Genomic DNA, 112,331 nt, shown 5'->3' with positions numbered 1-112,331 from the left:
CATTTTTGATGAATATCTTCCTAAATGGAATTATAGAGCCATTCCTCAAAATAACTGAAATGCATAAGTTATTTATTTTTCATTCCTTACTGCTTCATCTACTATTGTGTCATACGATCATAGAGGAATACCTATAGCAAAAATGACTGATCCTAGTGATTTTGATGTAAGCCAGCTATGTAAAAGCATGGGTGAAAACTCATGGATTTTGCATCATTTATTTGTTAGGTTGACAGAAAAATATAATGCTAAATCCGAGGATTACTTAGCATTTTTTTATCGCTCTCATCTTTTTGACAAATCTAAGCAGAGTATTATTGAAAAAGGTATTTTAGCTTTTTTTACAGAAGACTATATTACAGCAATTCATTTATTTGTTCCTCAAATTGAAGCCGCTATTCGTACATTAGTAGAGTTAAAGGGTGGACTTCTTGTAGTGGAAAATAACTATGATGGGTTTAAATTTAAAACTTTAGATGCTCTACTTCGTGATGATATAGTCAAGGAATATTTTGGTGAGGATATAGCTTTTTATCTGAGGATTTTACTATCCGATCAGCGCGGTTGGAATATAAGAAATAAAGTATGTCATGGTATAAGTCCAATTGAAGAATTTAATGATTCGAGAGCTGACAGGATAATGCACGTAATGCTATGTTTGGCGATAGTAAAAGAGCGCAATGCATAACATCAAGATCGCGTTGTTTTGGGGTGAGTGGTTGGGCGATCGTGTTTTTTGTGGATGGTTGGGCGATCGTGTTTTGTGAGGGATTGGGCGATCGTGTTTTTTGTGGATGGTTGGGCGATCGTGTTATTGCTTAATTATGCTAAAGTTAGAATAAGCAACGGTTAGAGAAGACATGAAATACCCTTTTTACACCCTATCTAAACCAGTAGTAGGTAGCGAAGCGAAAAAACTAGCCCTAGCAATTAAAACTGGTGGCAGCATATCTAACGAAGCAGCGATCGCTACAGCAAAACGAATTGCCGAACGTCGCAAGAATCGCAAAATAACCCATGCCGCCAACACCTAAGTTTTCTGGCATAGACTTTTCTGAAGCTGAAGTAGAACAGATAAATGCTGACTTAAGATCATTAGGTCAAGGTTTTCGGTGCGTTCGAGGAGAATTTGTCACTTACTGGAAACAGGGACGGATTCAAAGAGAAGTTGATGCACAATTGAGTCAATGTTGGATCATTCGTCATAACGAATCGTTAGCAGGTTATATAACACTCCTAGCTGACAAGTTAGAAGCAGATGAGCAACTACTTGCCGAAGAAGGAGTCCAGTACCGTACATTTCCCGCCGTAAAAATAGGCTTATTAGCTGCCGATCAAAGAGCAAAGGGAGCAGGTCGCCGATTAGTCGAGTGGGCTTTGGAATATGTAGCTACAGAATTAGTCATTACATTAGGCATAAGATTCATGACCGTTGATGCGCTCTATGACACTGATCCAGAAACACCATATGATGCGTCTGGATTTTACGAGCAATTTGGATTTCGATTTGTAAACTCAGAGGAAGAGCTACCTCCTTCTGTTCCATATCGCACTATGTACTTCGATCTCAAATCTTTAATTGATCTAATCAACGAATCTTGAAGATCGCTTTTTTTGTGAGGTGGATGATTGGGCGATCGTGTTTTGTGAGGGATTAGGCGATCGCGTTTTTTGTGAGGGATTAAGCGATCGTGTTTTTTGAGGGATTGGGCGATCGCTTGACATAGTATTAATATTGATACTAATATTCACTATAAACCTAACCTTATGGCACAAGTAGAAAAAATAGTTGCTCAGCTAAAAAGGAATTCTCAAAATGTTAACTTCACTGATTTAGTAAAAGTTTGCAATCATTACTTTGGAGAGCCTCGACAGCAAGGGACGAGTCATTGTGTCTACAAAACCCCTTGGCAAGGCGACCCTCGCGTTAACATTCAAGAAAAGAATGGCAAGGCAAAAGTTTATCAAGTTAAACAAGTATTAGCAGCGATCGAAAAAATTGAGGGAGTGAAAGATGATTAACCATGAACACTACAGCTATAAAATTACTTGGTCAGTTGAAGATCAAGAATTTGCAGGATTATGTGCAGAGTTTCCTAGTTTGTCTTATCTTGATGAAAATCGTTCGGATGCTCTCGAAGGTATTACAAATCTGGTCAAAGATGTAGTAACAGATATGGAAGCAAATGGAGAAAAGATTCCAGAACCAATAGCCGAAAAGGTCTATAGCGGTAAACTTCAAGTTCGTATTCCTCCATCTCTTCATCGCAGATTAGCAATGGAAGCCGCAGAAGAAAACGTTAGCTTAAATCGTTATATGAGTCAAAAACTCGCAGGTTGATATTTGTTACTTTTTTGTGAGTGATTGAGCGATCGCGTTTTTGAGTGGATGATTAGGCGATCGCGTTTTTGGTGAGTGGGTAGGCGATCGTGTTTTGAGTGAGAGGTTGGGCGATCGTGTTTTTGGTGAGTGGGTAGGCGATCGCGCTTTGGGTGAGATAGGTGATTGGGAGATCACCTATCAATATTTGCTAAAATATTAAACGCAGCTAAATATCATAAATTTATGTTTAGAGATTCAAAGTTTATCAGCAGATCTCTCGATGTTATGGGTGGTACGACTGTATTCTCAAATACAAGAGTTCCAGTACAAACACTTTTGGATTATCTCAAAGCAGGAGAGTCCATTGATGATTTTTTGGATGGTTTTCCAACTGTGACTAAAGAACAAGTTATTTACTTTTTGGAAGAGTTAGGAAGAACATTTTTCAGTACGGCGGCATAATATGAGGATTCTTTTGGATGAATGTATTGATCGCCGATTCACTAGAGAAATTGTTGGCTATGTAGTAAAAACAGTTCCGCAAATGGGCTGGGCAGGAGTCAAAAATGGTAAGCTTCTAGCTCTCGCCGTAGAAGAGTTTGATGTCTTTGTAACAGTTGATCGAAATTTATCTTTTCAGCAAAATATACCTCAATTCGATATCGCGGTAGTGGTCTTACAAGCACCATCAAATAGTTTAGCGGCTCTAAAGCCTTTAGCATCAAATCTTTTAGCTGCTCTAGGTTCAGCAATTAAAGGTCAAGTTACTGTTGTTAACAGGATAATGTGGTTGGGCGATCGCGTTTTTTGGATGGATGCTTGGGCGATCGCCTTTAAGGAAAAAACTTGTAAATATCCTTACGGTGCAAAAATCTTACAAAAATTACTTCATTCCCCAAAACTTCTATCCCTACCCTGTAATCACCTAAACGAATGCGATAAAAACTATCATATCCCTGCATCTTTTTTAGATTATTGATTTCCCCCACAGATTCAACTTGCTTACAGGTCAAAATTATCTGCTTCAACCTTGTCAAAAGATTACGATCCTTGACTAACTTCAAGTCCTTTTCAAACCTAGACTCAAACCTAACATTCATGCAACATCACCATCTAGAAGCGCAAAGATATTCTCTTCAGGAACAAACTCATTTTTTCTACCCTCAGCGATTGCATTCCCCAAACCGACCTCTTCTAATGCATCTTGGAATATTTCCGTAAAAAGCTCTTTTCTAGTCTTAATCAAATCAATTAAGATTTCAGTAAGCAGTTCTCTTGTCTTCTCATCGTTAAGGAGTATTTGCATATTCAAACTCTCATTCATAATCCAAGTTTATATAATTCTAACTCAATAACATCAAACAGCTTGTGGCGATCGCATTTTGGGCGAGGCGATGATTGGGCGATCGCGTTTTTTTTGTGAGTAATTGGGCGATCGCGTCAATTGATTCCTGAAAAAATCATCAAGCAGCTAACATCGCAGCAACAGATTCCTTAGACATAAAGCGGCGAAAATCTAGGATCTCAACTACAACCAGCTTGTCGTCTGGTGAATAATGCAGAATTACTTGACCATCCTCTTCAGCATAGGCGATCGCATCATTAGAGATTTCAATCAAGAGCGCATCAACATCTTTGCTATAGCTAATCTTTTTCATGTCTAGATCTCCTACCTGGATAAAGGGTGATGATTAAAATGAATGAGCCAAAATCTCGATAAACAACTCGAAGCACTAAACTTTCATCTAAACGTTTTTGGGCTATCAGTTTGTCTTCTTCTCCAGTTTCTAATTTATCTGGCGATCGCACCGTCTCAAAAACAAAATTGAGATCGATGATTACGCTACGACTGGCTAAAACATCTATTTTTAATTGAGAGTGTTCGCTAAATCGAATTTCTTTCATAAATTATTGATAACATAATCCAATTTTAGCCTTTCAATACGCGATCTTCAAAATTGACTGGCTAACTCATAGACTGGTTGGGCGATCGAGTTATTTGATGGATGATTGGGGCGATCGCCATACATTAGTTCTGTTTAAATACTTCCTCAATATCCCTTGAACCATGAAGCAACCGAATCACATCAATACCGTCCTCAATCTGCCGATAAAACACTACATAATTACCAATAGGAAAGCTCCGTAAATCTGGCAATAACTCAGGTCTTTCCCGCCCCAAGCCCGAATTCTGAGCCAAAGTCAACAACTTACTTTCTATTCGGTCTAAAAAATCATCCGCTCTATCTGGACTATCATCCGCAATATAATCCCAAATATCCAGCAAATCCAACTCAGCAAGCGGACGCTTCAGAATGATTGCCATTATTACACCTGCTTCTGTTGCTTGCGCTGCCGTGCTTTTGCTTTCACTGCCTGTATATCAAGGGGCGTAGCATCACCACTATCTAAACCCGCCTGAATATCTTGACGTAACTCCTGCAAACGCAACTGCTGAAGTTGATCTCGTTCCTGTAACAATCTCAACCCCTCACGCACAACCTCACTAGCAGAATAGTACAAGCCAGTACTAACCTTTCCCTGTATAAAGCTCTCTAGTTCAGGCGTTAGAGACACATTCATAAACCTAGCCCTCTAATAATCTTGACTTTAATATTCTCGCCGCAATAACAGTAAATAGCAATAACTGTTATCAAATTTATTAGTGTTATTTGTTACTGGTTAGCGAGTGAGGAGGCGATCGCGTTGGTGATTTTGTTTTTGCACTAATATTAAGATTATTACTTCTACCTACAATTCATCATGGCTCAGGCGATCGCCGCAAAAGATGTAACGCTAAGGGAATTAAAGCAAAACTTTGGGATTCAGCTATCTCAAGATTCTGCTTTTTTTACTGAATGGTTGGATAGGTTTACAACTTTAAGTGAAGAGGATAAGCGTTTATTAGATCGGGTGAAAGCTAATTTTCTAGAATTGATGGAAGATCCACCAATTCTAGAAAATACAGTGAAGATGGTAGTGCTTGCACCATTGTTAGATCTCGCTGGCTTTTATCACAAGCCATTTCGGATCGAGACAGAAACTGCTATTGCCTTAGAGATGAAAGATGAAGAAGCAATAATTCGGGGTCGGATCGAAGTATTAGTGATCAAAAATCAGCTTTGGTTATTAGTCATTGAATCAAAACGAAGTGATTTTGCAGTAACAAGAGCGATTCCACAAGCTTTAGCTTATATGTTGAGTAATTCGGAAATCGTACAACCAACATTTGGCATGATTACCAATGGAAATGAATTTTTGTTTTTGAAGAATTCACAAAATGAGTACGCTAATTCACGGCTATTTTCTTTGGTAAACCCTAATAATGAGCTTTATGAAGTGTTACAAATACTAAAACAGCTAGGCTCAAAAATATGTACGTAAGCTTTGCGATCACATGTTTTTTTGGTTCAGTTGCTCGAAAACTGTTGTAAATGTGATAGAGCTGTAGTATAGACAAGGACTATATGCGATCGCCAAAGCGAATGAATCGTAAATTTTGGATTATTGCCCTCATTTCTTTTATTAACTCCCTGAGTTTTACGATTCTGATTCCTGTTTTGTACCAATATGGCAGACAGTTCAAATTAGATGATTTTCAGACTAGTTTGCTATTTGCGATTTACGCGATCGCCCAATTTTTTGCCACTCCAATCATCGGGAAACTCTCCGATCGCTTTGGACGAAAGCCATTATTGATTATTAGTTTAGCAGGGACAGTAATTGCAAACCTGATGGCAGGGACAGCAGCGAGTGCCTCAGTCTTGTTTTTTGCCAGATTTCTTGATGGCATAACAGGTGGTAATGCCTCGGTTGCCCAAGCCGTAATTTCTGATGTTACAACTCCTGAAAACCGCGCTAAAGCTTTTGGTATTAATGGAGCTGCCTTTGGTTTAGGTTTTATTCTTGGGCCGGCAATCAGTTTACTTGCCCAGAAGGTTGCATTGAATACGCCTCTAGGTAAATCCTTTGGGGCATCTTTTTTGGTGTCGGGAACAATTGCTGCGATCGCTTTACTACTTACAATATTCCTTCTGCCAGAAACTCTCAAAACTAAGGCAAAAAAAGCACAAAATATTTTCGATATTGGCTTAGACAAACTGATCACAGGCTTGTTTATTCCCAAAATCGGTATCTTATTGGTCATTAATTTTCTAACGGGCATGACATTTACGCTGTTTACCTTTGCGTTTCAGCCCTACTTTCTAATAGTTCTCAAACAGAATAGTGACGCTCTCGCTCTGATGTTTTTTCTGTTTGGGGTGCTAGGAGTAATTATGCAGACTTTAGGCATTTCTCAAATGACAAAACATCTGCAACTAGTTCAGATTCTCTTTTTAGGATTATTCATCCGTAGTCTTTCCTTCGTTTTGATGCCAATTTGGGAAGATGTATATTACTTTGTCGCCGTTTGCGTTCTCTTCTCATTACTAAACTCAGTCGTACAGCCGATGATTAGTGCGTTGATTTCCCTCAATACTAGCCCCGAAGAACAGGGCACAATTTTAGGAATAAACTCCTCATATCTGAGCATATCCAATGCCTTTGGTCCCATAATTGCAGGATTAGTTGTTAACCAAAACAATCCTTCTTCCTATGGTTATCCACTCTATTTAGCAGGAATTTGCACTTTTCTAGTCCTAATTTTTGCAATTATAAAACGTAAAAGCTATGCTGTTAGGAAAGTCAGCGATACTAGTTATAACTGATGTTACGTGGAACTCAGCTGTCTCCCTTACCAGACTCAGATTTCCGCCATCGTAGGAACTCCATCCACGTAACATTAGTTATAAATCATCCATCAAAGGTTTCTTATGCTATCGACAACTCGCCAACAGCTTCTAGACGGCTATATTTGCCAACTGCAAGAAATGATTCTTCTAGACTTTGTGCAACTGTAGGATTAATCCATCCTAATTGTTTTAACAAATGGATAGAAACCGCAGTTTTTGCCATTTTAGATCCATCCATCACTTTGATCGCTAGCCCCAATCCTTCACCAATCCGTCCGATACATTGCACACCTTCCGCACCAGATTTGCTGATGATTTCGCCATTGCTGAGGCGCATTAGCTCCGTGTCAAATTGACCATTTCCAGACACCATATCAGGATGTCTAGTCATTGCTCGGGTAATGCGCTCTAGATGTAATTGGTCATGAGATGAGAGTAGTGCATAGAGTCGGGCAAGTTGACCAATTTCTAATAGATAAGTGGGAACTCCACAATCATCATGGGCGCAGATAAATTCGGCGGCAGGCATATGTAATAAATCTGCCATTGTATTGAGTGCAAGTTGCTGTACAGGATGATGGCGATCCATATAGGAGGAAATCTGCCATCCTTGCTGCTTACATATGGCAATCATGCCTGCGTGCTTGCCAGAGCAATTATGCTGAAGCGGACTTTTTTGACATTCTGGTACTGGACATTGCAATGCACTTGGCTCCACATCGCATCGCCAAAGAATGCTAAAAACTTGTCTGGCTTGAGAGATCGTGCCTTGGTGGGAACCGCAAATAATGGCGAGATCGGTTTCTGAAAGGTTAAATCGATCCTGTGCGCCAGTAATAGAGACTGGTAAAGCCTGAATTGGCTTGAGGCAAGAACGGGCAAAGGTGGTCGTCTGAGGATCCCCTGCTGCCGAAAGAATTCGACCTCTTGTATCAACTACAGCTGCTTGACAAGAGTGCACCGACTCGACAATGCCTTCGCGTAGCAATTGGACGGTAATTTTGTTAGCGGAGAAACGATTGCGCTTGCCAAGGTTCATAAATTAATGCTTTAGGATCGCCATCATTATCTTACGGTAATTCAAAAACTAAAAACTGGACGCGACGCTTTGCGTCGCGTCCAGTTTTTAGTTTTTATACCAATTCACAAGAGTGTGACAACACTTCTGTGAATTAAAAACCAAACCCTGTAAGGGTTTTAAAAATACAAAATGGCTGCGCCACTTTGTATTTTGGTATTACTAAAGATTGTTGTTGAGAGTGTTGCTTTGTAACACTCTCAACAACAATCTTCGAGTTGGGTTACTCGTAATTGCTCGTAATTGTTTTTTAGCAGCGCACTTTGTGTCACCCTTTATCTTTGGGTTTTATAATGCAAATTGCTTGTTTATAGTTATTTTTTAGGAAAAGTTTCTGAAAAAATGTTAGTTTTTTGTAGAGCGATTTTTTTCAATCTGAAATAAATGTCGATGGAGCCAGTCCGATCTCTGATCAAAAATAGTAGCAATGTGGTTACGCCTTTGCTAGAACTGCGTGATATTCACAAAAGTTTTGGCTCTAACGCTGTGCTAAATGGTGTTGATCTAACTTTGCATTCAGGGGAAGCGATCGCCATCATTGGGCCCTCTGGTACAGGTAAATCGACAATCTTAAGGATTATTTGCGGTCTCCTTGCCCCTGAGCAAGGTGAACTCTACATCAATGGCAACCTTGCTTCCTCTGAAGATGATATCCAAGAAGGAGGCTATGGGGTAAGCATCGGTATGGTGTTTCAAAATGCGGCGCTATTTGATTCGCTTACGGTTGCTGAGAATGTGGGTTTTTCACTATTTGAGCATTCTCGTTTGTCACGCCGTGAAATTTATCGACTGGTCGAACATAAACTTGGACTTGTGGGTTTAGAAAATATCTGCGATCGCTATCCTAGCCAACTATCAGGCGGGATGAGGAAACGGGTTAGTTTTGCCCGCGCAATCATGGACGACCCCACTACGAAAACGCAAACAAAAAAAGTGCTGCTTTATGATGAACCCACCGCAGGACTTGATCCTGTGGCTTCGACGATTATCGAAGACTTGATGCGATCGCTCCGAGAGCAACAGGTATGTGATAGTTATATTGTCGTCACTCATCAAGACAGCACGATCCGTCGTACAGCCGATCGCTTGATCGTTCTTTACCGTGGATCGGTGCGCTATGCAGGAAACGTGAGTACAATTGATACTGTTGACAATCCGTATGTCAGACAATTTTTTAGTGGCAGTACTGAAGGTCCAATTCAACTTTTGACTAGGGAGGTATAAGACTCGTGCAGCGAAAAACATTACGCGACGGTGCGCTTGGCTTATTTATCATCGGTGGAGTAGTTGCCTTTGGGGGCGCATTGTTATGGTTGCGCGGGTTGCAACTAAGTAGCTCAAAGTTTACATTTACGATCAAAATAGCCGATGCAAGTGGGCTAAATAGTGGCTCAGTTGTAAGATTTCGCGGTGTGGAAGTAGGTCGCGTCACAGCTTTGATAGCCCAAACAGAGGGCGTTGATGTCCAAGTAAGTATCGAAAACTCAAAATTAATTATTCCGAAGAATTCGATCGCCGAAACCAATCAAAGTGGTTTTCTAGGGAACACCAATATTGATATTTTCCCTCCTCAAGATAAATTAGCGATTGATCCCAAGATGAATCCGATCGCTAAAGATTGCAATGCTGATCTGATTATTTGTCAAGGTGGCGAAATTGAAGGAATTCGCGGTGTGAGCTTCATTGCATTGCTTAAGGATTCGAGTGCGACCTTACGCAAAATCAATGATCAAAATTTAGTTGACAACCTCAATGAAACTTTAATAGCTGCCAAAGCAACTGCGAAAAGCATCCAAAAATTGACGGATTCAGCGAGTCGCGTGGTAGGTACATTTGAAGGTCAAATTGTTAAATTTGGCAATACAGCAGACGCGATTAGTGGTGCTGCAACTAAGGTTGGCAATGTCGCAAATAGTGCCCAAGACTTGATCGAGGTCAATCGCGAAAAGTTAGCGCAAACCCTTGATGGTATTGCTGCTACTTCCAATGAAGCGCGATCGCTGTTAGCTAGTGTCAAGCCTCTATTAAATGATGGCAAGATAATCGCCAATTTGCAGCAACTAGCTGAAAATGCCGCCGAGACATCTGCAAATCTTCGTAAAGTATCGGGCGAGTTAAACAATCCTGCCACTATCGCCTCATTGCGTGAAACCCTTGATTCCGCACGCGCAACTTTTGCCAATACCAAGAAGATTACCGCCGATCTTGATGAAATAACAGGAGATCCAAAGATTCGCAGCAATATTCGTAATTTGATCAATGGTTTAGGTGGTCTACTGTCCAATGCTCCGAATCTGGACTCAATTGTACCAACAGCGACTAATGCAAGTCCTAGCGAACCTGCCACAAGCGATCGCCCTAAATCACCATCAACTGTAGAAGTTGCTCGCAATAAAGTGATTAAATCCACCACAGAGGATGATCGCTTTAAACGAGAAAAATCCCTTGACTCTCAAAAAGTAAAAATCAATAGTCCCAAACCTAGCAGCACAATTGTCAAATCAGAAGTAGTCCCTGCGGCAGCTATTCCCAATTCTGATAAATCAAGCAATCCATGAACTTACTACCTAGTCAAGTTTGGCTTTTGCTCGGTATCGCTCTTTGCGTTGTTGAGCTACTAGTTCCATTGCCAACTTTTCTGATTGCAGGAGCAATGGGAGTGGCTGCGCTGTTAGTAGCCGCGATCGCATTGGTTTTTCCTATACCTGCTTTACAAATCTTGGCGTGGATGTTGATTTCTGCAATGTTAGCTGTGTTTTCTAGGCGATTTATTCCTAAGGATTCACATCAACTTAAAGAAGCGAGTGAAGGGGTGACGCTTACAGAAATACCCGCAGGAGAAACTGGACGAGTCAAGTATGAGGGTGGTTCATGGAAAGCAAGATGTGATAATCCGCAAATTGCGATCGCTGCTCAGCAAAAAGTAATCGTTCTCAGGAGACAAGGTACAACATTGATAGTTGTTCCTGAAAATTGGTTGAGCCATTAACAGCAATTCTCATTTTAAAAACTGTTTTTTTGAAAGCCAGTTTTGGGCTTTCCTGCGTCTGCGGCTTTCAAAAAACCAAAACTGGTTTCATAATTAGAATTGCTGAGTCATTAACGGCAAAAAACGTAAAATGTCGTTTTTTGCTTGTGTAGCGATCACCATAAATATTAAGAAAAAAATTTTTTTCAACTTAAACACCAAAAAGTTTTCCACAGGCTTTTCCACAGATATTGTGTCTTTTTCCACAGATAACCATTGGTTTTCCACAGGTGCTTTTATAGATAAAGATACTTTTGCCTTACTGGTTAAGGATTCGTTAATAGAATGAGCGCCTCACTTGGGAAAACTTTTTAGGGGCTCTTATTGTAAACATATGTAAATTAAAATATCCTAAAACACCGATTCCACCAAACTACTTTCAGGCTTTTGTCATTACAACTTGATATTTCGTTACGTTGACAAGAGCCAAAGTAACGAGCACAATTAAAGCCCGACCGCTGAAAATGGTTGCGTCTTTTCTATCAAACTTGTTTAAAAGTTGAGGTTTCAGCATGAGTACGACCGTCAGTATATTGGCAGAGATTCCTGAAGAACTACACGAAACCCTCAAAAGTTACCTAGAATCACATCCTGACTGGGATCAAGATCGCGTATTTGCTGCCGCTTTATCTTTATTCCTGTTGCAAAATGGTGGTAACGATCGCCACGGCTCATCCCATAATGCATCCAATAGTTATCGCAGTACTGCCAAAGTTTATCTAAACGCTTTATTTCAGCACTCAGTGTAAAAGCTACTTGATAAGCGATTGTTTTTTTAGAACCTGCGGCACTGAAAAAACAATCGCTTTCATAGACTTTTAAAGCCTGTACTAAGCTATAGGAGCTTAGTTGTACTAGACTAAAAATTGCTCAATTGCCCTAAGTCCTTTTAGCTATGACCATCACGCCACCCTCTGAGAACAATCAACCCATAGATGTCCTTGTCGTTGGGGCAGGAATCTCAGGATTAACGATCGCCCATGAACTAGCGATCTCTAAAAAATATAGCGTCTTGGTAGCAGAAGCACAGGATCGTGTGGGTGGAGCCATAACCAGTGCCAAAAATGACGAAGGTTATCAATGGGAAGAGGGCCCAAATAGTTTCCAACCCGCTCCTGAACTATTGCGTCTAGCGGTACAGGTAGGACTCAAGGATGAATTGGTGCTAGCTGATGGCAAATTACCCCGTTTCGTTTTTCTAAATGGGAAGTTAAACGCCTTACCGATGACTCCAGCGAGTGCGATCGCATCTAAAATATTGACTTGGGGCGGCAAGATTCGTCTAGCTCTAGGTGCAATCGGCTTTGCGCGTCCAGCCATGGCTGGAGAAGAATCCGTTGATCAATTCTTTTCACGTTTGCTAGGCAGACAAGCAGTTGAAAGATTAGTTGCACCGTTTATCTCAGGTGTATACGCAGGCGATCCCAAGCGACTCAGTGCCAAGGCTGCCTTTTCTAAGATTGCTCGTCTAGAAACCTATGGTGGGTTAATCGCAGGCGCAATATTATCTAGCAAACAACGGAAAGCCGAAAAGATTAATGATCCGAATATTCCCAAAACTAAAGCTGGTGAACTAGGTTCATTTCGTCAAGGTATAAAAATGCTGCCTGAAGCGATCGCTACCAAGTTAAGAGAGCAAGGTTCAGCCATCAAACAACAATGGACTTTGCGATCGCTGGAAAAACAAGGCGAAGTCTATATTTCTAAGTTCGATACACCCACGGGTGAAGAAACTGTGACATCGCGATCGATTGTTCTCGCTACCCCAGCCTATGTCACGGCAAAATTACTGCAAGATTACTTGCCAGCCGCCAGTCAAGCCTTGAATGAGATTTTCTATCCGACCGTTGCTTGTGTGGTACTTGCTTATCCTAAGAGCGAATTTGCCTATGATATGAAGGGCTTTGGCAATCTGATTCCCCGCACTCAAGGAGTAAGAACTTTAGGCACTATCTGGTCATCGAGCCTATTTACTGGACGTGCTCCAGAAGGTTGGCAACTATTACTAAACTTTATTGGCGGCACGCTTGATCCCGCTCTAGCCAAACTTTCGGAACCAGAAATCATTGCCGCTGTGCATCAAGATTTAAAGAAAACAATTCTTCGACCTGACACGAAAGCCGAACCAAAAGCGATCGCAGTTCATGTATGGGATAAAGCGATCCCCCAATACGAAATCGGACATTTAGAAAGGCTTGCCATTGTGGAAGCAGAATTACAGAAATCTCAAGGACTTTATGTCAGTGCCAATTTTATCGGAGGTGTGGCTCTAGGTGACTGCATCAAGCGTAGTTTGCAAGAAGCCAATAAAATTGATGCATATCTAAAGTAACGTCAGCTCGAAGAAAGCGCAAAATATGAATAATCGCAGAGTGATTCTTGCGGTTTTGCACCATACATCTATGCCGTGCTTCGCACGGCGTATATGTATGGTGCTATTGAACTCCCGTTAAAGTAATAGAAGTTATAGTTATAGGACTTACGCAAAACGACTTGAAAGCCTTATTCATTCGTAGGGGCAATTCATGAATTGCCCCTACGAATCTTGGTTGATGCTTAAGTCCTAAGTTATAGCCAAAAAGCACAAGCCTCGCTGAGCGAGGCTTGTGCTTTTTGGTTATAAGAGCGAGAACATTTTATGTGCTTTTTTGAATTGATTCTAAGCCGCTAATAGATATTCAGAACCTTGATTTTGAGTGTCAAAGCGATTTACGAAATTGCTAACACTAGGGAACACCGCAAATAATTGATCGATTCTTGTAATCTCAAATACAAGACGAACAGAAGGTTGTTGAGAGCAAAGTAGAATATTACTTTTGTGGGATTGCATTAGTCTCAAACAGGCTAAGAGCTTTTCCAAACCTTGACTATCAATAAATTCTACATTTTCCATGTCAACAATCAGAACAGGAACTTCTTTATTGTTCATCATTATGTTAGCTGAAACCCAAGACTCAACTTTACCAAGAAATTCAGCTCCTTCGAGGCTGTCGAACTTGCTATTGGTAAGTTTAATTGTAAATGCGAATTCGCTATTTAAACCTTGGTCGAAGGATAGCTGATTAACTTTAGTAATTGTATCCATTGTTCTTCCTTTTAGATTCTTTAAGAGAGTGATAGTTTACGGTCTAGGGCTTAGCAACTGATGTAGCAATGAATCCAGATTGCTTGACAACGCAAACTTGTTTCTTGCTTCTTGAGTTCTATTATTCCCTTTTTCCTATTTTGTGGAACCATTAATAGATATATAAAGGTTAGTAAAAAGAAGTTGAAAAGTTATATAAAAGTTATTTTTCTCGTCTTGATATAAGTTTTCTAAAAATTATGTAGCTACATATACCAAAACGAGTCCTTAGTCCTTAAGCAGCAATTCTCGCTCATGCGATTCTAGAGACTTACTCCTCCTGTTGCAATGGCAGTGCCGACTTCTAGATTTTTACTATTTACAGCAATTTGCTTTCAACCCCGCCACAGCTAAAAATATAAAACCCATTGCGGGGCTTCGCCCTACAACCCTTTTTGTGGAGGATTTTGATCAACAGCTGCTGGAGGTAATTACTAGACTATTTCACCGAATAGATCATAATGATCGGCGGCGGTAATTTTGACGGAAAACATGGAGCCAAGAGTTGCTTTGCCAAGGGGATCGCGAACATAGACCACACCATCAACATCAGGAGCAAATCTTGCCGATCGCCCAATTAGTTCACCTGTATCAGGATTTTCTTGCTCGATCAGCACATCAACGGTTTTACCGATCTCTAACTGGTTATTCTTTAAAGAAATTTCCTGTTGAGCAGCCATGATGCGATCGCGGCGGTCTTGTTTGACTTCTTCGGGTAATTGGTTGGGCAGATCAAAGGCAGGTGTCCCTTCTTCTGCCGAAAACGTAAATACGCCGACATGATCAAATTCATGGCGCTTCACAAATTCTAGTAAATGCTCAAACTGCTCCTCAGTTTCATCGGGAAATCCGACAATAAAGGTAGTACGGGTCACAGCATTTGGCAGTGCGGCTTTGAGTTGCTCCATAATCTTGTCATTGATCCGCCCTTGCCAAGGACGATTCATCGCTCTTAGCACATCAGGATGTGAATGCTGCAAAGGCAAATCCAGATAAGGAACCACGTTAGGTGTGGACTTCATCGCGTTGATTACTTTTGGAGTCAAACCCGTGGGATAGGCATAATGCATCCTGATCCAAGGTACATCTACTTGCCCAAGAGCGGTTAAAAGTTCAGCGAGTCGTGGCTGTCCATAAATATCTAAGCCATAGTTAGTAGTGATTTGCGAAATCAAAATAATTTCTTTTACGCCTTCGGCGGCTAAGCGATCGCATTCAGTCACAATCGACTCAATTGATCGCGATCGCTGATCGCCGCGCAAATGGGGAATGATGCAAAAGGCACAACGATAGTCACAACCTTCAGCAACGCGGACATAGGCGACAGCTTCATTGGTAGTGCGATAGCGAGGTACAGTATCATCAGCGATATAGGTAGGAACTTGAGTAACTTCTTTGACTCGTTCGCCTTTCTCAGCACGTTCAATTACATCGACAATTTTTTGATAGTCGCCAGTACCAACTAGAGCAACGGCTTCAGGAATTTCATCCAGTAGTTCTTGCTGAAAATGTTGCGCCATACAGCCAGCGATGACGATGCGTTTGCCCATATCGGCAAGCTCAACCAATGTCCGCACGGATTCGCGACGAGCATCTTCGATAAAGCTACAGGTATTGACGATCACATAGTCTGCTAATTCTTCGTTGCTATCAACTTGATAACCAGCTTGCACTAACAAGCCCAGCATGTGTTCAGTATCGACGCGGTTCTTTTCACAACCCAAGTGAGAGAAAGCGATGGTGGGTTTGACGGTTTGAACCAGATTGACCATATTTGTATTAACGCAATTTTTGGCGCGCAAAATTTCAGACACTCTAGCTTAACAAAACTTAAGCACCATGCGATCGTAATGATTAAAATTCATAATTTTCGATCATGGGCTTTACAATGCTTTTTACTCGCTCAGCGCAGCTTTTGGAAGTAGCTTTTACTAGTTTTGCAGTGGGGCCTAAGGTCACATCTTGATAAAGACGATCATATTCCCTTTGATAATGTGCTGCTACAGTCTCATTTTGAATGGCAACTAAAACTTCGTCGTTCGTATGATTTGCGGCATTTGTCCAGTTGTGTGAACCTGTAAGAATTAAATTGCGATCGAGAATCGCAAATTTATGATGCAACGTATCTCCAGATACAAGATTGGGAATGCCAACGGTTTTAATGGGTTGTTTCCATGCGCTGCTTTTGCCTGTTTTGCAATCTTGGGTGGACTGAAATCCCCACATATCAAGAGTTGACGAGTAATCACGATAAGCGAATTGAGGTTCTACTAGTGCCCGAATTTGTACATTCGACCGTTGCCGCTCTTCGAGAATTGTGGATATGAATTGATCGGAATAGACAAAGAGAGCCATATCCACAGAGCTTTTAGTTCCTGCGATCGCTGTAGCGATAAGGCCATTACTCGTCTGCTCTCTTGCTGTATCTTCAGAATCTGGAGAAAACTTAAGGCGAATTTGCGCTCCACCAACGATGAGATAATCAATTTTACGGGAAGGTTTTTTCGTGCCAAACAAACTGTCAGGCTTCCCATTTGGTCCATCTCCCCACATAAGGTTAAATTCTTGCTTAAATCTCGCCGCAAGTTCTTTGCTATCTAAACGAACAAGATTATTAGCATTACCTCTAGTCTGAGGCTTTGTAAAGTCACCATGAATATCGCTCATGGTGAAATTTGCTGAACCCAATAAAACGATCTGATCATCAATCACCATAAATTTATGATGCATTAGTCCACTGCCTTTAGAGCCATCAGCAGTATCATCAATCCAAGGAACATTGGTGAGTTTGATCAGCCGTAAACCATCACGACGATCCAATTCATCTTCACTTAAGCGACCGTCGTTATCGATATCGGCAAACTTTTGAAATTCTTTGTAGCGATCGCGATCACGAGCATTCAGTTTCTCAACTTGCTCAGGGGTAAATTCGCTCCAAGCTCGACTATAGTTATTTTCGAGAATTAGTCGGACATTTACACCGCGCAATTTTGCATCGACAATTGCTTTAGCGATATTAGGTAACCGCAATTCCTGTACAGCAATATCAAGACTGACTTTAGAGTTACTGACGTTATCAATCATTACTCTTTCAAGGTTGTCGCCAAGCCGCTCAATTTTACGGTATGGGTCGGTGTATCGAGCGGCTTGATTTTGATTAAAAAATACTTGAATATTCGGATTCTGCGGTAGAACAGGAATGATCCCAGACTCAGACTTGCAAGCATTCACCGCGATCGCAATCAGTGCAGTTATCCCAAAAAGTATCAATGAATAACCTATCCGACGAGATAGCGATTGATATTTATTATGTAGCTGCGAATAGGTCAAATAACCCATACAAGCAAGACTTCAAATTTTTGCAATTCTAGTCTACATCCTTAGGATTAAAATCAAGTCTAAATAATTGGCGAGCATTAGCCAATTATTAGCTTACTTGCCTGACTTTGCCTTGATCGACGGCTTGCATGAGATATTCTAGGGCTTCGTAGTCAGGATCGGTAATGTAGCCTTGCTCAGAAAGCTCATGATTAATCATGTTCTCTAGTTCAGGAGTAAGACGCTTGACTAGAAGAGCACGGTTGACTAGATTTCTGATGACACTCTTGTTACTCATGATTTTTGTACTAGGCGTATATTGATTTCGAGAAGTAATGAAATTAGAGAAGCAATTGTCGTTAAAGTGATGATGAACCGCGATTGAATTGGTGTATCTTCGCTTCTTTAGGACTATCTCTATAACAATAAGTTTCCTCTGAAATCAAAGATATAGATGTGACTTATACCTAGAGATAGATGTGACTCTCATGTGTACATGCAGGTGATCAGGGTCACAAAAAAACTAAGCCCAAAAAAAGCAAAGTACCCTAGTGGGTACTTTGCTTTTTTTGGGGCTTAAGTTTTTATTTAACTGCTTGCTCGAAACGTATGAGTTCTAGCGATCGCTCTCCATAGATCGACTCAATATTTTCTTCGCAACAGGCGATCGCAAACTCATCTAATTCTTCTGGCTCAACGCCAAACATGTCATAGAAAGTCTCAGGTTCCACTCGACAAAAGCGTGGTCTTTGCTCATAGATTGTACATTTGCGGTTGAGGCGATCGAAGTTGATGCACCAACCGTCGCTACCCACCATACTTAAGTATTTTTGAAGTTCGTCGGCGGTGAGGTAATCTGCAAGGTCAGGGCGATCTTTCGGGTCGAGATTACAGCAAGCGCCACAGTTGCTAATGCATTGCCAAGTTGCCATTGTATATTTTTTGCTCTGTTCGTTCATTCAATATACAGCGCCTTGCGCTGTCACAAAGCCCAATAAACATTTTGAAAGGCTTGCAAAGCAAGCCTTTCAAAATGTTTATTGGTTCCAAAAGATAAGAGCGGCGCTCTTATCTTTTGGTTTTATATGTCATCTATAGAGACAAATACCAATCACGAATTAATCCATTCACGATTTCTGGACTTTCATCATGGGGGCAATGTCCTGCATTAATGTAATGTTCTGTGAGTGATGGATAAAACTCACGAAATTTTACACCCCTAGCATGGGAATTCATCCAAGGATCACCTTCTCCCCAAATCATCAACAATGGGCTACTCATTGCTCCTAGTAACTCATCGACTTTTTTGCCTTGCGGTGTACTAAATACTGACGCAAAAACTTGTGCAGCGCCCTGATCACAGGAAGGACGATAAATATCTTCAACTAATTGATCGGTAACAGCAGATTGATCTAAATAGACTTTTTTTAAAGTGCTACGAATACGGGATTTTTGACGGACGAAGTTAAATAACAATTGATTTGCCCAAGGCTGGCGTAAGACTTTCTGCAAGGCTGGGGTGATCGCTTTTTGGATTGGATTTACTTTCTTAGCCCCAAGAGGATTGGTATCTGTAAATGGCCCCGCACTATTAAGTAAGATCACACCTGCCAATGATTGTGGATAATCAGCAGCTACACATAACGAAGAATAACCACCAAGGGAGTTACCAGCAATTACGGTTGGACGTTGAATTTTTTCGGTAATAAAATCATGGAGCTGATCGCGCCAAAGATTGCCACTATATTGCCATGCAGGTTTTTGCGATCGCCCAAAGCCTAACAAATCAATCGCATATACCTCAAAATCTTGACTAAGTTCTGAGATATTCTTGCGCCAATGATCAGTTGATGCACCAAATCCATGAACTAATAGCAGCGGTGGACGCGAAGAATTGTTTCCCGCTTTGACAAAATAAATTTTTTGTTCACGCCATAGCCAATATTGACCAGCGATCGATTCAGTACTTGTTAAAACCATGAAAATTTAGTAGCCACAAAAAAAAGTAAAAAGAGCGCCACGCACTCTCTTTACTTATCTTAATCTTGATTTTTAGCTTTAGCCAAATCTGCCGCTAATGTATTCCTCAGTAGCTACTTGCTTAGGGCTGCTGAAGATAACCGATGTGCGATCAATTTCTACTAGTTTGCCCATGCGCTTACCGCTATCGCTGAGTTCAGTATTAAAGAAAGCAGTCATGTCAGCCGATCGCGATGCTTGCTGCATGTTGTGTGTAACGATGACCAGCGTAAACTTTTGCTTGAGTTCTTGCATTAGCTCTTCGATCCGCAAAGTTGAGATCGGGTCAAGTGCTGAGCATGGTTCATCCATCAAGATTACCTGTGGCTCCACTGCGATCGCTCTGGCAATACATAGACGTTGTTGTTGACCGCCAGAAAGAGCTAAACCACTTTCTTTCAGCTTATCTTTAACTTCATCCCAAATTGCAGCTGATCTTAATGACTTCTCAACTAAGTCATCCATATCATTTTTAGATCCTTTAAATCCATTAATTCGAGGACCAAAGGCGATGTTTTCGTAAATTGATTTTGGAAATGGATTAGGGCGTTGAAACACCATCCCAATGTGACGACGAACTGCCACAGGATCAATTTTATCATCGTAAAGATTATGTCCGTTAAAGGTAATTGATCCTTTAACTCTTGCGCCCTCAATCAAATCATTGAGACGATTAAAACATCTCAAAATTGTGCTTTTACCACAGCCAGAGGGCCCAATAAAAGCGGTAATTTGATTTTTAAAGATTTCTAAGTTAACTCCCGCAACTGCTGGTGAGTTGGAGCTATAGAAAACGTTAACGTCCTCTACTTTTAAAATTGCCTGATTCCCAGAAGAATTGCTGCTTAAGTTCATTGTAAAACCCCAAATTTGTTGAATTTAGTCTGCGAATAGTTTGAACTACTTTGCCCGACTGCGTAAAAATATGGCAACTAAGTTCATGCCTAAAACTAAGACTAAAAGCACGACGATGCCTGCGGAAGCTAGTGTCTGAAATTCTGGTTTCGGATCTCCAACCCACTCATAAATTTGGTATGGGAGAACGGAAAAGAAGTTATCGTTTGACCATAATGTATCGGTAAATACACCTCCTATATTACCACTGAACAAAGCTCCAAAGTTGATGGGCGAAGCTTTGGGGTCAAATAAAACCGTACCAGCTCCGAGAACAACTATTGGCGCAGTCTCGCCTATACCTCTAGAGGTTGAGATAATCACAGCAGTCAAAATCCCTGGTAAAGCGCTAGGTAAAACGTGATGGCGAATTGTTTGCCACTTGGTTGCGCCGACTCCATAAGAAGCTTGACGGACTGATTGCGGAACAGCGCGGATTGCTTCTCTAGAAATAACAATAACTGGCGGCAAAATTAGTAAGGTAATCGTAAGGATTCCTGTAACTAATACAGCCCGACCGCTATAAATACCACGGACAAAAAGCCCTAATCCCAATAAACCGTAAATAATCGAGGGAATACCAGCTAAGTTATAGATATTTAGCTCAATTAACTCAGACAACCAATTTTTCTTGGCGTATTCTTCCAAATAAATTGCCGAGCAAACTCCAAGGGGAATCACCAACACCAATACATAGGCAAGCATCGCTACCGAACCCAGAATTGCAGCTTTATATCCAGATTCTAAAGGACGGCGCGATGGATATAGCTGAAACAGATCCCAGTTAAGGCGACTAGAACCATCACTAACAACTTGATAAATTAAGTATGCAAGGACAACCAATCCAAGAGATGTTGCAAAAATACAAAATGCGGAAAATATTTTGCCCCATAACTGTCTTGATTCGAGCTTTGGCTCAAATTTTGATTCGCTAGGTTGTCCGTCAATATTTTCTAATATATCGATTCCGTTACTCATAGGTTTCTTGGAAACGTTTGCTAATTTGCTTACTGATAATGTTAAGAAGAAGAGTGATCAGAAATAGCGTCATCCCAACCGCAAAAAGGGCTTGGTACTCTACACTACCAACTCGTGAATCGCCCTTGGCAACTTGAGCAATATAGGCTGTCATTGTGCCAACTGTTTCTCTTGGATCGAGAGTCAAAACTGGTCTTTGACCAGCAGCGATCGCAACAATCATCGTCTCACCCACAGCGCGGGATATGCCCAAAATTATGGCAGCACAAATACCAGATAAAGCCGCTGGAAAAACAATCCCAGTGGCAACTTCTTTTTTGGTTGAACCAAGACCATAGGCGGCTTCTCTCAGGGAGCTTGGTACAGCGATCATTGCATCAGTACTTATTGATGCGATCGTGGGGATAATCATCACGCCCATGATCAACCCTGCGCTAAGAGCATTAAATCCTTGCAGCCCAGGAATCAGCTTGCTTAAAATCGGGGTAACAACTGTTAGTGCAAAGTATCCGTACACAACTGTAGGTACGCCAGCTAGCAACTCAATAACTGGACGTAAAAATTTACTCAATCTTGGTGATGCGTATTCTGACAAATAAACAGCAGTTGCTAGTCCTAGAGGGGTTGCGACTAGCATGGCAATTAGAGCCACCATGATTGTGCCATTAACTGTTGGCCAAACGCAAAAGCCTTTTTCCGCAAACTGGGGTGTCCAACTACAGCTGTAGTTGCCATTTTCCAAAGTTTTGCCAAATAAAAACTCACCAATACTAGCTTTACCGAAAAAGCTAATTGTTTCTGAGGCAAGAACATAAATAATCGCAACTGTAGTCAGTACAGAAACGAAAGCACAAAAAAGCAACGCATAGCCGATCGCACTCTCTTTAATATTGCGATCGCGGCGTTGATAAAGGTCGAGATCTTCAACCTGAGGTGGATTTACTGGACTTGTCATAAAATTTTCTCATCAAGTACATTAAAAGTTAAAGCCCTCTGTAATATTGTTAAGCAAAATTAAATTAAATATCAAACCCTAAAAACTGTACCGCCCGCTGCGCGGGCGGTACAGTTTTTGGTTTGGATTTTTAACTTAGATGCTAGGAGGGCTTAGCTAAAAACTAACTTGAAATTATTTCAAGTCTTTTGCAAGCAATTCAGCTACGGAAACGCCAGCAGGAGCATCCATAAAGGTTGTCCCAGTCTTACCAGCACTCAAACGTTCAAGGATCTTAGGCACAGCGTCGCTAGGAAGCGGAACATAACCAACTTCTTTGACGACCTTAAGATCTTTAAAGTAGTAATCAGCAAAAGCCTTGACTTCAGGTCGTGCTAGAGCTTTCTTGCTCACATAGATAAACAAAGGACGAGACAAGGGAGAATATTTGCCAGAGTTAATATTCTCAGCAGTAGGTGCAACGCAACCCTTGCCACCATCAACTTCGATCGCAGTCAACTTCTTAGCATTTTCTTCAAAGTAAGCAACTCCAAAGAAGCCCACAGCACCTTTTCCGCCTTGAACACCCTTGACGGTGATGTTGTCATCTTCACTAGGCTGATAATCCTTACGGATCACCTTAGATTTTTTATTAACGGCTTCGGTAAAGTAGTCAAATGTGCCAGAGTCAGCACCTGCTCCAAAGAGGGCAATTGGTTCTTTGGGGAAATCAGGACGAACTTGATCCCAAGATGTGATCTTACCTTCTGAATCGGGACTCCACATGGTGTTCAATTCAGCAACAGTAAGACACTTTGCCCAAGTATTTTCCTTGTTAACAACGACAGTCAGACCATCAACAGCAACAGGTAATTCGACAAATTCTACGCCATTCTTCTTGCAATCTTCAGCTTCCTTGGCTTTGATTGGACGAGAAGCATTAGCAATATCAATATCACCAGCACAGAATTTCTTAAAACCACCGCCAGTACCACTTGTACCTACAGGAACTTTTACACCTGGGTTTGATTTTGCGAAGTCTTCAGCAACAGCCTTGCTGATTGGGGCAACGGTGCTAGAACCATCAATGGTGATGTTACCAGATAGATTAGAAGGTGCTGTTGCAGGCTCCTTAACGGGGTCTTTCATAGCCGTTGTTGGTGTCGCTGCGGGGCTAGTTGCACCAGGTGTGGGGGTGGTGCTACCGCTACAGGATGCTAGCGCTGCGGCAAGTGTAACACCAGCTACAAACTTGACTACATTGCGATTGATACTCTTTTTAGACATCATAGAAATCTTACTGCGATTATATCTGTTACGGTTTACTAGGCATTTAAACTAGACAAGATCGATACTAAACTGCATCCGTCAACCAAAGGTTAAGGGACGTTAAAGATGCAGTTAAGTTTAGTTTGCCAAAAAGTTTTTGCATCAAGATTAATTAACAAAACAGACAAGAGAGGGGGTGCTAAGCACCCCCTCTCTTGTCTGTTTTGTCGTCAAGCTATAACCAAGCTTAGCAATGCAAGTTTTGCTCAGAAAATAAAAGACCTGTTGGGCAATAAGCTCAAAAAGCCTCGTAAGCCATTCTAAACAAAGGTTTCAAGGCTTTGGCTCCAAATCCTTGAAACATCTCTGGGTAACGGTTTTAGCGATTTTAGTTGTTATTACCCAACAGGTCTAAAACCCAAATACAAATAACTTTGTGCCGCCATTATTTATATTTGGGTTTTATGTTTCTACATAGTGAATAATTAGTGGTGCTCCGCATTGCGGAGCACCACTAATTATTCACTGGGAAGAGAATAAATAAGTTCTCATGGGTGATGCGTTATTCTTTAAAACTGTGGCTAAATAATTAAGTGACGGTTTTCCGTCTAGCGTCAAAGATTAACACGATAAAAAATTTTTTGTAGAATGTTAGGTATTATTGGTCGCGGAAATAGCTATGAGAGACTCAAATAAAAAATCTCGTTACAAGCAACCTTTGATTTATGCTTCGATGCTGCTATTAGGTGTCATCTTGGGAGCTTGGGCAGTTGTGTCTGGAGTGCGATCGCCAAATACAACAGTAATTACCCCTGTTAGTCAGGTTGCATCGATATCACCTGCGATCGCACAGGATAGTGACAGAGTTAAATCGATCTCAGTCCCCCGTAATTACGTCGTGGAGGCAGTTAATCGCACAGGCCCAGCCGTTGTCAGAATAAACGCCTCACGTACTGTCGCTAGTAACCAACAAATTCCTCAGGAATTTATGGACGATCCCATGTTTCGCCAGTTTTTTGGCGATCAACTACGTCGGATGCCAAAGGAACGTGTTGAACGCGGCACTGGTTCGGGCTTTATCATCAACAAAGAAGGTGACATTATCACCAATGCCCACGTTGTTAGTGGTGCTGACAAAGTGACTGTGATTCTTAAAGATGGTCGCCAAATCGAAGGTAAAGTCTTAGGTAGTGATGAACTTACTGACATTGCTGTTGTTCAAGTTAAGCCTGATAATTTGCCTACTGTGAGCATCGGCAGCTCTCAAAATTTACAACCAGGAGACTGGGCGATCGCGATCGGTAATCCTCTTGGCTTAGACAATACCGTTACCGCAGGAATCATCAGTGCGATCGGTCGTAATAGCGGTCAAATAGGAGTCGATAAGCGAGTTAGCTTTATTCAAACTGATGCCGCAATTAATCCTGGAAACTCAGGTGGCCCATTGCTCAATCAAAATGGTGAGGTAATCGGGGTAAACACTGCAATCATTCAAGGCGCTCAGGGATTAGGTTTTGCAATTCCCATTGAAACTGCTCAGCGAATTGCTAAACAGATAATCGCGAGTGGTAAAGTCAGTCGCGCCTATCTTGGTATTCAGATGGTGACAGTTGATGCAAATGTCAAGAAACAAGTCAATCAAGACACTGAGTTTGGTATTAAAATCGACGAAGATAAAGGTGTTCTAATTACTAGAGTTGTTGATGATTCGCCTGCGGCAAAGGCAGGTGCTAAGCGCGGTGATGTAATCACCAAGTTTAACGACAAGGAAATCTTGACGGCAGACCAAGTCACGCAATTAGTGGAAGATCGAGCTGTTGGAGACAAGATTAATATGGAAGTTAAACGCAATGGTCAGACAGTAGCGTTAAGTGTGGAAACTGCTCAGTTCCCACAAAAATTCCCTAACTAGGATACTCCAATCTCTATAAAGACAAAATACGAAAGGCGGTGCTTTGCGCCGCCTTTCGTATTTTGTAATAATCCAATAGCAGCTATATTCAGGTGAATCCTATGGGTAATTTTATTGGTTGGCTTGGTGCCTTGCTACTGATCTTTCTGGCAGGATTTGGACTGACTCAATGGTTGAATTTACCCTTTGGTAATTTTATTGATTGGGTAATTGGAGCCAGCATTTTTGTGTGGCTGATCATAATCGTCACTGTGCCTTGGAACGTTTATTTTCAGTCCAAGGCAGTGCTCAATCAAGCGACAATTTCTAAGGATAAAGGAATCGTCATTGATGAGAACCAATTACCCTATGTCCGATCGCTTGCCCAAAAATCCCTAGGATTAGCGATTGGGTTACATGTAATTTCGGCGATCGCTCTATATGTTTTAGCATCGAGTGGTGTTGGCACTATCGGCTATGTGGGTGCGATCGCGGCGCTGTTGCTAACAGTATTACGTCCTGCAATAAGTGCCTATGAATATATAGCTCAACGCTTAAGGTTAATCTCACAGCAAATTGATTATCCTCGCGAAGACGTGATGGAGTTACGGCAACGCTTTGTCAATTTAGAAGAGTCAGTCAAACAACTCAAAGAGCAGCTAAGCTCTGAAAACCCTTATTCTTGGGTGACAAAATATGAGCAGTTTGCCGATGAGACGCGGAAAGATTTATCACGGCTAGGTGCAAATGTTGAAGATTTACGCGCAACCAATGATCGCGATCATGATCGCTTAACTCGTGAATCTCGACAAGCGATCGCACAATTGAGTGCCGATAGCCAATTTTTAGAACAAGTTCGAGAAATTATTCGCTTTTTTAAGAGTGCATAAACTTAGACAAATCAAGCAGATGCGACGCTTTGCGTCACATCTGCTTTGATTGAGCCAAATATCTTATGTTGCTTGTTGCAAGTTTGATTTGGGTAAGTTAGTTTTAAATAAGGGTCATAATTTTAAGTTAAGTGTTTAAATATTCTGACTATCTCGCTCTTCGTAATTAGCAATCGCCCCTCTTACTATGACTCCCAGATCCTTTACTCCTCAAGATGCGACCGTAGTTGAAGGCAGTCAATTTGAGCATTATCTGATTTTGAAAGATCCTGAAGGACAGCAACGGATTTTACTAGATAGTAAGAGCTATGTACTTGGGCGATCGCCAGAAAATGATATTGTCTTGCGATCGCAGTCAGTGTCGCGCGAACATGCAACTTTAATAGGAATTCCTGTACAAGCTCCTTTAATTCAATTATTTCGGCTTAGTGATGGTACTCCTGAAAAAGGGAAAAGCACTAATGGCTTGTTGATTAATGGGGAAATACGCGATTCATGGATATTAATGCATGGAGATGAAATTGTTTTTAGTAGCAATACTGTTGCTATTTATCGAATTGAGCCTGAGCCGCCCTATGCTCAAGGGAAGGCTGCCATTTTCCTGGAATGTTTACAAGAGTTATCTCAAAAAGATAGCAAGTCTGGCAAGTATATTGATGCTGAAAACTATCTTGAGCAAATATTAGTTATAAGCCAAAATCTGTATGGAGAATCTGATCCCCATGTTGCTAATTGCTTAATAGATTTAGCAGCTCTTAGTTATTCACAAAACCAATTTGATAAAACCGAAAAACTATTTCTAAAAGCGATCGCCATTCGTAAGCAGGCTCTAGGGGAAGAGCATCCTGATGTCATATCTGCAATGCTCGACTTAGCCGCAATTTATAATTCTCAAGCTTTGTATACAAAAGCAGAATCATTGTTTTTACAAGCTTTAGAAATCAAAAAAAAGGTGTTAGGTATAGAGCATCCAGAAATTGCGGCTAGTTTAGTAGATCTAGCAGCAATTTACTATTCTCAAAATCGCTACCAAGAGGTCAAACATCTTTATGAGCAAGCAATTAAAATCTATAAGAGATATCCTGAAAATAAGTATCCAAATATTTTTTCAGTTCGGAAAAAATTAGCCAGTATCAAGAAGAAATTACGTCCGAAATGGCTATCTTTAAATGTTCTAGTTCCTGCTTCTTTGATATTGCTTTCAGGTGTTATTGCATATACTTTCTTTGTTCCAAAAGCAGATATTACCTGCGTTAAGGTTCTACCAGATGGTAGTACTAAATCTATATCTGGTGATGAATGTCGCCAAATTAGTAAATAGTAAAAAGGGATGCCGAGCATCCCTTTTTACTATTTATTGGCTATGACGATAGCGAAGCTAAGCCAAATCAAAAAACAGATGCGCGTTAGCTTGAGAGCTTGTGAAATTTTAGGTGCAGCGATCGCATCAATCGCATCTCCCAATAACGGCTTTTGTTTAACAAGCCCGCGATAGCGATTTTCTCCACCTAACTGTACTTGCAAAATTGCTGCATAAACACATTCACTCCATCCAGAATTGGGGCTAGAGTCTTGCTTGGCATCGCGATCGCAAATCTGCCAGACATACATGGGCTTTCCTGAAAATAACGCTAAAGTAATCACCGTTAATCGACATGGCAGCCAAGTAAACACATCATCGGTCTTGGCGCTAAACCAGCCGAGATCAGTGTAGGGAGCTTCGCGATAGCCCACCATAGAGTCGAGCGTGCTAGCTGCTTTGTAAGCGATCGCTAAAGCTACGCCACCATAATCAAACAAAGCCGAACCAATCAAGGCATAAAACAATGGCGATGTAACAGCATCGATCGCATTTTCGGTGACAGTTTCCAGCACAGCTCGTAAAATCTCTAATTCTGTCAAATCATCCGTATCACGCCCTACATAGCGACTCAACTCTCGGCGAGCATTTTCGATATTTCCAGTTTGCAATACAGCTAACACTGACTCGGCGGCATCACGGAGACTTCTTCCCGCAAAACAGGCGGCTAATAAAATACTGGAAACAGCGATCGCAAAAAAAGGATGGACTTTTGCCGATGCGATCGCAATCAGCCAGCTTACGACACCACTTCCCAAGATCATGCTAACTCCTAAAATCATGCCTAGCACTTTCATGATTAGTGGCGAAAAACGAGGAATACGATTGCTAGAAGCTGGATCTTCGATCAGCACCAAATCAGTAAATTGCGAGATGAACCAACCCATGACCTGCACTGGATGCAGCCAATTAACAGGATCGCCAATTAAGCGATCAAGACTTGCCGCAAAAATTAAAATCAGAAAGTTAGGAGATAGCTCTAGCACAGGAATTCGATGATAAGTTTAGTAGGGGCGTTGCCCCTACTAAACTTATCATCGATATTATGAAAGCCATATCTGTTTTGGGAACTTCATCTAATGCTGGCAAAAGCTGGATGGTTACAGCATTAGGGGCATGGCTCAGACGAAATGGAGTTAAAGTTGCTCCATTTAAAGCGCAAAATATGTCGAATAATTCCTATGTGACATTGGAAGGTGGAGAAATAGGTCGAGCGCAAGCAGTACAAGCGATCGCCTGTGGGATGCGTCCAATCGTAGAAATGAATCCAATTCTGTTAAAGCCATCGGGAAATGGAACTTCGCAATTAGTTTTATTAGGTGAAGCTCGTCAACATATCGCGGCAATTGATTACTATCAACATATCGAAACGCTCTGGGAGACTGTGCGCGACTCTCTCGAATATTGGCGCGATCGCTGTGATGTTTTGCTGTTAGAAGGGGCTGGCAGCCCTGTAGAACTTAATCTCATGCATCGTGATCTTGTGAATTTACGCCCGATTGTTCATTTGCAAGGACGTTGGATTCTTGTTGGGGATATCGAGAAGGGAGGCGTATTTGCTCAAATAATTGGTACGCATCAGCTTCTACCTGAAACTGCAAGGGATTTGGGATTAGGCTTTATTGTGAACAAGTTTCGTGGCGATTTACGATTGTTTAATGATGCAGAGAAACACTTTCGCGATTATATGCCGCATCTTCCCTATATAGGAGTTCTTCCCTATGCCGCAGATCTACAACCTGAGAGCGAAGATAGTTTATGTAGTGAAGCGGAATCTAAAGGTGAGGGTGCGAAGATCGCGTGGATTAGATTTCCTCATTTGTCTAATTCTCAAGATAGTCAGCCTTGGCAATTAGATCTAGGCATAGAGACCGTTTGGGCGAAAACCATTGCGGATTTAGACAATGCAAAGATCATTATTCTCCCAGGAAGCAAAAACACTCTCAGCGATCTACAATGGTTAAGAACTTCAGGATTAGCAAATGCAATTTTGGCGGCACATCATCGAGGCGTTCCGATCGTTGGTATCTGTGGTGGTTATCAGATGTTGGGGAAATATCTATGCGATCGCGAAGGTGTTGCTGGTTCATCAGGAGATGTCGAAGGACTGGGGCTATTACCAATTAGTACAGAATTTATGGCAACCAAACAGGTGCGTCAGGTACAGGCGCTCTGGCAAAGTTCGCAATCTACCGACAAATGGATGACCTATGAGATTCATATGGGAGTCACCAAATTAATTGAGGCTAGTGAATCTTCGCTAATTCAACCTTTGCTGCAAGTGCAAGGCGATCGCGAGTTTCGTGATGAAGGAATGCAATGCGATCGGGTATGGGGAAGTTATTTGCATGGTTTATTTGAATCTGTTGCTGTACGCCAATCTTTAACCAGATTGGCAAATATTCCCGAACATCAGTCAGCCTCAATCTCTTGGCAAGATCATCAACAAAAGCTTTATAACGATATGGCAGACTTACTAGAAACACATCTAGACCTTACTGCAATTCATCGTTATCTCGATATCTAGCATGTATAGCTTTTGCCTATTTAGTGGAAACAGAGAGTTACGGCGCAAAGCACCGCAACTCTCTGTTATACCAATTCACAAAAGTGTGACAACACTTCTGTGAATTAAAAACCAAACCCTGTAAGGGTTTTAAAAACACAAAATGGCTGCGCCACTTTGTGTTTTGGTATTATTTTTTGACTCAGAAGATCAGAAGATTTTTGTTAAAAGTGTTGCTTTGCAACACTTTTAACAAAAATCTTGGTTGCCCTGTTAGCGCAAAGCACTGTAAGTGTCTTGAAGCATGATATTTTAGCTTGAGATGCTTAGATACTCAGTCCTTAAAAAAACATGCTGCTTGAAGTCGAAAACTTGACTGTTCGTTATGGCAATGCAGAACCTGCGGTCGATCGCGTTACTTTTCATTTACAAGCAGGTGAAGCGCTAGGTTTAATCGGCGAAAGTGGCTGTGGCAAATCAACGATTGGGCGATCGCTAATTAAGCTATTACCCAAGTATGCCAGCATTGAAGGGACAGTCTGTGTCGATGGTGAAGCGATTGCCGAGAAAAAAGATGGCACATGGCGAGGTGAAAAGGTTGGATTAATATTTCAAGATCCGATGACAAGACTCGATCCACTCATGAGCATAGAGGCACATGGTTTAGAAGTATTAGCATCTCATTATCCTAAGCTCTCAGCCAAATCTGCTCAACAACGGCTAAAAGATGCGCTTAAAGCCGTTCGTATTGATCCATCACGAGCTAAACAATATCCCCATGAATTTAGTGGTGGGATGCGTCAGAGAGTAGCGATCGCCCTTTCGTTGCTGCTAAATCCTGTTTTATTGATTGCTGATGAACCAACCACTAGTCTTGATGTCACAGTTGCCACAGATATTCTCAAAGAACTAACTGAACTTCGCAAAAGTCGATCCATGGGCTTACTGCTAGTCACCCACGATCTTGGTATGGTTGCTGAATATTGCGATCGCATTGCCGTCATGTATAACGGTGTGATCGTGGAGACTGGAGCTGTCGAACAAATTTTTCGTTCTCCGCAACATCCCTATACCCAAAGCTTACTGGCTTCTGTTCTCCATTTTCATCCTGAGATATTATCTTCTAGTCAAGATATTTCTGAAGTTCAAGATCAGGAAGTTCTAGAAGATATACCCGAAAATGCTCCAGAGAATACTTTAGAAGACAACCCAGATGGTGAAGAAGTTAAGGTAATTGAAAAAACTCAGATTCCTCCAAAATCATCTCCAAGAGTAATCCTCTATGTAAATCATCTCCAAAAGCATTATGTCACTGGCGGAAATCTGCTAACACGATTAGTTGATCCTTCGATTGGTTTAGTAAAAGCAGTTGATGGCGTTGACTTAGAAATAATCTCAGGAGAAACCTTTGGCATCATCGGTGAAAGTGGCTCTGGCAAAAGTACAACGGGACGAGCAATTCTACAATTGATCAAACCCGATCGCGGTTCCGTGCGGTTTAATAGCGTGGAACTAACTAGACTCAAAGGTGAACAACTACGCCAAATGCGATCGCAGATGCAGATGATTTTCCAAGATCCGCGTGCTTGCTTTAGTCCTTATATGACGGTATTTCATAGCGTCGCCGATCCATTGCTGATTCATAAAATCGAACCCAATCTAGAATCGGCTCGTGAAAAGGTATATGCCATTCTTGAAAAAGTAGGACTGAACTCGCAACTAGCCGAACGTTATCCATCAGATTTGTCAGGTGGACAATTGCAACGAGTAGCGATCGCCCGTGCTTTGATTACTAACCCGAAATTGGTCATCTGCGATGAGCCTGTGAGTATGCTCGATGCTTCGATTCAGAGCCAAGTTTTGCAGTTAATGCGCGATCTCAAACAAGAATTTAAGCTGACTTATATCTTTATTACCCACGATCTCGCTGTTGCTCAGTTTTTCTGCGATCGCATTGCCGTGATGCGTAGCGGTAAAATTGTAGAGCAGGGCAGTACCGCAGAAGTGTTGACTAATCCTCAGCACGAATATACCAAGGCTTTGATTGCTTCAATTCCACGTATTCCTTACATCAATAGCTAAACCAAAAAGATCTTTAAAAGACTTGCATGGCAATGCCTTTAAAGATCTTTTAGAAACTACTTCTTTGAAAACTGCGACAATGCCCGATTCCCAAAAAAATTTCTTCCTTAATTCTCATTTCCTTAATCCCGATCGCTCTAATCTTGAAGATATCCGTAAGTTGGGATATGCCTTTGTCGATTTGATCGTGGATTCAGTTTTGGATACTCAAAATCAGCCCTTTGTGACAGATGAATCTGCTTTTGATATTCTCATTCCTGAACAAGGGCAGGAACTTTTAGAATTATTGGCAGAAGTGCGATCGCAGATTTTGCCACGTACTGTCAACTTTCAGAATCCTCGCTATATGGGACATATGGATAGTGTGCCTAGTGCAATCACGATCTGGGCAGATGCTCTAGTTTCCGCAATTAACAACAATATGCTGAGCTATGAACTCGCTCCCGTATTTACGGAAATGGAAACGCAATTGATGCAATGGTTCGGTAATCTGTTTGGAATGGGAACTGATTGTTTTGGCACACTTACCGCAGGTGGCAGTCTTGCTAATATTTCAGGACTATTATTAGCGAGAAACTGGAAACGACCACAAAGCAAGGCTTTAGGTAATTCCAGCAATTTAATGGCTTTTGTTTCTGATGCCGCACATACTTCCTTTGAGAAGGCAATGAATGTGATTGGCGTTGGCAAAGAGAACTTAGTGAGAGTTCCTACAAATCATCGTGGCGAAATTATTTTAGAAGAATTGGAATCTGCTATTCAAAAAGCAATTAGAGAAGGAAAACATCCTTTTTTTGTAGCTGCGATCGCGGGCACAACAGTAACAGGGGCAATTGATCCGATTCAATCAGTGGGAGAAATTGCTAAACGTTATGATTGTTGGTTTCATATTGATGCAGCCTATGGTGGAGCAGGTATTTTTACCCCAAAATTGCAGCCCCTATTTCAAGGTTGTGAACTTGCGGACTCAATGACTTTTAATCCGCAAAAGTGGCTTTGGGTAGCGCGAACCTGTGCAATGCTAATTGTCAAAGATAAGCAGCATCTCGTTGATGGCTTTGATGGAGAACTTCCCTATATGGATGATCAAGCTCTGAACTTTGGAAATCTTAATTTGCAGGGAACAAGACGGACTGATAGCCTCAAGTTATGGATGGCTCTGAAAGCGATGGGAATTTCGGGTTGTCGTTATCTCGTGGAGCGATCGCTTGATCTATCTGATCATCTGCGTCAATGGGTTGAAGATTCGGCAGAATTAGAACTCGTCTGCGAACCAACTTTAAATATTATTTGCCTCAAATCTAATGACCCGAAACTTAGTAGTTCGGCTCTACGACAACAATGGATTAATGAAGGAAAATTATGGCTATCCTTACCACTATGGAAAGGCGATCGCGTTCTCAAAGCCGTAGTTTTACATCCCTACGCAAGTCAGTAGCTAGACAACATCCAAAAAGGCAAATTACCCGCTATGCAGACGCTTTGCCTTTTGGGATGTTAGGATTGCGTAGCTAGATGCTGGTGCAACGCTTGGCGCATAATCTCAATGGGGACTGGCAGGTCTAACCAAAACTCCAGCCCGATCGCACCCTGATTAATTAGCATCTCCAAACCATCGATTGTTTTGAGTCCTTTGGCGGCGGCAATTTGTAAAAATTTTGTGGGGCGTGGTGTATAAATTAGGTCATATGCGATCGCATGATCAGGCAATAGATCCATTTCCTCTTCAGAGATCGGTGTATTTGGATCGCCTGCCATTCCGATCGGTGTGGCATTAATTACGATTCCCGCAACTTCTAGCAAGTGTGGTATTGATGTCCAAGGATGTACGCGCAGATTGTAATCATGAAGTTGGCTGGTCATTGAGCCGTGAAATTTTTTCATCTTTTTGGGATCTCGTCCCGCCACATGAATGACAGAACAGCCCAATTCTAAGCAAGCCGCAACTACAGCCTGAGCCGCACCACCACCACCAAGGATCAAGGCGGGCGTATTTTCCCATTCGCAGTTAAGCTGTTTGAGTGGATTTAAAAAACCTGCAACGTCAGTATTTGTGCCAATTAAGCGATCTCCAACTCGCTTAACAGTATTGACAGCACCAACGGCTTGAGCGATCGGCAAGACTTCATCAAGCAAGGGCATCACTTCAACTTTATGAGGGATTGTTAGGTTAAAGCCTCGGATCGATTGAATTGTTTTTAAACCAGCGATCGCTGTAGGTAAATCATCCACAGCGATCGGAAATGGTACATACACATAGTCCAGTCCCAAAGCTGCGATCGCGGCATTATGCATCACAGGCGAAAGACTATGACTAACGGGAAACCCCATCACTCCTAAAATTTTAGTTGTCCCAAAGATGCGCCCGCTCATAGTTGCTTACCTCACGTAATTAAAAAACTATGACACAAATGTTTCGCTTAAAGGCTAAGCATTAGTACGAACTTTGAAAAAACTTACGCCTATTCTCAAAATAGCGTTGCCATTTTGAGTGGTTCAAACCCTTGCTGGGCTTTGGTTTTAACCACAGAAAGTATAGTGACGCTTTCTATAGTTGGTATTACACATGTTATACCAATTCACAAAAGTGTTGTTACACTTTTGTGAATTGAAAACCAAACCCTGTAAGGGTTTTAAAAGCACAAAGTGGCGTAGCCATTTTGTGCTTTGGTATTAGAGTAATTTTTGCTCAAAGGAACTACAAGAAATATTTTAAAAGCTTTGCAATGCAAAGCTTTTAAAATATTTCTTGGTTTAGGTTTGAGTCTTAATCTACAGGTTTACCGACAGAGTAATTAAGTGCATAACTCCAACTTAGTAAACGCAACCACAAACGAGGATTCGTCGGTTCTAGCCAAGTTTGACAACTCCGCATGAGTTGTGGTAGCCATCCACCTAATAGAGCATTAGCTAGGGAACTGCGGGTAAAGGCTCCATAACTAGATAACCATTTCAATAAATCTTTTGTACCTGCCATTTCCAAAATCCAGAGAATTAGTTTTGGATTTTTAAATGCGGCAATCAGGGCAAGACGGTTAAACATTAACCAATTGAGTCGATCTTTAATAAAGCGATCGCTAACTGGTTGTGGCTCATCAGCCAGTAACCCAAAGAAAGTGTTCAGCATCGAGTTAACCCGCTCTGGTGGCAAATACATTCCTGTAGGAACCATCATTCCCTTAGAGAATAACCATGTGACGGCAATATTGCTCTGATAGGCATTGATTTGATTGAGATCGTCCACTTTGAGTAAATCATGCTTTAGCGCAGTATCTAATAAAGTTGCTAATCGAGGCAAGTTGCGAACTAGAGAACCAAAGCCTGTAAACACAAGCGGTGATTGTAATGATGCAGCATCACCGATCGCTAAAATTCGATCAAAGGCACATTTTTTAGAATCTTCATTGAGGCTGTAATGTCCTGTGATATAACCAAATGTCGCTTTCTTCCAAGTTAATTTCTCCATGTCACAACGGCGATATTCAGGCAAAATCGTAAAGAAGTCCTCATACATTTCTAAAAGAGAACCTGGATTGTCTGGATGAACTTGGTGATAGTGAAATAGATAAATTGTAAGTTCATCTTTTTCGGCAGGAAAGAGTTCCCAAATTAATTGTCGTCCCCGTGAGATATCGCCATGACTAAAGAGAACATCTCCATATTGGGAATCCCATACATGCTTATCAATACCTTCGAGAACTGCACCCACAGTGGGACAGACGCTATCAAAGGCTTGACCTGCATTTAGTTGTTGCGCGATCGCTGAAGCCGATCCCATAGCATCAATTACTAATCTGGACGTGATCGTTACAGGTGCACCAGTTTCTAAATTCTTAGCAAATATTTTCGCGCCATAATCGCTAATAGTTACTTTCTCAAACTCGGTGCGATCGCAAATCACTGCTCCATACTGATGTAATTTCTCGCTACAAATCTCTAATAAGCGATGGGTGTCGATCGCAATGTTTAGAACTGTGGGTGTATGTAGGACTTTGGCTTTGAGATGCGGTGGATTGTTACTATCAAAGAATTTGTTAAATCCATCCACATACTCCGCCGTAATCATGCTTTCAAATTCTTCTTTGGTGAATAGACCAAAGTCAATCAGATTTTGAAATTCGGCGCGGGAAATATTCCATTCACGATTCATCCTTCCAAAAGGAATCCTTTCCACTAAACAAACGCGATAGCCCAATTTCGCCATCATCGCTGCATGGATTGCCCCCAATGCACCTCCCAAATAGACAATATCATATTGCAAATCTTGCTTTGAAGAACCTGCTTCTGTAAAGATCACATTTTTCGGAGTTTCAGGCGATTTCACACTTTCGCGCCAGCGCTTCTCCCACCAATAGACACGATTGAGGTCATATTCACCATTAGGAATGTGTTGAAAAAATTTGACTGTAAGCGGATACTCCTCTGCTAAGGCTTCAAAAATTGATTGATCAGGTGCGATCGCTGGAGGCTGTTTAAACTCATACGGAAAAGCTTGCCGCGCCGCCTTAGTCAAATGATCGAGAAAATCCTTTTCGCCATCCATCACCTCATCCGACCAGCGAAATACTTTCAGATAAGTAGTGCGTTGTAATGTCCAGATAAATACTGATAACTGTGCGATCGCACCTGAGCTATTTTGGCTATCGAGGATAAAGCCATGCTTTGCAACAGATTTTTTCCCAAAAGACGGCTGGTACTCAGACTGAAGCCATGTTTTCACGGCTGCAACTTGAGGCGTAGGAATCTCGATGTAAAGTAACTGCTGCATGGCTCGATCATTTATCTTCAGGTATTCTCATTTTCGCATATAGGTGATCGCAAGCGGATTGAATGGAGCAAATCCGCAATTTTTCAACTGTCTATCTAATTGCATAATCGCTGGGATTGATGCATGGTTATTTGGGAGAGCTACGGAATAATCCTAAAATTTCTAAAATTTAAGGTTAGGGGCGATCCTTTCTAGAGCCTCACTTGCGACATCGCGCACCAATTCATCAGAATCTTTGAATGCATTGATAAGAGCGGGTACTGCATTTTTCGCATCATTGCCGATATTGCCTAATGCTTCAGCAGCCGAATAACGAACCCATTGATCAGGATCATTGAGCGCAAAAATCAAAGCAGGGACTGCATCTTTACCAATAATCTCCAATGCTTTAGCAGCACTAGAACGGACATCAGCCTCAGGGTCTTTTTTTAGAGCATCAATAACTAGAGGTACGACTTCTTTAGTATCTTTTCCAATGATTGCCAGAGACCTTACAACTTGAGCGCGGACATATTTACTAGGATCTTTGAGAGCCGACACCAGCATTGGTAGGGTGTCTTTACCTATTACTCCCATAGCAATTACTGCGCCAGCACGTACTTTCTCATTAGGCTCTTTAAGAGTAGAAACTAATATAGGCAAAGTGTATTTCCCAATTTGTCCGAGCGCATTGGCTACCTCAAACCTTAATTGAGTATTGGGGTCTTTAAGAATGGCGATCAAGGCAGGCACAGCATCTTTTGCTTCCTCCCCTATCCCTCCAAGAGCATATATAGCCGCACTCCGCAAACCGTGGTTGGGATCTTTAAGAGTTGCAATTAACGCAGTTACCGAACCTTTTGCTTCTTTACCTATGGCTCTTAGCGCGTCTGCTGCCCTGATACTTCCATTTTCGTAAGGAAGCGAATTTTTGTCAGAATCTCTTAAGGCGTTAATAAGGGTAGGTAAAGCGTACTTTGTATATTTGTTTTTTCCTAATGACATGGCAGCACTAACACGCACATTTATATGAGAGTCTTTCAGAGCAGTAATCAACTCAGTCAAAGCATTTGGCGCATTGATGTCTATATTTCCTAAAGCGATCGCTGCACTAGAACGTACATTTGGATTGGGGTCTTTAAGAGCGGTAATTAAGGCAGGGACTGCGTCTCTGGCTTCCTTTCCTATACTTCCTAGGGCATTTGCTGTTTGAGAACGCATGAGCACATCTGCATCAAAGGATTGGAGAGCAGCAATAAGAGCAGGTACTGCATCCTTTGCATCTTTACCGATAAAACCTAACGCCATGGCAGCCCTAACACGTATAAGTTGCTCGGAGTCTTTAACGGCAACAATTAGGGCAGGCACCGCATCCCTAGCCTCTTTTACCCTTATTGATAATACATCGATTGCGAATACAGCACCGAAGCGCACATCTTTATCTTCATCTTTGAGGGCTATAATCAGGGCAGGCAAAGCATTTTTACTAATTCCACTTTTAAATGCTAGGGCAGTTGCAGCGCTACGTCGTACATCCCTATCCGAGTCTTTAAGTAGCATAATAAGTGCAGGTTCAGACTCATTTGCATCCTCACCTATTCCTATTAGTGCCATTGCCGCTTGAGACCGCATATCTTTATCAGGAGATTTGAGTGCAGAAATTAAGGCAGGTACTGCATCTTTACCCATGTATCCCAATGCAGATATAGCCTGATTACGGACATCTTTATCTGGATCTTTGAGAATACCAGTTAAGGCAGGTATTGCATCTTTTGCCTTCTCTCGCATTGCGCCTAACATATTGGCAGCCTGAATGCGAATATCTTTATCAGGAGATTTAAGAGCAGAAATTAAGGCGGGTACGGTTTTAAGTTTGCAACGGATTAAAGACTCTAGAAGTTTGCGATCGGATTTTGATATTTGTCCGATGTAATTGGCAGTTTCAGCGTCAGTACATTTGTCAACAGTTTTTTGAGCAAATACAGGCAGTAAATTTGCGGTACTTCCAAAAAGTTGACTTAATGCCATGCTTAGCAAAATTTTTTTTATTTGCTTTAGATGCTTCATATGCTGCCTGAAAGACCTTTAAGTTAGCCTATGGACAAAATCGTCTCATTTTATGGTTTTACAATTAAAATTCCATAAGCATCAGGATTGAGATATTTGCGAACGGCGGCTTGGATGTCCTCTTTGGTAATTGCTTTAATCAAATCGGGATAATTTAAAGCTGGCTCTAGCGACCCGATAATGCGATCGTAATAGCCATAAATACCAGCACGTTCCTTCGGTGATTCATTACCAAAGATAAAGCGATTGCTAACTTGAGTGCGAATTTTCGCCAACTCCTCATCGGTGACAGGCGTTTCATGCAATTTGAGAATATGTTCACGAATTGCTTGCTCGACGATCGCAACATCTTCTACGTTCAACTTGGCAAATACTTGGAATGTGCCTTGCCAACGCATCGCCGAATTGTTCACTGAAATGCGATCGACAATGCGCCGATTTTCTCTCAGGTCTTGCACTAGGCGCGAAGTACGCCCACTGCCAAGAATATTTGCCAAAATACTCAGGGGATAAGTTTCCGATAAGTCTCGCAAACTGGAGACGCGCCAACTCATACTCAGCCGCGCTTGCTTGAGACTTGGATCGGTCACTTCTCGCCGCACAATAGACTCAAAAGGCTTTTCTGGGGTAAAGGATTGTGGTGTAGGCTTATCGCCGATCATCTTCTCATCATTTTGCTGCTCAAAATAATCTGCAATCACACCGATCATCTCGCTGACAGGTAAATTTCCAACAACGGCGATCGTCATATTTTGCGGCGCATACCATTGACGATGAAACGATCGCATTTGCTCAGAAGTGACATTTTCAATCACATCTACGGGGCCAAGTACAGCACGACGATAGGGTAGCTGCTCATATACCAACTCGGAAATATGCCGATAAATACGGCGATCAGGATTGTCTTCACTGCGACGAATTTCTTCTAACACCACATGACGTTCGCGCTGGAACTCTTCATCAGGAATGCTTGCCTTCAGCACGATATCTAATTGCAATGGCGCAAGCTTGGCAAAGTCCTTGGGCGCAACATTGATATAAAAATGTGTATAGTCCTGACTAGTTGCCGCATTTGTGTTACCACCATGAGACTCGATCGCCTGTTCAAATTCTCCTAGACCAAGGCGCTCGCTACCTTTAAACACCATATGTTCTAGGAAATGCGCCATACCGTTGATGTCATCGCTCTCAACAGCAGAGCCAACATCAACCCAAATGCTAAGGTTGACCGCATCAACAGGAACCTGTTCGGCAATAATCTTGATCCCGTTGGGAAGAATATGTTGAGTAGGCGCAGTGGATACTGGCACTTTTGTAGCTAGATCATTGAGAGAATGATCAGGAGCAGCTACATCTAACCGACGCGGAATGACGATCGCTGGCATGGCAAGTTTAAGGTTTTTACTAAATTTTTAAATAAAAAGCGCTTTTATATTCAATCCGAGGTAGTGCGTTGCACTACCTCGCAAAACTTACAATCTTTCTAGTGTCTGCAATTTGTAATATGCTTCTCGCAGTTGCAAGCTAGAGGTATCTTCTAGCATAGCAGCAAAATCATAGGACTCTTGGTAAGCAGCGCGTGATTTTGGCAGATTTCCAAAAGATAAGTACAAATCACCCAAATATCGCTGCACGATCGCTGCTGTTTCGCGATCGCCCATGACCAAAGCCAAGCTAGAACGATTTTGCAACAATTCCTCAATGCGATAAAAGTTAGGGACTTCGAGATAAGCAGCAATCAAGCGATCGCTAGCTACTGCCATCAGTGGATAATTGCGATATTGCCTTGCGATCGTCAGAGCCATGCCATAGTCTTTGATCGCGGCTTTGTAGTCATCCAACGCCATCAAACTGTCACCGCTATTAACATGGACATAGCCTTCACCGATCGCCTCACGGAGTGGATATTTTTTGATCGATGCGTAATAAAGCTTGATCGCCGCCATATGATCGCCATAGCGGCCTGCAATTAAGCCTTTGTTATTCAAGGCGATCGCCGTATTCAGTCCTTGATCATTTTGAATAGCCAGATCAAGGGTTTCTTTGTTTAGTTTCGCGGCTGATTCCAGTTTGTTTTGAGCAATCTCAAAGCTGACCAAGTTATTTGAGCTTTCTAACTTCGCGCCATTATCCTTCAGGGTATTGGCGTAACGGATTCTTTGACGAGTCATGTCTTGAGCTGCATTAGCTGCCCCCATCATTTCATAGGCATCGCTCACCCGCGCCAAAGTGTAGGAAATCGCAGATTGATCATTGACTCGGCGGTAATAACCGATCGCATAGAGCCAAGTCTTGATTGCTTCGCGATGTTTGCCATCTTTGAGTTGACCATAGCCAAGATCGAGCAAGCGATCGGCTTCATCTCGAACAGAGCGATTTGCGGGGTTGACGGTTGCTTGTTGTGCCTGTGTCGGCATCGGCACGACGATCGCCCCCACAAAAGCAGCTAAGATTGTTGCTCCTAGACTTACAACGGACATTTTCTGACGCTTTCTATACATATCCCTACATCCTCACCAAAAAGGTGCACACATTGTAGCGACATAAAAGCAATTTTCTCTAGAAGTTTTCTGACATTTTCTGACATTTTTACAATTAAAGCCGCAAAGTGCGGTGCGAAACACTACTGCACTTTGCGGCTTTTTTGAACTAGAGAGGCTTTGATAGGGGTTTGATATAATTTAGACTACGCATTTTGAGGAAATCTATGATTACACTCACTCAACCAAAATCTGGCTCAGAACTAGAACAAAAGCTAGATCTAAGTTTTGATAAATTTTTGGAGCAATGTCCTGAAGATGGTCGCTATGAACTTGTGGATGGCAAAATGGTAAAAATTTTAGCAACCAGACTTCACTACGATGTTGCGGGATTAATCATGGATGCAATTAAGGATGAGGTCAAGCGACTTCAGTTAAACTATGTAGTCAATGATGTTGCTGCGGTTTTAACCACAAATAAAAACGGTAAAGAACAGGGCAGACATCCAGATGTAAGTGTAATTAATCGGGATGTTTGGCGGAGCGATCGCCAAAATCATCGAGGTATTCGCGAACCAATTCAGATTGCTGTTGAGGTGGTGTCCACTAATTGGGAAGATGATTACATTGATAAACTCGCAGAATACGAACGTTTAGGGATTCCTGAGTATTGGATTGTTGATTATTTAGCGATTGGTTCTCGCGACTATCTAGGCGAGCCTAAGCTCCCATCTGTTTTCATATTTACCTTAGATACAGAAGGTAAGTACCAACTAACAAGGTTTCAAAATAGCGATCGCCTAGTTTCGCCAACCTTTCCAGAATTAAATCTCACTGTTGCGCAAATTATGGCTGCTTAGATAACGCTCAAAACTAAGCCTTTAAGATACGCGCCTTCTGGATGAAAAATACTCGTAGGATGATCCGCAGGATGCGTTAGATGATGTAAAACTTGAATCGTCCGCCCTGACTCGATTGCTGCTGCTGTCACTGCTCCTGTAAAATTCTCCACATTCACTACCTGAGAACAGGAGAAAGTGAACAACAAACCGCCACTTTTTAATTTAGACATAGCCTGCAAATTCAAACGCCGATAAGCTTGCATTGCTGAATGTCGCGCCGATAAGCTTTTGGCAAAAGCAGGTGGATCAAGCACGATCGCATCGTAATCGCGATCGCATTGCTTCAGAAAATCAAATACATCGCCTGCGAAAGACGTATGAGCCGCCTGACGATCAGCATCAAAATTCGCAGCAATATTGCGATCTGTCCATTCCATCGCCTTCACAGAGCTATCGATCGAATGCACTTCTCGCGCACCCGCCGCCATTGCGTACACCGAAAATCCGCCCGAATAGCAGAAAGTATTTAAAACTTTTTTACCAATGGCATACTTGCCAAACAAACGCCGATTTTCACGTTGATCTAAGAAAAAACCTGTTTTCTGCCCTCTTTCCCAGTCAACAATAAAGCGATGTCCATATTCCAGAACCTCGGCACTATCAGCAGATTTCTCTCCGATCAATAAACCATCTTGAGACTGAGTTTGTGATTTGCGTGAAAGCGTCGCTGAGCTTTTGTCGTAAACGGCAAGTAAGCGATCGCCATAAATTTCTTTCAATATCTCCGCAATATCCTGACGATAGCGATAGGTTCCCAATGAATGACATTGCAAAACCGCCGTGCCACCATAAACATCAATAATTAACCCTGCTAAACCATCCCCTTCAGAATTAATCAACCGATAGCAATTTGTCTCTGGATTATCGACTAAGCCCAGTTGCTTTCTTAAAGTAAACGCTTGCTGTAGGCGATCGCGCAATAAACTCTGCATCGACTCCACAGGCTGAAACGAAAGCACCTTGATCGCAATGCTACCCATTCCCCACAAGCCGATCGCTAAAAACTTGCCATCTTCGCTATAGGCTTCTACCAAGTCACCATCACTGACTTCGCCTTGCATTTTAGCGATCGCGCCCGAAAAAATCCAAGGGTGAAAACGCTGAACCGCATCGACTTTTTTACGATGAATAATCGCACGGGGCAACGATGACATGGCTAATAACTTCTAAGTAGGATAGGGTGCTAAACATAACATAGAAAGGAGTAGGGCGGGCAATGCCCACTCTACTTTCATCAAACCCAATATTGTTGTCAGCGCCGTAGGCGCTGACAACAATATTGGGTTTGATGCGAATTGATGCTCTGCTAATGACATTTATGTTATTCTCAAGAAGCTATCGTTATTGATAATGCTATGACTTCTGCGGAGCCTACCTATTCACCTGAGGCCCTCAAGGCTGAACTAAACTCAAAGGGTTGTCGCATGACACCGCAGCGCGAGGTGATCTTAAGTACATTTCAAACCCTGCCTGAAGGTGAACATCTCAGTGCAGAAGATCTTTATGAACGGTTAAAAGCACAAGGTGAAAATATTAGTCTTTCGACAATTTATCGCACTGTGAAAATGATGGCACGAATGGGGATTTTGCGTGAGTTAGAACTCACAGAAGATCACAAGCATTATGAAATTAATCAACCCAAACCTCACCATCATCACCATTTAGTTTGCGTCAAAACTAACCGTGTTATTGAGTTTAAAAACGATCAGATTCTCACAATTAGTAAAAAAGTTGCTGATAAGTATGGATTCTCAGTCCTAGATTGCCAACTCACCATCATTGGAGTCAGTCCTGAAGGACAGCGATCAATCTTTTAAAATCAAAGAAATGCCAACCACTTCTTAAAAAACAGTTAAAGAAAAAAGAGCGCATTGCGCTCTTTTTTCTTTAACTGTTTTTTAAGAAATCTTCTTGGGCATAAATTCTGAACCTGTCTAAATCAGCCTGCAAAGTTGACTCAACAACTTGCCCCAAAAATAAATTATCCATAATTTGCCCGATCGCAGGAATTGCATAGGCAATGCTTAACTTCACAATCGTCATATTATTAGGGCGACCATAAAACCTTACAGCCCCACGATTTGACAGACCACCAATCGATTCCCACTGAATAATTTGATTGGGAATTTGTTTGAGAATTCGTGACTTCCAAGTAAAAGTTAAACCGTTTGTGCCGAGTTTCCATGCTGATATTTCAGGATCGGCAGTGACTACCACAGAGTCAATCCACTTCATCCAACGTGGCATAGCCTGCAAATCCGACCATAACGACCATGCATATTCTACGGGAATAGCTACTTCAGTTTGGACAGTATGTTCGAGCCAATCACTCATCGGATAATCGTTAATTGTTACAAATATTTTGCCTGACTTAACTATCATAACAAAATGCTCCCTCCAAACCAAAGTCAAAAGCAATGCAAAGCAATGCTTTTGACTTTGGTTTGGAAATACAAGACTTTCGGAGTAGGCAAAAAGACTAGACTAAGTGACAACAATCGTAATAAAATGTTAAGAATGTATAGCTAGTTTGACCACTGGAAGAGTTTTACTGTGGGTTTATTACGCCATTTTACGAAAGACATCGGCATTGACCTCGGTACTGCCAACACACTTATTTATGTGTCTGGTGAAGGTATTGTTCTGCAAGAGCCATCAGTTGTCGCAATCGATCAACGAGACAAGACTGCCTATGCAGTCGGAAATGAAGCTAATAAAATGATCGGTCGCACCCCTGGTGACATCATTGCAGTGCGTCCCCTTAAAGATGGAGTGATTGCTGACTTTGACTCGGCTGAGTTAATGTTGCGTTCATTCATTCAGAAAGTTAAAAAAGGCGTTTTTAATCCTCGCATCGCGATCGGTATTCCAAGTGGGGTAACAGGCGTTGAATGGCGTGCCGTTATGGATGCAGCTCGTCGCGCTGGGGCAAGTGAAGTGTACCCAATTGATGAGCCGATCGCTGCGGCGATCGGGGCTGGACTGCCTGTAACTGAAGCCACTGGCAACATGATCATTGATATTGGTGGTGGTACTACCGAAGTTGCGGTGATGAGTTTACAAGGGATTGTTTTGAGTGAGTCGGTACGTGTTGCTGGAGACGAGCTCAGTGAAGCAATCATGAAATACATGAAGACTGTACATAACCTCGTTGTTGGGGAACGGACTTCAGAAGAGATCAAAATCAAAATTGGTTCAGCTTATCCGATCAAAGAAGAGACTTCGATGGAGGTCAGAGGATTGCACCTGTTATCGGGTTTGCCTCGTACCGTTACTGTTAAATCTTCGGAAATCCGTGAAAGCATGAGTGAACCTCTCTCAGTGATCATTGAAGCTGTAAAGCGCACCCTAGAGAGAACACCTCCCGAACTAGCTGCTGATATTATTGATCGCGGTATTATGCTGGCCGGCGGTGGTGCAATGCTGAATGGCATTGACACCTTGATTAGCCACGAAACAGGAATTATTACTCATATCGCCCCAGCCCCCTTGGACTGTGTGGTGATTGGTGCTGGTCGCGTCTTAGAAGATTATAAGAATCTTGGTCGAGTCCTCACCAGCCGCTTGAAAAGTTTATAGGTAAATTTTTCATGGATTCAATCCGTAGTTGGTGGGAGCGCTATCGCTTTCAGACTGTTGTTGTTACGGCTGGAATTGGTTTGGCTTGGTTAATCCGTCAAACTCAGGGGGTAGCAATTATGGAGGCTTATCAGTTTCTTAGCCGCCCTTTCCAATCAAGCGTATCTAAGCAAGAAATATTGCAAGACGCTCAAGTACGTGAACTCCGCTATCGCCTAACCGAGCTAGAGTCACAAAACCAGCGCCTGAAAGAGCTTTTGAAAGTAAAAGTATCTTTTAATGGTTCTGGCATTTGGGCGGCTGTAATTGGTCGTGGTGCTGACTCTTGGTGGAATCAAATTTTAATAGGAAAGGGGAGTAATGATGGCATTAAGTCTGGGGCATATGTAATTGCACCAGGTGGCTTAGTTGGACGGGTGACCCATGTATCCCCCAATAGCAGTCAAGTTTTGCTAATTAGTGATCCTAACAGTCAAGTTGGCGTTGTGATTAGTCGCAGCCGTATTAGTGGAATGCTCAAAGGGCAAAGCCAAAATATAGCTACCATAGAATTTTTTGAGCGCGATCCAGATGTAAAAGTGGGAGATATTGTTAGTACTTCGCAATTTAGCACCCTATTTCCTGAAAATCTTCCAGTTGGTAGAATTAAATCTATAAATCTAGATAAGCAACCTGCACCTGAGGCAATTGTTGAGTTTTCAACCCCTCTAGGCTTACTCGATTATGTTGAGGTATATCCTTTTTAAGAGTGGCAATAGCCCAGTCAAAAAATAATGCTTGAGCGAAAGGTTCCTTTATCAAAAAAATTTTTAAACTGGGCGGTAACTATTGGTTCACTGCTAATTTGCATTTTATCGATGTATACCAGATTCTCAGGAATGACCTTGATGGGAATTGCTCCTAACTGGTTGCTAATTTGGCTAGTTGCTTGGAGTGTCAATCGTCCTGTAGTTTTATCGGTGATGGTGGGTATCGCGCTGGGATTTATACAGGATGGCATGACTTTTGCAGGCACGAGTATTGCTCCAACTCATGCTTTGGGGCTAGCGATCGCAGGTGGACTTACCTCACTTTTGCAAAAGCAGAGATATGTGCAAGAGGACTTTATTTCGATCGCTTTAATTGTGTTTGGAATGGCAGTAATTGTCGAGACTATGCATGCGGTACAACTGACTGTCATGGGTGCAGGTATGGATAATGTTTGGACATTACAACAACGGATTGCGCTTAGTTCCGCAATTTTGAGTAGTTTGTGGTCGCCTGTAATTTACTTTCCTCTCAGCCGTTGGTGGCGATCGCTAGAAAAACAAGAAGATTGATTTAATTCCTGTGCAAAGCACAAGAATTAAAAAATAGAAACAAATGGAATATCTATTTTTAGGCTTAGCGATCGCCTTAGTCATCGGCTTTGAGTTTGTGAATGGATTTCACGATACGGCTAATGCTGTAGCGACAGTTATTTATACAAATTCTTTAAAACCTACTTATGCAGTCGTCTGGTCAGGAATTTGCAATTTATTGGGCGTGATCACTTCAAGTGGGGTAGTTGCTTTCTCGATCGTGGCTTTATTACCCGTAGAGTTACTTGTTAGCAAAGATTCAAGCCAAAGTTTGATTATGGTTTTGTCTCTACTAACTTCGGCAATCATTTGGAATGTAGGAACTTGGTATTTGGGATTACCTATATCAAGTACACACAGCTTAATTGGCTCAATTTTGGGAATAGGTTTAGCTAATTCTGTCTTGTCCACAGAAAATAATTGGTGGGATGGCATAAATTGGATAAAAATGCAGGAAGTGCTAATTTCTCTATTGATTTCACCATTGATCGGATTTTGTGGAGCTGCATTATTATTTGTAATCGCCAAATCTCTGATTAAGCAAGAAAATCTCTATACTGCGCCAACAGAAGAAGCTCCATCTTTGGGGATTAGGGCAATGTTAATTTTGACCTGTACAGGTGTCAGTTTTGCCCATGGCTCTAATGATGGACAGAAAGGAATGGGCTTAATGATGCTGGTGCTAGTGATTTTATTGCCAAGTATTTTTTCTTTAAATATGCATACTAGTCCTCAAGCGATCGTACAATTAGTTGCGACATCACAAGCGGCTATTCCAGTTTTAGAATCACAGATCCGTGGAAATTCGATTCATCATCAATTTTTTGCTAATAGTCAAAGTGAGCTTACTAATTTCTTGAAACCACAAGGGCAATTAAATGAAAATATTTGGCGATCACTCGCTTTTGAAAGTCATTTAATAGGCAAGAGTTTATCAATAAGTAGTGATTTTGTGGATATGACCGAGAGCGATCGCGCTCAAATTAGAACTGATATTTACCTTGTGGCTAATACTATTACTAAATTAGAAAATCAACAAAAATTAGCTAATCTTGATCAGCAATCTTTACTAATTGACTATCGAAATCAATTAGATAAAACTATCAAATTTATTCCCTATTGGGTGAAAATCACAATTGCTCTCGCTCTTGGCTCGGGCACAATGATTGGATGGAAGCGAGTAGTTGTAACTGTTGGCGAAAAAATTGGTCAAGAGCCTCTTAACTATGCTCAAGGTGCGATCGCGGAGCTAGTCACCATGACCACAATCGTTACAGCCGATTATTTCGGGTTGCCAGTTAGCACCACCCATATACTTTCATCAGGTATTGCTGGATCGATGGTAGCCAATCGGTCTGGGGTACAGAGTGATACTTTACAAAACTTGCTACTAGCTTGGTTGTTAACATTACCAGTTTGTATTCTGCTTGGATTTGGGACATATACTATTAGTCTATTTGCAGTTCAGCAGCAGTTTCTAGGCTTGAGTTAGAGATATCCAAGCATTAGATGATCCAAATAAAAACCAAACTTATTGCGACGGGCTTTGCCCGTCGCAATAAGTTTGGTTTTTATTATTCTATTTATGTCTCTTAAAAGCCAAAAAAAGAAATGACACTAAGTGCCATTTCTTTTTTTGAATTTAATTATGACTCTTTCGATCAAAACTGCTAAATTTAATTAATAATTAAGGTAAGACTGTAGTTAAAACTACCTTTATCTGCCATTTTTTAGATCTTTGTAAAGCTGAGCCCCCCGTAAATCATATGCCTAAAAAGTCCACAGTTATTTCGCCTTCAATCTTGTCTGCTGACTTTAGCCGTTTGGGTGACGACATTCGTGCAGTTGATGCGGCGGGTGCAGATTGGATTCACGTTGATGTTATGGATGGTCACTTTGTTCCAAACATCACTATTGGGCCATTGATCGTTTCCGCGATTCGTCCTGTGACGACCAAAATTTTAGATGTGCATTTGATGATTACTGAGCCAGAAAGATATGTTCCTGACTTTGCAAAAGCTGGTGCAGATATCATCACTGTTCATGCAGAGCATACTGCTTGCCCTCACTTACATCGCAATCTTTGCCAAATCAAGGAACTCGGCAAACTTGCTGGTGTTTCCCTCAATCCTTCGACTCCTTTGAGCTTTATTGAGTATGTTCTCGATCTTTGCGATTTGGTTTTGATCATGAGTGTGAACCCTGGCTTCGGTGGTCAAAGCTTTATTCCTAACGTAATTCCTAAAATTGCCAAGCTGCGTCAAATGTGTGACGATCGCGGACTTGATCCTTGGATCGAGGTTGATGGTGGTCTGAAAGCTAATAACACTTGGCAAGTTTTAGAAGCTGGTGCTAATGCGATCGTTGCTGGTTCAGCTGTATTTAATGCGCCCGACTATGCTGAAGCAATCAAAGGTATTCGCAACAGCAAGCGTCCTGAGCTAGTCACTGCTTAATTAATCAAAAAGAGAGGCGGCGCTAAGCGCCGCCTCTCTTTTTTGGTGGTAATTTAGATGCTCAAGGGAAAGATTTGCGATAAGAGAAATGACAGAAACTAAAGCATTGAAATACGCTTATTACTCAGGATGTGTTGCTAAGGGTGCTTGTAAAGAGCTACATGCATCGACAACAGCGATCGCACAAGCATTAGGAATTGAACTCGTGGAATTGCATAAGGCAACCTGCTGCGGTTCTGGCACGTTCAAGGAAACTGACGAACTAATGGAGGATGTCATCAATGCTCGCAACATTTCTCTTGCCGAAGAATTAAATCTTACTGTGATGACGCAATGCAGCACCTGTCAGGGTGTACTTGGTCGTGTCAACGATAAACTCAAAAGCTCGGATACTACTCGCAAAGACGAAGTAAATGCACTCCTGAATACACAAGGACATGATTTCCAAGGTTCTACCGAAGTTTTACACTTACTCTGGGTTCTAATCCGCGACTATGGTTTAGAAAATATCGCAGCCAAAGTAACTCGCTCTCTAGCTAATCTTAAATGTGCTGCATTCTATGGCTGCTACCTGTTGCGATCGCAAACAGTCACTCGCTTTGACGATCCATTTCGACCAGAATCTCTAGAAAATGTATTTCGCACCGTTGGCGCAACTCCTGTCTATTACGAAGGTCGCGTGCAATGCTGCGGCTGGCCAATTTCCAGCTATGCGCCCAAAGAATCTTTCTCGATGGCGGGACGACACCTCACCGCTGCGATCGCCGCAGGAGCAGATTGTATTGTCACGCCATGTCCTCTTTGTCATCTCAATCTCGATTCGCGCCAACCTGAAGTTGAAAGCGTAATTGGGCAAAAACTTGGCATCCCGATTTTGCACTTACCACAATTGATAGGATTGGCGATCGGCATCGAACCCAAAGTGCTTGGCTTAGATCACCACATTGTTTCCACGAGTTCGGTTTTACAAAAAATTTCCATATAAAAAAGAGTTCTCACAAAATGAGAACTCTTTTTTATTTTATGGGCAAAGAGAGAATCGAACTCTCATGACCGAAGTCGTCAGATTTTGAGTCTGATGCGTCTACCAATTCCGCCACTCGCCCTTTTTTCAAGACTTATATTCTACAACAAGAATGGTGCATCTTGTCAAATATTTTTTTGATGTTTTTGTGGCGATCGCCCGACCTCTATCCTTTTGGTAATTGCGATCGCGATCGCTATGATGCTTAGATTGAGACACTCTGTGAAGTACATCTCATTTAATTATCTCGATATATTTACCAATGGCAAAGTTAGAGCGTTTAATCATGTTGGCGGAAGATGAGTTAGTGCAGTACAGCACCAATGCTCGCAAAATCGAAAAACTTCGCCAAAAAATCGGTCTATCTCTCAACAAAGCCGAACAAAAACAAGCAAAATCTGAGTTAGTCGCAGCAATGCCAACCGACGACATTAGCAAAATAGTAGAAAAGAATCGTCAGACTGTCTCTTTACCTTTTTGGGGTATCGCTGGACTGGGGCTACTTTTAGGGATATCGATGGAGCAACCCTTAGATTTTATTGCCACAATTGTTGGTACAGGGGCTGCGATCGCCTTGCAAAAATGGGGCTGGAAACTCCAAGCCAAGCGTCTAGTTCTACAAACCCTAGAAGACATTGAAGAGCGAGCTAAAGTGTAATAAAAAGAATTACGGCATGAAGTGCCGCAATTCTTTTATATTTAAAGACTGTGTTAACAACGCAGTCTTTAAATATATTCATAGTCAATGCTACAAGTCGCTCTCATCTATCCTGAAATCCCACCTAATACTGGCAACATCGCTCGTACCTGTGCGGCAACGAACACACATTTGCATCTGGTAGAGCCTTTAGGCTTTGAAATTAGCGATCGCCAACTTAAACGCGCAGGTATAGACTATTGGGAATATGTGAACGTAACTGTACATCCCAATATTGAATCTTTGCGCGAAGCCTCAAAAGGAGGACGATGGATTTGCTTTAGTGCGCGAGGTTCACAAAGCTTCCGAGAATTTCAATACCAAGATGGTGACTGGCTCCTATTTGGCAGTGAATCAAGCGGATTACCCGAAGAGATCATTGCCAACAATCCATCTGTCCAGATTCCTATGGAACACCCTAAGGTTCGTAGTCTAAATCTATCGGTGAGTGCGGCTCTTGGTCTATTTGAAGCCAGAAGACAATTAGGAATATAAAAGAAGAGAGGTGCTTTGCACCTCTCTTCTTTTAAGTAACTAGTGCGTCGTAAGTTGCTTTGAATCCTGCTTGCAGTAAAGCTTTAACGGCAGTTTCTTCATCTTGCACCCAGAACTGATTGCCTAAGCGAACTAACTTCGGCATATACTCAATCGATGCAATTACGGGGATTTTGTTAGAAATATCAGGCTCATTTCTACCATAATTGGATTTGCCATAACTGGAATTGCCATTACTGGTATGGCTGCTATAACTGGGGTTAGGATTTAATGCTTTTTTGAGTTGCTCCAAAACCTGCCGATCTCTTGCTTGCTCGCGAGTGAGTTCGACCCGTACCATACGCACTGACTCAATCGGCTGCATATCATCAATAATTAATTGCGTTTGCTCATCGCGGCGATCAATTTTCCCCCAGACCATTAGGCGTTTGTCCTTTTCCATTAGATGCTTGACCTTATCAAAGGTTTTTGGGAAAACAACGGCTTCAGTACTGCCTGTTAAATCTTCAAGCTGTAAAATTGCCATGCGATCGCCTTTTTTTGTGACGACCTCTTTAATTTCCAGAATTAAAGCGATCGCGGTTACTACCTTAGTCTCTAAAGAGTCGGGTATATCACAGAGATTGATCGGAGCCATTAATTTTGCTGAACGACTGACCACACTAAGCGGATGATCGGAAATATAAAAACCTAACAGTTCTTTTTCAAGTCGAAGTTTGTCTTGAGAAGAGTAGTCTTGAACGCGGGATGTAGTTGGGGCAGTATCAAAAGTTTTCGTATTACTACTTTCACCAAAGAAATCGAAAATATTACCTTGTCCAGATGCCTGCTCCTTAGCTCGTCGAGAAGCCCATTCCATCGTGATTTCAAGATCGTTCATCAATTGGTGGCGATTTGGCTCTAGTAAATCTAATGCTCCAGTTTGAATTAATGCTTCTAATGCTTTTTTGTTTAGCGATCGCGAATCGAGACGGCTACATAAATCCGCCAATGATGTAAAAGCCCCTTCTTGACGCGCCTGTAAAATTGAAGCTATAGGTCCTGCACCTAAATTTTTAATTGCAGCTAAGCCAAACAAAACCTGATGTCCACGAGGGGTAAAGTCTTCACCTGAGCTATTTACATCTGGCGGAACAACAGGGATCCCCATACTGCGGCAATTAGCAATATATCGCTGTACCTTTTCTTGGTCACCACTGACCGAAGACAGTAGCGCCGCCATATATTCCACAGGGTAATTTGCTTTAAGATATGCGGTTTGATAAGTCACATACCCATAGGCGACGCTATGAGATTTATTAAAGCAATTTGAAGCTATACAGCCATTATCTAGTAAAAAATTATGATCGCGCTCTAAGCCGATATCGAAAACGCATTGAATGCCCAATGATTTACGACTGATGATTTTCATTTTTATTGCCTATTAAAAATCAATTTAAAAAGCAAATAAAATAGAGGCAGTGCAAAGCACTACCTCTATTTTATTTGCTTTTTATAAAACTTATGGCTCAAATCCTTCGAGCTCAGGCACTTCAGCTACTAAATGTACGCCTTGGATATATAAAGATCGACCATATTTGCCCACATTCTCTAGACGCAACTTTCCACCTTGTTTCTTGGCTTGCACTGCCATATCAATTGCTGCACCTACGCCTCTACTAACGATTTTAGTCACTCCTTCAAAATCCAAAACGATCGCTGATAGTTTGCGATCAATAAATGGTTGTACGGCTTGTCTAAAATATGGAACCGTCGTTACACTCAAAGCACCATTTAGTTTGAGAATAACTTGATCGCCATCAATCTGTTCGACGATCTTGAGTTCATCTTGTAAAAATGAGGAATGAGTCATGATTGGAGAATAGGTTTGGGGATAGACAGGAACTTACTCATACGGACTGTTGTACCTTGATTGGTAGATTCGATCTCGACCTTATCAACCAGTGCTTTGATCATATGTATACCAAATCCACCGTTTTTGACACCAATCTCGGATATCAAATCAAAATCAGGTGGAGGTACACTATCTATATCAAAACCCGATCCACGATCATGGACTTCTACAATTAGGCTGGTATTTGCCGCGAAAACTACAACTTCTACGTCAAGATCAGATGTACTGTAAAGAACCGCATTAACTAATGCTTCCGTAAGAGCTTGTACGATATCTTGCACAGCATCAGGATCAAACCCCATTTTTGTAGCGAGTACTTCGACTGCTGCGATGGGAATGTCCTCGATTCCCTCAACGGGTGGAATTGAGATTCGCAGCTTTAAAGGCTTCTCACTCATGGGGAGTCATTCTGTAGCTTTGATTAGCTTTGCCAAATGTAATATACCACACGTTTTTAACCTATGTTTGTAAAACCAATTAATTTTTGATAAAGCTCTTTAAAAAATGTCGCATTTTACGATTTTCTCATGTCAATTTAAACGGATAAATCTAAATGCTATATATACAATCTGATTGAGATTAATTATTTATCACCGCTATCCAGACCTAATCAAATTTGCCCCAACTTCTGATCGCTTCCGCAATCGCCGCTATTGAAGCTGAAGCAATAATCAATAACACGCTAAGGGCATTCAATTCGGGGGTTACGCCACCACTTCGCAGTGTGGAGAAAATGTACATTGGTAATGTTGTCGAGCCAGCGCCTGCTGAGAAATATGCAATTACAAAGTCATCCATGCTCAAAATAAATGCCAAGAGACATCCAGACAAAATTCCTGGTAAAAGCTGCGGCAATAGCACCCTTAAAAAGGCTTGTACGGGTGTAGCTCCAAGATCAAGGGCGGCTTCTTCGAGTTGGGGATCGATGGTGGCAAGGCGACTGGAAACTACTATAGCAACGTAAGCAAGACAAAAAACAATGTGCGCAATTACAATCGTGACAAGGCTTAGAGGTAGCTGAATAGCGGCAAAAAACACTAGGGTCGCTACAGCGATCGCAATATCAGGAATGATTAAGGGTAAATAGGTAACTCCTCGATATAGACTTTTGCCTGGAAAATAATATCGAGCTAATCCGACGGCGGTAAGAGTCCCGAGAATAGCGGAGACTGAAACAGCTGTGAGTGCGACACCGAGGCTGTTTTGTAGAGCAGCCAGTAATTTCGGATTTTGAAGAAACTTTTCATACCACTTCCAAGTAAATCCTGCCCATTGTGAAGGCAATGGTGAATCATTAAAGCTAAAAAGTGTTAGAACGGCGATCGGCAAGTACATGTAAAAGAATGCAATTACCGTATACCAAGTTTGCCAGCGCTTAACGGTTGGCACATTGATTTGATTAGCCATCACTTACCACCCTGCGATCGCCATATTTAATTAGCAAGGCAATTACAATTGTTACTAACAAAATGAGCACCATACTGAGCGCCGAGCCAAAACCTCGATTGCTACTTGCCCCCAAAAATTGCAACTCAATAACTGAGGCGATCGTGCGACTAGCAGGACCACCTAATAGTTGCGGGTTGATGTAATCACTAAAACTAGTGATCGATACTAGGGCGGCTCCCGCGATAATTCCTGAGGAAACCTGTGGAACTGTAATCTGCCAAAAAGTTTGTTTAGCATTAGCGCCGAGATCAGCTGCTGCCTCAAGTAGACGGAGATCGAGACGTTCGAGCGAAGTATATAAAACTAAAACCATATAGGGCAGATAAGTATAAATCATGCCAATGATCACGCCCTCAGCTTTATTCAATACATTGATCCCTGATAGTCCAATGAAGTTCAGAAAAGTGTTTAGAACTCCAGTCGGTCGCAAAATTGTAATCCATGCATAGGATCTTAATAATGATGAAGTCCATAAAGGCAATACAAATAGAAGTAGCAAAATATTGCGCCAACGCTTGGGAGCAATCACAGCTAGCCAGTAAGCTACAGGAAATCCTAAGATTAAACAAAATCCTGTAGTGATAGCTGCATAAAGCAGCGATCTCCATACGACGACTAGATAGATAAAGTTGCCACCAACGTACTCAAATACTCTCTGGTAGTTGTCTAGTCCAAACTCAGTTTTACCCAGAGGGGCAAGGCTCTGAATTAAAATAAAAACTGTTGGAATAATCAAAAATGAGATCAGCCAAAAGCCACTTGGGAACAATAAAGCTAAAGGCTCTAGCCACTTGAGCCGCCGAACTGTTTTGGGGTTTTGGGTAGGAGGAATATCTGAAGAGCTATTCACAGGCATATTTAGAAGTAAAGAACTCGTGAGTCAACACCTTGCGATCGCAAATAGCGAGATACAGCTTCGGCTGAATCGCGACTTTGATAAGCACCTGAATGAATATAAGTACCACGTCCAGAATTTGCCAAAAAGGCGTTAGGAACATATTGACGCACTCGTGATAGCAAAAACTGATTGCTTGCAGATGCTGGGACGGCTACAACATAACGAAAATTAGAATTCTGGGTGGCTTGCAATAACTGTGGCTCGGTTGCAGTAGTAGTATAACTGCTAGAGCTATAAGCTGTATTAGTTGACTGAGGCTGCAAGGCGAAACTAGTAGCTGTCGAGTTGTCGTAGGTTGTTGGGACTATTGTTGTTGATGTCGTAGGAATAAAACCTGTCTGTGGTTGCACATAACCTGTTGTTTGTGTATAGCCTGTCGCTTGTACAGTTGGCTGTACATAAGTAGTTGGTTGCACTGTCTGTTGTGTATAGCCAGTTTGAACAATTTGAGTTTGAGGAACAACTGTCTGGGTGACAATTTGTCTTGTTTCTGGAACTAGTACTTGTTGCCAACGTGGTACTAGCACCTGCTGAGTTTGTACCTGTGGAACGACAGTATTTGTTGTGATCTGCTGATATTGGTTCTGGTTATAGGCGATCGCTTGTTGAGGCGCAGAGTTAAAAACCTGAGGCTGAGAATCTACCTGAAAGCTTACTGGTTGAGGATTTGAGCTTGATTGAATTATAACTTGTTGCGGGTTAGGTAAAGTAGCAACTGAAGAATTTACTGAAGATGTGGTGGCTTCTGAAAAAGGAACTTGGACATTAGTTTCCTTTCCACCTGAAGCTCGAAAATATTTTTGGGCTGACAGTCCAGACTGTTGCAGTGCGATCGCTAGACTATCAGCGCTAGTTTCAGAGTTAAATGTACCTGCTTGAATTGCAGGCTGATCGTTGATCTTTGTTGCAAAAGCAGTTGGAGAAACAGTGCGAACCCTCTGTAAAGTCGCGGGATCATTGCCAGAAACAAAAATCACAAAACGTGCCGATGCAGATTGAGCAATTGCTAAAGATGCGATCGCTACAGACCCGAGAATACTAAACCTTTTGACCCAATTCACAGCAGTACATCCTCACACTTGAATGTAATAACGGTTAAGTTTAACCCAACTAGATAAAGTCATGATTTTTCTAGTCAAAATTATTGGTTTATTTAAGCACCTAATTCGTCAAATATATGACACTCTTAAATAGATTAGGCTGGGCAGCAATAATCGCCACCCAGCCTAATCTATTTAAGAGTCTAATACCCAATATAAAAATATGGAAAAAATTAAAACTGGTTTAAATATTGCGATTTTTATCTTTTTAGCGGGTTTTATCGGCTTAGAAGTTTGGACTTTAATATCTCATTTAATAAAAACATAAAGTGAATAGTTTTCTAAGTGCCGCATTCACTTTATGTTTTTGGTTCAGCGCTGCGAATTTCCGAATAAAACTTGGAGGATTGGACATGGCGATCGCTAACAGTATCTCTTTGCAACAAAGTTGCTACACGAAATCTTAAGTTAGGATTCCCAAACCAAATCCGCTCCTCAATCACATTTTGTTCAGTAATCGTCTGAATTGTCAGAGCTTCATCTACACCAAGTTCATAAAAACCTTTACCATTGTTGGTCAAAATCAAACCATTCTGGGGTGAATTCAGATCATTAGGCACAGGTATGACTAGAGCATTGCCCTTAGGTTTATTACTGCTTAAAGATTCTTCCTCCCACGACATTTTCATCGGATGGATCGCTGTATTAGGATGAATGTCATACTTTTGGCAAATTGTAAGCAAATCTGGATCATCTAGACTTAGAGGGATAATCTCAATCACAGCGCGAGTATCACCACCATTTCCCTTGCTAAATTGGTGATCGCTGCGTTGCGATCGCCAGCGACCGACAAAGAGTTTGAGAAATTGATGAATATCCATTAGTGAAAAATAAACAACCTAAAAGAGGGCAAGACTTAAGAGAAACAAACGTTAGCTATGACACAAATTTTATAGTAATTTGTAGTCAAAGCAAAGGGGGCGCTATGCGCCCCCTTTGCTTTTTGAGTTTTAAAGAGCAACGTGTTTTGAAACTTACTCTTTAAGTTGAGGTTTAGCGGCGAGGAACTAGACGTTCGTAATCGAGGTTTTGAGCAGACACAGGGGTTGAGTTGGCTGGAGCAGTATTAATGCTGCGAGCCATATTCAAGAACAAAGCTGGATCGCCTGTTTTTGGTGCTCTGTCGGTAACCACATAGCTGCGGACAGTATTCTGCCAGATAAGTTGAGGGAAGCCCAACTTTGCGCGATGGTAAGCATCGTAGCGAGGAGACTTGAGGTTGAAAGGTACTTCGCCAATTCTTTGGCTAGGTAGGACACGACGACGTTGATAAGGAAGGATGTCATCGCCGAATGCTTCAAGATATTCATCGCTGTTGAGCAGCGCATCAATGAAACCTTCAATACCTTTAGTCGCAACTACGATCGACCAAGCAATTTTTTCTCTTTCGCTGTAAACATCACGACCAAGGACGCGCTGTACAGTTTGTTCTACGAAGCGATAGTTGCTGTTTTTGTCATAAAAACTGCTTCTATAGGTGTTAGAGAGAACTAGTCCACGCACAAATTGTCTGACTGATATATTGCCAGAACGTAATTGCGATTCTAGAGTAACTTCGCGATCAGAGGTAAAAGCATGGAAGAAAATTTGACGATAGGCAGCTTCAATCAGTTCGCCTAGATCACCACTAGAGAGTAAGTTTGCAGTGTTATAAATGCGAGGTGTGTTGTCACTACCGACTGTAAAGCCATCAACGCGAGAATTCTGCGATGATGGAGCGTAATTTAATAAAGGAAGAGCCACGTTTAAATCTCCAAAATATTATCGAAAAGTTATAAAAATACCTATTTCCAAACATACAATGAGTTTGGGGCTAAATAAGCTAAATATAATTATGAGAGGCTAACCTCTTGTCAATGATAGGATAGGCGAAATTAGCTAGTTCTACTTACTTAATATAAGTTTACCTTTGCCAGAGATATTTGGCTCTTCGTACGATCTATCTCTAAGTCCTAAAATTAAGTTGTCTCAATGTTTTTTGAATATCGTAGGTTTGCCGATCGCTTCTGGACATGGCGCGATTATGAGATTGGTTATTGTGTTGAAGGATTAGATAAAAATCTAGATAAGCCTGCAATTGTTCTGATCCATGGCTTTGGGGCTTCGGTGGGGCATTGGCGCAAAAACATCCCTGTTCTTGCTCAGAAGTTTAGAGTTTATGCGATCGATTTAATTGGTTTCGGTTCTTCGGCACAGCCTAAACCGAGTGAGCTTGCTTATACGTTTGAGACTTGGGGGCAACAGGTTGCTGATTTTGTGCGCGAGGTGGTGGGTGATCGCAGCATCTTAGTCGGCAATTCGATCGGCGCAGTGGTATCAATGCAAGCAGCGATTTATGCACCTGATCTAGTTGCTAAGACTGTATTGATTAATTGTTCATTACGATTATTACAAGAACAGAATCAATTAGATATGCCTTGGTTTAAGCGTGTTGGCGTAAAGGCTGTCCAAAATATTTTGGGTAATCGGGCGATCGCCAAATTATTTTTTGATCAAGTTCGTAATCGGCGATCAGTCAAGCAGATACTTTCGCAAGCTTATTTTCATAAAGAAGCTGTGACCGATGAATTAGTTGACATATTAATTAAGCCTGCACAAAATCCGAATGCGGTGGATGTATTTATGGCTTTTGTGCGTTACTCTCAGGGGCCAAGACCTGAAGATCTCTTAGCGATTTTGCCCTGTGATGCGATCGTGCTATGGGGCGATCGCGATCCTTGGGAGCCGATAGAATTGGGGCGTAAGTCTTTTACAAAATTTGCCTGTGTCAAGAAATTTATTGACATTCCGAACGCGGGGCATTGCCCTCAGGATGAAGTGCCAGAAGTGGTTAATGATATTTTACTAAAATATCTATAAATTCGAGTTAAAACTTAAAACCCAGTTTTTTGTAGCGCGGCTTCGCCGCGCTACAAAAAACTGGGTTTTTATAAAAGCAGAGTTTACGAACTTCGTTCGGAAACTCTGCTTTTAATTCGCTTGTTGACGATACCAAGCGATCGTCTTATTTAAACCTTCGCGAAAATCTACCTGTGCTGTGAAACCAAAGGCTTGCTTAGCCCTTTCTACATCAAGGCAACGGCGCGGCTGCCCATTCGGCTTGTCAGTTTCCCAGACAATTTCGCCATCGAATCCCATTAATTCACAAATTAAATAGATCAGATCTTTGATGGAAATTTCTAAGCCAGTACCAATATTGACTGGCTCATGCTCATTATAAGTCTCTGCTGCCATGACAATCGCCATAGCAGCATCTTCGGAATAGACGAACTCTCTGGTTGGGGTTCCATCTCCCCATACTGAAATAGAGCGATCGCCTCTTTGCTGAGCTTCATAAACTTTACGGATTAGAGCAGGAATAACGTGAGAGCTACGCGGATCAAAGTTGTCTTCTGGCCCATAGAGATTAACTGGCAGTAGGTAAATGCCATTAAAACCATATTGCTGACGATAAGACTGTAGCTGCACTAGTAAAGCTTTTTTAGCAACACCATAGGGAGCATTAGTAACCTCAGGATAACCATTCCAGAGATCGGTTTCTTTAAAAGGAACAGGGGTAAAGTTGGGATATGCGCAAATTGTGCCAACACATACAAATTTTTGCACATTTGCTTGATAGGCGGCATGAATTAATTGCACACCCATCATTAGGTTGTCATAAAAAAGTTCGGCTGGTTTTTCGCGGTTGAGTCCAATCCCGCCGACATGGGCGGCAAGATGGATAATTAAATCTTGTCCTTGCACAACTCTTTCGCATGTAGCAAGCGATCGCAAATCAAACTCTTTTGATCTAGGGGCTGTGATTAAATCTGGACTAGCTCCAGCTTTGACTAGTTGCGCAATTACTTGCTTACCTAAAAAGCCTGCCCCCCCAGTCACAAGAATCTTTTGATCTTTGAATTGTAATTTTGAGCGATTTTCCAACATAAAAACTTCTCTATTAAAGTCCAATTAATTTAAAATCCAAATTGAACTTAAGAGCCATGTTTTGCATGGCTCTTAAGTTACCAAGTCGAAGCCTGACCAGTATTTCGCAATGTGGCAATATCCTGAGAATGTGTGCCCTTAGGATTAGGTAAACCCAATGCCTCTAGATCAGCATCCACCATTAGCTCAACCAAAGCCTTGAAAGTAACCTTAGGCTCCCAACCCAACTTTTGTTTCGCCTTAGTACAGTCGCCCAATAACAAATCAACTTCAGCGGGACGGAAATAGCGCGGATCGATCTCTACATAATCCTCCCATTTGAGATTGACGTAAGCAAAAGCTTCTTCCAAAAATTCTCTGACTGAATGGGTTTCACCTGTGGAAATCACATAGTCATCAGGTTTTTCCTGTTGCAGCATTAACCACATTGCCTCAACATAGTCTTTGGCATAGCCCCAATCGCGTTTGGAATCGAGATTTCCTAAGTACAGTTTTTTCTGCTGATTAGCGACAATGCGTGCGATCGCTCTGGTGATCTTCCTTGTGACAAATGTCTCACCACGTCGCGGTGACTCATGGTTAAACAAAATGCCATTGCAAGCAAATAGTCCATAGGACTCACGGTAATTAATCGTTTGCCAATGGGCATAGACTTTGGCGCAAGCGTAGGGACTACGAGGATAAAAGGGAGTATCTTCATTTTGTGGTACAGCTTGCACCAATCCATACATCTCCGAAGAGCCAGCCTGATAAAAACGAATTTCGCGATCATTGCGCTGTTGGTAATCGCGTAAAGCTTCTAACAGTCGCAAAGTTCCCATGCCCACAGCATCAACTGTATATTCAGGCGAGTCAAAGCTAACACGCACATGGGACTGAGCACCGAGGTTAAATACTTCATGAGGTCGAACAGCTTCTAAAATTCGCCCCAAAGTAGTGCCGTCGGTGAGATCACCATAATGCAGAAACAATTTAGTTTCTGGTAAGTGAGGATCTTGATACATATGATCAAGGCGATCAGTATTGATTGTCGAAGCGCGCCGAATGATTCCATGCACTTCATACCCTTTTGCTAGCAATAGTTCTGATAGATAAGAACCATCTTGACCTGTGATACCTGTAATTAAGGCGCGTTTAGATTTACTCATGAAGTATGGCTTGGAAGGACTTGATAAGATTTTATAGCAATGACTAGCGCAACCTAGAAAAGAGAAGACGAAGAGCAGAGCTATTTTCTCTCTTATAAGCATTTACTATCTATTAGCATTTGTTCAAACTCAGGAGCAGGTAATGGTGGACTAAAGAAATAGCCTTGAAACTGATCGCAGTCATGCTCCTTTAAAAATTGCATCTGCTCGGCTGTCTCAACACCTTCAGCAATGACTTTCAATGACAAACTATGGGCAAGATCGATGATGGCTAGAGAGATCGTCGCATCATGGCGATCGGTCGTGATGTCTTGGACAAAGCAGCGATCTATTTTAAGTATATTGACTGGAAAATGCTTAAGGTAGCTCAAAGACGAATAGCCTGTACCAAAATCATCGATCGCTACTTTTACTCCTATTTCCTGCAACTGCGATAGTACTTGAATTGTAAACTCTGCATTTTGCATAATGATGCTTTCAGTAAGCTCGATTTCCAGATTGTCTGGTTCAGTGCCAGTTTCTTGTAAAACCTTACTAATTAATTCAATTAGATTGTTGTCTGGACGAAAATGCTGACCAGATAGATTGACGGCAATAAATCCGTAATTTATGCCAGATTCCCGCCACGAGCGCATTTGTTCACAGACCGAATATAGAATTACCTCACTCAAACGCAGGATTAGCCCTGTTTGTTCAGCAACAGGGATAAACTTGGTTGGCATAATCAGCCCTAAGTCGGGATGTTGCCATCTGGCTAGCGCTTCCGCCCCCACGATTTTACCTGACTTGAGACAGACTAAAGGCTGATAAAAAACCCGAATCTCATTGCGATCGATGGCGCGGTGGAGGCTGTTTGCTAACGCCATATATTCTGAAGATTGGACATTCAGATCTGGGCTATAGAGCTTATAGCTATTCCTGTTATGGGTTTTGGCATAGTACATCGCTAATTCAGCATTTTTGATTAATCCTTCCACATCTTGATGATCTTCAGGAAAAATGGTGATGCCAATACTACTAGTAATGAAAACCTCATGCCCATAGAGATGATAAGGACGGCTTAATAGATCGAGAATTTTCTGGGTTTCAAGTTTGATGCTGAGCGTGTCTGTGACACCAGAAATTATCAGCGCGAATTCATCACCTTGGATACGAGCCACCATATCGCATGGAGCCGTGTAGCGCTTTAGTCGCTCGGCGATCGCGATAAACAATTGATCACCAATATCATTACCAAGAGTGTTGTTAATGATATTGAAATTGTCCATATCTAGAAATAACAAGGCGAGAGATTTGTTGTTAATCTTGGCGTGCAATACAGCTTGGGTTAATGATTCGTGAAACAGGATTCGATTTGGTAATTGCGTCAATTCATCATGATGAGATAAGTATTCAAATCTTTCACCTACAGCTTTAATCTCATCATAGTAATGATCTTTAACCGAGTTGTACTTTTGTAGTCTTGAAGCGATCGCCCCCAATAATTCCGCAGAGGTAAATGGCTTGGTCAGGTAGTCATCTGCACCTAGTTGCATAGCTTGACGCATATCTGCTTTTTCCGTCATTGCTGTCAAGAATATAAACGGAATCATTGACGTTTTTGGTTCTTGTCGCAGCGCAACCAAGGTTCCGAAGCCATCCAGTTCTGGCATGGCTATATCGCAGATAATCAAATTCGGCAAATAGGTTTTTGCTATTTGAACGCCAACGACTCCATCCTTTGCGCCCAGCACATCAAAACCCTCATAGGAGAGCGTCTCCATGATCTCTTCGCGTAAAGCTTCTACATCTTCGATGACTAGAATCGTTGTCATAATTTATTTTATTCCTTTATACCTTTAGATACTCCCTTCACATCCAAAGAATGGATGTTATAAGATTAATAATTTAGTGGTGCGGCACACCACTAAATTATTAACTGGGAAGAGTATAAGGAAGTTTTACCTTTATAGTTGTACCTTTATTTTCAACACTAGTAAGTTGAATTGTGCCACCAAGGATGTCAACTGAATTCTTGATAATTGCCATCCCTAACCCAGTCCCTACGATCATACCAACATTGTGGGCGCGATAAAAATGGTCAAAAATCTTTTCTTGATCAATTACAGGAATACCAATCCCCTGATCTTTAACCTCTAATAAAAGTTGCGGGATGCGATCGCAAGTTAGCGAAATCATAAAATTAACTTCACTATTATTTGGAGAATATTTAATAGCATTTGATAATAAGTTAGAAATAATTTGCCTAAAGAATTTAATGTCTATTGATATCTTTACAGGAGCATTGATGTTTTTGAATATAACTTGATGCTTGCCGTCGCCTATTAATTTAGCTTGCTCGATAATTTCCAAACAGAAATTTTCAAGATTAATTTCTTCTGACTGCAAATCAAATTTACCAGATTCAGTTTTGCCAATGATTAATACTTCCTCCAATAGGTTAGTCATTCCTTTAACTTCGCGTTGGATTTTATCAATTCTTTCCAGCTTTTTCTCGTCTGACATTTTATATCCATAGTTTCGTAGCAAATCACTTGCTGTCTGGATTGTTGCTAGTGGCGTGCGAAATTCATGGGAAGCTCTAGAAATAAATTGTGATTTTAGCTCGTTAAGCTCTTTCTCTCTAAGCAAAGCCCTTTCTAGTTGGCTGAGGCTCTGCTCTAGTTGCTGAGTGCGATCTCTAACTTGACGTTCTAAATTTTTGTTAAGATCTTGCACTCGTTCAAATAATTTCACTTGTTGAATTGCGATCGCTACATGATTAGCTAACTGTTTGAGCAAATCAATTTCAAATTCTTCCCACTGACGAGGTGCAAGACATTGATGAGCTATTAACAATCCCCATAATGTATCTCCAAAAGAAATAGCGACTACGATATTAGCCTTCACTTGAAAACATTGTAAAAGATCTTTATGGCAAGGGCTTAAATCTGCAAGTTCAACATCATTAATACTAGATATGGCTTTGTTTTGATATTTTTTTACATAATCCTGATTAAAACATGCATCATCAATTGTTTTTCCAAGAATGGATAACACAGGATTATTAACAGCTTCTACAACAAATGCACCACTCCAATCTTGCTGAAATTGATAAATAACTACTCGATCAATACGCAATAATTCTTGAGCCTCTTTAACAGTAATTGATAAAATTTGATCGAGGTTTAATTCACATTGAATTTTGAGTAAAATAGCATTTAATAAACGTTCTCTCTCACTTTGATAGCGCAATTGAGTTTCGACTTTTTTGCGCTCAGTAATATCGTAATAGCTGCTTAAATACATCCGCCGACCTTTGTAAGTCATTATTCTTGTAGAGACTAGAACATCTTTAAATGTGCCCTCACGATGACAAATGCGGGTCTCGACAGTCATCGCTTTGCCAGTTTCCTGAAGATGTTGCAATCTTTGCAAAGCCTTGTCATGTTCAGAACGATCAGGATATAGAAAGTTTGTAAAATCTTTGCTAGCATTAGCTTCTGATAACGTATATCCTGTAAGGCTTTCCATCCCAGCATTGAAAATAGCAAAATAGCCTTCATCATCACTAAAAGTAATGCCCTCTTTGATTGATGTTAGTACAGTTCGCAAACGTTCTTCACTTTCTAGCAATCTTTGGGTTGACTTTACTTGATCCGTAATGTCAGTTTGAATACCAATATAGTTAGCAAGTTCGCCATGATCATTAAAGACTGGTGCAATATACAAATCATTCCAAAATGGTGTTCCGTCTTTACGATAGTTGAGCAGGACAGAGTGACATTCTCGCCTTTCTGCAATCGCTTTGCGTAAATCTAAAAGCCCAATTTGATTGCGATCGCCGCCTTGCAAAAAGCGGCAATCACGTCCGATTACTTCTGCTGCGCTATAGCCTGTAATCCTCTCAAAGCTGGGATTAACATAAATCATAGGATTATTCGGCTGAGTAGCATCCGTAATCACAATCCCATTTGAGCTTGCTGCGATCGCCCTTTCACGCAATTTCAGAGACTCCTCTACCCGCTTCCGTTCTGAGACATCTCGCAATGAGGCGACCACGTAGACTCTACGATCTTCATCAATTGCTTCTGACACGCGCATTTCCGCCGAGGTTGTACTACCTCGGTTGAGAATATCGACATCAGTGCTTTCCCCCGCTACTACAGGAAGTCCAAAAGTTTCACCGATAATATCTTCAGATTTACACCCAAATAAGTTCTCGGCTGATTGATTAACATATCGCACTACGCCTTCATGATCAACTACCACAAAAGCGTCAGAAACTTCACTCACTAAATGGCTGAATTTATTTTGATTGAGAGCTTGAACTTGGGATTTTGATAGTGATTTGTCAGTAATATCTTGGCAAGTTCCAACGATCCGCGCTGAATTGTTGATACTATCAACCTCTAATGATAATGAAATCGATAGTATCCGATTTGTTACCAAATCAAGCTGTTCTTCAAACACAACAACTTGTCGTATTTGCAAACATTGACTAACATATTTGTTCAATAATTCAGCAAATTCTAAAGACAAACATTCCTTTGGCTGTAAGCCAACTAAATCTACAGTTTGATCGATACTACGTTCCCCAAAAACAAGATGGACAAATGCGGAATTAGCGAGAGAAAACCGCAGAACAAATCCCTGATCATTTAGATCAGATACTTGCGTATTTGCTTCAATCGACAAAACAAAGATTCCGCATTGAACATGATCTAGGATATTTTGCATAATCGCCAAATCCTCTACCAAATGTCGCAGCTATTAACTATAAGTTTTCTAAATTTTTGAGAAAGTGCACCCGAAAGGTGAGCTTTTCACAAAATTCAGGATTTTAATATCCCAATACATACAGATAAAAATAAGCCTCTACTCTGAGTCTTAGGTTTCATGGCTCAACTATAATTGTGATCTCTATGTATTCACATTAATTATTTATGAATTTAACGATCTCAGTTCCTTCCATCGGTTGTTCTAGTTGTATCGAAACTATTACAAAAGCGATCCAATCTGTTGATGCATCGGCAGCGGTTACTGGTGACGCTGCAACTAAGTCTTTAGATATCGAGAGCCAGTTGCCTGAAGTCAAGATCCGTGAACTAATTGCGATCGCAGGTCACAAAGCCGAGTAAGAATTAGATACGGGGAAAATCCGTGCATCTAATTCTTAAATATCGCAATAATCGCCTTTAGGCGCATTAAAATCTCCTGACTTGCCACCACTCTTGTGGATCAACCTTGTATTTGAGATGATCATTGTCTTTTCGAGGGACTTTGCCATATCGTAAAGGGTTAAAGCCGCGATCGTGGCAGCGGTCATAGCTTCCATTTCCACCCCAGTTTCAGATTTGGTTTTTACCTCCGCCTCAATTTGATAGCCTGGGATATTTTCATCTAGAAAAATCTTGACATCGACACTAGTGAGATTAAGCGGATGACACATGGGGATCAAGTTAGCTGTTTGTTTCGCTGCCATAATCCCTGCTAGCCTTGCCGTCCCCAACACATCGCCCTTTGGCACATTTCCTGCTTGGATAGCATCTAGCGTTGTTGTTTTCATAGATATCTCGCAAACAGCGATCGCCCGTCTTATCGTTTGCGGTTTATGAGTCACATCCACCATCTGAGCATTACCACTTTGATCGAGATGAGCGAGTGACTGAAGAATATCCGTATCCATAAAAAACTTTGCCGAAATTAGCTCAATAATATAAAAACAAAACAAGGTTACGAAGTATTTAATCATGGTTAGTCGTTGCTAACCATTCAGCCATGACCAGACTCTTCACCTAGTACAAAAGTTTACCCGAATTATGACTGAGACTGTAAAGATTGAGATTTATGCCGATAATCTTGGTGTGACGCAAGCGATCGCTACCCAACTTGCTCAGTTTGTGACTACAGGTACAATTATCCTGCTCGAAGGCAATCTCGGCAGTGGCAAAACCACTTTTATGCAAGCCTTTGGCAGCGCACTCGGCATTAGCACTACAATTACTAGCCCAACATTTACGCTAATCGATGAATATACCGAAGGTCGCTTGCCACTTTATCACATTGATCTTTACCGCCTAGAGCCGTCTCAAATTCCCAGCTTACATTTAGAAGAATATTGGCGTGGTGAAGATTTTCCTCTCGGTGTGGTGGCGATCGAGTGGGCAAGCAAACTGGTTAAAATTCCGCCCAACCATCTCAAGATTAATCTCTCAGTACCAATGAGCTCAAAAAATAAAGAAGAGACAAAAAATCTTGACTTAAATTTAGAAGATGATCTAGAAGTCTTGTCTGAAGCTCGCCTTATCCATCTAATCGCTCAAGGCGAAACCTATATTGATATTCTGACAGCACTTTGTGCTGAAGACGAAACCAAGACCCTTGTTAAAAGTAATGCCAAGCATTACTTTTAACAAGAAATTCATATTACAGATAAAGTTAGGTAAAGTTAGGACTTTGAACTGATACTTTTTTTAATTTAGCTATCTTTACGTAATTGAGCATGATTAAAAAAATAGACCCAAAATCTATACTGCCCGCTACACGGGCAGTATAGATTTTGGGTTCTTAGCTACTTAGAATCTAATTCATCAGGTTCGCCATTACCCTTTACTTCATCTTGGAAGCCCCGTAGTGCTTGTCCCACACTGCGACCAATTTCAGGGATTCGCTTTGCCCCAAAAATTGCTACACCCACAAGCGAAATCACAATTACTTCTGGCCAGCCAATTCCAAACATTTAACTTCGATCTCCTAAAACGTATCTGAACATGCTTCTATTGTTTCAGCAAGTATAAGCTAACTGAACTTTCTGAGTGTATTCAAAAGCAGTAAGCTATAAAGAATTTACAAGTAAATCTAACAAGTACTAAAAAATAATGGACTCAACCATTACTTGGACACTTGGCAGCACCGAACCCGATGCTGAAGCCAATCTTGCCCGTATCGCCCAATGGTGGACATCTTTAGCGGGGCAAGAAATCATCTGGCAACAACGCCCCTTGACCGAGAATAGCGATCGCAATGCGATCGTCTGGAATAAACAGGCACTCGATGAAACTTTTGCGATTCAAACACCAAGCTTACGCGGCATCACTCTCTATTGGTATAAGCCCAATAGCCCAGACGAACGCAATATCTCCGTCGGATATCTCCAACTCAATCTATTTAATCAACAGCTAGACATTCTGCCATCGTCAGGTCGAAGCTATCAAATCCGCATTACCCTACCCAAGATCGTCTACCAAAAAACTCAAGTCAGCGATCCTCAGTTTGGCTGCATTATTCAGCCAAATGGTGATGCAGTATTACTATTTCGTGACGAAACCCAACGCTTAGAAATTCAAATTGATTTAAGCTCTGTAAATGTTGATTTACTTAAACAAAAGCTAGTCAAGCCATAGAAGCGATGAGGCGGAGCAAAGCTTCGCCTCATCGCTATACAAGCACGTTAAGAAAGCTTAGCTATAAACATTAATAAAGTAAGACATATTTTCATAAAAACTAGCCTATGATTTGTTCATATTTGGCAAATAAACTTGGCTAAGGGTAAATCTATGACACCTCAAGAACTTCCCCCTCCGATTAGTCCTCGTCAGATGGATATGCTTCGTGCTGTAGCTGCAATGGCTTGGGCTGATGGAAAACTTGAGCCTGATGAAATTCGGCTGATGCTTGATGAATTTGCAATGTTATTTGCCAAAACTGAAAAAGAGCGTAGTGATCTAAAAACTAGGCTTAAGGATTACTTAGGGCAAAATATTCCTCTTGAAGAAGTTGTGCCAAACATCAAAAGTGTTGAAGATCGCAAAATGACTCTCAGACTTGGATATCAAGTAATCCAAGCTAGTCGGCGCAATCCTAATGAACCAATGATCAATCTTGATGAAGCCGCAGCTTATCAAAGGTTAGTCAGAATACTAGATTTGCCTCCAGATGTTGTAGCTGATATCGAAGCCTCTATCGTTCCTCACGAAGACTCTTATCCAAACGGAATCATTAAATCTTTGGCATTAAGACTACATAAATTGCTTGGAAATTTAAATTAAGCTATCCGAATGTAGCTTTGTACTGAGATGAAAAACAAAATTTTTGTTAAGGTCTTGCTTCACTGGCTTTTGCAAAAAATTTAGTGGGCTTTTGTCTAAAACTTAGTTGTAAAAGCTTTTCTCCAAATCTTTCAACAAAAATTTTGTAGTTTTCTTAATTGCAAGTTGCTGTAAGCTCGGGCTTGATCAGAAATTGCTATAAGTCATTGTGCTTATGGCAGTACCTATCGCCACAAACTCGGATAGAGTGATTACTTACAACAAATCTTCAAGAAATACGAGCAGCCACTATGCGGGATGGAACTGATCTTCAGCAAAAAATTATGTCTGCCCCATTCTTTTTGGGGTTACCTGATGAAGCCGTAATTAGGGCAACAGCTCACATGGTCACGCGCAGCCATCCAGCCGATCAAGTAATTTTGTTGGAAAACGATTGGGGCAACTCAGTTTATTTCATATTAGAAGGTTGGGCAAAAATTCGCACCTATAACCTCGATGGCAAAGAAATCACTCTAAATATCCTAGGCTTTGGCGAGATGTTCGGCGAAATGGCTCCTCTTGATCAAGTGCCAAGATCCACTGATGTGATTACGCTTACGCCGACAACTATCGGTAGCCTCCCGGCTCCAGATTTTGTTCATCTGATTGAAACAGAGCCTACTGCGGGAATCCATTTAGCAAGGCTGATGGCAAAGCGCTTACGTCAAGTTAATCGGCGGTTACGATTACGAGAGGCTGATAGTACTTCTCGTGTTGCCGATGTCCTGCTGTTTCTAGCCGAGGGACAAGGTACAAAAGTCAGTGGTGGTCTAGAAATCCCTAATTTGCCCCATCGCGAGCTTAGTAGTCTAAGTGGGTTAGCAAGAGAGACTGTCACTCGTGTACTGGGAAAACTAGAGCGCAAAAATTTAATTCAGCGTATTCCCGATCGCGATGTGCTTTGCATACTCAACCCTGAAGGCTTAGAATCTTTGATGGTTTAGATCAAAAGGTGTTGCTTCGCGTCACCTTTTGATCTGTTATTATTAGGCTCGTTATTTGGTAGGTAAGAAGTATAAATGCTGAATCCAGTTGATTTCAGCGGTAGACCGTTTCATTTTGTGGGTATTGGCGGGATCGGGATGTCGGCGATCGCCTATATTTTAGCGAAGCAAGGATTTACGGTATCTGGCTCGGATCTTAGTAGCAATCGCATCACTCAAAAACTACAGGCTCTGGGTGTAAAAATTTTTCAAGGGCATCATGCGGACAACATCAATCTGACAAATGCACCTCAGGTTGTATGTTCCACAGCTATCAATCAACAAAACCCTGAGTTTCAGGTAGCTCAGGCAAACGGCTTACCAATTTTGCATCGTTCGGATTTATTAGCAGCATTGATCGAACAATTTCAGGCGATCTCGGTTGCTGGTACTCACGGCAAAACAACAACTAGTAGCTTAGTCGGCTTTTTATTGCTCAAAGCAGGACTTGACCCCAGTATTATCATTGGCGGGGAAGTAAGCGCTTGGCAGGGAAATGCGCGTTTGGGGCAAGGCAAATATCTAGTTGCTGAAGCCGATGAGTCCGATGGTACTTTAGTGAAATTCTTATCGCATATTGGCATTATTACCAATATTGAACTAGACCACCCTGATCACTATCACAACCTTGAACAGGTAGTTGAAATCTTCCAGACTTTTGCAAAACGTTGTGAAATTGTCGTTGGCTGCATTGATTGTCCAACAGTAAAGGAATTTATTCATTCAGATATTACCTATAGTTTGCATGACCCAACCGCAGACTATATGGTGTCGGAAGTGAATTACACGCCTTCAGACACACAAGCCTTAGTAATCGAACGTGGTAAAACTTTAGGCAGAATTTCAGTGGGTTTGCTTGGTAAGCATAATCTCAGCAATGTTCTCGCTGCGATCGCAGTAGCACGTTATGTTGGTGTTGAGTGGCAAGCGATCGCCGATGCTTTACCTGATTTTGTTGGGGCTAGTCGCCGCTTTGAGATTAAAGGCGTGCAGAACGGGATTACTTTTGTTGATGACTATGCCCATCACCCTAGCGAAATTATTGCGACCCTTGCTTCAGCAAGACAACAAAATACGACTAGTCGTGTAGTTGCGATTTTTCAGCCACACCGATACAGTCGCACCCAAAGATTCTTAGCAGAATTTAGTCATTCCTTCACCGATGCCGACATGGTGATTGTCACTGATATCTACGCTGCTAGTGAACTCAATGATGGCAAGATCACAGGTCTACAAGTTTCTGAAGCGATCGCCTCGGTACAAGATCAAGTGCATTATTTACCAACCCTCAAAGATGTCCAATCATTCTTAGTGAAAAATTTGCAGTCGGGCGATCTAGCTGTATTTCTTGGTGCGGGCAATCTTAATCAGGCGATCGCGCCAACCATCCAAGAATTAACCAATTAAATGCGGCATGGCGGAGCCATGCCACACATTTAATTGGTTAATTGTTAAATTAGAGAACCCACGAAAGAGAACGTGCAAAGCAGTTTTGTCACTTAATTAGCTTTGATTTAAGCCAATGTCACTCGATCTTCAAATCCAAAACTCAATTCGCTCAAATGTATCTCTTGCAGGACTAACTTCAATGCGAGTTGGAGGTGCGGCTGAGTACTTCATTTCGCCTCGCTCATCCGCTGAACTAGCTGAAAGTCTCTCATGGGCAAGTGATCTGCATTTACCAATCACAATTATTGGTGCTGGCAGCAATCTTTTAATCAGTGATCAAGGCTTAGCGGGTTTGGTCGTTTGCACTCGACACCTACGTGGCATTGAATTTGAAGATCTTTCTGGTCAAGTTACTGCTGCGGCAGGAGAACCTGTAGCTCGATTAGCAATGCAAATCGCTAGCCATGGTTGGTCAGGCTTTGAATGGGCAGTTGGTATTCCAGGGACTGTGGGAGGATTGGTTGTAATGAATGCAGGAGCACAGGGCGGCTGTGCGGCTGATTGTGTGGTTTCAGTGCAGACCGTAACCTTAACTGGTAAAACTCATCTAATTTATCCTCAAGATTTAGATTTCAGCTACCGAACCTCGTCTTTACAAAAATCATCAAGCATCGTCACAGGAGCAACCTTTAAATTTCAAGCTGGTGGTAATCCAGTAGCGATCGCAGAGGATACTGAGGCAAAACTTAAAGTAAGGCACCACACACAGCCCTATCATTTGCCAAACTGCGGTAGTGTTTTTCGTAATCCATTGCCTCAATTTGCCGCAAAACTCATTCAAGACGCAGGCTTGAAGGGCTATCAAATCGGCAATGCCCAAGTCTCAGAATTACATGCTAATTTCATAGTTAATCTGGGGAATGCAAAAGCTAGTGATATTTTCAGTCTCATTCAACACATTAAAACTGTAATCAGTGATCGCGATGGCGTGGTACTGGAAACCGAAGTCAAGATGATCGGTCATTTCTAAACAATTGGGACTTGTTAGCGATCGCATTTATCTATAGATAGATTTAAGATTTAAGTATTTACATTACTCAATACTTCAACTAATCTATTGATATAAGCGAAAGCTTACATATAACTTTTTTCATCTTATTCATTCCCAAAAGGATTATTTGCAATTATGACAACAGCAGTACAAAGACGCGAAAGCGCTTCACTGTGGGATCAGTTTTGCAACTGGATCACCAGCACCGACAACCGCCTCTATGTAGGTTGGTTCGGCGTAATCATGATCCCTTGCTTACTATCAGCCACAATTTGTTTCATCATCGCCTTCATTGGTGCTCCTCCAGTAGACATTGACGGAATCCGCGAGCCAGTAGCTGGCAGCTTGTTTTTCGGCAACAACATGATTTCTGGCGCAGTCGTACCATCTTCAAATGCGATTGGCTTGCACTTTTACCCCATTTGGGAAGCAGATAGCCTTGACGAATGGCTATATAACGGTGGTCCTTACCAATTGGTAGTATTCCACTTCCTCATTGGCATTTTCTGCTACATGGGACGTGAATGGGAACTTTCCTATCGCCTCGGTATGCGTCCTTGGATCGCCGTAGCATATTCTGCGCCAGTAGCAGCAGCAACCGCAGTATTCTTGATCTACCCAATCGGACAAGGATCATTCTCTGACGGTATGCCTTTGGGAATCTCTGGTACTTTCAACTTCATGATCGTATTCCAAGCAGAACACAACATCTTGATGCATCCTTTCCACATGTTGGGAGTAGCAGGCGTGTTCGGTGGTTCATTGTTCAGTGCAATGCACGGTTCACTCGTAACCTCCAGCTTGATCCGTGAAACCACCGAAAACGAAAGCCAAAACTCAGGCTACAAATTCGGACAAGAAGAAGAAACCTACAACATCGTTGCAGCTCACGGCTACTTCGGACGTTTGATCTTCCAATATGCATCTTTCAATAACAGCCGTCAATTGCACTTCTTCCTAGCCCTATGGCCAGTAGTTGGCATTTGGTTCACCGCATTGGGCGTAAGCACCATGGCGTTTAACTTGAACGGTTTCAACTTCAACCAATCGATTTCTGATAGCCAAGGTCGTGTAGTACCATCTTGGGCAGACGTAATCAACCGCGCAAACTTGGGTATGGAAGTAATGCACGAGCGTAATGCTCACAACTTCCCTCTCGATTTGGCTGCTGTTGATGTTGCTCCTGTAGCTATGGCTGCTCCTGCTATCAACGGTTAATTCCTATCGATGGTCTAAACCAATAAAAAAGCTCCCCTTTAGGGGAGCTTTTTTATTGCAAGAATGTGATCAGGCGATCGGCATCTGTAGCTTTAGGCACTCTAGTTATACCAAAACACAAAGTGGTGCAGCCATTTTGTGTTTTTAAAACCCTTACAGGGTTTGGTTTTTAATTCACAGAAGTGTTGTCACACTTTTGTGAATTGGTATACAGAGATAGCTAAGACAAATCAAAACCCAAATTAATAAAGGCGGAGCTTCTCTCCGCCTTTATTAATTTGGGTTTATGTCCTAAGCAAAGCTTACATAGCTATAAGAGCTATAAAACCAGTGAAAAGCTTTGAATTTGTTCATTCATCGTTAAATGACTTTAGCTTTTAGCCAATAATACCAAAACACAAAGTGGCTACGCCACTTTGTGTTTTTAAAACCCTTACAGGGTTTGGTTTTTAATTCACAGAAGTGTTGTCACACTTTTGTGAATTGGTATAACTTGAGATCTTGGTGATTGGTAGGCACGCGGTAGTCTTGCAATGGTGATGATCAAGATTTCGAGTTCTCAATTTTTTTTAAGATTCCAGTGCCAAAAAAGCAAAAGCCTCGCTGTGCGAGGCTTTTGCTTTTTGGCTTTTTAATTTTTAGCGCTTAACCCGAACTCACATTAAATAGCAATGGCATTGCTTTAACACTTTAAGCTTCGCTACAAATTTTTAGAATCTATAGCAAAAGATCGGAATTTAAAGTTACGGCTAGGTCAGTATTAGGATTGACAGAAGCAAGAGTGACACTATTACGTCCTAAAAATAGACCGATTAATGCGGCAACACCTGCACCACCGAGTACTTCCTCAGTTGCGATCGCGCGATCACCTGTTACAGCTGAGATCGCAGCAGCGGCAGCAGCACCAAGAGCAGCATTTTGTAGAAGTCCACCAACGTTTACACCCTTGTCAACTTTCTCGGTTGTAGTAACAACTTTAGAAGTTCCATTAATCGACTTTCTTTGACCATTGGCAAAAACAAGTTCGCTGGCAAAAAACTGAGCGCCACCTGAAACAGTTCGCAATTCACCTACAACTTGAGTACCAGCAGGTATCAAAATGGTGCCTTGGGAATTAGCAATATTTTGTGACACATTGAGTACTAAAGGCACTTTTTCATCAGGCCCAAGCAAAATCTTGTCTTTGGAATACTGCACAGCGATTATATTGCCTGCGGGAATTCTGACTTGATTTTGTACAGGAGGAGTCGTAGTTGTCTGTCCCACGATATAAGGAGAAGCGATCGCATTGGCTTGTCCTGAGCGTACCAAAGATTGATAGATAAAGGCTGCAACTTCGGCTCTAGTTGCGGTTTGATTAGGGTTTAAGAACTGGACATTGGGATAATTAACCACCAATCGATTCTCAGTAGCCGCAGCTACACTATTTCTGGCATAGTTAGGGATGCCAGAAGCATCAGCATAGGTTTGTAGAATTGTCTCAGGTGCTTGACTAGCAGAATAATTTAAGCCATTAGCAAGGGAAACTAAAACCTGCACACGAGGAATATTTTGGGTCGGCTCAAAAACATTGCCTGGGTAGCCAGACATAAAACCAGTTGTGTATGAAGTTTGAATAGCTGAAGCTGCCCAATAACTTGAAGCAACATCAACAAAAGTTACACCACCTCGAATTGGTGATTTTGTCACAGCTTTGCTCAGCATCGCTGCAAATTGTGCTCTTGTTACTGGATCATTTGGACGAAATCCCCCATCAGGAAAGCCTTTAATAATGTCTCTTGATGCTAACTCTTGAATAAAAGTCTGCGCCCAATATCCTGTAGGCACATCATTAAACGTAGTCTGAGCAAATGCAGAGGTTGCGCTGAATAAAGGAATAGCAGAGCTACCAATAAAGCTAACCGCAACAAGTAATGCAGTGCTAGAACGTCTAGTTTGATTTGTCATTTTGAGTTTTTCTCCTATACATATTTATGTATATCCCTGAATGACTGTATATCTAAACTAAATGTTCCTAAAATTTTATGGGATGTAGCAATGTCATATTCAAAAATTTTGCACTACTTCTACTTGCAAAACCAATAATTCAAACAAATCAAACATTAGTGGTCGTTAAATTAAGGTTTGATTAATTAAGTTCAATAAATAAATCAAGCAAATCAAACATTTAATTGCTTTCGCAAATCCCTAAAAATATATTAATCTCTTCCCAGTTATACCAAAGCACAAAGTGGCGTAGCCACTTTGTGTTTTTAAAATCCTTGCAGGGTTTGCTTTTTAATTCACACAAGTGTTGTCACACTTTTGTGAATTGGTAAGAATCAATTTTGGTATCTCGATAGAGTCGATAGCTATGTCACCCAATATGCCAACAACATAGTTGGTGTTGCCTCCCTCTTTGTTTTCTGGGTTAAGCAATATAGAGATTGCTATATGATGGATATAAATAGCTTGAATGCCTGACAGTAAGCCTTGACTAAGTTTCAATTTGACTCTATTCCCGATGCTCTTAATGACCTCAAATCTGGTCGTCTCATTGTCGTTGTCGATGATGAAAACCGTGAAAATGAAGGCGATCTGATTGGGGCTGCCCAATTTGCCACACCTGAAATGGTAAATTTTATGGCGGTAAAAGCGCGAGGTCTGATTTGTCTGGCGATGACAGGCGAACGTCTTGACCGCTTAGATCTACCACTGATGGTCGATCGCAATACTGATAGCCAGCAAACAGCCTTCACCGTCAGTATTGATGCGGTAGAAGGTACATCAACAGGAATTTCGGCTGAGGATCGATCTCGCACAATTCAGGCGGCGATTAATCCAAATACGCGCCCGAATGATCTGCGTCGCCCAGGTCACATTTTTCCTCTCAGGGCTAAAGATGGCGGCGTACTTAAAAGAGCTGGGCATACTGAGGCGGCGGTAGATCTGGCTCAAATGTCAGGACTATATCCCGCAGGTGTGATTTGTGAGATCCAAAATGATGACGGCTCAATGGCTCGGCTACCTGAACTGATTGAATATGCAAAGTTGCATAACTTGAAATTAATCAGCATTGCCGATCTAATTAGTTATCGGCTAGCTCATGATCGTTTTGTGCAGAGAGAAGCGATCGCCAACTTGCCATCGCTATTTGGAAACTTTAAGGTTTATGCCTATCGCAATAAACTTGATAATACTGAGCATCTTGCGATCGTCAAAGGGGATCTACAGGAATTTCCTAACAATGAAGTGTTAGTGCGCGTACATTCTGAATGTCTTACAGGTGATGCGCTCGGATCGCTCCGTTGTGATTGTCGTGGACAGTTACAAAGTGCTTTGAAAATGATCGAGTTTGCCAACTGGGGCGTAGTCGTCTACTTACGCCAAGAAGGGCGTGGTATTGGTTTGATTAATAAAATCAAAGCCTATAACCTTCAAGATGGTGGATTAGATACGGTCGAAGCTAACGAAAAGTTAGGATTTGGGGCTGATCTGCGTACCTATGGCGTTGGGGCGCAAATTTTACATGATCTGGGGATTAAGAAAATGCGTTTAATTACCAATAACCCCAGAAAATTAGCTGGACTTAAAGGTTTTGATATTGAAGTTGTTGGGCGATTGCCTTTACTCATCGAAACCAATGAGCATAATTTGCGCTATCTCGAAACCAAAGCGGAAAAGCTAGGACATTTGCTCTTGCAGACTAAACTAATTACCCTTGGGATTCGTTGGACAGCGCATAAACCTGCTGAATGGTTTGATCAGTTACGAGAAGTTTCCTCGGCTAACGATCTATTGCTACAAGAGGAGACCTCTATAGCTTTTGCGAGTTTATTTGCCAATGCTGATACGCAAGCTCCAAACCTATTAGCAAAAGAGTTTTCCAGTAATCTCTCAATTGTCCATTTAGGATTTGATCGCTCCAATGAAATTTCTGATGATTGGTATGAACAGCCAAATCATCCCTATCGTCAGGCGATCGTGCGCATATTAAAACATCTAAAACAATGGGAACAGGTTGCGACCTTTAGATTTTGTGTGGCGATTAATGACGCTGATTTGCCTGAAAATTTTGTGGAAACAATCAACTTAGGTTTAGCGTGGCATACGCCTTGGCTAAAAGATCGGATGTATGAGTGGTTTAACTTTTTCCTCCGCGACGACGACGATCTTGCCATTCCAGATAAGTAAGATAGCCGACACCACTAGTTGCGATCGCCATTAGTACAATGGCAGACCAGAAAAAGGTATTGAGAAGAACGGTTTCCGACATAAAACTTGATTGATTTTTGGCTTTTACTAATTAATTGATCTTAATTTATTTTGTGGGCAAGAGAAAAAAGGAAAAAGCAGAGATTTAGATCTCCGACTTTTTCTACGCAAGCAAAGTCAATCTGTAAATGCACAAAAAAAGTCGGAGATCTAAATCTCTGCTTTTGATAAAAAATTTAGGAGTTCCCCCCTTTGCTCCTGAAGAATATCTTGGGAGAGTCGCTTATAATTACGATAGATTAATTCAAAGGTGCAGTCATGGTTGTTGCTCCCATTATCGATCGCTTTAAGCCGATATCTCCAGATATTGCTGATCAAGATTACCAAGTCTTTGCAACCTTAGACGAATATCGAGCGATATCTGAAACCTCCGAAGAGCGTCTCGAATACCGCAACGGAGAAATTTTTATTATGTCTGGTGGCTCACATCCCCATAGCCGTATTGCTGTAAATATCACAGTTTTTTTAGGTCTTACCCTTCGTGATACTAATTTTGAGATTTGTAACGGCGATATGCGAATCTGGATTCCAGAGTTTCAGTGTGGGACTTATGCAGATGTGCTGGTAATTAATGGTGAGCCAGAGTTTAATGGTACGCGCTCTGACGAAATTCTTAATCCTTTGCTGATTGTGGAAGTCTTATCCCCATCAACACAAAGCTACGATCGAGGCGAGAAATTTCGCAAATATCGCTCGATTCCAAGTCTCGCTGAATATATACTCATCAGTCAATCAGAGCCATATATCGAGCATTATTTTAGGTCTGAGAATAGTGATATCTGGCAATTTCAAATATGCGATCGCATAGAACAAACCATGAAATTACATAGCCTTAATGTCGAAATTCCCCTTTCAGAAATTTATCGACGTATCTCATTTAGCGAACCACAATAAAATTTTTAAAAGTGTTGCAAAGCAACACTTTTAAAAATTTTATTGGTTCGGGTTTGAGCAAATTATATCTATGGCAATTTGGGATACTGGCGAAAATTAGGTTTACGTTTTTCTAGAAATGCTTGCTTGCCCTCTTGCGCTTCCTGCGTCATATAGAACAATAGCGTTGCATTCCCCGCCAACTCTTGAATACCCGCTTGTCCATCACAATCCGCATTAAAAGCAGATTTGAGACAACGAATCGCTAAGGGACTTTTATCTAAAATTTCCTGCGCCCATTGGATACCTTCAGTTTCTAACTGCTCAACTGGTACAACCTTGTTAACTAAGCCCATATCAAGAGCTTCTTGAGCATCATATTGACGACATAGATACCAAATTTCCCTTGCCTTTTTCTGACCAACTAATCGCGCCAAATAGGAAGCCCCAAAACCACCATCAAAACTACCCACCATTGGTCCAGTCTGCCCAAAGATTGCATTATCAGCAGCAATAGTTAGGTCGCAAACAACATGCAGCACATGACCACCGCCGATCGCATATCCAGCAACTAATGCAATTACAGGCTGAGGCATAGTACGAATTAAACGTTGCAAATCAAGGACATTTAAACGCGGTACACCAGACTCGGAGATGTAACCACCATCACCACGAACTTTCTGATCGCCTCCTGAACAAAAGGCATATTTACCATCTGATGCAGGCCCAGCTCCAGTTAGCAAAACTACACCTATTTCGACATCTTCTCGTGCATCAGCAAAGGCAGCGATCATTTCTGTAATCGTTTTAGGGCGAAAAGCATTACGAACTTGGGGACGATTAATTGTGATTTTTGCCATTCCATCTGCTTTGTGATAAAGAATGTCTTCATATTCGGCGGCGCTTTGCCAATCGGTCATAGTTTTGGGATAGAAAAGTACAGATACTCATTTTATCATCGGCTAAAGCTGCCTCATCTTTTTTATCCCTTGTCATAAATTTTCATTGCTAAAAATTGAGTTTGATGCAAGCCTGCTGTTGAAGGAATTGCCGCAAACCCAATTTTGGAATTTTCAACACCTGCGGCGCTGAAAATTCCAAAATTGCGGTCATAATGAAAACTTCTCTCTTTGCGATCGCTATTTTTAGTTTCTTTCCCACTCATGTTTAAGACATCTAGGCAAGAGGAATCGCTGTCTCAAACATGAGTGGTGGGAACAAACTTGTTTGTTTCACCGTCTGAAATTGATTGTTAATTTTTGTCAGCAATCATACATTTACTTTATAAAGTACTAGGCTATATATATTATGTAAATTACGGCTAGAATTCTGCGTTCAGGAGAAAAGCAAAATGACTATTGTTTGGAATAGCTTTTTCTTAGGAGTTATTTCCGCTTTTGCCTGCTCTAGCTTGGCTTTGTGGGTAATGGTTACGCTTTCATTGGGGAAATCCCCTTTACAGTTTAAATAATTGTTGGCTATCGAAATGTCTATAAAGCTAAAGAAGAAGCATCGCGATTATTGCGATGCTTCTTCTTTTTGGGTTTAATTTTTATATTATCGAGAGTGTGACTACATTTTCGATAATTGGTATTAGTGATGCCGATTGCTATAATTGAGTTCGCAAACATTTTCAAAAATTTTAAGTAAGGGCAAATAATGGCGACTCCTCATAGGACAAAACAGGTAAATCTTCGTTTTCCTCTGCCTTTATTGAGCCAAATCAAAACACAAGCTGATGCCAAACAACAGGCGATCGCTGATTGGATTTTAACAGTGGTCAGTCGCGAGTTTGAGCCTGAGACAATTCCAGAGAAATCACTAGAGACAGCTCCGTTCACTTTACATCCTGAAATTTTGACATATGTCGAGAATTGCCTAGCTCCGTTACATGCCCAAATTAGTGAGTTGAGAATGCAACTGGGGGAGTCCAAAGCCTGATAGATAATGGGAAATCTAGTCAGGCAAATGTATCTATCCCCAATCAAGCTAACCATAACCAAGATACAAATATTCATAGCGGCTTTAATTCAACGCCAACCATGAAGCCATTGTTTAATTCGTTAGCAGGATTTGCGTTAGAAGTTGGCGATCGCTTAATAATTAATGGTGAGGAAGTCATCTTTAAAGGATGGGTTGATCAGTCTCAGACGGCGATCGATGTGAAGGCGATCGCGAATGATCAGCCATCGGTTAGACAAATTCGCGCTAAGGAGATTAAAAGCCTATCGCGATCGCAGGATGCCGTCGCAGATTCTGCCACTTCGCAGGATGTTGCTAGCAAATCTCGCGACAATGAAGATAGTCCAAAGCCATCACCTTCTGAATTTGAGGATCGGAGTGAGGCTCGAAGTAATAATCCTGTTGATGATAGCCAAAAATCTTCAGATCATGGCGATCATACGGAAACGGTGTCTGAACCTGAAGAAATCATTGAAACGCCCAAAGAGCCTGAATACAATGCTTGGGAAGTATGGACATATCTAGAGCGACAACGTCTAAAAACGCTCAAATTGATCAACACATTTCAAGCAGAATGGGAAGCTAATCGATTTGTGCGTGAAGCTGAACGCAGTACTCCTGCAAACCTGCGAGTTCATTACGAGATTCGCCCAGTTTGGTTAGACGAAGCTGAAGTTATGGAATCCTATCAAAATGAGCAAAGTTCTCATAAACCTAAGGATAGTCAAGCTAAGAGTGAGCAAGAAGATTATGCCGATGCGATCGATGTAGAGGTCATAATTTAGAAAGATTAGATGACAGCAATTCTAATTACAACAATATCTGATCAAAATCTGATCAAAAAACACAATAAATTTTTTAAAAGTTTTGCTTAGCAGTGCTTTTAAAAAATTTATTGGTTCGGTCTTAAGCACAAAGCGCTGTATAAAAAGGTTTTTGGGGTTTTTAGTATCTGCGGCGCTGAAAACCTCAAAATCGGTTTTGAGTCAAGTCCACCATTCGTGGACTTGCCTCAAAGCCGATTTTTATAATGAGAATTGCTGATTAGGTGATGTGCTCTGCGCATGACCGATCTTTATACGGTAAAATTTCTAAAGCAATATTATTTAATTATTTATAAAGAGAAAATCATGGGAGAAATGGTTAACGCAATGGTCTTATCGATGGTACTAATTCCTGTCGGTATTGCCTTCGGGTTCTTCTTGCTAAAGCTGCAAGGCGAAGAAAAAGAAGAAGCCTAATCTTTACAGAAACTATACTCTGCGCCAAGTTTAGTACAGAAATATTTTTATACTGCAAAGCAGGTGACCCGTAATGTCACCTGCTTTGTTCTTTTCAGTTCGGTAAACCACACTATAGCCATTGCAACCATTTCGGTTAAATTAGCACTCAGTCACCTAGAGTGCTAAACCACTCTAGACAAAGCCAAAAAATGCTAGTCAACCGAGTGAATACAAATGGCAACAACGACATTAAACGTAACTACCGTAAAGCCTTTAGCCGATCGCGTATTTATCAAAGTAAGCGCTAAAGAAGAAAAAACCGCTGGTGGAATTTTCTTGCCTGAGACAGCAAAGGAAAAGCCCCAAGTTGGCGAAATCGCCGCAGTAGGACCTGGCAAACTCGATGACAAAGGCGAGCGCCAAGCCCTCGAAGTCAAAGTTGGAGACAAGGTTCTGTACTCCAAATATGCTGGCACTGATATCAAACTTGGCACAGACGAATATGTGCTGCTAGCAGAAAAAGATATTTTAGCGATCGTTGCATAATCACTGGTAATTGGTAATCGGTAATTGGTAATCGGCAACTGAGATCGAAACCCAATCACCAATCACCAATCACCAAGTCTTCTGTTAACCTACTACTCAATTAAAAAAATCATGTCTAAAAGAATAATTTATAACGAAGATGCTCGTCGCGCCCTTGAGCGTGGTATGGACATCTTGGCTGAAGCAGTCGCCGTAACCCTAGGGCCTAAGGGACGTAACGTAGTTCTTGAGAAGAAATTTGGTTCTCCTCAAATCGTTAATGATGGGGTCACCATCGCTAAAGAAATCGAACTAGAAGATAATGTTGAAAATACTGGCGTAGCTTTAATTCGTCAAGCTGCTTCTAAAACTAATGATGCTGCTGGCGACGGAACTACAACCGCAACTGTTTTGGCTCACGCAATGGTCAAAGAAGGTCTGCGTAATGTTGCAGCTGGGGCTAACTCGATCGCTCTTAAACGCGGTATCGACAAAGCAACTGCTTTCTTGGTTGGCAAGATCAAAGACCATGCTAAGCCCATTGAAGATTCTAAAGCGATCGCTCAAGTTGGAACCATCTCTGCTGGTAACGACGAAGAAGTCGGCGCAATGATTGCCCAAGCGATGGATAAAGTCGGTAAAGAAGGTGTGATTTCCCTCGAAGAAGGTAAATCCATGTTCACCGAATTGGAAATTACTGAAGGTATGCGCTTTGAAAAAGGCTATATCTCTCCTTACTTTGTTACTGATGCAGAACGCATGGAAGCTTCTTTTGAAGAGCCAGTTCTGTTGATTACCGATAAGAAGATTGCTCTAGTTCAAGAGCTCGTTCCAGTTCTAGAGCAAGTTGCTCGTTCTGGTCGTCCTTTGATCATCATCGCTGAAGATATTGAAAAAGAAGCTTTGGCAACCCTCGTTGTAAACCGTCTACGCGGCGTTCTCAACGTTGCAGCGATCAAGTCTCCCGGTTTTGGCGATCGCCGTAAAGCGATGCTCGAAGATTTGGCAACCCTAACAGGCGCTCAAGTGATCACTGAAGATGCAGGTTTGCGTCTTGATGCAGTTAAGCTCGATCAACTCGGTAAAGCACGTCGCGTCATCATCACCAAAGACAGCACTACCATTGTTGCTGACGGTAATGAAGAAGCTGTGAAGACTCGTGTTGAGCAGATCCGTCGTCAAATCGAAGAAACTGAATCTTCCTACGACAAAGAAAAACTACAAGAGCGCTTGGCTAAGCTCTCTGGCGGCGTAGCTGTCATTAAAGTTGGTGCTGCAACTGAAACCGAAATGAAGGATCGTAAGCTTCGTCTCGAAGATGCCATCAACGCAACTAAGGCTGCTGTTGAAGAAGGTATCGTTCCTGGTGGTGGTACAACCTATGTGCACCTTGCTCCAGAATTATTCACTTGGGCAAATGCGAACCTCACTGGTGAAGAACTCACTGGCGCAATCATCGTTTCAAAATCGTTGTCTGCTCCTGTTAAGCGCATTGCTCAAAATGCTGGCTTCAACGGTGCTGTAATCGCTGAGAATGTCCGTGAAAAAGACTTCAACATTGGCTTCAATGCAATGACTGGCGAATTTGAAGATATGTTTTTAGCTGGTATTGTTGATCCTGCTAAGGTTACTCGTTCTGCGTTGCAAAATGCGGCTTCGATCGCTGGCATGATCCTCACCACCGAATGTATCGTTGTTGATAAGCCTGAAGGTGCTAGTGCTGGTGGCGGCGGCGCAATGGGTGCTGGCGGCGACTTCGATTATTAATCATTAATAAAGGTTTGTAGATCAAATCTTTATTAAAAAAAGAAAGGGAGTGCAATGCACTCCCTTTCTTTTTTTAAATTGTTATTACGCAAATGTGTAAGGTGAATGGATGCTCTGGAAATCAGCAGACAATGATCAATTGCGCTTAGAGTGGAACTGGCTGCAAAGCGTTGCTATTTTTATGGTGATTAGCAATATTTTCATGCCAATTTTTATGTCAATACTGGCTTTGAGAGTTTTGGTTTGTTATGGATGGAGAGCGATCGCAGCACCAGTTAATCAAGCCTATTTCGGGTTATCTATATGGATGATTTTTACTACTATCATCGCTTTCAACCCAGCCACTGCCGCAGGTGGACTAGCTAATTTCTTGCCATATTTTCTCTTAGCTGCCACTACTAGCTACATCATCCGTACACCTGCACAATTTATTCATTTTCTTTGGCTACTAGTGCTGAGTTCCATCATGGTAAGTGGATTTGGTCTTTTGCAAGCAGTTCTTGATCGCCCCGATTTAATCTTTCCGAAAGTGATTTTTGATAGCTATCCGATCCCCATGGGATTTAGTCCCGATCGCCGCATTCAGTCATTTTTCGGACATTTTAATGAAACGGCTGCTTACTTGTTAATGATATTACCGATCGCTTTTCATTTTGCCCTTGGGAAAGTTAAAAGCATTTCTAAATCTCAACAAGTGATCGCTGCTATAGCCCTAGCATTAGGAACTTGTGTGCTGATCCTGACTAGTTCACGGAATGCTTGGGGAATTGCCGTAGTCGGCGCTGTTGCCCTAGCTCTCTACTACCGTCAATGGAAACTTGTTTTAGGCTTTGGACTTGTTTTGACAATCATTGCTTGGGGAGTATTTGGGCAAAAATTTGGCTTAGGTGGCGAAGCGGTGCGATCGCTATTACCACAAGGATTTGTCAATCGCTTAGTTAGTAGCATTGATCCGCAATTAGGAGACTACGCATCCACGTCTGATCGCTTGAATGTTTGGCACTTTGCGCTCTCTCTAATCTCTCAACATCCACTTCAAGGATGGGGTTTACGTAATTTCCCACTGGTAGCCCAGTCGATCGGCTATGACTTGAGAGGTCTACCCCATGAGCATAATTTATTTTTAGCGATCGCTGTTGGTTCAGGAATTCCTGCGCTGTTGGCATTTGTCGGCATCATCGGTTGGACAATCTGGACATCTCTCCAATCCGCGATCGCTAAAGATACAGAAGGAATGATGGTCGTAGTTGTGATCAGCGTTATGCTTTTTTTGATGACAGGGTGGTTAGACTTAGTACTCTATGAACCACGTCTAAGTATGTTGTTATGGTTTTTACTCGGCGGGATGTATGGCTTAACCAGACACAACATAAAGCGCTGTAACTCTCTAATTTGAGGCAGTTGCCCCAGCACAACGCCTACTTCATCAGGCTCAAATTCCATTTGCCGAAATTGCAAAGCTGCCATTTGAAAAAAGCATCTAGCCGTTCAAAACATCTTTTTTATGTTGAGGCGCTGCTGCCACTGCTGCTACTGCTGCCAAAAGATCATCGTTCACTCCCATCTCTTTGAGGGTAATCATCAAATCTTCGGTAACAGCATCAAAATGATCGCTGTTTAAACCCTGATTGCTCACCAAATCTTTATGAGCTTGACGCATGTGATGACCGTTATATTTGTCAGTGCCGCCAAAAGCATAGGTGAGAAAAGCTTTTTGGTGCTTTCTTTGCTTCACCATATCTGTATCTGCGAAAAAGTGTTTGATGCGATCGTCCTGTAATACTCTTTCGTAGAATCGATCTACTGCCACATCTACTGCTTCTGCACCGCCGAGTTTTTCAAATAATGTTGTCATTAGATTTCTTTTTTGTTTTGTGAAACCAGCATAGGAGAAGATTAACGAAGAAGCCTTTGACTTAAGTCAAATCCGACTTATATAGCAATGTAAGCTTAAAATCCATTCATAGAATTGCGGCGCAAAGCGCCGCAATTCTATGAATGGATTTTGTTTTTGGCTTAACATAAGTGGCTATAGCTATACATATCAGCCATGCCATAAATTATTGAAGTAAATGTTAAATAAATCAGAATTAAGTAGTTGGCTCCAAATGATTCTCATTTTTCGAGGATTGTCATCGGAGCAACTGATGCCTTTAGCCCAAATCGCGCAACTGCAAAAATTTCAAAAAGGAGAGATAATCTTTATCCAAGATAGTGAGGCGACAGGATTTTTTGCAGTCCAAACAGGGCGGGTCAAGGTTTTTAAAATGGCATCTAATGGCAAAGAGCAAATCTTACATTTACTCAACATATGTGATTACTTTGCTGAGGTTCCTGCCCTTGACGGCAAAGCTTTTCCAGCATCAGCGATCGCATTGGAATACACAGAATTGATCTTCTTTCCTCGGCTTCCATTTTTGGATTTACTTCACCAATATCCTGCGATCGCGATCAATATGTTGATGAGTCTAGCGAACCACGCACGCAAACTAGCGCATATGGTCGAAGAACTATCATGCAAAGATGTACCGCAACGACTAGCATCCTATCTATTAGATTTAAGCGATCGCGAAAATCAGGCTAATGTCATCACTTTAGATGTCACTAAAACCCAACTAGCTGCGACTTTGGGAACAATTCCTGCCACCCTATCTAGAGCATTGTATCGCCTGAGCCATGAAGGATTAATTGCAATTAATGGTTCACAAATTGAATTGTTAGATCGAGATCGCCTACAAAATGCCACCGATTACTGACATGAAGCTTAAGCATCAAAGATAGACCGAACTAGGCTCTTAACTACCCAAACATCAATATCATCAGTTCTTACAGCCTCAGCAATTTGTTGGGCGCGATCTAGATCAGGCGCGATCGCAAATACCGTTGAGCCTGATCCTGACATCATTGCGCCAAGACATTCTTGATCGAGCAATTTATTTTTGAGATCCGCGATCGCAGGATACTCAGGTAATACTACTCGTTCGAGATCGTTATAGAGCAATCGTCCGATCTTATTGGGAGCAGACTCACCCCCAGAGGCGATCGCCGCGACGATTTGGCTAGACAAATTTTGGTTTTTAACTTGACTAGTTGCCAGTAAGCCTTGTTTTCGGAAAGTTTGATATGCCCATGCAGTAGCGATCGCAATTTGGCGTGGCTTACAAATCACTAATACTAAATCTGTGAGATCTGGCAAAGGGGAGAGCACTTCGCCGCGACCTGTCGCTAGAGCAGTGCCCCCAGAAACACAGAAAGGAATATCGGAGCCTAACTGTGCTGCAAAATCACAAAGTTGTGACTGGGTGAGTCCCAAATCCCACAGACGATCAATCCCCACAAAAACTGCGGCAGCATTGGCTGAGCCACCAGCTAAACCAGCTCCCATCGGAATTTGCTTATCGATCGCAATTTCCATCCCCCCAATCTCAGGATAAATATCTTGCATCAAGGCTGCGGCTTTGTAAACCAGATTTGTGCGATCGCAAGGTACTTCAGGGTTAGTACAGCTTACTTGAATCTCATCGGAGCCGATTTTACGAATATCAATGCGATCGCATAGATCGATACTCTGCAAGATCATCACCAAATCGTGATAACCATCAACACGATTCCCCGTAATCTCCAGATAGAGATTAATTTTTGCGGCAGCTTTGAGAGAAATACGCGAGGTCATTGGGAAAAAGTTCGCTTGTATATGTGTTGTAAGTTTTTTTGATCGGTATCAGTGCCCCCACGCCGCAGCGATCGCATTTGGTTTTCGACCATAAGCTTGGCATCTGCTCGCGAGACAGGCTCAAACTGAACACCGTCAGGACTAGTAGTAATTAGGAAAAACAACCTTTGTGCGTAGAGTGTTGTAAACAAACTACGAAACTCATCTACTCTACATAAGCGAGATAGCAAGCCAAAAGTGGGATGATTTAGATAATGTTCGGACATTTGGCGGGCTAGGAAATTTAGTAAGTTTTATGAACTAGGATAGGTGAATTTTTTCTGTATCGTAAACAACATGAGTTTAACGAAACTATCTGGATTGGGAATTTATAAAGAAGCTTAAAAGTCCCCAGAAATTAGACAATACAACCTATTCGGTAATATTACGATTATTATTTTGATATGTTTGGTGCGATTAATCAGGAAATGTTATCAAACCTTAACGACTTTTTCTGCCAATTTCGATTAAATCATGACTAATTTTTTTAATTTTCATATTCTGGCAAGACTAGTTTTAGTTATTGTGACGATTTGCAGTCTTTTCTCAGCGTCACAAGTAGCGATCGCTGCTGAACGCCGTCCTGTGATCCCCGCTAATGGTCAGCCGATTCTCAGTGGCAATATGCATGGATCGGACTGGATGGCTGCTTCAAATGATTCTAAGCAAGCCTATTGCGAAGAAGCCTTTGCAGCTTTTCGGGGCTCTGCGGCTCAAAGCTATATCATTAGTCACAACATTCAAAGCCTTAGTCCAGAGGGCCTATGCGATCGCATGGATCAGTACTATAGCCTCGAAGAATATGCCGATGATCGTCTAGGTTCTGCCGCTGCGATCGCCCCAATTCTATTCGCCGATACGCCTCTCGGAACTAAATACTAAGACTTGCGGCAATTTGCGATCAAATTAATCACAATAAATATCTTAAAAGTCCTGCAAAGCAAGACTTTTAAGATATTTATTGGTTTGTGTTTAGATGCAACGCGCTGTAAAAAACAAAAATTTTACAAAGCCTAGACTTTCATTTTGGAGCTAGGGAACATGTGAATTAATCACGTTGTCTGTGTACTAAGTGACAGTTACAACTAATTCGATCCGTATAATTACTCATTAGATATATTTATGGTACACAAAAATACACATGACATAAGATAGAATCTGAGTTATAAGATATTTTTGTTGTTTTCGTGGTGTGATCGCAACGTTTTCAAACGTTTTAAAGGAAGTATGAGCAAACAAACTGAAGCCCCATCTAAAGAGATTTCTACATTGAACGTAACCGCTAAAAAGTTATATTCCGAAGAAGTTCAGGCTGAACTTGCGGAATTGCAATCAGATATCGATGTTCTTTTCCAGCAATTGCAAAGCTTAAGCCGTCAACGCCTGACCACCGTAGGGAGTGCTCAGTAGTGGTTGCCATACAAAACTCTTCACACACTCTTACCCCTGAGACGACCCTCCGCGACATTATTAAAACTATCCCTTCTGAATACTTTGAGAAAAAACCTCTCAGAGCTTGGTTGAGTGTTTTATTCTCATTAACAACTGCCGCGCTTGGTTATGCCAGCATTGCGTTTTCTCCTTGGTACTTATTGCCCTTTGCTTGGATTTTTACGGGTACGGCTCTAACTGGCTGGTTCGTAATTGGTCATGACTGCGGACATCGATCCTTCTCCAATAAAATTTGGGTTAACGATCTCGTCGGTCATATTGCTTTTTTACCATTGATTTTTCCTTTCCACGGTTGGCGCTTCAAGCATGATTATCATCATCTGCATACCAATAAGATGGGTGAAGATAACGCTTGGTATCCATTTACTGTCGATGAATATGAGGAAGGAAAAGGACTGATTTCCAATGTTTATCGATTGATACGCACCCGTTTTTGGTGGACTGGCTCGATTATTCATTGGGCAAACTTACATTTTAATGCCAGCCTCTATCCTGAGCGCCAGCAGTCTCAAGTCAAGTTTTCCTATCGCTTAGTCATTGCCTTCGCAGCGATCGCATTCCCAACTTTAATTATCACCACAGGATTCTTTGGCTTTATCAGCTTTTTTGTAATGCCTTGGCTTGTATATCACTTTTGGATGAGCACCTTCACGATTGTTCATCACACAATGCCAGATATTCAATTCAAAGATAAGGACAAATGGCACGCAGCTACCGAACAGCTAACAGGAACTGTCCATTGCGACTATCCAGCCTGGGTTGAGTGGCTATGTCACGATATCAATGTGCATGTTCCTCACCATGTTTCGACGGGTATTCCCTCGTATAACTTACGTTTAGCACATAAGTCTCTCGATGAAAATTGGGGACAATATATGTACAAGACTAAGTTCTCTTGGGCTTTGATGAAGGATATTGGCGATCGGTGTCATATCTATGATGCAGAGAAATGCTACAAAACCTTCGATGAAGTTGATGCTAAATCAGTTTAGCTGAAGCTATTGCCGAGGGCATAAAACAAAACCATAAAGAGGGTTGCAGCATTTCACGCCGCAACTCTCTTTTTAGTTTTAGGACAAATCAAAGCAAATATACCAATGTAATACCAAAACACAAAGTGGCTACGCCACTTTGTGTTTTAAAACCCTTACAGGGTTTGATTTTTTAATTCACAGAAGTGTTGTCACACTTTTGTGAATTAAAAAATCAAACCCCAAAATAGCAATGGCGGCGCTAAGCGCCGCCATTGCTATTTTGGGGTTTGATTACCGAAAGTTTAGTCACGCTTTCAGTGATTAAAACCAAAACCCAGCAAGGGTTGTAAACCCTAAAAATGGTAACGCCATTTTTAGGGTTTGGATCAAATATGAATCCCCAAATTTTAGACTGCAAAATGCTATAGATGTGGCGATTTTACGTTATAACCTGAAACTAATACTTTAACTCTGAAGATGCAAAATATGCGTACCATACGAAAATTACCGATCCTATCGCTTGCTCTAGTTTTGGTTGGTTATATTGCCTATGGTTGGCTGCTTTCTATCCACAAGGCAGATTGGCGAATTTGGATTCCCTCTGGGGCGATCGCCTTTGGTGTGGAATGGCTGTTCTCAGTAGGCTGGGCGATCGCAGCGATAATATTTGTGTTTTATCAAAAGTCGCAGTTTGTATTGTCACTAGGGATTAGCGTAGTTTGGGTGCTACTTATGTATGTTGCAAGAAATGAACTTCGCGCTTTCATGAACAATCGTGGCTGGAATTTCTTTGTTCTTGCTTTAATTGCTGGAGCTGGACTGGGGCTAGGCTGGTTTACCGATACATTGCCCACAATTCGTACTTTCGGCGAATCGTTAGTTAAATGAGATAAAAAATGCAGCGCTAAGCGCTGCATTTTTTATCTCAAATCGTTGTATTCAATGTACTTGTTACTAGCGCTACTTTTCCAAAACTCTAGAAGTTGCTTAATGATAATAGACATCACTAAAGCTATCGTTAATTTTTCATGCGTTTGGAACAGTTACAAGCATTTTTGGCAGTTGCAGAAACAGGAAACTTTTTGCAAGCAGCTCAGAGATGTGGAGTTAGCCAGTCAACTATCAGCCGACAGGTGCAGTCTTTAGAAGCAACTGTTGGGATCTCGCTGTTTCATCGTCAGGGAAACTCTAAGCTAACAGTTGGCGGCGATCGCCTGCTAATCCATGCTAAGAAAATTTGTCAGATTTGGTCAGCTGCTGAACAAGAGTTACTCGATTTGCAGGCGGGCAAACAAACAGAGCTATGTGTGGCAGGGATTCCATCAGCCTGTGCCTATCAGCTGCCACCTATATTGCAAAAGTTTTCTAAAGCCTATCCCAATGTCCAGCTCCGAGTAACAACCTTGGGAAGCGATCGCGCTCTTAAAGTTCTTAAAGATGGCTTGATAGACATTGCGATCGTTATGAATAATCCATTTTTAACTGCAAGTTCCGAAATGGTAGTTGAGCAACTCTATGAAGAAAAAATTCAACTTTTGCTGACTATTAATCATCCCCTTTGTCGAAAAGAATCACTTACATGGAAAGACTTACATAATGTCCCCCAAGCTGTATTTAAAGATGGCTATGGGTTACAGCGTCTTGTCCAAGATCAGTTCAATCGCCAAGGACTTCGTTTAAATGCATCTCTTGAACTTAATTCCCTTGAAGCTTTTCGCGGTGTAGTTAAGCAAGGTAGTTTGGTCGCCTTACTTCCAGAGACCTTTTTAGTGGAATTAGCCCATGATCCAGACCTAGTAGTGCGATCGCTAAATGAACCCTGTCTAACTCGCGAAATTGTCCTAGTCACCACTAGCGATCGCATTCAAATTCCTCCAATTCAATATTTTTGCAAGCTTGCTGCCCAGATGATTCAGCAGGAAATTCCTGTGGCTTTATAAAGCGCCATGTAATACCAATTCACAAAAGTGTGACAACACTTCTGTGAATTAAAAACAAAAACCCGTAAGGGTTTTAAAAACACAAAATGGCTACGCCACTTTGTGTTTTGGTATAAGTCTAGAAAGCAGAGACTATCTAATTTCTAGGCTATAATTCAACATCTAACCGACTTTTGCATTAAATTCACCCATAGAGTAATGAGTAAAGAATTTCGCGAATTTTTGCGTAAAGTTGGGAGTGGTCCACATACCAGCAAAAGCTTGACGCGCCAAGAGGCAGAAGCTGCCACGCTCATGATGTTGCAAGGAGTCGCAACTCCTGCTCAGATTGGCGCATTTATGATTGCCCATCGGATTAAACGTCCAACCAGTGAAGAATTAGCAGGGATGCTCGATGCTTATAAGCTTTTGGGGGCGAAGGTTGCGCCAATCGCATCTGACAAACAGGTTTTAGTACTGGGATCGCCCTACGATGGCAGATCGAAGACTGCGCCAGTTAGTCCTGCGACTGCGATCGTCTTGGCGACAGCAGGCGTTCCCGTATTAATGCATGGAGGCGATCGGATGCCCACTAAAGAAGGTTTGCCTTTTATCGAAATATGGCAAGCTTTGGGCTTAAATTGGCAAAATCTTTCCATTGAGCAAGTTCAACATAACTTAGAAACTCAAAATTTTGGGTTTGTCTATTTGCCTAGACATTTTCCCCTTGCTCAAGGACTAGTCGCCTATCGTGAGCAAATCGGTAAGCGCCCACCCTTTGCCACTCTTGAGCTAATGTGGTCGCCCTATCAAGGTAAACAATTTATCGTGTCAGGTTTTGTGCATCCGCCTACAGAAACTAATATCCGCGAAGCTTTCGCTCAACATGGCATTACCGAATTTGCTACGGTTAAAGGCTGGGAAGGAAGTGTGGACTTACCGCGATCGCGTACTGCAATTATCGGCATTAATCACGGCGATCAATTTGAGCGATTAACCCTATCAGCAAGGAATTATGGATTTAGCTCCGAAGATCCTGCGATCGCAGATGCATCAGAAATGTCTGTCAAAATCATTTCTGCGCTCAAAGCGGAACCTTCCGAATATCTCAACTCGGTATTATGGAACTGTGGATTCTATCTCTGGCTCTATGGAATGCATGACGATATTGCTGATGCGATCGTCCATGCTCAAGAGATCATTAGCAGTGGAAAGGCGTTACAGAAGTTAGAAGATTTACGAGCTTAATCTCTCAAAATTAAAAACGATTTGCACTGGTGATGATGAAGATTATGATTTGTATCTATATACAGCAAGGTTGTTATAGGCGATCGCTAACTAATTCTATAGCTCAATCAATCCTAAGCTTATTTGAATTGCGTTATCCACATATCCCATGAGGTGATCTGAGACAATACCCATTTTTTTGACCAAGCGTTGTTTGTCAATGGAACGAATCTGATTAAGAAGAACTACGGATGTCACGGTTAGTCCACCTTCGGGGGGATTGATTAAAACTTCTGTGGGATATGTCTCAGGGTCGAATTGGGATGTGATGGCAGCAACGATGGTAATGGGGCTGTATTGATTGGCAATATCATTTTGGAGAATGAGAGCAGGTCTAGTTTTCTGAATTTCTGAGCCAATGGTAGGGTCAAAGTTAACCAAATAGATTTCGCCTCTCTTGGGAAATTCTATTTTCCGTTTTGCCATGATTCCTCATCGATATTAAACCAGTCTTGAGTAATACCTAAGTCTCGATCTGCGCGACGCAATGCGCCCTGTTTGAGCTTGTCCCGTAGATTCTTCTTGGCTTCGGCGTTGATGTAGTATTTCACGGCTTGGTCAATGAAGTGACTGCGATCGCCTTTGGGTGCAATGCGATCGAGTAGCTGTAGCGTTTCGTTGGGTAATGTGATGTTAATGCGTTGATACATATGTTAATACACATTGTTTGTGTGTATTATACTAATACCATAACAATAAAAAGTGATCAATTCTTTGCAACGTTGTCTTTGCTGGATAGTGAAAATACTCAAAAAGAAACCTTGAAAATCATGAGATTTTTTGGAGGTTTCTGCATTTGAAATACGTCAAGTTGTTATGATATTGTTACATCGGTAAATTGAGAAGGTGCTTGCTTTTTGCCTATTTTTTGTGAAGAGCGATTGCCTAAATCACCAGTTATAAATCTTCTTCTGCTAAAACCTGTAAAACATCCCTTGCAGCATAAATAATCCTAACAATCTCAATACAATCATTCCGATCTAAATAGAAGATGAGATGCTTATTAAAACCCTTCACTGACCACTTCCGTAAACCAACCAGACGCGGATTTTTAACATCGAAAATGCTACCAATGCTAGGTAATTGAGCTAACTGTGAAAAAGTCTGTCTCGCAGCATCGAAAAAATTCAAAGCAGCATCAAAATTATCCTCCGCAATATAAGCAAACTGCTCATCAAGGTCAACACTAGCCTTTGGTCTAATTAAAATCCTTCTAGCCATTACTTTTTGCGAAGTCTATCTAGAAGTTGAATCCGTTTTTGTTGCCACCAATCATCATTAATTTCGATCGCCTCACCACTATCCAACCCCTCTAACAGCAAAGTTTCCAAACGCGCTTGAGCAATCCTCTCCGCCTCTTGACGCAGCAACTGCCGAATATATTCACTCGTAGTGCTATAGCCACCCTTAGAAACCTGCTCATCTATAAAAGCCTTCATAGAATCAGGAACAGAGATATTTACTGTAGTCATAGCTAGTAGTTATGTATATTTCCGACAATTTAATTATGGCAAATATTGGCAATTTTTGTCAAATAGCGATCAAGATTTAGGGAAGAGATGATAAGATATCAGCGATTCTTACTGTTTTTAGCCATTTGCGTCGTGCGAAGCGCGATGCAAATGGCTATATCGAACTCACGTTAATTTACAAAATAATTTTCATAACGCAAGCTCAAAAGGATGCCAACCCGTTTGTACCCAATAACTCTGAACCTCCAGAGCCTCAAAACTTTAAAAACGATTTTCGTATTCGATTGAGATACCTGTGTTGCCATTTGTGCCGTAGTTACCGCGCAATAAAATATTTGGATCAACACGATAACGAACGGAGAAATTAGTTGGTTGGGTGGAATCATTAATAATCCGTTGGAGGGCGATCGAGAAACTGTTACTGACATCGATCGCAGCTTCAGCCGACAGCCCTAATGTTCCTGTACTGCTATTACTTGAAGTGCTAGTAGTAACTGGACTGAGATTAAATTCTGCCAGATTCAACGCATCACCGATCGCATCTTGGAGGAAGTTAAGAACTGTACCACCTGCAAAACTCGCCAGTGCCGCAGCAGGGTCAGATCCACCCTGTTGTTGCAAAATACCACCACCTATTAGGGCAATGATTTCTGCTTGACTGCGAGGTGGGCTACTGGAAAGACGAATATCTGGCGCAAGAGCCGTGCCTGTGACACTAGCTTGGACTCTTAGAGTCTTCTGCGCCCCCAAATTGCTAACAGGAACTTCATTGGGACGAAATAGATCGTCGGGGCGATTAGAATTTATCGGTACGCGGGTGATCTCGGCAACAGCGCCAGAAACACGGACATTTAAAGTTGGATTGAGTCCTTGAGTGGGTTTAAACTCTACAAAGTTTTCGTAAGCACGATCAAGACGGAACCTTGTCGAAATTGCGTTGAACTGTCCGCGTGAAATATTGATTTTACCTTCTGGTTCTGGATTGAGGAGGGTTCCATTTACAATTAGTGTTCCTTCTCCCAAGAAATTAAATAGAGGAAAGCGTGTCACTTGCATGTTTTGCAATTTAACTCCGAGGCGGTCAAAGGCTACATCTGCTAAATTGCTACTGTCATCAGCTAGGGTCGAGCTATTGGGAGCAGCATCATTACCGATAACCAATCGCCCGTCTCCTAGCGCCACTTCACCTGTGATTATGGGTGCTAATAGGGAGCCTCGAACAATGACTCGCGTATTGAAGTTGTCAGAACTAATATCTCGGATATTCAACTTGAGCTTGTCGGCATTGATGGCGAGGGCTTGTTGATATTCTGGACTATCTGTTTGTATCAGATTAGGATTACTAATCGGGAGAATCCCTTTTAAAGCGAGTTTGCCTTCGCTAAAGTTGCTAGTGATATTACTAATTAAGCGATCGCGAGTGAAGTCGATCACACCTTGAACTTCAGTAAAATCTCCTGGTAAGCCTGCAATTTTGACCTTTGCATTCTCAACCGTCATCTTGCCTGCGATTTTCGGATCCCTAAATGTTCCATTTGCAGTGAGATTGATATTGCCTTTCCCATTTACCCAGCGTACAGGCTGATTGAAAATATTGATAAAAGCAATACCTTCATCCTTAACATCAAGCTTAACGTCAAAGATACCAAAAACACCAAAATTACCAGAAGCGACAACAGAATCCTTACCTGCAACCTTCATATTGGCATTGAAATTAATATTTAACTTGTCATAGTTAAACTTCACCGCCACAAAATCAATCGGTTGACGATTAACGGAGCCATCGGTCAGGCTCAATTGTCCTTTAACTCCTAAATCCAATAAATTAGTACCAGAGATGGAGAGATTGCCGTTAACTTTGCCTGTCAAATCAAAGGGAATTGCGCTAAAAAATGGCAATGGTCTCAAAGATTCAATGGGAAAATCTTTTAGTTCAATTTCACCACTTTGTTCACGGAATCGAAATAATGGATTGGATGAAGGAGTAAGTCTAATTCTCGCCTTTGTAATTCGTCCATAGCTCTTATCGGACTGGAAATTTGCTTTAGCAATATTGAAAACACCATAGGCATAACGTCCCTCTATTTGAATATCATCAACAGCAAACTTTCCATACTCAAATTTTTTGCCAGTAAGATTGAACCCGACACGAATACCTCTCCGTTTGTTAAACCCAAAGGTGACCTTGCCCTTGATATCACCACGAAAATCCGTGAGCGGCGGCAGATTGAAATTGCGGGCTGAATTAACAGTTTCCTGCTGTTCTTGTCGCAGTTCAATCTGAGTGAGATATTGTAACTGCTTGTACAGAGGCTCTCCCATCAATCTGATTGATTCTAAGGGCTGTAATTCTGCTGCTCTATTTTTAGCAAAGGTAATACCTTGGGTAACATCGACAATGTTAGCCCATTGGAGCGTGGCGAATACATCTTGAATTCTGCCCTGTGTAATTTCGGCAGCACCTGAGATCGGATCTTCAGCTTGAGGATTGTAAGTCAAATTGAATTTATACTCATTATTAACCTCCCCCTGCCGAATATTTAAGTTGCCATCTTTAACATCCAATACACCATTAGCATAGGAAACCTTGGCGATCGCACGTTCCGCAACTACCCTCCCGAAGCGAGGACGCTCAACGGTAACATCTCCGATCGCAGTGGGATTATTCGTAAAATCAACGATGAGATTACTAGACAGCTTGCCACTCACATCATTTTGCCCAGCCAAAGAAGCAGCTAAGGCAAGTGGAATATTTTTGACTGCAACTTGTAAACGACGAGGGTTATTCTCAAAACGTCTACCTGTCGCTGTAGATTCTCCCAAATTTACCGTAAAATCGATGGGACGAAACGCATTATCTAGTCGGGCAGCAATGCGATCGCGCTTGCCGCGCAAATCAACATTTAAGCCTTGATTACCATCAAAATTGAGCTTCCCTTCTAATCTTGGATCAAAGGCTAATTTATCAACTCTTAGTCCCGCTAGTAGTAGATCTCCAGTTGCTTGAATAACGCTGCCAATTCCATTTAAAGCTCCGTTAAAAGTGAGCTTATCAAGTTCTATTTGATTAACCTTTAAGCTGGCAACACGCAGATTACCGACTAGTCTTGGAGCCGTCAGATCACCATTAATTGAGCCATCAAAATCTAGTGAGCCGCGTGACGGAGCCACAATCCCTTGCTTGGCAAAGCTAGCACCTAAAGAAGCTAGATCAACATTATCCAGTTGTAATGCTCCAGCAATTTTAAGTTGGTCGATCGCCCCTGAAAGATTGCCCCGAAAGTTGAAAATCCCTGAGGCTTGAGCGGGTATTGCGCTAGAGAGAGTTGCTAAGCGATTGATATTAACATTGCGCGAAATCAGATCGAGGTTAATTCCTGCAATGCCTGTGGGAAATTCATTACGTGAATTATTAGGGAATGCTAGATCTACTTTGCCATTGGCGGTTAAATAATTACCAACTTGTAGTGAAGGAATCAGCAGATTCTTTCCATCCCATATCAAATTCGCGGCGATCGCATCGGGGATTTCTGTTAATCCTTGGGGCAAGGTCACAGTGCCATCACCAGTAATATCTGCTAACGAAAAACCACCGCGATCGCTCCGTAGATTGATGAATCCTTCGAGAATGCCTTTTTGATTTAGGAGAAACGCTGATAAAGGAATGCCATTACTATTTAGCTGGGATTTCCACGCACCGCTAGTGATATTGTAGCTACCTGCTATCCCAATCTCACCAATGGGAAACCGCACCCGCGTATTCCGAATCGTAGCTAATCCATCCGCTAAAAAGACTTCTCCCTTTGCAGGATAGGTCGCATTAGGAGCATCAATTTGAGCCAGAATTTGGGGATTTGCTAGAGCGCCAGTAATTTGTAAAGAACTAGTAATTTGACCAATGGTGATCGGTAATTTTGCCCCATAGAGTTTTGTGAACTCTTCGGCAACGCCAACGAGGCTTGAGGTAAATAGGACTTCCGCAGGTTGATCTTTTTGGGGCAAGCGAATTTGCCCTTCGCCTGTGAGCGTTGCACCTGTGGAGGCGGCTTGAACTTTTTTGATTTGGAGTGTATTTAAATCTTTGAGCTCAATGGTGGCTAAAAAGCGATCGACAGTTACCCGATCAAAGCTCACAGGTTTGGGCGTAGTAATGTTTAGCGTCAGGGCGGGTTTTTTAGTTGTTCCCGTAAGTTTACCTGCGAGCTTCACCTCGCCTGCGATCGCTACAGGTGTTTTGATATTAAAACTTTCCAGTCCTTTCGCTAGATCTAGTACGGTACTAGCAAAGTTCAAATTAAAACCCTTTTGCTGATTAAATGTCCCATCGACAGTTGTCACCAACAAACCGTAGTTCGCAGAAAATTCCTTTAAAGTTGCATCAGTACCATCAAAGCTGAGTTGCCCTGAAATTTCAGTGATTGGCTTGGCTAATTGGGGAGATTTGATCACCCCATCAGTAAGTTGAGCAGTTATGGAAATTTTATTTGCCGCTAGCACCGAATCACTAGGAGTCGTCTTTTCTGCATCTACCGAAATTTTTGCCTCGGCATCAAGCTTACCTTGTTGAACCTGAAAGGGCAGGCTAACCGCAAATCCTTGGATTGCCGCAACCTGCAAATCTTTAGACTGAATATCAACAGTGCCTATCCCTCTAGTCAGATCCCAATCAATTGCAAAAGTTACATTGCCCTTGTTGCCTCCTTTTTCTGCATTGGCAGTCTCGATCGCCTTTTTTAACTGTTCAGGATTTGGGGGGACAGCGATCGCAGCAAGATTGGGTAAAGTTACACGACCTTTGCCATTCATCTTTAGGCTCTGATTATTTAGATCAGTGATTTTCCAATTACTATCAATCTGTACTTGACTAAGAGATACCAGCTCACCCTTAGCGATCGTTTGGATAGTTACTTGTGCATCACTAAAAGTGACCGTCCGAAGATCAACAAAGCCTTCTTTGGTAGTTGTTTCTGGTGGGGTGATCTTGGGTAATTGCAGTAAACCTGTAACGTCCTGCTTTAGAAATACCTGTGGCTGCTCCGCGATCGCATCCAAACCAATTTTGCGACTGATCAAATAGCTCCAAAGATCAACCTTAACTTCGAGTGCCTCAACTGCTAAAAAGTTTGACTCCTTATCGGTTGGTGGCACGATCGACTTACCAAACCTAATGCTCGAAAAACTAACTCGTTCAACCTTGCCTAGCTGTAAAGGACGCTTGAGCGATTTGGCAAGCTCGGTCTGTAATAGTGGCGACAGTTGCTCATTTAAAAAATAGCGTCCATACCAAAAAGCACCTAAGCTAGTTGCTGTAAATGCGATCGCTAGTCCGACACCTACACGCCCTAGATTTTTGGCAAATGTAGAGTTAGTCGGTCTCTGCGGCGGTAGTTGAGCCTGTCCCACAATTTTTCACTCCGTTGATGCCCTCACGACACCATTTTACATATGTTCGCCTTAGATCGAGTTTCAATTTTTGAAAGCCTTACTAAGCAAAGCTTTTAAAAAATATCAGGTTTCCTTTATCAAGTAAAGTACGATTACTACAGATTTTTGCAAGGTTCGCGAAACAAACCTTGCAAAGAAAGATCTGATTTTCAGCCAAAGCGATAGCCTTTGCCATACACAGTATTGATCAAAGAAATTTGGCGATCACGATCAATTTTGCGCCGTAATAATTTGATCTGTGCGGCTAGGGCATTACTAGTTGGGGCATCTTCTCCTTCTTTCCAGAGATGTTGTGAGATGAGTTCATGGCTTAGTAATTGGTTTGGATGAAACATAAAATACTCTAAGAGCTGATATTCTCTCTCGGTTAAAGCGATCGCAATCTGATCTCGATATACGACTTGATTATCGCGATCAAGTTCCAAGTCTCCATAACTTAATTTTGCAGGCTCACTTGTTAATGCGAGTGGAGAGGGTGCGCGGCGCAGTAACGCCCTCACTCTGGCAAGTAACTCCCGCAATTCAAAAGGTTTTACTAAATAATCGTCAGCGCCACTATCTAAACCTGCTACGCGATCGTCAAGAGTATCCTTGGCAGTGAGTATGAGTACGGGTGTACTATCTCCTTTCTGTCGCAATGAGCTGCAAATTTCTACCCCCGATTTCTCAGGCATCATCCAATCCAAAATCAGCAAGTCATAATCACCTGTCTGTGCCAATTCCCAGCCGCGATCGCCACTATTAGCGCTATCAACTAAATAACCCTGATTTGCCAAAATTCGTTGTAGTGGTTCGGCAAGCTCTTCTTCGTCATCCACCAATAAGATTCGCATAAGTTTCCCATCAATCTCAACTTCTTTCATTCTCGAATCAACACTTACTCTCTTCCCATTGAATAATTAGGCGTGCGCGACGAAGCCGCGCACGCCTAATTATTCAATGAGTCGATAACAGTATTGCCCAAAAAGCTCTATGTGTATAGATTTTAGTTTAGCAATGCTTTCTGCGCCAAATTATATCGGTTTGCAAATTATTGCTACAGTCCCTTGTCTTAGGACATAAAACCCAAGAATTGATTGGCGGCGCGAAGCGCCGCCAATCAATTCTTGGGTTTTATGAAAGCCGTTATAACTTTGCCCTGATCTCGATACTTTTGGCTACCTCTTAAGTTCAAAAAAATCACTCCTAACCCACTCCCAACCTAATTTACAAGAGATCTAATAGTGATAGGCGATCGCTTTCATTAACCATTCAAGCTTTGCAGAATACTCTCAACTAACTTAAATTATTTAGCATTACACCTAGCGATCACTATAAAATATTGCAGCAAGTAGATATTTAAGATCCTATGGCATTCAAACGGCGGCAGTTATTGATATTTGGTGGATTAGTGCTTGGTGGCGGGATTGGTGGGGCTGCTTTTTCGGGAATTCTGAACCGCAAACCTGATGTCGCACCTACAGAGACCGCATCTCCCATAGCCAACAACCCTAAACCTACCAAATCTCCAACTGTCAAAAGATCATCAAACCCTGCACCAAAAGGACTATATGCACCCGTGAGGGGTGATGTGCGAATTGTGGTGGTTAGCGATCTCAATAGTGCTTATGGTTCTACGGATTATATTGATCAGGTTAAACAGGCGATCGCATTTTTGCCAGATTGGGAACCAGACTTAGTGCTATGTGGTGGCGATATGGTGGCAGGACAAGACAATACCCTCAAACCTTCCGAAATAGAAGCCATGTGGAAAGGATTTGACAAGCATATTGCCGCACCAATTCGCAAAGCCAAACTTCCCTTTGGATTTACGATTGGGAATCATGATGCATCAGGCTCCTCCTTTGGCGGAAAATCCACCTTTGAGAACGATCGCAATGCTGTGCTCAAATACTGGAATGATCCCAAAAACGATCCAAATTTAAACTTTGTTGATCGTGCAGGATTTCCTTTTTACTATACATTTGAGCAAAATGATGTCTTCTTTTTAACTTGGGATGCATCTACATCTGAAATTCCATCAGAACAATTGAAGTGGGTGGAAAAGAGTCTCGCTAGTGAAGCTGCGAAAAAGGCGAAGTTACGAATTGCGATCGGGCACTTGCCACTCTATGCAGTTTCCAAGGGGCGGGAGACTGCTGGCAATTACTTGGAAGATTCTGAGCGTCTTAGAGCCTTATTAGAAAAATATAATGTGCATACCTATATTAGTGGACATCATCACGCTTACTATCCTGCTCATAAAGGCAAATTAGAACTACTCCATGCAGGCGTTTTAGGTGATGGGCCTCGTCGCTTACTAAGTGGTGATCTAGCACCAAATAGAACAGTGTCAGTAATCGATATTAAGTTGGAAACTGCGGAAACGATTTATACAACCTACGATATGGATACGCTAAAAGTTATCGATCAAAGTACATTGCCCCGATATATTGATGCACCTAATGGTCGAATCACGCGCCGCGATATCAAAATCTAAATAAAGAAGCAATTTTTTGTGTCGCGGCTTTGCCGCGACACAAAAAATTGCTTCTTTATTAAAAATGGGAACCTAACTTTTAGACGTTACCGAAAATGTAACCTCGTCGAATCCTATTTAATTCAGGTGATATCTTCAAAACAGTAAAAACAACAATATCGTAAAAGCAAAGGTTCGTAAGGATTTAATCATATGCGTCACTTAACTACATTTGTTCTCAGTCTTGCTTTTTGTGTTCCATCGATCGCGGCGATCGCACCTTCAGCAAAGGCACAAGAATCTTCTGCAAAGTATTCTGAAATCAAAAATGAGCGGGTTCTCACGGTCACAGGACGTGGTGAACGCTCTGTCAAAACCACTAAAGCAAGAATTCAGCTTGGGGTAAATGTGGAAGGAAAAACAGCGATCGCTGTTCAAGAAGAAGTTGCGCGTCAAGCTAATAGCATTGTCTCGCGCTTGCAGCAACTAAACGTTGAGAAATTGCAAACCACCAGTATTCAGCTTAATCCCAAGTATGTCTATGAAAATAATCGCCAACGCCAAGAAGGTTTCACAGGACAGACTAGTGTGAGTTTTGTAGTATCGATCGATCAAGCGGGCTCAGTCCTTGATGCTGCTGTTAACTCAGGTGCAAATCAAATTGAGCAAATCAGCTTTATCGCCACCGATACCGAGTTAAATGCCGCTAAGCAACTCGCTCTTCAAGATGCGATTAAAGATGCTCAAACTCAATCTAATACTGTTTTAAGTGCCTTAGGTTTTACGCCCAAAACCATCAAGACGATTAATATTAGTGATTCAGCGATCGCTTATCCAGTTCCACAACCACGCATGGACACATTTGCAAACAAAGCTGCTTCTATGCCAATTTTGGCTGGCGAGCAGAAAGTCGAGGCTTTAGTGACTTTGCAAATTACTTATTAACTCACCTTACGCAGAAGCCCTGCACTCAAGTGCGGGCTAAAAGCTAAAACCCGTTGAAACGGGTTGCTTAGAAGTATTTTGTAGTCTACTTCAGTGGACTTGATCAAATAAACCAAGAACTTGAGTTCTTGGTTTATTTGCGTAATACTTGAGATCCCCTTTAACCAGTTACATGCTTGACTATATCCGTGATGGCAATGAAATTTATCAAAAGTCCTTTGCCACAATTCGCGCTGAGGCGGATTTATCAATCTTGCCACAGGACTTAGAAGTAGTTGCTGTGCGTTTAATTCATGCCTGTGGGATGACGGATATTATCAAAGATCTTGGCTATTCCGAAGATGTGGTGAAAATTGGTAGGGCAGCGCTGAAAAATGGCGCAAATATTCTCTGTGACGCGCAAATGGTTGCTAATGGAGTCACCCGCAAGCGCCTACCAGCCAATAATCCTGTAATTTGCACCTTAAATGAGCCTGAAGTGCCAGAAATTGCTAAAACAATTGGCAATACTCGATCAGCCGCCGCAATGGAACTATGGCGATCGCATATCGAGGGATCGATCGTAGCGATCGGTAATGCACCAACGGCACTATTTCGATTATTAGAAATGCTAGATCAAGGTTTGCCCAAACCAGCCGTTATACTAGGATTCCCCGTTGGTTTTGTCGGTGCGATCGAATCAAAGGCGGCTTTGGCAGCAAACAGTCGTGGCGTTCCCTTTTTGACTATTCATGGTCGGCGTGGGGGTAGTGCGATGGCTGCCGCAGCCTTGAATGCATTAGCGATGGAGAATGAGCTATAGCAATGTACTTAATTTGTTAGTAAGGGTAATTCATGAATTGCCGCTACTAGTCAAGCTATGCAAGGAAAAGATTCTCTCACACATGATTTAGGATTGTTAGTATGAACCCAGTTGAAGAAGTAATTGCAAAGAAAGGAAATCTGTATGGCTTGGGAATTGGGCCTGGCGATCCAGAGCTATTGACCATCAAAGCGCATCGCATATTGACTTCAGTTCCCGTGATCGCCTATCCAACTATGGAAAGTGGCAAGGTTTTGGCAAGGGCGATCGTTGCTGATTTTATTCGTCCTGAGCAAATTGAAGTGCCGATGCCACTTCCTTTTAGTGTCGAGCGCTCCTCACAACCCTATTACGATATTGCTGCCGAAAAGATCGCCGAACATTTAGAAGGAGGTCGGGATGTGGCGGTATTATGCGAAGGTGATCCGATGCTTTACGGCTCGTTTATGTATATTTTCAATCGTCTATCTGGCAGGTTTCATACAGAAGTCATTCCAGGCATATCTTCGACTTTTGCCAGTGCGGCAATGCTGGGCGCTCCCCTTACATATCGCAATGATGTGCTAAGTATCATGCCTGCAACTTTAGAAGCTAGTGTTTTACGCGATCGCCTAGCGGTTGCCGATGCAGCGATCATCATCAAATTAGGTAGACATTTCGCTAAAGTTAAGTCAGTTTTAGAAGAATTAGGATTATTTTCTCGCGCCCTATATATTGAACGCGCCACGATGCCCAATCAAACGATTAAGGCGATCGCCTCAGTTGTTGCCGATGAAGTTCCCTATTGGGCGATCGTGATGATTCCCAGTCAAACTAATCCTCAATAAAAAAGAGGTAGTATTTTGCACCACCTCATTTTTATTGGGATTGACTAATTATACCAATTCACAAAAGTGTGGCAACACTTTCGTGAATTAAAAACCAAACCCAGTAAGGGTTTTAAAAACATAAAATGGCTACGCCATTTTGTATTTTGGTATTACGACTAATTATTAGGAGAACCTGTAGTTGGTGTTGCAGAGGGAGTTGCAGCTTTTGGTGTTGCTGCTGGTGTTGCGGTCGGTTGGGCTGTTACAGTCACTGCTGGTGCTGGTGCTGGTGCTACAGGCTGAGGCTGCACAGTGATCTCAACTTTGGGAGTTGGCTGCGAAGTTGCAGGACTTACTTCTTTAATAGTTGTGTTATTCCGTTCGATTATTGTTGATTTGTTTTCTCTCACAGTATCCACTGCGCTCGGGACTAAGATCGGTGCTACTGGACGATTGTTTAGATAATATGCAACTGCTCCTGCGCCTACAGCCAAGAAAAGCAAGACGACAATAATCACAGCGTTAGAACTACCATCATCTTTGACTTTAGTAGTGCGTTCTTCAGAAGTATTGTATCTGCTCAAAGGAGTATTAGAGTTAGATGTAACTTTTCTACTTGTGATTTCTTTATCTCTTTCGTCAGACATGATTTTTAATTCAAACTCTTAGTAATTGTTTAAGCCAAGTATTGCGACGTATCGCAAGTAAGAATTACGCTGATTTAATCAGGCGTAGCCCAAATAGGAGGACAACAGCGCCAATCGTGGCAACAATCAAACTACCCAGCAGTCCGCCACCAGTAGATACACCAAAGGTGCTAAATAAGAAACCACCTAGCAATGCACCAATGACACCGACAACGATATCTCCCACTAATCCAAATCCACCACCTCTCATTAGTTGTCCTGCTAGCCAGCCAGCAGCTAAACCGATCAAAATAAACCAAAGAAAATTCATACAATTCCATCCTTATTTATTAGTCATTGAAGTTTTCAACTTATTCCAACATGCCTTTAAGTTTATCTTTGGCATCTTCCATTAAATTGCGAGTCTTCGATTCAATTTGTTTTGCCTTGCCAGTGACTTGATCTCGGCGATCGCCTGTCAAATTACCGAACGCTTCTTGTGTTTTCCCTTCTAGATTTTCGACACTCGCATTTACTCGTTCTGGCAATTTCACACCATCTTTAATATTTTCAGTCGCTTTCCGAGCATCGGCTTCAGCTTGCTTTGCCTTTCCAATGATTTGATTTTTGGCATTACCTGTAACATTGCCGATCGCTTCTTGAGTTTTACCTTCAATATCTTTGGCGGTTGCTTTAATTTTCCCCATTGTGGCGATCGCTGTATGAGGGGGATTAACTAGTTGAGTGAATGATTGTTCTGCCGAACTATTCTGAATAGCAATCCCAAAGACGAAGGTAAATGAAAGAATTGAAATTAATCCAATATTTAATAGTGATCGATAAATTCGCAAAATCATTTTAGTTCTCCTATTACTCTCTAAAAATGTATGGTTTTGGGCTTAATTTATCTAGTTGAAAAAGCAGTCCGTAAGGAATACCTTATATTGCTAGATACTAGAATAAAGATAAATTTTTGATGGTTAAAACACCAAAAATCTTAAATCGTAATTTTTTAGTTAATCAGAATTAATCAATAGCATTTTTGACATCTTTCGCCTTATTCTTTACAGATTCAGCTACATTCTTAGCTTTTTCTTTGACGGTTTCAGCAACATCTTTAGCTCTATCTTTGACATCTTCAGATGCATTGCGAACTTCAGCTTCAACCTGCTTTGCCTGCCCTTCAGCTTGCTTGGAAGAGTCATTAGTGATATTGCCTACAGCTTCTTCAATTTTGCCTTCAATATTTTTGGCTGCGGCTTTAGCTCTTTCTTGTAAACTCATAATTAATGTCCGTTATTTTTTTCTTTCACAAATTTACTTTTGCAGCCTTATGAGTGATTTATTGAGTGAAATGAGTAACTTGATTAAATACAACACAAAACTTAATATAGGTTGTTTCGTCAACATATATGGATATCACCAGCTTTTTCAAAATATTTATTGCTCAATCAGTCTCGTAATTAAGCAATAATTTCTTTATTCCTAGATTTGTTTTTTAACCTTTATATAGAGAATGTCAACTATGTCTGACCAGAATGGCGTGATGATGCAGTACTTTCACTGGTACTTACCAGATGATGGCAGTCTGTGGAATCAAGTAGCCGAGCAAGCCGAGGAATTAGCCAAAATTGGCATTACGTCTCTGTGGTTACCACCTGCTTACAAAGGTACGGGTGGTGGCATGGATGTGGGCTATGGCATTTATGACTTATTTGATCTTGGCGAGTTTGACCAAAAAGGCTCTATCAGAACCAAATATGGGACTAAAGACGAATATATTCGTGCCATTAAAGCCGCGCAGAAAGTGGGAATTAATGTTTATGCTGATGTAGTGTTTAATCACAAACTAGGTGCCGATCGCGAAGAAGAAATGGAAGCGACTCCATTTAGTATGGAAAATCGGAATGAGGCGGTCGGCGAATATCAACACATCAAAGCTTGGACTCACTTTACTTTTGAGGGTCGCAAGGGCAAGTATTCGACGATGGAATGGCATTGGTGGCATTTTGATGCGATCGATTACAACGTTTATAACGAAGGTGAAGACGCTATCTATTTGCTTAAGGGTAAATCCTTTGATCATGACGTTGATCTCGAAAAAGGGAACTTTGATTATTTAATGGGTTGTGACCTTGACATGCAAAACTCAGAGGTTCAAGGGGAACTCAAATATTGGGGAGAATGGATTTATGACACAACCCATGTCGATGGCTTCCGATTTGATGCGGTTAAGCATGTGTCAGCAGGATTCTTTCCAGAATGGTTAGAGCATGTGCGCCATCACGCCAAACGGGATCTATTTGCAGTGGGGGAATATTGGTCTTACGAAGTAGAAGCTTTAAATAATTTCATCGCAATTACTGAGGGTAAGGTCGATCTATTTGATGCACCTTTGCACTTAAATTTCCATCTCGCCAGTCAAGCAGGGCAAGATTATGACCTCAGCCAAATTTTTGAAAATACCTTAGTCAAAGATCAGCCAACCCTCGCGGTTACCTTGGTAGAAAACCATGATTCTCAGCCATTGCAGTCTCTAGAATCAATTGTCGAGGCTTGGTTTAAACCCCTTGCCTACGCTTTGATTTTGCTAAGGCAAGAAGGATATCCTTGTATTTTTTATGGTGATTACTACGGCGCACATTACAAGGATTGGGGTAAAGATGGTAAAGAGTACGAAATTTGGATGGAGAGCCACCAATGGTTACTTGATAAGTTCCTTTTTGCGCGGCAAACCTATTGCTATGGCGATCAGTTAGACTATTTCGACCATCCTAATACGATTGGTTGGACAAGATTGGGAGATGAAGAGCATTCTGGTGGTATGGCGGTAGTACTTAGTAACGGCGAAGACGGACGGAAATGGATGAATGTCGGTCATCCTAATAGTACCTATACTGATATCACGGAGCATGTTGCTGAGACTGTGACCACCAACGACGAAGGCTGGGCAGAGTTTTGTTGCAATGGTGGCTCAGTTTCTGTATGGATCAAAAAGTAGAGCTTATACCAAAACACAAAGTGGCGCAGCCATTTTGTGTTTTTAAAACCCTTACAGGGTTTGGTTTTTAATTCACAGAAGTGTTGTCACACTTTTGTGAATTGGTATTAGTAGCTAGAGCCAAAAGAGAGTAGCAGCGCAAAACGCTGCTACTCTCTTTTGTGTCAATTGTGTGCTGCAAATCATTGGCGATTTTTGGTAGTCTTATATACATTACTTGGCAATGAATAAATCTATGGCTCTCTATCGTTTAATCTATGTTAGTCAGGCGATCGCAGGACTAGAATATCCCGACTTGGTTGAAATTTTGGAGAAGTCCGAACGCAACAACAAAAAAGTAGGAATTACGGGAATGTTGAGTTTTGGCGATTCGATGTTTTTGCAGGTACTAGAGGGCAGTCGGCGTGTGATTAGCCAAACCTATAATCGCATTCTGCTAGATAAGCGTCATGTTAATGCTGAACTGATAGATTTCTCGGAAATTGAGCATCGTGATTTTGCTCTATGGTCTATGAAGGTTGTCCAACTTGGTAATCACGCCGAAGTGCGCGATATTATCTTGAAATACTCAAGTTCGGAGACATTTTCACCAATCTCGATGACTGGCAAGCAGAGTTTGAATTTTTTGCGTGAATTGACTGAACTCTATCAAAAAGGAGTAGTCTCCTAGAATGTCAAAGATATAGAGTCTAGGCAAAGCAGCGATTCTATTATTCACTTCATAAGATGTAGGATGATTTGCTAAAACTCATGCGATCGCAAATACTTCGTTGCGTTGATCAGTGGGTAATTTTTTGATTTTGCGATCGCTATATCTAGAGTAGTCATTTTTTTAGTTCTCGCACTTAAGTCAGTCATAGTTTAGCAAAACTCAGTAAAGATAGCGATCTCATAAATAATCTCTACAAAAGGCGATCGCAAAGTTTTCGTTGGAATAGAATCTAGCTAATGATCGCTTCCTCTTGCTCGTATTGATGAGAGGCGATCGCGAGATCGATTTCTTCTTGATGTGTAGTGTAATAGAATCGGACGTTGCTCAAGTCGTCTGTGGTTAAGGCGGGGAAGTTGCGTAAAAGCTCTGATGTATTGGCTCCTTGTTGTTGGAGTGAGATGATCGTCCAAACGGGGATGCGGGTATTGCGGATTCTTGCATGACCTCCACATACGCCGATGGTTTTCTGGATTGTGCGAAATTTTAGTTTTTCTTGCAATAGGGCATATTCATCTGGTGCAAGAGATTCAATTACTTGGGCTAAGGATTCTACTAGTTTTGTATTCATAGTTTTGAATCTATGCTCTCAGATTGATGTCATGTTTTAGTTTAGCCGATCAGTTCAAAAGTAAGAAATAAGTGATCGCCTTTTGTCATCATCAAGGGAGATCAAGAAATTTCCACTAAGGAATGAAAAATAAATAACTTATGCATTTCAGTTATTTTGAGGAATGGCTCTATAATTCCATTTAGGAAGATATTCATCAAAAATG

The 112,331-nt window shown here is 41.7% G+C and carries 117 protein-coding genes, 1 tRNA gene and 1 pseudogene; 60 read left to right on the top strand and 59 right to left on the bottom strand.

Translation table 11 applies throughout. The features are described 5' to 3' along the window. Positions 1-142 precede the first annotated feature (142 nt). The 3 genes from CQ839_RS16025 (at position 143) to CQ839_RS16020 (ending at position 1,602) form a co-directional block, all read left to right on the top strand. Positions 143-688 carry a DUF4209 domain-containing protein gene (locus tag CQ839_RS16025; protein WP_103669289.1) on the top strand — a complete coding sequence of 182 codons (546 nt, stop codon included), beginning with the start codon at positions 143-145 and terminating at the stop codon, positions 686-688. Between the two features lie 172 nt (positions 689-860). Next, positions 861-1,034 carry a hypothetical protein gene (locus CQ839_RS25180; RefSeq protein WP_181016219.1) on the top strand — a complete coding sequence of 58 codons (174 nt, stop codon included), beginning with the start codon at positions 861-863 and terminating at the stop codon, positions 1,032-1,034. Then, positions 1,018-1,602 carry a GNAT family N-acetyltransferase gene (locus tag CQ839_RS16020; RefSeq protein WP_103669288.1) on the top strand — a complete coding sequence of 195 codons (585 nt, stop codon included), beginning with the start codon at positions 1,018-1,020 and terminating at the stop codon, positions 1,600-1,602. Before CQ839_RS25180 ends, CQ839_RS16020 begins: the two co-directional genes overlap by 17 nt. On the opposite strand, the gene CQ839_RS25175 is transcribed toward CQ839_RS16020, so the two are convergent. Continuing rightward, positions 1,585-1,752 (bottom strand): hypothetical protein, encoded by a 168-nt coding sequence (locus CQ839_RS25175; protein WP_181016218.1) that lies wholly within the window; start codon positions 1,750-1,752, stop codon positions 1,585-1,587. The genes CQ839_RS16020 and CQ839_RS25175 overlap by 18 nt on opposite strands. A gap of 15 nt (positions 1,753-1,767) precedes the next feature. Here CQ839_RS25175 and CQ839_RS16015 point away from each other — a divergent pair, with 15 nt between their 5' ends. Next, complete coding sequence (locus tag CQ839_RS16015) at positions 1,768-2,022, top strand: toxin HicA (RefSeq protein ID WP_103669287.1); 255 nt, start codon at positions 1,768-1,770, stop codon at positions 2,020-2,022. Further along, complete coding sequence (locus CQ839_RS16010) at positions 2,015-2,341, top strand: type II toxin-antitoxin system HicB family antitoxin (RefSeq protein ID WP_103669286.1); 327 nt, start codon at positions 2,015-2,017, stop codon at positions 2,339-2,341. Before CQ839_RS16015 ends, CQ839_RS16010 begins: the two co-directional genes overlap by 8 nt. Positions 2,342-2,393: 52 nt before the next feature. Here CQ839_RS16010 and CQ839_RS25735 read toward each other — a convergent pair whose 3' ends face one another. Beyond that, positions 2,394-2,525, bottom strand: a complete 132-nt coding sequence (locus CQ839_RS25735) for a hypothetical protein (protein ID WP_258040758.1) — start codon at positions 2,523-2,525, stop codon at positions 2,394-2,396. Positions 2,526-2,566: 41 nt separating this feature from the next. Here CQ839_RS25735 and CQ839_RS16005 point away from each other — a divergent pair, with 41 nt between their 5' ends. Continuing rightward, a complete protein-coding gene (locus CQ839_RS16005; protein ID WP_103669285.1) occupies positions 2,567-2,785 on the top strand; it encodes a DUF433 domain-containing protein in 219 nt (72 codons plus the stop codon). Between the two features lies 1 nt (position 2,786). Then, positions 2,787-3,101 (top strand): annotated as a pseudogene (locus CQ839_RS26055) (DUF5615 family PIN-like protein); the annotation flags it as partial. Positions 3,102-3,156: 55 nt separating this feature from the next. Here the strand turns inward: CQ839_RS26055 and CQ839_RS26050 are convergent. From CQ839_RS26050 to CQ839_RS15970, 6 genes are all read right to left on the bottom strand, one after another. Beyond that, positions 3,157-3,423, bottom strand: coding sequence for a type II toxin-antitoxin system RelE/ParE family toxin (locus tag CQ839_RS26050; RefSeq protein WP_103669284.1), 267 nt, complete (start codon positions 3,421-3,423; stop codon positions 3,157-3,159). Continuing rightward, a complete protein-coding gene (locus CQ839_RS15990; RefSeq protein WP_181016217.1) occupies positions 3,420-3,629 on the bottom strand; it encodes a hypothetical protein in 210 nt (69 codons plus the stop codon). Before CQ839_RS15990 ends, CQ839_RS26050 begins: the two co-directional genes overlap by 4 nt. Positions 3,630-3,786: 157 nt before the next feature. After that, positions 3,787-3,981 (bottom strand): DUF2283 domain-containing protein, encoded by a 195-nt coding sequence (locus tag CQ839_RS15985; protein ID WP_103669283.1) that lies wholly within the window; start codon positions 3,979-3,981, stop codon positions 3,787-3,789. Continuing rightward, complete coding sequence (locus CQ839_RS15980) at positions 3,968-4,228, bottom strand: DUF4258 domain-containing protein (protein ID WP_103669282.1); 261 nt, start codon at positions 4,226-4,228, stop codon at positions 3,968-3,970. The genes CQ839_RS15985 and CQ839_RS15980 overlap by 14 nt, the downstream gene beginning before the upstream one ends. A 124-nt stretch (positions 4,229-4,352) precedes the next feature. Continuing rightward, complete coding sequence (locus CQ839_RS15975) at positions 4,353-4,649, bottom strand: type II toxin-antitoxin system RelE/ParE family toxin (RefSeq protein WP_103669281.1); 297 nt, start codon at positions 4,647-4,649, stop codon at positions 4,353-4,355. A gap of 2 nt (positions 4,650-4,651) precedes the next feature. Next, positions 4,652-4,906, bottom strand: coding sequence for a type II toxin-antitoxin system ParD family antitoxin (locus CQ839_RS15970; RefSeq protein ID WP_103669280.1), 255 nt, complete (start codon positions 4,904-4,906; stop codon positions 4,652-4,654). A 180-nt stretch (positions 4,907-5,086) separates the two neighbouring features. Between CQ839_RS15970 and CQ839_RS15965 the strand changes: the two genes are divergently transcribed. Next, the gene (locus tag CQ839_RS15965; protein WP_103669279.1) at positions 5,087-5,707 is read left to right on the top strand and encodes a type I restriction endonuclease; all 621 of its coding nucleotides are present in this window, start codon (positions 5,087-5,089) and stop codon (positions 5,705-5,707) included. Between the two features lie 101 nt (positions 5,708-5,808). Next, positions 5,809-7,032 carry an MFS transporter gene (locus CQ839_RS15960; RefSeq protein WP_103669278.1) on the top strand — a complete coding sequence of 408 codons (1,224 nt, stop codon included), beginning with the start codon at positions 5,809-5,811 and terminating at the stop codon, positions 7,030-7,032. A gap of 103 nt (positions 7,033-7,135) precedes the next feature. Here the strand turns inward: CQ839_RS15960 and CQ839_RS15955 are convergent, their stop codons facing one another. Beyond that, positions 7,136-8,095, bottom strand: coding sequence for an asparaginase (locus CQ839_RS15955; RefSeq protein ID WP_103669277.1), 960 nt, complete (start codon positions 8,093-8,095; stop codon positions 7,136-7,138). Between the two features lie 429 nt (positions 8,096-8,524). On the opposite strand from CQ839_RS15955, the gene CQ839_RS15950 reads away from it, so the two are divergent. The 5 genes from CQ839_RS15950 to hemG all read left to right on the top strand — a co-directional run bounded on the left by CQ839_RS15950 (position 8,525) and on the right by hemG (position 13,494). Continuing rightward, a complete protein-coding gene (locus tag CQ839_RS15950) occupies positions 8,525-9,358 on the top strand; it encodes an ABC transporter ATP-binding protein (RefSeq protein WP_103669276.1) in 834 nt (277 codons plus the stop codon). Between the two features lie 5 nt (positions 9,359-9,363). After that, the gene (locus tag CQ839_RS15945; RefSeq protein WP_103669275.1) at positions 9,364-10,692 is read left to right on the top strand and encodes an MlaD family protein; all 1,329 of its coding nucleotides are present in this window, start codon (positions 9,364-9,366) and stop codon (positions 10,690-10,692) included. Beyond that, positions 10,689-11,123, top strand: a complete 435-nt coding sequence (locus tag CQ839_RS15940) for an NfeD family protein (protein WP_103669274.1) — start codon at positions 10,689-10,691, stop codon at positions 11,121-11,123. The genes CQ839_RS15945 and CQ839_RS15940 overlap by 4 nt, the downstream gene beginning before the upstream one ends. Positions 11,124-11,674: 551 nt before the next feature. Then, positions 11,675-11,911, top strand: coding sequence for a DUF2811 domain-containing protein (locus CQ839_RS15930; protein ID WP_103669272.1), 237 nt, complete (start codon positions 11,675-11,677; stop codon positions 11,909-11,911). 146 nt (positions 11,912-12,057) lie between these two features. After that, positions 12,058-13,494, top strand: a complete 1,437-nt coding sequence (hemG, locus tag CQ839_RS15925; protein ID WP_103669271.1) for a protoporphyrinogen oxidase — start codon at positions 12,058-12,060, stop codon at positions 13,492-13,494. Between the two features lie 327 nt (positions 13,495-13,821). Here the strand turns inward: hemG and CQ839_RS15920 are convergent, their stop codons facing one another. From CQ839_RS15920 to CQ839_RS15875, 10 genes are all read right to left on the bottom strand, one after another. Then, the gene (locus tag CQ839_RS15920; RefSeq protein ID WP_103669270.1) at positions 13,822-14,247 is read right to left on the bottom strand and encodes an STAS domain-containing protein; all 426 of its coding nucleotides are present in this window, start codon (positions 14,245-14,247) and stop codon (positions 13,822-13,824) included. A 473-nt stretch (positions 14,248-14,720) separates the two neighbouring features. Then, on the bottom strand, positions 14,721-16,058 hold the full coding sequence (gene rimO, locus CQ839_RS15915) for a 30S ribosomal protein S12 methylthiotransferase RimO (RefSeq protein WP_103669299.1): 1,338 nt from the start codon (positions 16,056-16,058) through the stop codon (positions 14,721-14,723). A gap of 82 nt (positions 16,059-16,140) precedes the next feature. Further along, positions 16,141-17,625: a phospholipase D-like domain-containing protein gene (locus CQ839_RS15910; protein ID WP_103669269.1), complete on the bottom strand. Its 1,485-nt coding sequence runs from the start codon at positions 17,623-17,625 to the stop codon at positions 16,141-16,143. Positions 17,626-17,713: 88 nt separating this feature from the next. Then, complete coding sequence (locus tag CQ839_RS15905; RefSeq protein WP_103669268.1) at positions 17,714-17,902, bottom strand: hypothetical protein; 189 nt, start codon at positions 17,900-17,902, stop codon at positions 17,714-17,716. Positions 17,903-18,188: 286 nt separating this feature from the next. Then, positions 18,189-18,536: a YkgJ family cysteine cluster protein gene (locus CQ839_RS15900; protein ID WP_103669267.1), complete on the bottom strand. Its 348-nt coding sequence runs from the start codon at positions 18,534-18,536 to the stop codon at positions 18,189-18,191. Positions 18,537-18,696: 160 nt separating this feature from the next. Continuing rightward, positions 18,697-19,584, bottom strand: coding sequence for an alpha/beta fold hydrolase (locus CQ839_RS15895; protein WP_103669266.1), 888 nt, complete (start codon positions 19,582-19,584; stop codon positions 18,697-18,699). Positions 19,585-19,662: 78 nt separating this feature from the next. After that, entirely contained in the window at positions 19,663-20,478 is an 816-nt protein-coding gene (pstB, locus tag CQ839_RS15890; RefSeq protein WP_103669265.1) for a phosphate ABC transporter ATP-binding protein PstB, read from the bottom strand. Positions 20,479-20,523: 45 nt separating this feature from the next. Next, positions 20,524-21,495, bottom strand: coding sequence for a phosphate ABC transporter permease PstA (gene pstA / locus CQ839_RS15885; RefSeq protein WP_103669264.1), 972 nt, complete (start codon positions 21,493-21,495; stop codon positions 20,524-20,526). After that, a complete protein-coding gene (pstC, locus tag CQ839_RS15880; protein ID WP_103669263.1) occupies positions 21,488-22,450 on the bottom strand; it encodes a phosphate ABC transporter permease subunit PstC in 963 nt (320 codons plus the stop codon). The genes pstA and pstC overlap by 8 nt, the downstream gene beginning before the upstream one ends. A gap of 174 nt (positions 22,451-22,624) precedes the next feature. Next, on the bottom strand, positions 22,625-23,719 hold the full coding sequence (locus CQ839_RS15875) for a phosphate ABC transporter substrate-binding protein PstS family protein (RefSeq protein WP_258040756.1): 1,095 nt from the start codon (positions 23,717-23,719) through the stop codon (positions 22,625-22,627). A 658-nt stretch (positions 23,720-24,377) separates the two neighbouring features. Between CQ839_RS15875 and CQ839_RS15865 the strand changes: the two genes are divergently transcribed. The 3 genes from CQ839_RS15865 (at position 24,378) to CQ839_RS15855 (ending at position 27,800) form a co-directional block, all read left to right on the top strand. Next, entirely contained in the window at positions 24,378-25,610 is a 1,233-nt protein-coding gene (locus tag CQ839_RS15865) for an HhoA/HhoB/HtrA family serine endopeptidase (protein WP_103669261.1), read from the top strand. 101 nt (positions 25,611-25,711) lie between these two features. Further along, complete coding sequence (locus CQ839_RS15860) at positions 25,712-26,479, top strand: hypothetical protein (RefSeq protein ID WP_103669260.1); 768 nt, start codon at positions 25,712-25,714, stop codon at positions 26,477-26,479. Positions 26,480-26,666: 187 nt separating this feature from the next. Continuing rightward, positions 26,667-27,800, top strand: coding sequence for a tetratricopeptide repeat protein (locus CQ839_RS15855; protein ID WP_103669259.1), 1,134 nt, complete (start codon positions 26,667-26,669; stop codon positions 27,798-27,800). 29 nt (positions 27,801-27,829) lie between these two features. Here CQ839_RS15855 and cbiB read toward each other — a convergent pair whose 3' ends face one another. Further along, entirely contained in the window at positions 27,830-28,825 is a 996-nt protein-coding gene (cbiB, locus tag CQ839_RS15850; protein WP_219817794.1) for an adenosylcobinamide-phosphate synthase CbiB, read from the bottom strand. Between the two features lie 59 nt (positions 28,826-28,884). Between cbiB and CQ839_RS15845 the strand changes: the two genes are divergently transcribed. From CQ839_RS15845 to CQ839_RS15835, 3 genes are all read left to right on the top strand, one after another. After that, positions 28,885-30,366, top strand: a complete 1,482-nt coding sequence (locus tag CQ839_RS15845) for a cobyric acid synthase (protein WP_103669258.1) — start codon at positions 28,885-28,887, stop codon at positions 30,364-30,366. Between the two features lie 330 nt (positions 30,367-30,696). Next, the gene (locus tag CQ839_RS15840) at positions 30,697-32,427 is read left to right on the top strand and encodes an ABC transporter ATP-binding protein (protein WP_103669257.1); all 1,731 of its coding nucleotides are present in this window, start codon (positions 30,697-30,699) and stop codon (positions 32,425-32,427) included. Positions 32,428-32,506: 79 nt separating this feature from the next. Next, positions 32,507-33,865, top strand: a complete 1,359-nt coding sequence (locus tag CQ839_RS15835) for an aminotransferase class V-fold PLP-dependent enzyme (RefSeq protein ID WP_103669296.1) — start codon at positions 32,507-32,509, stop codon at positions 33,863-33,865. A gap of 59 nt (positions 33,866-33,924) precedes the next feature. Here the strand turns inward: CQ839_RS15835 and CQ839_RS15830 are convergent, their stop codons facing one another. The 5 genes from CQ839_RS15830 to CQ839_RS15810 all read right to left on the bottom strand — a co-directional run bounded on the left by CQ839_RS15830 (position 33,925) and on the right by CQ839_RS15810 (position 41,742). Beyond that, the gene (locus CQ839_RS15830) at positions 33,925-34,800 is read right to left on the bottom strand and encodes a shikimate dehydrogenase (RefSeq protein ID WP_103669256.1); all 876 of its coding nucleotides are present in this window, start codon (positions 34,798-34,800) and stop codon (positions 33,925-33,927) included. A gap of 394 nt (positions 34,801-35,194) precedes the next feature. Continuing rightward, positions 35,195-37,195, bottom strand: a complete 2,001-nt coding sequence (locus tag CQ839_RS15825; protein ID WP_103669255.1) for an NAD(P)/FAD-dependent oxidoreductase — start codon at positions 37,193-37,195, stop codon at positions 35,195-35,197. A gap of 162 nt (positions 37,196-37,357) precedes the next feature. Then, positions 37,358-39,202 (bottom strand): HEAT repeat domain-containing protein, encoded by a 1,845-nt coding sequence (locus CQ839_RS15820; RefSeq protein ID WP_181016216.1) that lies wholly within the window; start codon positions 39,200-39,202, stop codon positions 37,358-37,360. A gap of 89 nt (positions 39,203-39,291) precedes the next feature. After that, on the bottom strand, positions 39,292-40,626 hold the full coding sequence (locus tag CQ839_RS15815; protein ID WP_103669253.1) for a pitrilysin family protein: 1,335 nt from the start codon (positions 40,624-40,626) through the stop codon (positions 39,292-39,294). Positions 40,627-40,713: 87 nt separating this feature from the next. After that, positions 40,714-41,742, bottom strand: a complete 1,029-nt coding sequence (locus CQ839_RS15810) for a hypothetical protein (protein ID WP_146048749.1) — start codon at positions 41,740-41,742, stop codon at positions 40,714-40,716. A gap of 206 nt (positions 41,743-41,948) precedes the next feature. Between CQ839_RS15810 and CQ839_RS15805 the strand changes: the two genes are divergently transcribed. Continuing rightward, entirely contained in the window at positions 41,949-42,581 is a 633-nt protein-coding gene (locus CQ839_RS15805; RefSeq protein ID WP_103669251.1) for a Uma2 family endonuclease, read from the top strand. On the opposite strand, the gene CQ839_RS15800 is transcribed toward CQ839_RS15805, so the two are convergent. After that, positions 42,578-43,777 carry a class I SAM-dependent rRNA methyltransferase gene (locus CQ839_RS15800; protein WP_103669250.1) on the bottom strand — a complete coding sequence of 400 codons (1,200 nt, stop codon included), beginning with the start codon at positions 43,775-43,777 and terminating at the stop codon, positions 42,578-42,580. The genes CQ839_RS15805 and CQ839_RS15800 overlap by 4 nt on opposite strands. Positions 43,778-43,978: 201 nt before the next feature. On the opposite strand from CQ839_RS15800, the gene CQ839_RS15795 reads away from it, so the two are divergent. After that, positions 43,979-44,440, top strand: a complete 462-nt coding sequence (locus CQ839_RS15795; protein WP_103669249.1) for a Fur family transcriptional regulator — start codon at positions 43,979-43,981, stop codon at positions 44,438-44,440. 70 nt (positions 44,441-44,510) lie between these two features. Here the strand turns inward: CQ839_RS15795 and CQ839_RS15790 are convergent, their stop codons facing one another. Continuing rightward, a complete protein-coding gene (locus tag CQ839_RS15790) occupies positions 44,511-44,957 on the bottom strand; it encodes an SRPBCC family protein (protein WP_103669295.1) in 447 nt (148 codons plus the stop codon). Between the two features lie 219 nt (positions 44,958-45,176). On the opposite strand from CQ839_RS15790, the gene CQ839_RS15785 reads away from it, so the two are divergent. The 6 genes from CQ839_RS15785 (at position 45,177) to CQ839_RS15760 (ending at position 50,983) form a co-directional block, all read left to right on the top strand. Then, complete coding sequence (locus CQ839_RS15785) at positions 45,177-46,202, top strand: rod shape-determining protein (protein WP_094534891.1); 1,026 nt, start codon at positions 45,177-45,179, stop codon at positions 46,200-46,202. 11 nt (positions 46,203-46,213) lie between these two features. Then, the gene (gene mreC / locus CQ839_RS15780) at positions 46,214-46,948 is read left to right on the top strand and encodes a rod shape-determining protein MreC (RefSeq protein WP_103669248.1); all 735 of its coding nucleotides are present in this window, start codon (positions 46,214-46,216) and stop codon (positions 46,946-46,948) included. A gap of 27 nt (positions 46,949-46,975) precedes the next feature. Then, positions 46,976-47,521, top strand: coding sequence for a rod shape-determining protein MreD (gene mreD / locus CQ839_RS15775; RefSeq protein WP_103669247.1), 546 nt, complete (start codon positions 46,976-46,978; stop codon positions 47,519-47,521). 43 nt (positions 47,522-47,564) lie between these two features. Beyond that, on the top strand, positions 47,565-49,034 hold the full coding sequence (locus CQ839_RS15770; protein ID WP_103669246.1) for an inorganic phosphate transporter: 1,470 nt from the start codon (positions 47,565-47,567) through the stop codon (positions 49,032-49,034). Between the two features lie 274 nt (positions 49,035-49,308). Further along, complete coding sequence (gene rpe / locus CQ839_RS15765) at positions 49,309-49,998, top strand: ribulose-phosphate 3-epimerase (RefSeq protein WP_094534899.1); 690 nt, start codon at positions 49,309-49,311, stop codon at positions 49,996-49,998. 88 nt (positions 49,999-50,086) lie between these two features. After that, the gene (locus tag CQ839_RS15760) at positions 50,087-50,983 is read left to right on the top strand and encodes a CoB--CoM heterodisulfide reductase iron-sulfur subunit B family protein (protein ID WP_103669245.1); all 897 of its coding nucleotides are present in this window, start codon (positions 50,087-50,089) and stop codon (positions 50,981-50,983) included. Between the two features lie 39 nt (positions 50,984-51,022). Here the strand turns inward: CQ839_RS15760 and CQ839_RS15755 are convergent. Next, positions 51,023-51,104, bottom strand: a tRNA-Leu gene (locus CQ839_RS15755). A gap of 180 nt (positions 51,105-51,284) precedes the next feature. Here CQ839_RS15755 and CQ839_RS15750 point away from each other — a divergent pair. Both CQ839_RS15750 and CQ839_RS15745 read left to right on the top strand, forming a co-directional pair. Then, positions 51,285-51,680, top strand: a complete 396-nt coding sequence (locus tag CQ839_RS15750; RefSeq protein WP_103669244.1) for a hypothetical protein — start codon at positions 51,285-51,287, stop codon at positions 51,678-51,680. 87 nt (positions 51,681-51,767) lie between these two features. Then, the gene (locus CQ839_RS15745) at positions 51,768-52,214 is read left to right on the top strand and encodes a tRNA (cytidine(34)-2'-O)-methyltransferase (protein WP_103669243.1); all 447 of its coding nucleotides are present in this window, start codon (positions 51,768-51,770) and stop codon (positions 52,212-52,214) included. 31 nt (positions 52,215-52,245) lie between these two features. Here the strand turns inward: CQ839_RS15745 and CQ839_RS15740 are convergent, their stop codons facing one another. From CQ839_RS15740 to CQ839_RS15705, 8 genes are all read right to left on the bottom strand, one after another. Continuing rightward, complete coding sequence (locus CQ839_RS15740; protein ID WP_103669242.1) at positions 52,246-53,625, bottom strand: OB-fold nucleic acid binding domain-containing protein; 1,380 nt, start codon at positions 53,623-53,625, stop codon at positions 52,246-52,248. Between the two features lie 90 nt (positions 53,626-53,715). Next, positions 53,716-54,066 (bottom strand): STAS domain-containing protein, encoded by a 351-nt coding sequence (locus CQ839_RS15735; protein WP_094536281.1) that lies wholly within the window; start codon positions 54,064-54,066, stop codon positions 53,716-53,718. Beyond that, entirely contained in the window at positions 54,063-54,506 is a 444-nt protein-coding gene (locus CQ839_RS15730) for an ATP-binding protein (protein ID WP_103669241.1), read from the bottom strand. Before CQ839_RS15730 ends, CQ839_RS15735 begins: the two co-directional genes overlap by 4 nt. Before the next feature lie 208 nt (positions 54,507-54,714). After that, positions 54,715-55,515 (bottom strand): ABC transporter permease, encoded by an 801-nt coding sequence (locus CQ839_RS15725; protein ID WP_103669240.1) that lies wholly within the window; start codon positions 55,513-55,515, stop codon positions 54,715-54,717. Continuing rightward, positions 55,508-56,413 (bottom strand): ABC transporter permease, encoded by a 906-nt coding sequence (locus tag CQ839_RS15720; RefSeq protein WP_103669239.1) that lies wholly within the window; start codon positions 56,411-56,413, stop codon positions 55,508-55,510. Before CQ839_RS15720 ends, CQ839_RS15725 begins: the two co-directional genes overlap by 8 nt. Before the next feature lie 2 nt (positions 56,414-56,415). Then, on the bottom strand, positions 56,416-57,516 hold the full coding sequence (locus CQ839_RS15715) for a hypothetical protein (RefSeq protein WP_103669238.1): 1,101 nt from the start codon (positions 57,514-57,516) through the stop codon (positions 56,416-56,418). 338 nt (positions 57,517-57,854) lie between these two features. Continuing rightward, a complete protein-coding gene (locus CQ839_RS15710) occupies positions 57,855-58,376 on the bottom strand; it encodes a phycobiliprotein lyase (protein WP_103669237.1) in 522 nt (173 codons plus the stop codon). 172 nt (positions 58,377-58,548) lie between these two features. Next, positions 58,549-59,298, bottom strand: coding sequence for a phycobilisome rod-core linker polypeptide (locus CQ839_RS15705; protein ID WP_103669236.1), 750 nt, complete (start codon positions 59,296-59,298; stop codon positions 58,549-58,551). Positions 59,299-59,526: 228 nt separating this feature from the next. On the opposite strand from CQ839_RS15705, the gene CQ839_RS15700 reads away from it, so the two are divergent. Beyond that, positions 59,527-60,414 (top strand): alpha/beta fold hydrolase, encoded by an 888-nt coding sequence (locus CQ839_RS15700; RefSeq protein ID WP_103669235.1) that lies wholly within the window; start codon positions 59,527-59,529, stop codon positions 60,412-60,414. 111 nt (positions 60,415-60,525) lie between these two features. Here the strand turns inward: CQ839_RS15700 and CQ839_RS15695 are convergent, their stop codons facing one another. The 4 genes from CQ839_RS15695 to CQ839_RS15680 form a co-directional block, all read right to left on the bottom strand. After that, complete coding sequence (locus CQ839_RS15695; protein WP_103669234.1) at positions 60,526-61,482, bottom strand: GDP-L-fucose synthase; 957 nt, start codon at positions 61,480-61,482, stop codon at positions 60,526-60,528. A 77-nt stretch (positions 61,483-61,559) separates the two neighbouring features. Further along, on the bottom strand, positions 61,560-62,630 hold the full coding sequence (gene gmd / locus CQ839_RS15690; RefSeq protein ID WP_103669233.1) for a GDP-mannose 4,6-dehydratase: 1,071 nt from the start codon (positions 62,628-62,630) through the stop codon (positions 61,560-61,562). A 92-nt stretch (positions 62,631-62,722) separates the two neighbouring features. After that, positions 62,723-64,444 (bottom strand): EAL domain-containing protein, encoded by a 1,722-nt coding sequence (locus tag CQ839_RS15685; protein ID WP_103669232.1) that lies wholly within the window; start codon positions 64,442-64,444, stop codon positions 62,723-62,725. Positions 64,445-64,544: 100 nt separating this feature from the next. Next, entirely contained in the window at positions 64,545-67,349 is a 2,805-nt protein-coding gene (locus tag CQ839_RS15680) for a PAS domain S-box protein (RefSeq protein WP_103669231.1), read from the bottom strand. A gap of 206 nt (positions 67,350-67,555) precedes the next feature. On the opposite strand from CQ839_RS15680, the gene CQ839_RS15675 reads away from it, so the two are divergent. Beyond that, the gene (locus CQ839_RS15675) at positions 67,556-67,750 is read left to right on the top strand and encodes a heavy-metal-associated domain-containing protein (RefSeq protein WP_103669230.1); all 195 of its coding nucleotides are present in this window, start codon (positions 67,556-67,558) and stop codon (positions 67,748-67,750) included. Between the two features lie 35 nt (positions 67,751-67,785). On the opposite strand, the gene moaC is transcribed toward CQ839_RS15675, so the two are convergent. After that, complete coding sequence (gene moaC, locus CQ839_RS15670) at positions 67,786-68,298, bottom strand: cyclic pyranopterin monophosphate synthase MoaC (RefSeq protein WP_103669294.1); 513 nt, start codon at positions 68,296-68,298, stop codon at positions 67,786-67,788. A 133-nt stretch (positions 68,299-68,431) separates the two neighbouring features. Here moaC and tsaE point away from each other — a divergent pair, with 133 nt between their 5' ends. Next, positions 68,432-69,025 carry a tRNA (adenosine(37)-N6)-threonylcarbamoyltransferase complex ATPase subunit type 1 TsaE gene (gene tsaE, locus CQ839_RS15665; RefSeq protein ID WP_103669229.1) on the top strand — a complete coding sequence of 198 codons (594 nt, stop codon included), beginning with the start codon at positions 68,432-68,434 and terminating at the stop codon, positions 69,023-69,025. 158 nt (positions 69,026-69,183) lie between these two features. Here the strand turns inward: tsaE and tatA are convergent, their stop codons facing one another. Further along, entirely contained in the window at positions 69,184-69,351 is a 168-nt protein-coding gene (tatA, locus tag CQ839_RS15660; protein WP_103669228.1) for a twin-arginine translocase TatA/TatE family subunit, read from the bottom strand. 139 nt (positions 69,352-69,490) lie between these two features. On the opposite strand from tatA, the gene CQ839_RS15655 reads away from it, so the two are divergent. The 6 genes from CQ839_RS15655 (at position 69,491) to psbA (ending at position 75,340) form a co-directional block, all read left to right on the top strand. Then, the gene (locus CQ839_RS15655) at positions 69,491-70,015 is read left to right on the top strand and encodes a hypothetical protein (RefSeq protein ID WP_103669227.1); all 525 of its coding nucleotides are present in this window, start codon (positions 69,491-69,493) and stop codon (positions 70,013-70,015) included. 153 nt (positions 70,016-70,168) lie between these two features. Continuing rightward, entirely contained in the window at positions 70,169-70,660 is a 492-nt protein-coding gene (locus CQ839_RS15650; protein WP_103669226.1) for a TerB family tellurite resistance protein, read from the top strand. Between the two features lie 290 nt (positions 70,661-70,950). Next, positions 70,951-71,643: a Crp/Fnr family transcriptional regulator gene (locus tag CQ839_RS15645; RefSeq protein WP_103669225.1), complete on the top strand. Its 693-nt coding sequence runs from the start codon at positions 70,951-70,953 to the stop codon at positions 71,641-71,643. 75 nt (positions 71,644-71,718) lie between these two features. Further along, entirely contained in the window at positions 71,719-73,089 is a 1,371-nt protein-coding gene (murC, locus tag CQ839_RS15640) for a UDP-N-acetylmuramate--L-alanine ligase (protein WP_103669224.1), read from the top strand. 115 nt (positions 73,090-73,204) lie between these two features. Then, a complete protein-coding gene (gene murB, locus CQ839_RS15635; protein ID WP_103669223.1) occupies positions 73,205-74,101 on the top strand; it encodes a UDP-N-acetylmuramate dehydrogenase in 897 nt (298 codons plus the stop codon). Positions 74,102-74,257: 156 nt separating this feature from the next. Beyond that, positions 74,258-75,340, top strand: coding sequence for a photosystem II q(b) protein (psbA, locus tag CQ839_RS15630; protein WP_103669222.1), 1,083 nt, complete (start codon positions 74,258-74,260; stop codon positions 75,338-75,340). 717 nt (positions 75,341-76,057) lie between these two features. Here the strand turns inward: psbA and CQ839_RS15625 are convergent. Continuing rightward, positions 76,058-77,287: an S-layer homology domain-containing protein gene (locus CQ839_RS15625; protein WP_103669221.1), complete on the bottom strand. Its 1,230-nt coding sequence runs from the start codon at positions 77,285-77,287 to the stop codon at positions 76,058-76,060. A gap of 525 nt (positions 77,288-77,812) precedes the next feature. Here CQ839_RS15625 and ribBA point away from each other — a divergent pair. Beyond that, positions 77,813-79,513: a bifunctional 3,4-dihydroxy-2-butanone-4-phosphate synthase/GTP cyclohydrolase II gene (gene ribBA / locus CQ839_RS15620; protein ID WP_103669220.1), complete on the top strand. Its 1,701-nt coding sequence runs from the start codon at positions 77,813-77,815 to the stop codon at positions 79,511-79,513. 339 nt (positions 79,514-79,852) lie between these two features. Beyond that, positions 79,853-80,488 carry a Uma2 family endonuclease gene (locus CQ839_RS15615; RefSeq protein WP_103669219.1) on the top strand — a complete coding sequence of 212 codons (636 nt, stop codon included), beginning with the start codon at positions 79,853-79,855 and terminating at the stop codon, positions 80,486-80,488. A 68-nt stretch (positions 80,489-80,556) separates the two neighbouring features. Here CQ839_RS15615 and menB read toward each other — a convergent pair whose 3' ends face one another. Together menB and CQ839_RS15605 are read right to left on the bottom strand one after the other, a co-directional pair. Next, on the bottom strand, positions 80,557-81,387 hold the full coding sequence (gene menB / locus CQ839_RS15610) for a 1,4-dihydroxy-2-naphthoyl-CoA synthase (RefSeq protein WP_103669218.1): 831 nt from the start codon (positions 81,385-81,387) through the stop codon (positions 80,557-80,559). Between the two features lie 62 nt (positions 81,388-81,449). Then, positions 81,450-81,632: a hypothetical protein gene (locus CQ839_RS15605; protein ID WP_103669217.1), complete on the bottom strand. Its 183-nt coding sequence runs from the start codon at positions 81,630-81,632 to the stop codon at positions 81,450-81,452. A gap of 494 nt (positions 81,633-82,126) precedes the next feature. Here CQ839_RS15605 and CQ839_RS15600 point away from each other — a divergent pair, with 494 nt between their 5' ends. The 6 genes from CQ839_RS15600 to CQ839_RS15575 all read left to right on the top strand — a co-directional run bounded on the left by CQ839_RS15600 (position 82,127) and on the right by CQ839_RS15575 (position 87,340). After that, positions 82,127-82,408 carry a hypothetical protein gene (locus CQ839_RS15600; RefSeq protein WP_103669216.1) on the top strand — a complete coding sequence of 94 codons (282 nt, stop codon included), beginning with the start codon at positions 82,127-82,129 and terminating at the stop codon, positions 82,406-82,408. A 101-nt stretch (positions 82,409-82,509) separates the two neighbouring features. Next, positions 82,510-83,214 carry a hypothetical protein gene (locus CQ839_RS15595; RefSeq protein WP_103669215.1) on the top strand — a complete coding sequence of 235 codons (705 nt, stop codon included), beginning with the start codon at positions 82,510-82,512 and terminating at the stop codon, positions 83,212-83,214. A gap of 279 nt (positions 83,215-83,493) precedes the next feature. Then, positions 83,494-83,670, top strand: coding sequence for a PetM family cytochrome b6-f complex subunit 7 (locus CQ839_RS25725; RefSeq protein WP_258040755.1), 177 nt, complete (start codon positions 83,494-83,496; stop codon positions 83,668-83,670). Between the two features lie 216 nt (positions 83,671-83,886). Next, complete coding sequence (gene groES / locus CQ839_RS15585; RefSeq protein WP_103669214.1) at positions 83,887-84,198, top strand: co-chaperone GroES; 312 nt, start codon at positions 83,887-83,889, stop codon at positions 84,196-84,198. A 111-nt stretch (positions 84,199-84,309) separates the two neighbouring features. Next, positions 84,310-85,944: a chaperonin GroEL gene (gene groL, locus CQ839_RS15580; RefSeq protein ID WP_103669213.1), complete on the top strand. Its 1,635-nt coding sequence runs from the start codon at positions 84,310-84,312 to the stop codon at positions 85,942-85,944. A 109-nt stretch (positions 85,945-86,053) separates the two neighbouring features. Continuing rightward, entirely contained in the window at positions 86,054-87,340 is a 1,287-nt protein-coding gene (locus CQ839_RS15575) for an O-antigen ligase (RefSeq protein ID WP_103669212.1), read from the top strand. Between the two features lie 84 nt (positions 87,341-87,424). Here the strand turns inward: CQ839_RS15575 and CQ839_RS15570 are convergent, their stop codons facing one another. Further along, positions 87,425-87,799, bottom strand: a complete 375-nt coding sequence (locus CQ839_RS15570) for a group 1 truncated hemoglobin (RefSeq protein ID WP_103669211.1) — start codon at positions 87,797-87,799, stop codon at positions 87,425-87,427. Between the two features lie 217 nt (positions 87,800-88,016). On the opposite strand from CQ839_RS15570, the gene CQ839_RS15565 reads away from it, so the two are divergent. Next, complete coding sequence (locus CQ839_RS15565; RefSeq protein WP_103669210.1) at positions 88,017-88,700, top strand: Crp/Fnr family transcriptional regulator; 684 nt, start codon at positions 88,017-88,019, stop codon at positions 88,698-88,700. Positions 88,701-88,708: 8 nt separating this feature from the next. Here CQ839_RS15565 and ispE read toward each other — a convergent pair whose 3' ends face one another. Both ispE and pipX read right to left on the bottom strand, forming a co-directional pair. Next, positions 88,709-89,617, bottom strand: a complete 909-nt coding sequence (ispE, locus tag CQ839_RS15560) for a 4-(cytidine 5'-diphospho)-2-C-methyl-D-erythritol kinase (RefSeq protein ID WP_103669209.1) — start codon at positions 89,615-89,617, stop codon at positions 88,709-88,711. After that, on the bottom strand, positions 89,614-89,883 hold the full coding sequence (gene pipX / locus CQ839_RS15555) for a transcriptional coactivator PipX (RefSeq protein ID WP_094532629.1): 270 nt from the start codon (positions 89,881-89,883) through the stop codon (positions 89,614-89,616). Before pipX ends, ispE begins: the two co-directional genes overlap by 4 nt. A 247-nt stretch (positions 89,884-90,130) precedes the next feature. Between pipX and CQ839_RS15550 the strand changes: the two genes are divergently transcribed. From CQ839_RS15550 to CQ839_RS15525, 6 genes are all read left to right on the top strand, one after another. Then, positions 90,131-90,538: a hypothetical protein gene (locus CQ839_RS15550; protein ID WP_103669208.1), complete on the top strand. Its 408-nt coding sequence runs from the start codon at positions 90,131-90,133 to the stop codon at positions 90,536-90,538. 345 nt (positions 90,539-90,883) lie between these two features. Then, a complete protein-coding gene (locus CQ839_RS15545) occupies positions 90,884-91,066 on the top strand; it encodes a hypothetical protein (protein WP_103669207.1) in 183 nt (60 codons plus the stop codon). Further along, the gene (locus CQ839_RS15540; protein ID WP_103669206.1) at positions 91,066-92,100 is read left to right on the top strand and encodes a fatty acid desaturase; all 1,035 of its coding nucleotides are present in this window, start codon (positions 91,066-91,068) and stop codon (positions 92,098-92,100) included. The genes CQ839_RS15545 and CQ839_RS15540 overlap by 1 nt, the downstream gene beginning before the upstream one ends. Positions 92,101-92,568: 468 nt before the next feature. Next, positions 92,569-92,970: a hypothetical protein gene (locus CQ839_RS15535; protein ID WP_103669205.1), complete on the top strand. Its 402-nt coding sequence runs from the start codon at positions 92,569-92,571 to the stop codon at positions 92,968-92,970. 140 nt (positions 92,971-93,110) lie between these two features. Further along, positions 93,111-94,022, top strand: a complete 912-nt coding sequence (locus tag CQ839_RS15530) for a LysR family transcriptional regulator (protein ID WP_103669204.1) — start codon at positions 93,111-93,113, stop codon at positions 94,020-94,022. A gap of 198 nt (positions 94,023-94,220) precedes the next feature. Then, the gene (locus CQ839_RS15525) at positions 94,221-95,249 is read left to right on the top strand and encodes an anthranilate phosphoribosyltransferase family protein (protein ID WP_103669203.1); all 1,029 of its coding nucleotides are present in this window, start codon (positions 94,221-94,223) and stop codon (positions 95,247-95,249) included. Between the two features lie 96 nt (positions 95,250-95,345). Here CQ839_RS15525 and CQ839_RS15520 read toward each other — a convergent pair whose 3' ends face one another. The 6 genes from CQ839_RS15520 to rppA form a co-directional block, all read right to left on the bottom strand. Next, positions 95,346-95,714, bottom strand: a complete 369-nt coding sequence (locus CQ839_RS15520) for a type II toxin-antitoxin system PemK/MazF family toxin (protein ID WP_181016215.1) — start codon at positions 95,712-95,714, stop codon at positions 95,346-95,348. Next, entirely contained in the window at positions 95,696-95,938 is a 243-nt protein-coding gene (locus CQ839_RS15515) for a hypothetical protein (RefSeq protein WP_103669201.1), read from the bottom strand. The genes CQ839_RS15520 and CQ839_RS15515 overlap by 19 nt, the downstream gene beginning before the upstream one ends. Positions 95,939-96,185: 247 nt before the next feature. Beyond that, positions 96,186-96,509, bottom strand: a complete 324-nt coding sequence (locus CQ839_RS15510; RefSeq protein ID WP_103669200.1) for a type II toxin-antitoxin system RelE/ParE family toxin — start codon at positions 96,507-96,509, stop codon at positions 96,186-96,188. Then, positions 96,509-96,760 carry a type II toxin-antitoxin system ParD family antitoxin gene (locus tag CQ839_RS15505; RefSeq protein ID WP_103669199.1) on the bottom strand — a complete coding sequence of 84 codons (252 nt, stop codon included), beginning with the start codon at positions 96,758-96,760 and terminating at the stop codon, positions 96,509-96,511. Before CQ839_RS15505 ends, CQ839_RS15510 begins: the two co-directional genes overlap by 1 nt. 261 nt (positions 96,761-97,021) lie before the next feature. Continuing rightward, complete coding sequence (locus CQ839_RS15500) at positions 97,022-102,163, bottom strand: translocation/assembly module TamB domain-containing protein (RefSeq protein WP_103669198.1); 5,142 nt, start codon at positions 102,161-102,163, stop codon at positions 97,022-97,024. 191 nt (positions 102,164-102,354) lie between these two features. Further along, positions 102,355-103,038: a two-component system response regulator RppA gene (gene rppA, locus CQ839_RS15495; RefSeq protein ID WP_103669292.1), complete on the bottom strand. Its 684-nt coding sequence runs from the start codon at positions 103,036-103,038 to the stop codon at positions 102,355-102,357. Positions 103,039-103,553: 515 nt separating this feature from the next. Here rppA and CQ839_RS15490 point away from each other — a divergent pair. The 4 genes from CQ839_RS15490 to cobI all read left to right on the top strand — a co-directional run bounded on the left by CQ839_RS15490 (position 103,554) and on the right by cobI (position 107,237). Then, a complete protein-coding gene (locus CQ839_RS15490) occupies positions 103,554-104,684 on the top strand; it encodes a metallophosphoesterase (protein WP_103669197.1) in 1,131 nt (376 codons plus the stop codon). 192 nt (positions 104,685-104,876) lie between these two features. After that, positions 104,877-105,608, top strand: coding sequence for an SIMPL domain-containing protein (locus tag CQ839_RS15485; protein WP_103669196.1), 732 nt, complete (start codon positions 104,877-104,879; stop codon positions 105,606-105,608). 172 nt (positions 105,609-105,780) lie between these two features. Beyond that, positions 105,781-106,410 (top strand): precorrin-8X methylmutase, encoded by a 630-nt coding sequence (locus tag CQ839_RS15480; RefSeq protein WP_103669195.1) that lies wholly within the window; start codon positions 105,781-105,783, stop codon positions 106,408-106,410. A gap of 122 nt (positions 106,411-106,532) precedes the next feature. Further along, positions 106,533-107,237 (top strand): precorrin-2 C(20)-methyltransferase, encoded by a 705-nt coding sequence (gene cobI, locus CQ839_RS15475; RefSeq protein ID WP_181016220.1) that lies wholly within the window; start codon positions 106,533-106,535, stop codon positions 107,235-107,237. Between the two features lie 158 nt (positions 107,238-107,395). On the opposite strand, the gene CQ839_RS25505 is transcribed toward cobI, so the two are convergent. The 4 genes from CQ839_RS25505 to CQ839_RS15455 all read right to left on the bottom strand — a co-directional run bounded on the left by CQ839_RS25505 (position 107,396) and on the right by CQ839_RS15455 (position 109,129). Further along, on the bottom strand, positions 107,396-107,866 hold the full coding sequence (locus CQ839_RS25505) for a hypothetical protein (protein ID WP_219817793.1): 471 nt from the start codon (positions 107,864-107,866) through the stop codon (positions 107,396-107,398). Between the two features lie 64 nt (positions 107,867-107,930). After that, on the bottom strand, positions 107,931-108,176 hold the full coding sequence (locus tag CQ839_RS15465; RefSeq protein WP_103669193.1) for a GlsB/YeaQ/YmgE family stress response membrane protein: 246 nt from the start codon (positions 108,174-108,176) through the stop codon (positions 107,931-107,933). Between the two features lie 40 nt (positions 108,177-108,216). Further along, positions 108,217-108,702: a CsbD family protein gene (locus tag CQ839_RS15460; protein ID WP_258040754.1), complete on the bottom strand. Its 486-nt coding sequence runs from the start codon at positions 108,700-108,702 to the stop codon at positions 108,217-108,219. Between the two features lie 169 nt (positions 108,703-108,871). Further along, positions 108,872-109,129: a CsbD family protein gene (locus CQ839_RS15455; RefSeq protein WP_103669192.1), complete on the bottom strand. Its 258-nt coding sequence runs from the start codon at positions 109,127-109,129 to the stop codon at positions 108,872-108,874. Between the two features lie 241 nt (positions 109,130-109,370). On the opposite strand from CQ839_RS15455, the gene CQ839_RS15450 reads away from it, so the two are divergent. Both CQ839_RS15450 and CQ839_RS15445 read left to right on the top strand, forming a co-directional pair. Further along, the gene (locus CQ839_RS15450) at positions 109,371-110,846 is read left to right on the top strand and encodes an alpha-amylase (RefSeq protein WP_103669191.1); all 1,476 of its coding nucleotides are present in this window, start codon (positions 109,371-109,373) and stop codon (positions 110,844-110,846) included. A 235-nt stretch (positions 110,847-111,081) separates the two neighbouring features. Next, entirely contained in the window at positions 111,082-111,516 is a 435-nt protein-coding gene (locus tag CQ839_RS15445) for a BLUF domain-containing protein (RefSeq protein WP_103669290.1), read from the top strand. Between the two features lie 271 nt (positions 111,517-111,787). On the opposite strand, the gene CQ839_RS15440 is transcribed toward CQ839_RS15445, so the two are convergent. Continuing rightward, positions 111,788-112,126, bottom strand: a complete 339-nt coding sequence (locus tag CQ839_RS15440) for a DUF433 domain-containing protein (protein ID WP_103669190.1) — start codon at positions 112,124-112,126, stop codon at positions 111,788-111,790. Positions 112,127-112,331 lie beyond the last annotated feature (205 nt).

The organism is Pseudanabaena sp. BC1403 (genome assembly GCF_002914585.1).
In the GTDB taxonomy this organism is placed as follows: Bacteria; Cyanobacteriota; Cyanobacteriia; order Pseudanabaenales; family Pseudanabaenaceae; genus Pseudanabaena.
The sequence above is the reverse complement of the archived record's forward strand: the minus strand, read 5'-3'. Positions and strand labels throughout refer to the sequence as shown.

Coding starts and splice junctions, on each gene's coding strand:
- CQ839_RS15735 (WP_094536281.1), bottom strand. CDS start 54,066: ATGACTCATTCCTCATTTTTACAAGATGAACTCAAGATCGTCGAACAG.
- CQ839_RS15965 (WP_103669279.1), top strand. CDS start 5,087: ATGGCTCAGGCGATCGCCGCAAAAGATGTAACGCTAAGGGAATTAAAG.
- CQ839_RS15920 (WP_103669270.1), bottom strand. CDS start 14,247: ATGGATACAATTACTAAAGTTAATCAGCTATCCTTCGACCAAGGTTTA.
- CQ839_RS15855 (WP_103669259.1), top strand. CDS start 26,667: ATGACTCCCAGATCCTTTACTCCTCAAGATGCGACCGTAGTTGAAGGC.
- CQ839_RS15975 (WP_103669281.1), bottom strand. CDS start 4,649: ATGGCAATCATTCTGAAGCGTCCGCTTGCTGAGTTGGATTTGCTGGAT.
- pstC (WP_103669263.1), bottom strand. CDS start 22,450: ATGACAAGTCCAGTAAATCCACCTCAGGTTGAAGATCTCGACCTTTAT.
- CQ839_RS15625 (WP_103669221.1), bottom strand. CDS start 77,287: ATGACAAATCAAACTAGACGTTCTAGCACTGCATTACTTGTTGCGGTT.
- CQ839_RS15615 (WP_103669219.1), top strand. CDS start 79,853: ATGGTTGTTGCTCCCATTATCGATCGCTTTAAGCCGATATCTCCAGAT.
- CQ839_RS15460 (WP_258040754.1), bottom strand. CDS start 108,702: ATGATTTTGCGAATTTATCGATCACTATTAAATATTGGATTAATTTCA.
- groL (WP_103669213.1), top strand. CDS start 84,310: ATGTCTAAAAGAATAATTTATAACGAAGATGCTCGTCGCGCCCTTGAG.
- CQ839_RS15480 (WP_103669195.1), top strand. CDS start 105,781: ATGCTTGACTATATCCGTGATGGCAATGAAATTTATCAAAAGTCCTTT.
- CQ839_RS15845 (WP_103669258.1), top strand. CDS start 28,885: ATGAAAGCCATATCTGTTTTGGGAACTTCATCTAATGCTGGCAAAAGC.
- CQ839_RS15875 (WP_258040756.1), bottom strand. CDS start 23,719: ATGATGTCTAAAAAGAGTATCAATCGCAATGTAGTCAAGTTTGTAGCT.
- CQ839_RS15520 (WP_181016215.1), bottom strand. CDS start 95,714: ATGGCAAAACGGAAAATAGAATTTCCCAAGAGAGGCGAAATCTATTTG.
- gmd (WP_103669233.1), bottom strand. CDS start 62,630: ATGAGTAAATCTAAACGCGCCTTAATTACAGGTATCACAGGTCAAGAT.
- CQ839_RS15815 (WP_103669253.1), bottom strand. CDS start 40,626: ATGCCAGCGATCGTCATTCCGCGTCGGTTAGATGTAGCTGCTCCTGAT.
- CQ839_RS15655 (WP_103669227.1), top strand. CDS start 69,491: ATGGACTCAACCATTACTTGGACACTTGGCAGCACCGAACCCGATGCT.
- tatA (WP_103669228.1), bottom strand. CDS start 69,351: ATGTTTGGAATTGGCTGGCCAGAAGTAATTGTGATTTCGCTTGTGGGT.
- CQ839_RS15530 (WP_103669204.1), top strand. CDS start 93,111: ATGCGTTTGGAACAGTTACAAGCATTTTTGGCAGTTGCAGAAACAGGA.
- CQ839_RS15950 (WP_103669276.1), top strand. CDS start 8,525: ATGGAGCCAGTCCGATCTCTGATCAAAAATAGTAGCAATGTGGTTACG.
- CQ839_RS15675 (WP_103669230.1), top strand. CDS start 67,556: ATGAATTTAACGATCTCAGTTCCTTCCATCGGTTGTTCTAGTTGTATC.
- CQ839_RS15725 (WP_103669240.1), bottom strand. CDS start 55,515: ATGGCTAATCAAATCAATGTGCCAACCGTTAAGCGCTGGCAAACTTGG.
- CQ839_RS15695 (WP_103669234.1), bottom strand. CDS start 61,482: ATGTTGGAAAATCGCTCAAAATTACAATTCAAAGATCAAAAGATTCTT.
- menB (WP_103669218.1), bottom strand. CDS start 81,387: ATGACCGATTGGCAAAGCGCCGCCGAATATGAAGACATTCTTTATCAC.
- CQ839_RS16015 (WP_103669287.1), top strand. CDS start 1,768: ATGGCACAAGTAGAAAAAATAGTTGCTCAGCTAAAAAGGAATTCTCAA.
- CQ839_RS15980 (WP_103669282.1), bottom strand. CDS start 4,228: ATGAAAGAAATTCGATTTAGCGAACACTCTCAATTAAAAATAGATGTT.
- CQ839_RS15680 (WP_103669231.1), bottom strand. CDS start 67,349: ATGCAAAATATCCTAGATCATGTTCAATGCGGAATCTTTGTTTTGTCG.
- CQ839_RS15825 (WP_103669255.1), bottom strand. CDS start 37,195: ATGCAGCAGTTACTTTACATCGAGATTCCTACGCCTCAAGTTGCAGCC.
- CQ839_RS26050 (WP_103669284.1), bottom strand. CDS start 3,423: ATGAATGTTAGGTTTGAGTCTAGGTTTGAAAAGGACTTGAAGTTAGTC.
- tsaE (WP_103669229.1), top strand. CDS start 68,432: ATGACTGAGACTGTAAAGATTGAGATTTATGCCGATAATCTTGGTGTG.
- CQ839_RS15840 (WP_103669257.1), top strand. CDS start 30,697: ATGCTGCTTGAAGTCGAAAACTTGACTGTTCGTTATGGCAATGCAGAA.
- psbA (WP_103669222.1), top strand. CDS start 74,258: ATGACAACAGCAGTACAAAGACGCGAAAGCGCTTCACTGTGGGATCAG.
- CQ839_RS15595 (WP_103669215.1), top strand. CDS start 82,510: ATGAAGCCATTGTTTAATTCGTTAGCAGGATTTGCGTTAGAAGTTGGC.
- CQ839_RS15505 (WP_103669199.1), bottom strand. CDS start 96,760: ATGACTACAGTAAATATCTCTGTTCCTGATTCTATGAAGGCTTTTATA.
- CQ839_RS25505 (WP_219817793.1), bottom strand. CDS start 107,866: ATGTCTGACGAAAGAGATAAAGAAATCACAAGTAGAAAAGTTACATCT.
- CQ839_RS15900 (WP_103669267.1), bottom strand. CDS start 18,536: ATGGCAACTTGGCAATGCATTAGCAACTGTGGCGCTTGCTGTAATCTC.
- CQ839_RS25180 (WP_181016219.1), top strand. CDS start 861: ATGAAATACCCTTTTTACACCCTATCTAAACCAGTAGTAGGTAGCGAA.
- CQ839_RS15745 (WP_103669243.1), top strand. CDS start 51,768: ATGCTACAAGTCGCTCTCATCTATCCTGAAATCCCACCTAATACTGGC.
- ispE (WP_103669209.1), bottom strand. CDS start 89,617: ATGACCTCGCGTATTTCTCTCAAAGCTGCCGCAAAAATTAATCTCTAT.
- CQ839_RS16010 (WP_103669286.1), top strand. CDS start 2,015: ATGATTAACCATGAACACTACAGCTATAAAATTACTTGGTCAGTTGAA.
- CQ839_RS15860 (WP_103669260.1), top strand. CDS start 25,712: ATGGGTAATTTTATTGGTTGGCTTGGTGCCTTGCTACTGATCTTTCTG.
- hemG (WP_103669271.1), top strand. CDS start 12,058: ATGACCATCACGCCACCCTCTGAGAACAATCAACCCATAGATGTCCTT.
- CQ839_RS15700 (WP_103669235.1), top strand. CDS start 59,527: ATGTTTTTTGAATATCGTAGGTTTGCCGATCGCTTCTGGACATGGCGC.
- CQ839_RS15515 (WP_103669201.1), bottom strand. CDS start 95,938: ATGTATCAACGCATTAACATCACATTACCCAACGAAACGCTACAGCTA.
- moaC (WP_103669294.1), bottom strand. CDS start 68,298: ATGGATACGGATATTCTTCAGTCACTCGCTCATCTCGATCAAAGTGGT.
- CQ839_RS15600 (WP_103669216.1), top strand. CDS start 82,127: ATGGCGACTCCTCATAGGACAAAACAGGTAAATCTTCGTTTTCCTCTG.
- CQ839_RS15510 (WP_103669200.1), bottom strand. CDS start 96,509: ATGGCTAGAAGGATTTTAATTAGACCAAAGGCTAGTGTTGACCTTGAT.
- CQ839_RS15450 (WP_103669191.1), top strand. CDS start 109,371: ATGTCTGACCAGAATGGCGTGATGATGCAGTACTTTCACTGGTACTTA.
- CQ839_RS15985 (WP_103669283.1), bottom strand. CDS start 3,981: ATGAAAAAGATTAGCTATAGCAAAGATGTTGATGCGCTCTTGATTGAA.
- CQ839_RS15575 (WP_103669212.1), top strand. CDS start 86,054: ATGCTCTGGAAATCAGCAGACAATGATCAATTGCGCTTAGAGTGGAAC.
- CQ839_RS15605 (WP_103669217.1), bottom strand. CDS start 81,632: ATGAGTGGGAAAGAAACTAAAAATAGCGATCGCAAAGAGAGAAGTTTT.
- pipX (WP_094532629.1), bottom strand. CDS start 89,883: ATGTCCGAACATTATCTAAATCATCCCACTTTTGGCTTGCTATCTCGC.
- CQ839_RS15910 (WP_103669269.1), bottom strand. CDS start 17,625: ATGGGTTATTTGACCTATTCGCAGCTACATAATAAATATCAATCGCTA.
- CQ839_RS15800 (WP_103669250.1), bottom strand. CDS start 43,777: ATGTCATCGTTGCCCCGTGCGATTATTCATCGTAAAAAAGTCGATGCG.
- CQ839_RS15570 (WP_103669211.1), bottom strand. CDS start 87,799: ATGACAACATTATTTGAAAAACTCGGCGGTGCAGAAGCAGTAGATGTG.
- CQ839_RS15545 (WP_103669207.1), top strand. CDS start 90,884: ATGAGCAAACAAACTGAAGCCCCATCTAAAGAGATTTCTACATTGAAC.
- CQ839_RS15760 (WP_103669245.1), top strand. CDS start 50,087: ATGACAGAAACTAAAGCATTGAAATACGCTTATTACTCAGGATGTGTT.
- rpe (WP_094534899.1), top strand. CDS start 49,309: ATGCCTAAAAAGTCCACAGTTATTTCGCCTTCAATCTTGTCTGCTGAC.
- CQ839_RS15940 (WP_103669274.1), top strand. CDS start 10,689: ATGAACTTACTACCTAGTCAAGTTTGGCTTTTGCTCGGTATCGCTCTT.
- CQ839_RS15650 (WP_103669226.1), top strand. CDS start 70,169: ATGACACCTCAAGAACTTCCCCCTCCGATTAGTCCTCGTCAGATGGAT.
- CQ839_RS15465 (WP_103669193.1), bottom strand. CDS start 108,176: ATGAATTTTCTTTGGTTTATTTTGATCGGTTTAGCTGCTGGCTGGCTA.
- CQ839_RS15865 (WP_103669261.1), top strand. CDS start 24,378: ATGAGAGACTCAAATAAAAAATCTCGTTACAAGCAACCTTTGATTTAT.
- mreC (WP_103669248.1), top strand. CDS start 46,214: ATGGATTCAATCCGTAGTTGGTGGGAGCGCTATCGCTTTCAGACTGTT.
- CQ839_RS16005 (WP_103669285.1), top strand. CDS start 2,567: ATGTTTAGAGATTCAAAGTTTATCAGCAGATCTCTCGATGTTATGGGT.
- CQ839_RS15720 (WP_103669239.1), bottom strand. CDS start 56,413: ATGCCTGTGAATAGCTCTTCAGATATTCCTCCTACCCAAAACCCCAAA.
- CQ839_RS15960 (WP_103669278.1), top strand. CDS start 5,809: ATGAATCGTAAATTTTGGATTATTGCCCTCATTTCTTTTATTAACTCC.
- murC (WP_103669224.1), top strand. CDS start 71,719: ATGCTGAATCCAGTTGATTTCAGCGGTAGACCGTTTCATTTTGTGGGT.
- CQ839_RS15830 (WP_103669256.1), bottom strand. CDS start 34,800: ATGAGCGGGCGCATCTTTGGGACAACTAAAATTTTAGGAGTGATGGGG.
- CQ839_RS15905 (WP_103669268.1), bottom strand. CDS start 17,902: ATGAGTAACAAGAGTGTCATCAGAAATCTAGTCAACCGTGCTCTTCTA.
- CQ839_RS15710 (WP_103669237.1), bottom strand. CDS start 58,376: ATGGATATTCATCAATTTCTCAAACTCTTTGTCGGTCGCTGGCGATCG.
- CQ839_RS15810 (WP_146048749.1), bottom strand. CDS start 41,742: ATGTATAGAAAGCGTCAGAAAATGTCCGTTGTAAGTCTAGGAGCAACA.
- pstB (WP_103669265.1), bottom strand. CDS start 20,478: ATGAACTTAAGCAGCAATTCTTCTGGGAATCAGGCAATTTTAAAAGTA.
- CQ839_RS15895 (WP_103669266.1), bottom strand. CDS start 19,584: ATGGTTTTAACAAGTACTGAATCGATCGCTGGTCAATATTGGCTATGG.
- CQ839_RS15550 (WP_103669208.1), top strand. CDS start 90,131: ATGACTAATTTTTTTAATTTTCATATTCTGGCAAGACTAGTTTTAGTT.
- CQ839_RS15955 (WP_103669277.1), bottom strand. CDS start 8,095: ATGAACCTTGGCAAGCGCAATCGTTTCTCCGCTAACAAAATTACCGTC.
- murB (WP_103669223.1), top strand. CDS start 73,205: ATGTCACTCGATCTTCAAATCCAAAACTCAATTCGCTCAAATGTATCT.
- CQ839_RS16025 (WP_103669289.1), top strand. CDS start 143: ATGACTGATCCTAGTGATTTTGATGTAAGCCAGCTATGTAAAAGCATG.
- CQ839_RS15835 (WP_103669296.1), top strand. CDS start 32,507: ATGCCCGATTCCCAAAAAAATTTCTTCCTTAATTCTCATTTCCTTAAT.
- CQ839_RS15750 (WP_103669244.1), top strand. CDS start 51,285: ATGGCAAAGTTAGAGCGTTTAATCATGTTGGCGGAAGATGAGTTAGTG.
- CQ839_RS15790 (WP_103669295.1), bottom strand. CDS start 44,957: ATGAGTGATTGGCTCGAACATACTGTCCAAACTGAAGTAGCTATTCCC.
- CQ839_RS15990 (WP_181016217.1), bottom strand. CDS start 3,629: ATGCAAATACTCCTTAACGATGAGAAGACAAGAGAACTGCTTACTGAA.
- pstA (WP_103669264.1), bottom strand. CDS start 21,495: ATGAGTAACGGAATCGATATATTAGAAAATATTGACGGACAACCTAGC.
- mreD (WP_103669247.1), top strand. CDS start 46,976: ATGCTTGAGCGAAAGGTTCCTTTATCAAAAAAATTTTTAAACTGGGCG.
- CQ839_RS15740 (WP_103669242.1), bottom strand. CDS start 53,625: ATGAAAATCATCAGTCGTAAATCATTGGGCATTCAATGCGTTTTCGAT.
- CQ839_RS15805 (WP_103669251.1), top strand. CDS start 41,949: ATGATTACACTCACTCAACCAAAATCTGGCTCAGAACTAGAACAAAAG.
- CQ839_RS15440 (WP_103669190.1), bottom strand. CDS start 112,126: ATGAATACAAAACTAGTAGAATCCTTAGCCCAAGTAATTGAATCTCTT.
- CQ839_RS15455 (WP_103669192.1), bottom strand. CDS start 109,129: ATGAGTTTACAAGAAAGAGCTAAAGCCGCAGCCAAAAATATTGAAGGC.
- CQ839_RS15490 (WP_103669197.1), top strand. CDS start 103,554: ATGGCATTCAAACGGCGGCAGTTATTGATATTTGGTGGATTAGTGCTT.
- CQ839_RS15930 (WP_103669272.1), top strand. CDS start 11,675: ATGAGTACGACCGTCAGTATATTGGCAGAGATTCCTGAAGAACTACAC.
- CQ839_RS15445 (WP_103669290.1), top strand. CDS start 111,082: ATGGCTCTCTATCGTTTAATCTATGTTAGTCAGGCGATCGCAGGACTA.
- CQ839_RS15565 (WP_103669210.1), top strand. CDS start 88,017: ATGTTAAATAAATCAGAATTAAGTAGTTGGCTCCAAATGATTCTCATT.
- rimO (WP_103669299.1), bottom strand. CDS start 16,058: ATGGTCAATCTGGTTCAAACCGTCAAACCCACCATCGCTTTCTCTCAC.
- CQ839_RS15970 (WP_103669280.1), bottom strand. CDS start 4,906: ATGAATGTGTCTCTAACGCCTGAACTAGAGAGCTTTATACAGGGAAAG.
- CQ839_RS25725 (WP_258040755.1), top strand. CDS start 83,494: ATGACCGATCTTTATACGGTAAAATTTCTAAAGCAATATTATTTAATT.
- rppA (WP_103669292.1), bottom strand. CDS start 103,038: ATGCGAATCTTATTGGTGGATGACGAAGAAGAGCTTGCCGAACCACTA.
- groES (WP_103669214.1), top strand. CDS start 83,887: ATGGCAACAACGACATTAAACGTAACTACCGTAAAGCCTTTAGCCGAT.
- CQ839_RS15770 (WP_103669246.1), top strand. CDS start 47,565: ATGGAATATCTATTTTTAGGCTTAGCGATCGCCTTAGTCATCGGCTTT.
- CQ839_RS15795 (WP_103669249.1), top strand. CDS start 43,979: ATGACTTCTGCGGAGCCTACCTATTCACCTGAGGCCCTCAAGGCTGAA.
- CQ839_RS15535 (WP_103669205.1), top strand. CDS start 92,569: ATGCGTACCATACGAAAATTACCGATCCTATCGCTTGCTCTAGTTTTG.
- CQ839_RS15730 (WP_103669241.1), bottom strand. CDS start 54,506: ATGAGTGAGAAGCCTTTAAAGCTGCGAATCTCAATTCCACCCGTTGAG.
- CQ839_RS15645 (WP_103669225.1), top strand. CDS start 70,951: ATGCGGGATGGAACTGATCTTCAGCAAAAAATTATGTCTGCCCCATTC.
- CQ839_RS16020 (WP_103669288.1), top strand. CDS start 1,018: ATGCCGCCAACACCTAAGTTTTCTGGCATAGACTTTTCTGAAGCTGAA.
- CQ839_RS15485 (WP_103669196.1), top strand. CDS start 104,877: ATGCGTCACTTAACTACATTTGTTCTCAGTCTTGCTTTTTGTGTTCCA.
- CQ839_RS15820 (WP_181016216.1), bottom strand. CDS start 39,202: ATGGCATTAAGTCAACTTTTTGGAAGTACCGCAAATTTACTGCCTGTA.
- CQ839_RS15525 (WP_103669203.1), top strand. CDS start 94,221: ATGAGTAAAGAATTTCGCGAATTTTTGCGTAAAGTTGGGAGTGGTCCA.
- CQ839_RS15685 (WP_103669232.1), bottom strand. CDS start 64,444: ATGACAACGATTCTAGTCATCGAAGATGTAGAAGCTTTACGCGAAGAG.